This window comes from Erythrobacter sp. LQ02-29, from assembly GCF_022576075.2.
GTDB lineage: Bacteria > Pseudomonadota > Alphaproteobacteria > Sphingomonadales > Sphingomonadaceae > Alteriqipengyuania.
Window position 1 is genome coordinate 1631756 of record NZ_JANCNT010000001.1, and the last position, 109044, is coordinate 1740799.

At 65.6% G+C, this 109044-nt stretch carries 121 protein-coding genes and 1 pseudogene (2 of these 122 only partly in view); 53 read left to right on the top strand and 69 right to left on the bottom strand.

Translation table 11 applies throughout. The annotated features are described in order from the left end of the window. Both MKP08_RS08030 and MKP08_RS08035 read right to left on the bottom strand, forming a co-directional pair. Positions 1 to 934: the 5' portion of a peptidylprolyl isomerase gene (locus MKP08_RS08030; protein ID WP_306300256.1), read on the bottom strand. Its footprint begins 419 nt before the window's first position; the window shows 934 of its 1353 coding nt (coding positions 1-934); its start codon is at positions 932 to 934; the stop codon falls past the left edge of the window. Positions 935 to 1116: 182 nt separating this feature from the next. Next, positions 1117 to 3429: an LPS-assembly protein LptD gene (locus MKP08_RS08035; protein WP_241553382.1), complete on the bottom strand. Its 2313-nt coding sequence runs from the start codon at positions 3427 to 3429 to the stop codon at positions 1117 to 1119. 180 nt (positions 3430 to 3609) lie between these two features. Between MKP08_RS08035 and MKP08_RS08040 the strand changes: the two genes are divergently transcribed. The 5 genes from MKP08_RS08040 to MKP08_RS08060 all read left to right on the top strand — a co-directional run bounded on the left by MKP08_RS08040 (position 3610) and on the right by MKP08_RS08060 (position 7090). Further along, positions 3610 to 5070 (top strand): leucyl aminopeptidase, encoded by a 1461-nt coding sequence (locus tag MKP08_RS08040; RefSeq protein ID WP_241553383.1) that lies wholly within the window; start codon positions 3610 to 3612, stop codon positions 5068 to 5070. Positions 5071 to 5119: 49 nt separating this feature from the next. Beyond that, complete coding sequence (locus MKP08_RS08045) at positions 5120 to 5554, top strand: DNA polymerase III subunit chi (protein ID WP_241553384.1); 435 nt, start codon at positions 5120 to 5122, stop codon at positions 5552 to 5554. Beyond that, the gene (locus MKP08_RS08050; RefSeq protein WP_241553385.1) at positions 5536 to 6030 is read left to right on the top strand and encodes a hypothetical protein; all 495 of its coding nucleotides are present in this window, start codon (positions 5536 to 5538) and stop codon (positions 6028 to 6030) included. The genes MKP08_RS08045 and MKP08_RS08050 overlap by 19 nt, the downstream gene beginning before the upstream one ends. Before the next feature lie 85 nt (positions 6031 to 6115). Continuing rightward, entirely contained in the window at positions 6116 to 6538 is a 423-nt protein-coding gene (gene ndk / locus MKP08_RS08055) for a nucleoside-diphosphate kinase (RefSeq protein WP_241553386.1), read from the top strand. 78 nt (positions 6539 to 6616) lie between these two features. Next, a complete protein-coding gene (locus tag MKP08_RS08060; RefSeq protein WP_241553387.1) occupies positions 6617 to 7090 on the top strand; it encodes a nuclear transport factor 2 family protein in 474 nt (157 codons plus the stop codon). A gap of 38 nt (positions 7091 to 7128) precedes the next feature. Here MKP08_RS08060 and purN read toward each other — a convergent pair. Together purN and purM are read right to left on the bottom strand one after the other, a co-directional pair. Then, positions 7129 to 7746: pseudogene (gene purN, locus MKP08_RS08065) on the bottom strand (phosphoribosylglycinamide formyltransferase); the annotation flags it as partial. Further along, on the bottom strand, positions 7739 to 8836 hold the full coding sequence (purM, locus tag MKP08_RS08070; RefSeq protein ID WP_241553388.1) for a phosphoribosylformylglycinamidine cyclo-ligase: 1098 nt from the start codon (positions 8834 to 8836) through the stop codon (positions 7739 to 7741). The pseudogene purN and the gene purM, both read right to left, overlap by 8 nt. Before the next feature lie 70 nt (positions 8837 to 8906). On the opposite strand from purM, the gene MKP08_RS08075 reads away from it, so the two are divergent. The 4 genes from MKP08_RS08075 to MKP08_RS08090 are packed head-to-tail and all read left to right on the top strand — an operon-like array spanning position 8907 to position 11911. Beyond that, entirely contained in the window at positions 8907 to 10175 is a 1269-nt protein-coding gene (locus tag MKP08_RS08075; protein WP_241553389.1) for a heavy-metal-associated domain-containing protein, read from the top strand. An 11-nt stretch (positions 10176 to 10186) separates the two neighbouring features. Further along, positions 10187 to 10798 carry an ATPase gene (locus MKP08_RS08080; protein ID WP_241553390.1) on the top strand — a complete coding sequence of 204 codons (612 nt, stop codon included), beginning with the start codon at positions 10187 to 10189 and terminating at the stop codon, positions 10796 to 10798. Positions 10799 to 10829: 31 nt separating this feature from the next. Next, positions 10830 to 11558 carry a serine O-acetyltransferase EpsC gene (epsC, locus tag MKP08_RS08085; RefSeq protein WP_241555572.1) on the top strand — a complete coding sequence of 243 codons (729 nt, stop codon included), beginning with the start codon at positions 10830 to 10832 and terminating at the stop codon, positions 11556 to 11558. Next, complete coding sequence (locus tag MKP08_RS08090; protein ID WP_215228635.1) at positions 11558 to 11911, top strand: DUF2794 domain-containing protein; 354 nt, start codon at positions 11558 to 11560, stop codon at positions 11909 to 11911. The genes epsC and MKP08_RS08090 overlap by 1 nt, the downstream gene beginning before the upstream one ends. A gap of 36 nt (positions 11912 to 11947) precedes the next feature. On the opposite strand, the gene MKP08_RS08095 is transcribed toward MKP08_RS08090, so the two are convergent. From MKP08_RS08095 to MKP08_RS08105, 3 genes are all read right to left on the bottom strand, one after another. Beyond that, positions 11948 to 13123 (bottom strand): LPXTG cell wall anchor domain-containing protein, encoded by a 1176-nt coding sequence (locus MKP08_RS08095; RefSeq protein ID WP_241553391.1) that lies wholly within the window; start codon positions 13121 to 13123, stop codon positions 11948 to 11950. Between the two features lie 68 nt (positions 13124 to 13191). After that, complete coding sequence (locus tag MKP08_RS08100; protein WP_241553392.1) at positions 13192 to 14121, bottom strand: SDR family NAD(P)-dependent oxidoreductase; 930 nt, start codon at positions 14119 to 14121, stop codon at positions 13192 to 13194. Between the two features lie 121 nt (positions 14122 to 14242). After that, positions 14243 to 14947 carry an HAD hydrolase-like protein gene (locus tag MKP08_RS08105; RefSeq protein WP_241553393.1) on the bottom strand — a complete coding sequence of 235 codons (705 nt, stop codon included), beginning with the start codon at positions 14945 to 14947 and terminating at the stop codon, positions 14243 to 14245. A 61-nt stretch (positions 14948 to 15008) separates the two neighbouring features. On the opposite strand from MKP08_RS08105, the gene glmU reads away from it, so the two are divergent. The 3 genes from glmU to MKP08_RS08120 are packed head-to-tail and all read left to right on the top strand — an operon-like array spanning position 15009 to position 17246. After that, positions 15009 to 16370: a bifunctional UDP-N-acetylglucosamine diphosphorylase/glucosamine-1-phosphate N-acetyltransferase GlmU gene (gene glmU, locus MKP08_RS08110; protein ID WP_241555573.1), complete on the top strand. Its 1362-nt coding sequence runs from the start codon at positions 15009 to 15011 to the stop codon at positions 16368 to 16370. 14 nt (positions 16371 to 16384) lie between these two features. Continuing rightward, positions 16385 to 16975: a hypothetical protein gene (locus tag MKP08_RS08115; RefSeq protein WP_241553394.1), complete on the top strand. Its 591-nt coding sequence runs from the start codon at positions 16385 to 16387 to the stop codon at positions 16973 to 16975. Next, positions 16953 to 17246: an HNH endonuclease gene (locus tag MKP08_RS08120; RefSeq protein ID WP_241553395.1), complete on the top strand. Its 294-nt coding sequence runs from the start codon at positions 16953 to 16955 to the stop codon at positions 17244 to 17246. The genes MKP08_RS08115 and MKP08_RS08120 overlap by 23 nt, the downstream gene beginning before the upstream one ends. A 118-nt stretch (positions 17247 to 17364) precedes the next feature. Here the strand turns inward: MKP08_RS08120 and MKP08_RS08125 are convergent, their stop codons facing one another. The 10 genes from MKP08_RS08125 to MKP08_RS08170 form a co-directional block, all read right to left on the bottom strand. Next, positions 17365 to 19554, bottom strand: coding sequence for a prolyl oligopeptidase family protein (locus MKP08_RS08125; RefSeq protein WP_241553396.1), 2190 nt, complete (start codon positions 19552 to 19554; stop codon positions 17365 to 17367). A gap of 64 nt (positions 19555 to 19618) precedes the next feature. Beyond that, positions 19619 to 20080: a hypothetical protein gene (locus MKP08_RS08130; protein ID WP_241553397.1), complete on the bottom strand. Its 462-nt coding sequence runs from the start codon at positions 20078 to 20080 to the stop codon at positions 19619 to 19621. After that, positions 20064 to 20324, bottom strand: coding sequence for an ATP synthase F1 subunit epsilon (locus MKP08_RS08135; protein WP_215228628.1), 261 nt, complete (start codon positions 20322 to 20324; stop codon positions 20064 to 20066). The genes MKP08_RS08130 and MKP08_RS08135 overlap by 17 nt, the downstream gene beginning before the upstream one ends. Before the next feature lie 44 nt (positions 20325 to 20368). Further along, positions 20369 to 21841: a F0F1 ATP synthase subunit beta gene (gene atpD, locus MKP08_RS08140; protein WP_241553398.1), complete on the bottom strand. Its 1473-nt coding sequence runs from the start codon at positions 21839 to 21841 to the stop codon at positions 20369 to 20371. A gap of 34 nt (positions 21842 to 21875) precedes the next feature. After that, positions 21876 to 22223 (bottom strand): hypothetical protein, encoded by a 348-nt coding sequence (locus MKP08_RS08145; RefSeq protein WP_241553399.1) that lies wholly within the window; start codon positions 22221 to 22223, stop codon positions 21876 to 21878. A gap of 25 nt (positions 22224 to 22248) precedes the next feature. Then, positions 22249 to 23130 (bottom strand): F0F1 ATP synthase subunit gamma, encoded by an 882-nt coding sequence (locus MKP08_RS08150; protein WP_241553400.1) that lies wholly within the window; start codon positions 23128 to 23130, stop codon positions 22249 to 22251. A gap of 6 nt (positions 23131 to 23136) precedes the next feature. Then, positions 23137 to 23430: a putative quinol monooxygenase gene (locus MKP08_RS08155; protein WP_241553401.1), complete on the bottom strand. Its 294-nt coding sequence runs from the start codon at positions 23428 to 23430 to the stop codon at positions 23137 to 23139. A 7-nt stretch (positions 23431 to 23437) separates the two neighbouring features. Continuing rightward, positions 23438 to 24967 (bottom strand): F0F1 ATP synthase subunit alpha, encoded by a 1530-nt coding sequence (atpA, locus tag MKP08_RS08160; protein ID WP_215228625.1) that lies wholly within the window; start codon positions 24965 to 24967, stop codon positions 23438 to 23440. Positions 24968 to 24988: 21 nt separating this feature from the next. Continuing rightward, the gene (locus MKP08_RS08165) at positions 24989 to 25546 is read right to left on the bottom strand and encodes a F0F1 ATP synthase subunit delta (protein WP_241553402.1); all 558 of its coding nucleotides are present in this window, start codon (positions 25544 to 25546) and stop codon (positions 24989 to 24991) included. A gap of 152 nt (positions 25547 to 25698) precedes the next feature. Continuing rightward, positions 25699 to 27369 carry a serine protease gene (locus MKP08_RS08170; protein WP_241553403.1) on the bottom strand — a complete coding sequence of 557 codons (1671 nt, stop codon included), beginning with the start codon at positions 27367 to 27369 and terminating at the stop codon, positions 25699 to 25701. An 82-nt stretch (positions 27370 to 27451) separates the two neighbouring features. Here MKP08_RS08170 and MKP08_RS08175 point away from each other — a divergent pair, with 82 nt between their 5' ends. Both MKP08_RS08175 and MKP08_RS08180 read left to right on the top strand, forming a co-directional pair. Beyond that, complete coding sequence (locus MKP08_RS08175) at positions 27452 to 28483, top strand: bifunctional transcriptional activator/DNA repair enzyme AdaA (RefSeq protein WP_241555574.1); 1032 nt, start codon at positions 27452 to 27454, stop codon at positions 28481 to 28483. 70 nt (positions 28484 to 28553) lie between these two features. After that, positions 28554 to 29480 carry a CPBP family intramembrane glutamic endopeptidase gene (locus MKP08_RS08180; RefSeq protein WP_241553404.1) on the top strand — a complete coding sequence of 309 codons (927 nt, stop codon included), beginning with the start codon at positions 28554 to 28556 and terminating at the stop codon, positions 29478 to 29480. A gap of 259 nt (positions 29481 to 29739) precedes the next feature. Here the strand turns inward: MKP08_RS08180 and MKP08_RS08185 are convergent, their stop codons facing one another. The 4 genes from MKP08_RS08185 to MKP08_RS08200 all read right to left on the bottom strand — a co-directional run bounded on the left by MKP08_RS08185 (position 29740) and on the right by MKP08_RS08200 (position 35433). Continuing rightward, positions 29740 to 31311, bottom strand: a complete 1572-nt coding sequence (locus MKP08_RS08185) for a cryptochrome/photolyase family protein (protein ID WP_241553405.1) — start codon at positions 31309 to 31311, stop codon at positions 29740 to 29742. A 45-nt stretch (positions 31312 to 31356) separates the two neighbouring features. Then, positions 31357 to 32724 carry a sorbosone dehydrogenase family protein gene (locus MKP08_RS08190; protein WP_241553406.1) on the bottom strand — a complete coding sequence of 456 codons (1368 nt, stop codon included), beginning with the start codon at positions 32722 to 32724 and terminating at the stop codon, positions 31357 to 31359. Continuing rightward, on the bottom strand, positions 32721 to 33164 hold the full coding sequence (locus tag MKP08_RS08195; protein WP_241553407.1) for a DUF2231 domain-containing protein: 444 nt from the start codon (positions 33162 to 33164) through the stop codon (positions 32721 to 32723). The genes MKP08_RS08190 and MKP08_RS08195 overlap by 4 nt, the downstream gene beginning before the upstream one ends. Before the next feature lie 103 nt (positions 33165 to 33267). Continuing rightward, positions 33268 to 35433 carry a primosomal protein N' gene (locus tag MKP08_RS08200; RefSeq protein WP_241553408.1) on the bottom strand — a complete coding sequence of 722 codons (2166 nt, stop codon included), beginning with the start codon at positions 35431 to 35433 and terminating at the stop codon, positions 33268 to 33270. A gap of 56 nt (positions 35434 to 35489) precedes the next feature. On the opposite strand from MKP08_RS08200, the gene MKP08_RS08205 reads away from it, so the two are divergent. From MKP08_RS08205 to MKP08_RS08240, 8 genes are all read left to right on the top strand, one after another. After that, complete coding sequence (locus MKP08_RS08205) at positions 35490 to 36191, top strand: DUF4197 domain-containing protein (protein ID WP_241553409.1); 702 nt, start codon at positions 35490 to 35492, stop codon at positions 36189 to 36191. A 69-nt stretch (positions 36192 to 36260) separates the two neighbouring features. Continuing rightward, positions 36261 to 36914: a fructose-6-phosphate aldolase gene (gene fsa / locus MKP08_RS08210; RefSeq protein ID WP_215228614.1), complete on the top strand. Its 654-nt coding sequence runs from the start codon at positions 36261 to 36263 to the stop codon at positions 36912 to 36914. A 10-nt stretch (positions 36915 to 36924) separates the two neighbouring features. After that, entirely contained in the window at positions 36925 to 38751 is a 1827-nt protein-coding gene (gene cobT, locus MKP08_RS08215) for a cobaltochelatase subunit CobT (protein ID WP_241553410.1), read from the top strand. 2 nt (positions 38752 to 38753) lie between these two features. Beyond that, positions 38754 to 39026, top strand: coding sequence for a hypothetical protein (locus MKP08_RS08220; RefSeq protein ID WP_241553411.1), 273 nt, complete (start codon positions 38754 to 38756; stop codon positions 39024 to 39026). Further along, entirely contained in the window at positions 39023 to 39682 is a 660-nt protein-coding gene (locus MKP08_RS08225) for a nitroreductase (protein WP_241553412.1), read from the top strand. Before MKP08_RS08220 ends, MKP08_RS08225 begins: the two co-directional genes overlap by 4 nt. Before the next feature lie 57 nt (positions 39683 to 39739). After that, positions 39740 to 40186 (top strand): hypothetical protein, encoded by a 447-nt coding sequence (locus tag MKP08_RS08230; protein ID WP_241553413.1) that lies wholly within the window; start codon positions 39740 to 39742, stop codon positions 40184 to 40186. Between the two features lie 42 nt (positions 40187 to 40228). Continuing rightward, positions 40229 to 41671 carry a cysteine--tRNA ligase gene (cysS, locus tag MKP08_RS08235; protein WP_241553414.1) on the top strand — a complete coding sequence of 481 codons (1443 nt, stop codon included), beginning with the start codon at positions 40229 to 40231 and terminating at the stop codon, positions 41669 to 41671. Positions 41672 to 41683: 12 nt separating this feature from the next. Beyond that, positions 41684 to 42622 carry a D-2-hydroxyacid dehydrogenase gene (locus tag MKP08_RS08240; RefSeq protein ID WP_241553415.1) on the top strand — a complete coding sequence of 313 codons (939 nt, stop codon included), beginning with the start codon at positions 41684 to 41686 and terminating at the stop codon, positions 42620 to 42622. Positions 42623 to 42625: 3 nt separating this feature from the next. On the opposite strand, the gene MKP08_RS08245 is transcribed toward MKP08_RS08240, so the two are convergent. From MKP08_RS08245 to MKP08_RS08280, 8 genes are all read right to left on the bottom strand, one after another. Next, complete coding sequence (locus MKP08_RS08245) at positions 42626 to 42979, bottom strand: hypothetical protein (RefSeq protein WP_241553416.1); 354 nt, start codon at positions 42977 to 42979, stop codon at positions 42626 to 42628. After that, positions 42972 to 43115 carry a hypothetical protein gene (locus MKP08_RS08250; RefSeq protein ID WP_241555622.1) on the bottom strand — a complete coding sequence of 48 codons (144 nt, stop codon included), beginning with the start codon at positions 43113 to 43115 and terminating at the stop codon, positions 42972 to 42974. Before MKP08_RS08250 ends, MKP08_RS08245 begins: the two co-directional genes overlap by 8 nt. A 44-nt stretch (positions 43116 to 43159) precedes the next feature. Next, positions 43160 to 43807, bottom strand: a complete 648-nt coding sequence (locus MKP08_RS08255) for a hypothetical protein (RefSeq protein ID WP_241553417.1) — start codon at positions 43805 to 43807, stop codon at positions 43160 to 43162. Next, positions 43807 to 44349 carry a lysozyme gene (locus MKP08_RS08260; protein ID WP_241553418.1) on the bottom strand — a complete coding sequence of 181 codons (543 nt, stop codon included), beginning with the start codon at positions 44347 to 44349 and terminating at the stop codon, positions 43807 to 43809. The genes MKP08_RS08255 and MKP08_RS08260 overlap by 1 nt, the downstream gene beginning before the upstream one ends. Beyond that, positions 44339 to 44611: a hypothetical protein gene (locus tag MKP08_RS08265; RefSeq protein WP_241553419.1), complete on the bottom strand. Its 273-nt coding sequence runs from the start codon at positions 44609 to 44611 to the stop codon at positions 44339 to 44341. Before MKP08_RS08265 ends, MKP08_RS08260 begins: the two co-directional genes overlap by 11 nt. A gap of 73 nt (positions 44612 to 44684) precedes the next feature. Next, a complete protein-coding gene (locus MKP08_RS08270) occupies positions 44685 to 45437 on the bottom strand; it encodes a hypothetical protein (RefSeq protein ID WP_241553420.1) in 753 nt (250 codons plus the stop codon). Further along, positions 45437 to 45805, bottom strand: coding sequence for a hypothetical protein (locus tag MKP08_RS08275; protein ID WP_241553421.1), 369 nt, complete (start codon positions 45803 to 45805; stop codon positions 45437 to 45439). Before MKP08_RS08275 ends, MKP08_RS08270 begins: the two co-directional genes overlap by 1 nt. Then, the gene (locus tag MKP08_RS08280) at positions 45802 to 48075 is read right to left on the bottom strand and encodes a hypothetical protein (RefSeq protein ID WP_241553422.1); all 2274 of its coding nucleotides are present in this window, start codon (positions 48073 to 48075) and stop codon (positions 45802 to 45804) included. Before MKP08_RS08280 ends, MKP08_RS08275 begins: the two co-directional genes overlap by 4 nt. Before the next feature lie 25 nt (positions 48076 to 48100). Between MKP08_RS08280 and MKP08_RS08285 the strand changes: the two genes are divergently transcribed. Beyond that, on the top strand, positions 48101 to 48319 hold the full coding sequence (locus MKP08_RS08285; RefSeq protein ID WP_241553423.1) for a hypothetical protein: 219 nt from the start codon (positions 48101 to 48103) through the stop codon (positions 48317 to 48319). A gap of 17 nt (positions 48320 to 48336) precedes the next feature. Here MKP08_RS08285 and MKP08_RS08290 read toward each other — a convergent pair whose 3' ends face one another. From MKP08_RS08290 to MKP08_RS08340, 11 genes are all read right to left on the bottom strand, one after another. Continuing rightward, on the bottom strand, positions 48337 to 49278 hold the full coding sequence (locus MKP08_RS08290; protein WP_241553424.1) for a phage tail tube protein: 942 nt from the start codon (positions 49276 to 49278) through the stop codon (positions 48337 to 48339). Next, the gene (locus tag MKP08_RS08295; RefSeq protein WP_241553425.1) at positions 49271 to 49534 is read right to left on the bottom strand and encodes a hypothetical protein; all 264 of its coding nucleotides are present in this window, start codon (positions 49532 to 49534) and stop codon (positions 49271 to 49273) included. Before MKP08_RS08295 ends, MKP08_RS08290 begins: the two co-directional genes overlap by 8 nt. Then, complete coding sequence (locus tag MKP08_RS08300) at positions 49531 to 49947, bottom strand: hypothetical protein (protein WP_241553426.1); 417 nt, start codon at positions 49945 to 49947, stop codon at positions 49531 to 49533. The genes MKP08_RS08295 and MKP08_RS08300 overlap by 4 nt, the downstream gene beginning before the upstream one ends. Beyond that, positions 49944 to 50444 (bottom strand): phage virion morphogenesis protein, encoded by a 501-nt coding sequence (locus MKP08_RS08305; protein WP_241553427.1) that lies wholly within the window; start codon positions 50442 to 50444, stop codon positions 49944 to 49946. The genes MKP08_RS08300 and MKP08_RS08305 overlap by 4 nt, the downstream gene beginning before the upstream one ends. Next, positions 50441 to 51166, bottom strand: coding sequence for a DUF1320 domain-containing protein (locus tag MKP08_RS08310; RefSeq protein WP_241553428.1), 726 nt, complete (start codon positions 51164 to 51166; stop codon positions 50441 to 50443). Before MKP08_RS08310 ends, MKP08_RS08305 begins: the two co-directional genes overlap by 4 nt. After that, positions 51166 to 51711 carry a hypothetical protein gene (locus tag MKP08_RS08315; RefSeq protein WP_241553429.1) on the bottom strand — a complete coding sequence of 182 codons (546 nt, stop codon included), beginning with the start codon at positions 51709 to 51711 and terminating at the stop codon, positions 51166 to 51168. The genes MKP08_RS08310 and MKP08_RS08315 overlap by 1 nt, the downstream gene beginning before the upstream one ends. 91 nt (positions 51712 to 51802) lie before the next feature. Further along, entirely contained in the window at positions 51803 to 52756 is a 954-nt protein-coding gene (locus MKP08_RS08320) for a major capsid protein (RefSeq protein WP_241553430.1), read from the bottom strand. A 94-nt stretch (positions 52757 to 52850) separates the two neighbouring features. After that, entirely contained in the window at positions 52851 to 53192 is a 342-nt protein-coding gene (locus MKP08_RS08325; protein WP_241553431.1) for a capsid cement protein, read from the bottom strand. Between the two features lie 44 nt (positions 53193 to 53236). Continuing rightward, positions 53237 to 54244, bottom strand: coding sequence for a hypothetical protein (locus MKP08_RS08330; protein ID WP_241553432.1), 1008 nt, complete (start codon positions 54242 to 54244; stop codon positions 53237 to 53239). Between the two features lie 59 nt (positions 54245 to 54303). Beyond that, on the bottom strand, positions 54304 to 55494 hold the full coding sequence (locus tag MKP08_RS08335) for a PIN domain-containing protein (protein WP_241553433.1): 1191 nt from the start codon (positions 55492 to 55494) through the stop codon (positions 54304 to 54306). Positions 55495 to 55570: 76 nt separating this feature from the next. Then, positions 55571 to 55801: a hypothetical protein gene (locus MKP08_RS08340; RefSeq protein ID WP_256970033.1), complete on the bottom strand. Its 231-nt coding sequence runs from the start codon at positions 55799 to 55801 to the stop codon at positions 55571 to 55573. Between the two features lie 121 nt (positions 55802 to 55922). Between MKP08_RS08340 and MKP08_RS08345 the strand changes: the two genes are divergently transcribed. Further along, on the top strand, positions 55923 to 56585 hold the full coding sequence (locus MKP08_RS08345; RefSeq protein WP_241553434.1) for a hypothetical protein: 663 nt from the start codon (positions 55923 to 55925) through the stop codon (positions 56583 to 56585). 261 nt (positions 56586 to 56846) lie between these two features. On the opposite strand, the gene MKP08_RS08350 is transcribed toward MKP08_RS08345, so the two are convergent. Together MKP08_RS08350 and MKP08_RS08355 are read right to left on the bottom strand one after the other, a co-directional pair. Next, positions 56847 to 57200 (bottom strand): thermonuclease family protein, encoded by a 354-nt coding sequence (locus MKP08_RS08350; RefSeq protein ID WP_241553435.1) that lies wholly within the window; start codon positions 57198 to 57200, stop codon positions 56847 to 56849. Next, positions 57197 to 58639 carry a P-loop NTPase fold protein gene (locus MKP08_RS08355; RefSeq protein WP_241553436.1) on the bottom strand — a complete coding sequence of 481 codons (1443 nt, stop codon included), beginning with the start codon at positions 58637 to 58639 and terminating at the stop codon, positions 57197 to 57199. Before MKP08_RS08355 ends, MKP08_RS08350 begins: the two co-directional genes overlap by 4 nt. A 98-nt stretch (positions 58640 to 58737) precedes the next feature. Here MKP08_RS08355 and MKP08_RS08360 point away from each other — a divergent pair, with 98 nt between their 5' ends. Then, positions 58738 to 59145 carry a hypothetical protein gene (locus tag MKP08_RS08360; RefSeq protein ID WP_241553437.1) on the top strand — a complete coding sequence of 136 codons (408 nt, stop codon included), beginning with the start codon at positions 58738 to 58740 and terminating at the stop codon, positions 59143 to 59145. On the opposite strand, the gene MKP08_RS08365 is transcribed toward MKP08_RS08360, so the two are convergent. Then, complete coding sequence (locus MKP08_RS08365; RefSeq protein ID WP_241553438.1) at positions 59142 to 59867, bottom strand: LexA family transcriptional regulator; 726 nt, start codon at positions 59865 to 59867, stop codon at positions 59142 to 59144. The two genes, MKP08_RS08360 and MKP08_RS08365, sit on opposite strands and share 4 nt — an antisense overlap. A gap of 47 nt (positions 59868 to 59914) precedes the next feature. Here MKP08_RS08365 and MKP08_RS08370 point away from each other — a divergent pair, with 47 nt between their 5' ends. From MKP08_RS08370 to MKP08_RS08440, 16 genes are all read left to right on the top strand, one after another. Next, on the top strand, positions 59915 to 60175 hold the full coding sequence (locus MKP08_RS08370) for a helix-turn-helix domain-containing protein (protein WP_241553439.1): 261 nt from the start codon (positions 59915 to 59917) through the stop codon (positions 60173 to 60175). Between the two features lie 106 nt (positions 60176 to 60281). Beyond that, complete coding sequence (locus MKP08_RS08375) at positions 60282 to 60830, top strand: DNA-binding protein (RefSeq protein WP_241553440.1); 549 nt, start codon at positions 60282 to 60284, stop codon at positions 60828 to 60830. A 111-nt stretch (positions 60831 to 60941) separates the two neighbouring features. Beyond that, entirely contained in the window at positions 60942 to 61385 is a 444-nt protein-coding gene (locus MKP08_RS08380) for a hypothetical protein (RefSeq protein WP_241553441.1), read from the top strand. 35 nt (positions 61386 to 61420) lie between these two features. Next, the gene (locus MKP08_RS08385; RefSeq protein WP_241553442.1) at positions 61421 to 62578 is read left to right on the top strand and encodes a GDSL-type esterase/lipase family protein; all 1158 of its coding nucleotides are present in this window, start codon (positions 61421 to 61423) and stop codon (positions 62576 to 62578) included. Then, complete coding sequence (locus MKP08_RS08390; RefSeq protein WP_241553443.1) at positions 62575 to 63651, top strand: right-handed parallel beta-helix repeat-containing protein; 1077 nt, start codon at positions 62575 to 62577, stop codon at positions 63649 to 63651. The genes MKP08_RS08385 and MKP08_RS08390 overlap by 4 nt, the downstream gene beginning before the upstream one ends. A 2-nt stretch (positions 63652 to 63653) precedes the next feature. Then, positions 63654 to 64883, top strand: coding sequence for a phage minor head protein (locus tag MKP08_RS08395; protein ID WP_241553444.1), 1230 nt, complete (start codon positions 63654 to 63656; stop codon positions 64881 to 64883). Between the two features lie 276 nt (positions 64884 to 65159). Continuing rightward, positions 65160 to 65309 carry a Com family DNA-binding transcriptional regulator gene (locus MKP08_RS14410; RefSeq protein ID WP_373418079.1) on the top strand — a complete coding sequence of 50 codons (150 nt, stop codon included), beginning with the start codon at positions 65160 to 65162 and terminating at the stop codon, positions 65307 to 65309. A gap of 22 nt (positions 65310 to 65331) precedes the next feature. Further along, positions 65332 to 66234, top strand: coding sequence for a DNA cytosine methyltransferase (locus tag MKP08_RS14415; RefSeq protein WP_373418080.1), 903 nt, complete (start codon positions 65332 to 65334; stop codon positions 66232 to 66234). 520 nt (positions 66235 to 66754) lie between these two features. Beyond that, positions 66755 to 67411, top strand: coding sequence for a S24 family peptidase (locus MKP08_RS08405; protein WP_241553446.1), 657 nt, complete (start codon positions 66755 to 66757; stop codon positions 67409 to 67411). 49 nt (positions 67412 to 67460) lie between these two features. Beyond that, the gene (locus MKP08_RS08410) at positions 67461 to 68066 is read left to right on the top strand and encodes a cation diffusion facilitator family transporter (RefSeq protein ID WP_241553447.1); all 606 of its coding nucleotides are present in this window, start codon (positions 67461 to 67463) and stop codon (positions 68064 to 68066) included. Positions 68067 to 68131: 65 nt separating this feature from the next. Beyond that, a complete protein-coding gene (locus MKP08_RS08415; protein ID WP_241555575.1) occupies positions 68132 to 68776 on the top strand; it encodes an MBL fold metallo-hydrolase in 645 nt (214 codons plus the stop codon). A 165-nt stretch (positions 68777 to 68941) separates the two neighbouring features. Further along, positions 68942 to 69121, top strand: a complete 180-nt coding sequence (gene rpmF / locus MKP08_RS08420) for a 50S ribosomal protein L32 (protein ID WP_215228603.1) — start codon at positions 68942 to 68944, stop codon at positions 69119 to 69121. Between the two features lie 37 nt (positions 69122 to 69158). Continuing rightward, complete coding sequence (plsX, locus tag MKP08_RS08425) at positions 69159 to 70214, top strand: phosphate acyltransferase PlsX (RefSeq protein WP_215228602.1); 1056 nt, start codon at positions 69159 to 69161, stop codon at positions 70212 to 70214. Next, positions 70211 to 71182: a beta-ketoacyl-ACP synthase III gene (locus MKP08_RS08430; protein ID WP_241553448.1), complete on the top strand. Its 972-nt coding sequence runs from the start codon at positions 70211 to 70213 to the stop codon at positions 71180 to 71182. The genes plsX and MKP08_RS08430 overlap by 4 nt, the downstream gene beginning before the upstream one ends. Before the next feature lie 135 nt (positions 71183 to 71317). Then, positions 71318 to 71617, top strand: a complete 300-nt coding sequence (locus MKP08_RS08435; protein ID WP_215228600.1) for an integration host factor subunit alpha — start codon at positions 71318 to 71320, stop codon at positions 71615 to 71617. 4 nt (positions 71618 to 71621) lie between these two features. After that, the gene (locus MKP08_RS08440; RefSeq protein ID WP_241553449.1) at positions 71622 to 72038 is read left to right on the top strand and encodes a MerR family transcriptional regulator; all 417 of its coding nucleotides are present in this window, start codon (positions 71622 to 71624) and stop codon (positions 72036 to 72038) included. 81 nt (positions 72039 to 72119) lie between these two features. On the opposite strand, the gene MKP08_RS08445 is transcribed toward MKP08_RS08440, so the two are convergent. The 6 genes from MKP08_RS08445 to MKP08_RS08470 all read right to left on the bottom strand — a co-directional run bounded on the left by MKP08_RS08445 (position 72120) and on the right by MKP08_RS08470 (position 79551). Then, entirely contained in the window at positions 72120 to 72470 is a 351-nt protein-coding gene (locus MKP08_RS08445) for a response regulator (protein ID WP_241553450.1), read from the bottom strand. Beyond that, a complete protein-coding gene (locus MKP08_RS08450; RefSeq protein WP_241553451.1) occupies positions 72467 to 73891 on the bottom strand; it encodes a PAS domain-containing protein in 1425 nt (474 codons plus the stop codon). The genes MKP08_RS08445 and MKP08_RS08450 overlap by 4 nt, the downstream gene beginning before the upstream one ends. A 113-nt stretch (positions 73892 to 74004) precedes the next feature. Next, positions 74005 to 77433 carry a chromosome segregation protein SMC gene (gene smc, locus MKP08_RS08455; RefSeq protein WP_241553452.1) on the bottom strand — a complete coding sequence of 1143 codons (3429 nt, stop codon included), beginning with the start codon at positions 77431 to 77433 and terminating at the stop codon, positions 74005 to 74007. Between the two features lie 18 nt (positions 77434 to 77451). Continuing rightward, positions 77452 to 78207 (bottom strand): thioredoxin domain-containing protein, encoded by a 756-nt coding sequence (locus tag MKP08_RS08460; protein WP_241553453.1) that lies wholly within the window; start codon positions 78205 to 78207, stop codon positions 77452 to 77454. An 84-nt stretch (positions 78208 to 78291) separates the two neighbouring features. Further along, positions 78292 to 79008, bottom strand: a complete 717-nt coding sequence (locus tag MKP08_RS08465; RefSeq protein ID WP_241553454.1) for a thioredoxin domain-containing protein — start codon at positions 79006 to 79008, stop codon at positions 78292 to 78294. 3 nt (positions 79009 to 79011) lie between these two features. Then, on the bottom strand, positions 79012 to 79551 hold the full coding sequence (locus MKP08_RS08470; protein WP_241555576.1) for a DUF721 domain-containing protein: 540 nt from the start codon (positions 79549 to 79551) through the stop codon (positions 79012 to 79014). A gap of 29 nt (positions 79552 to 79580) precedes the next feature. Between MKP08_RS08470 and MKP08_RS08475 the strand changes: the two genes are divergently transcribed. After that, positions 79581 to 80630: an A/G-specific adenine glycosylase gene (locus MKP08_RS08475; RefSeq protein WP_241553455.1), complete on the top strand. Its 1050-nt coding sequence runs from the start codon at positions 79581 to 79583 to the stop codon at positions 80628 to 80630. Here MKP08_RS08475 and MKP08_RS08480 read toward each other — a convergent pair. Beyond that, entirely contained in the window at positions 80627 to 80848 is a 222-nt protein-coding gene (locus MKP08_RS08480; protein ID WP_215228593.1) for a hypothetical protein, read from the bottom strand. The two genes, MKP08_RS08475 and MKP08_RS08480, sit on opposite strands and share 4 nt — an antisense overlap. Positions 80849 to 80951: 103 nt before the next feature. On the opposite strand from MKP08_RS08480, the gene MKP08_RS08485 reads away from it, so the two are divergent. Beyond that, entirely contained in the window at positions 80952 to 82271 is a 1320-nt protein-coding gene (locus MKP08_RS08485) for a serine hydrolase (protein ID WP_241553456.1), read from the top strand. Beyond that, positions 82264 to 83154 (top strand): NAD(+) diphosphatase, encoded by an 891-nt coding sequence (nudC, locus tag MKP08_RS08490; protein ID WP_215228591.1) that lies wholly within the window; start codon positions 82264 to 82266, stop codon positions 83152 to 83154. The genes MKP08_RS08485 and nudC overlap by 8 nt, the downstream gene beginning before the upstream one ends. A gap of 66 nt (positions 83155 to 83220) precedes the next feature. Here the strand turns inward: nudC and MKP08_RS08495 are convergent, their stop codons facing one another. The 5 genes from MKP08_RS08495 to mgtE all read right to left on the bottom strand — a co-directional run bounded on the left by MKP08_RS08495 (position 83221) and on the right by mgtE (position 86615). Next, on the bottom strand, positions 83221 to 83601 hold the full coding sequence (locus MKP08_RS08495) for a hypothetical protein (RefSeq protein ID WP_241553457.1): 381 nt from the start codon (positions 83599 to 83601) through the stop codon (positions 83221 to 83223). Positions 83602 to 83728: 127 nt separating this feature from the next. Then, positions 83729 to 83974 carry a hypothetical protein gene (locus MKP08_RS08500; RefSeq protein WP_241553458.1) on the bottom strand — a complete coding sequence of 82 codons (246 nt, stop codon included), beginning with the start codon at positions 83972 to 83974 and terminating at the stop codon, positions 83729 to 83731. A 56-nt stretch (positions 83975 to 84030) separates the two neighbouring features. Next, positions 84031 to 84708 (bottom strand): DUF4396 domain-containing protein, encoded by a 678-nt coding sequence (locus MKP08_RS08505; protein WP_241553459.1) that lies wholly within the window; start codon positions 84706 to 84708, stop codon positions 84031 to 84033. Between the two features lie 15 nt (positions 84709 to 84723). Then, complete coding sequence (locus MKP08_RS08510) at positions 84724 to 85122, bottom strand: DUF1489 family protein (protein WP_241553460.1); 399 nt, start codon at positions 85120 to 85122, stop codon at positions 84724 to 84726. Positions 85123 to 85154: 32 nt separating this feature from the next. Continuing rightward, entirely contained in the window at positions 85155 to 86615 is a 1461-nt protein-coding gene (gene mgtE, locus MKP08_RS08515) for a magnesium transporter (RefSeq protein WP_215228586.1), read from the bottom strand. Between the two features lie 120 nt (positions 86616 to 86735). On the opposite strand from mgtE, the gene MKP08_RS08520 reads away from it, so the two are divergent. The 4 genes from MKP08_RS08520 (at position 86736) to MKP08_RS08535 (ending at position 89463) form a co-directional block, all read left to right on the top strand. Next, positions 86736 to 87200 (top strand): peptidylprolyl isomerase, encoded by a 465-nt coding sequence (locus MKP08_RS08520; RefSeq protein WP_215228585.1) that lies wholly within the window; start codon positions 86736 to 86738, stop codon positions 87198 to 87200. Between the two features lie 68 nt (positions 87201 to 87268). Continuing rightward, the gene (gntA, locus tag MKP08_RS08525) at positions 87269 to 87952 is read left to right on the top strand and encodes a guanitoxin biosynthesis heme-dependent pre-guanitoxin N-hydroxylase GntA (protein WP_241553461.1); all 684 of its coding nucleotides are present in this window, start codon (positions 87269 to 87271) and stop codon (positions 87950 to 87952) included. Next, on the top strand, positions 87949 to 88536 hold the full coding sequence (locus MKP08_RS08530; RefSeq protein ID WP_241553462.1) for a DUF1989 domain-containing protein: 588 nt from the start codon (positions 87949 to 87951) through the stop codon (positions 88534 to 88536). The genes gntA and MKP08_RS08530 overlap by 4 nt, the downstream gene beginning before the upstream one ends. Positions 88537 to 88575: 39 nt before the next feature. Further along, positions 88576 to 89463 (top strand): ATP-grasp fold amidoligase family protein, encoded by an 888-nt coding sequence (locus MKP08_RS08535; RefSeq protein WP_241553463.1) that lies wholly within the window; start codon positions 88576 to 88578, stop codon positions 89461 to 89463. A gap of 37 nt (positions 89464 to 89500) precedes the next feature. On the opposite strand, the gene MKP08_RS08540 is transcribed toward MKP08_RS08535, so the two are convergent. The 3 genes from MKP08_RS08540 to ybeY form a co-directional block, all read right to left on the bottom strand. After that, entirely contained in the window at positions 89501 to 90385 is an 885-nt protein-coding gene (locus MKP08_RS08540) for a LysR substrate-binding domain-containing protein (protein ID WP_241553464.1), read from the bottom strand. A gap of 68 nt (positions 90386 to 90453) precedes the next feature. Beyond that, a complete protein-coding gene (locus MKP08_RS08545; RefSeq protein ID WP_241553465.1) occupies positions 90454 to 91368 on the bottom strand; it encodes a hemolysin family protein in 915 nt (304 codons plus the stop codon). Positions 91369 to 91388: 20 nt separating this feature from the next. Next, complete coding sequence (ybeY, locus tag MKP08_RS08550) at positions 91389 to 91874, bottom strand: rRNA maturation RNase YbeY (protein ID WP_241553466.1); 486 nt, start codon at positions 91872 to 91874, stop codon at positions 91389 to 91391. A gap of 194 nt (positions 91875 to 92068) precedes the next feature. On the opposite strand from ybeY, the gene MKP08_RS08555 reads away from it, so the two are divergent. Then, on the top strand, positions 92069 to 93847 hold the full coding sequence (locus MKP08_RS08555) for a sensor domain-containing phosphodiesterase (protein WP_241553467.1): 1779 nt from the start codon (positions 92069 to 92071) through the stop codon (positions 93845 to 93847). Between the two features lie 165 nt (positions 93848 to 94012). Further along, positions 94013 to 95179 (top strand): diguanylate cyclase, encoded by a 1167-nt coding sequence (locus MKP08_RS08560; RefSeq protein ID WP_241553468.1) that lies wholly within the window; start codon positions 94013 to 94015, stop codon positions 95177 to 95179. Positions 95180 to 95237: 58 nt separating this feature from the next. Here MKP08_RS08560 and MKP08_RS08565 read toward each other — a convergent pair whose 3' ends face one another. Continuing rightward, positions 95238 to 96272 (bottom strand): PhoH family protein, encoded by a 1035-nt coding sequence (locus MKP08_RS08565; protein WP_215228575.1) that lies wholly within the window; start codon positions 96270 to 96272, stop codon positions 95238 to 95240. 107 nt (positions 96273 to 96379) lie between these two features. Here MKP08_RS08565 and MKP08_RS08570 point away from each other — a divergent pair, with 107 nt between their 5' ends. Beyond that, a complete protein-coding gene (locus tag MKP08_RS08570) occupies positions 96380 to 97756 on the top strand; it encodes a hypothetical protein (protein WP_241553469.1) in 1377 nt (458 codons plus the stop codon). 103 nt (positions 97757 to 97859) lie between these two features. Here MKP08_RS08570 and MKP08_RS08575 read toward each other — a convergent pair whose 3' ends face one another. The 10 genes from MKP08_RS08575 to MKP08_RS08620 all read right to left on the bottom strand — a co-directional run bounded on the left by MKP08_RS08575 (position 97860) and on the right by MKP08_RS08620 (position 105091). Further along, on the bottom strand, positions 97860 to 98681 hold the full coding sequence (locus MKP08_RS08575; RefSeq protein ID WP_241553470.1) for a PEPxxWA-CTERM sorting domain-containing protein: 822 nt from the start codon (positions 98679 to 98681) through the stop codon (positions 97860 to 97862). A gap of 26 nt (positions 98682 to 98707) precedes the next feature. Beyond that, the gene (locus MKP08_RS08580; protein WP_241553471.1) at positions 98708 to 99397 is read right to left on the bottom strand and encodes a PEPxxWA-CTERM sorting domain-containing protein; all 690 of its coding nucleotides are present in this window, start codon (positions 99395 to 99397) and stop codon (positions 98708 to 98710) included. A gap of 113 nt (positions 99398 to 99510) precedes the next feature. Next, complete coding sequence (gene miaB, locus MKP08_RS08585; protein ID WP_241553472.1) at positions 99511 to 100854, bottom strand: tRNA (N6-isopentenyl adenosine(37)-C2)-methylthiotransferase MiaB; 1344 nt, start codon at positions 100852 to 100854, stop codon at positions 99511 to 99513. Between the two features lie 50 nt (positions 100855 to 100904). Beyond that, positions 100905 to 101657 carry a lysophospholipid acyltransferase family protein gene (locus MKP08_RS08590; RefSeq protein ID WP_241553473.1) on the bottom strand — a complete coding sequence of 251 codons (753 nt, stop codon included), beginning with the start codon at positions 101655 to 101657 and terminating at the stop codon, positions 100905 to 100907. Beyond that, a complete protein-coding gene (locus MKP08_RS08595; protein WP_215228569.1) occupies positions 101657 to 102094 on the bottom strand; it encodes a Fur family transcriptional regulator in 438 nt (145 codons plus the stop codon). The genes MKP08_RS08590 and MKP08_RS08595 overlap by 1 nt, the downstream gene beginning before the upstream one ends. A 104-nt stretch (positions 102095 to 102198) precedes the next feature. Next, the gene (locus tag MKP08_RS08600; RefSeq protein WP_215228568.1) at positions 102199 to 102642 is read right to left on the bottom strand and encodes a MucR family transcriptional regulator; all 444 of its coding nucleotides are present in this window, start codon (positions 102640 to 102642) and stop codon (positions 102199 to 102201) included. 112 nt (positions 102643 to 102754) lie between these two features. After that, positions 102755 to 103231: a GNAT family N-acetyltransferase gene (locus MKP08_RS08605; protein WP_241553474.1), complete on the bottom strand. Its 477-nt coding sequence runs from the start codon at positions 103229 to 103231 to the stop codon at positions 102755 to 102757. After that, the gene (gene tsaB / locus MKP08_RS08610; RefSeq protein WP_241553475.1) at positions 103228 to 103857 is read right to left on the bottom strand and encodes a tRNA (adenosine(37)-N6)-threonylcarbamoyltransferase complex dimerization subunit type 1 TsaB; all 630 of its coding nucleotides are present in this window, start codon (positions 103855 to 103857) and stop codon (positions 103228 to 103230) included. Before tsaB ends, MKP08_RS08605 begins: the two co-directional genes overlap by 4 nt. A 16-nt stretch (positions 103858 to 103873) precedes the next feature. Beyond that, positions 103874 to 104482, bottom strand: coding sequence for a malonic semialdehyde reductase (locus MKP08_RS08615; RefSeq protein ID WP_241553476.1), 609 nt, complete (start codon positions 104480 to 104482; stop codon positions 103874 to 103876). Positions 104483 to 104512: 30 nt separating this feature from the next. Continuing rightward, complete coding sequence (locus tag MKP08_RS08620) at positions 104513 to 105091, bottom strand: NifU family protein (RefSeq protein ID WP_241553477.1); 579 nt, start codon at positions 105089 to 105091, stop codon at positions 104513 to 104515. Positions 105092 to 105171: 80 nt separating this feature from the next. Here MKP08_RS08620 and MKP08_RS08625 point away from each other — a divergent pair, with 80 nt between their 5' ends. Then, a complete protein-coding gene (locus tag MKP08_RS08625; RefSeq protein WP_241553478.1) occupies positions 105172 to 108156 on the top strand; it encodes a pitrilysin family protein in 2985 nt (994 codons plus the stop codon). 101 nt (positions 108157 to 108257) lie between these two features. Then, positions 108258 to 109044 carry the 5' portion of a class II 3-deoxy-7-phosphoheptulonate synthase gene (locus tag MKP08_RS08630; RefSeq protein WP_241553479.1) on the top strand. Its footprint extends 587 nt past the window's final position, so only the first 787 of its 1374 coding nucleotides appear in the window; it begins with the start codon at positions 108258 to 108260; its stop codon lies off the right edge, out of view.

Below are 109044 nucleotides of genomic sequence, written 5' to 3' on the forward strand. Positions count from 1 at the left end.
GCACGGCGTCACGCGGGTCGGCCGCCAGGATCTTGCGCCGGTCGATCAGGTACAGGATGGAAAAGCCGCCGGGCACGGCGACGGGGCCGACCAGCTGTCCGGGCTGCATCTCGCTGACGACGCTCGCCATTTCGGGCGGCAGGGTCGCGAGCCGGACATAGCCGAGATCGCCGCCGGTCGCGGCGGTCGAGGCTTCCGAATATTGCCGGGCATAGCCCACGAAGCTGCCCCCGGCCTTCAACTGCTCGACGATGCGGCGTGCGTTCGCCTCCACGGTCGCGGCGGTCTCGGGCGTAGCGGAGAGATAGATTTCGCCCACGCGGAACTGGTCGGTGCCGCGCGATGCCTGCATGCGGTCCATCATGTCCTTTACCTCTTCGGTGGAGACATTGACGAACGGAGCCACGTTGCGGCTGAGCAGATTGCGCCAGTCCAGCTCGCCCTCGATCTGGCGCTTGAGCGACGCGGGGGAGGAGCCGATCGATTTCAGATAGGCGTCCATCTTCGACGGGTCCTGCCCGAAATTCTGCTGCGCCAGGCGGGAGTAGGTCTGTTCCACCTGCGCCGGTTCGGCGGACACTTCCTGCAGCTTCGCTTCCTGGATCTGCAGGGTCTCGTCGATCAGGTTGCGCAGGACCTGCATCCGCAGCTGGTCGAGATCCTCGTCGGCGATCTTGCCTTGGGAGGCCGAGACGACCAGAGCCACACGCTGATCGATATCGGTCCCGGTGATGACCTGGCCGTTGACGACCGCGCGCGCCTTGCGATTGTTGGGATCCTGTTTGCCGAACACCTCGACATCGTCGGGGATACCGAAGGCGTTACCCGCCGGCTGGGCGTCGGTGGCGGGCGTCTGCGCGTCGGTGGTCGCAGCCGGCGGCGTCGCTTGCGCGAGCACCGGCCCGGCGACTAGTCCGGTCAGCGCACCGGCCATGGCGAGGGGAGGAATAAGGGAAGCGAGGCGTTTGATCACTTGTCCTACCTGTAAGGCGACCCGCCCAGGCGGGCCTTTCACGAGATTTGGCGAATGCGAACCGTGCCGCCCAGCGGCTGAATGCATGATGAGCGCGGCGGGATAGCGGTTTTGGCGAGCGCTGCCAATCCGCCGCTATTATCCTAGCGAAAGCCGAGGTTGCGCAGGCGAAAATAGACCTGGAACGTGTCGCCGCGCTGCGCATCGCCCAGATCCTGGTAATTGCGCTTCCAGGTCAGGCCCATTTCCAGGCAATCGTCCTGATAGGCGACGCCCAGCCGGGTGACGATGGGATCGAACCCGTCGGAGGTGAACGTCGAGTCCTCCTGCCGGTCGGTCAGGTTGATCACCCCCGATCCGAAGACCGACCAGTAGCGGGCAAATGCGACCCGGGCGGCGACCCGCGCTTCTTCCCGGTCGCGCAAATCCTCTAGCGATGGGTCGACATTGCGGTTGAGCCGGAGATAGCCGACCTCGGCATAGGTCCGCCGGTTGCCGATCGTGGCGTCGATCTCGTTGCGGCGGACGGCGAAATTGTCCTTGTCGATCCGGTATCGGTGGGTGAACGAGATGAAGTCCTTGTACCGGACCTGCGTCCGGCCGACGAAATCGGAGAGCTGTTCGGCGAGGCCCGTCCCGTCGGGCAGGATCGTGCGATCCGCGTCGAAGCGATAGGATTGGCCCAGGGTCGCCTCCACCCGCCAGTCGGGCCGCGTCAGCTGCCAGTCCACGCCGTAGGTGATACGCGCGCCGTCCTCCACCCGGTCGTAGCCGGGGAAGCGATTGAGCGAGAAGAGGTTGGAATCCTCAAGATCGATCGCCCGGGAATCCTCGTTCGGCACGGAAAGGTTGCGGATATTGGGCGTGGCCACGAACTGGATGCGCGGGGTCAGCACCTGCGTGCCGCCCAGCAGCGATCCGACGAACGGCCACTTGATGTCCGCCGCCAGCGTGCCGACGCCGCGCGCCTGCCAGCCGGGATTGCCGCGATAGATCGCGGTCTCCGTCAGATAGTTCTCATCCGAGTGATACACGTCCGCCCGGGCGAGCGCGGTCAGCTGGACGATCTGCCCCATCCCGGTGTAGCTGCGCAGGTCCCAGCGCGCGCTGGCGAAGGCGCGCTGCGTGTCCTGACCCTCGGGCCGCTGGATCGCCAGCGTATTGGCCTGCAGCTCCACCTTCCCACCCAGCAGGGGATCGGCCAGGCGCCGCCGGTAATCGATCAGCGGCAGGGCGATCGGCACCTGCCCCTGCGGCTGCAACAGGCGCAGCGTCTGCGTGGCGTAGCCGGCGACCAGCAGGTAGGAATCGCGGTCGATCCGCTCCAGCTCCACCAGCGAGCGCAGGCGGTCGTCGCGGCTGAGGTCGTAACGGCGCAGGAAGGTCTTGTCGGTGGTGCGGCGAATGGAGGCCGTCAGGCTCCAATTGGGATCGAACTGGAGCTTCCCGTTGGCAAAGATGTACCCGCGGAAATCCTTTTCCGTGTTGGGAATCCCGGTGAAATTGGAAATGCGGCTGCTGTAGGTGGCATATCCGGTGATCTGATAGGCCCCGACATCGGTAAGATGGCGGAAGGAGCCCGAAACCATAGGCGCAACCTTGGAATAGACGCTGGCCCCGACCGTCGCGTCCATGTTGTTCGCCAGCCGGTAGTAATAGCTTCCGCTCAGTTCGAGACCGTTGGAACGCGAGAACCGCACGTCCGGCACCAGAACGCCGGAGGTCGCGCTCCCGTCCGTACGCAGCGAGAGGCCGGGCAGCGGAATCAGTTTCGCCCCGAACAGCTCCAGATAGGCGCTGCGGAACCGGATGCTGTTCGTTTGCGAATCGTAGACGACCCGTTCCGCGGTGATCCGCCAGCTGGGGCGCTTCGGGCACCCGTCGGAGGTTTCGACATCGCACGCGGTATAGGCCGCGCGGGTCAGTGTGACCGTGCCATCGACCTCGCGCGTGCCACGCTCCGCGGCCAGTCGTCCGCCCTCGCGGAGCACAAGCAGCAGGTTTTCCAGCGAGCCGACATCGAACTCGTCGGTCAGCTCGACCCTGTCGGTGTAAAGCTGGTTGCCGTCCGGATCGACGAAGCGGACGTTGCCGGTCGCCACGATCTGCCCGCTGTCCCGGTTCCAGGTGACGCTGTCGGCGCGGACCGAGCGGCCCTGGTTGCGCAGGATGACATTGCCGCTGGCGGTGACGGCCCCATTGTCCGAATCGTATTCGAGCGTATTCGCCTCGAAATCGATCTTGCGCTCGCCCGAAGGATCGGCGGGTTGGCCGGCCGTCTCGCCGGGCAATGCCCCCTCGGTTACCGGGAGCCCGGCATCGTCGCGATCCTGCGTGTCGCTCTCTTCTAGGTCGGGAAGCTGCAGCGGCTCGCGCGCGGTTTCGATACCCGGCGGCGCGCCGCTCTGCCCGAAAGCAGGTGTGGCCAGCAGGCCCGCGAGCATGCCAAGCGTCATCGCCCCCTGGCGGGACGCGCGGCAACGGACGGGGGGCGGCGCGAGACGCGTGGTGGGGCGCATCGCTTGCCTATTGCACTTGCCTCTCCTAATCGCAATCTCACTTCTGAGGGCCTGTCTCCGCCGCCGTATCGTGCCGCGCCGACGCCCCTGCCGTTCACGCGATTATCCGGAGTTTCCATGCAAATCACCTTCGCCGATACCCTTCCCACCGATGCCACCCTCATCGCCCATGTGGTCGATCGCGACAGCCTGCCCGGCACGCTGGAGCGCACGCTGAGCGAAGGCGCGAAGGCGAACCGTTTCCGCGGCACGCCGGGACAGGTCAGCGAAGGCTATGTCGAACGGGATGGCAAGGTGCGGCGAGTCGCGCTGGCCGGGGCGGGTGCCGCCGATGCGGACGAGCGCGAGGCCAATCTGGAGAAGGCGGGCGCTGCGCTCGCAGGCAAATATCTCTGCTCGGGCGAAACCGCGCTCGCGCTCGACCTGTCGACCGGGGACCTCTCGGCCGAGCAGGCGGCCGCCGTGCTGCTGGGCCTGCGGCTGCGCGCGTGGCGCTGGGACGAATATCGCACCATGCAGAAGGATGAGCAGAAGAAGACGCTAAGCACCGTTACGGTGGTCGGCGCGCCCGATGGAACGCGCGAGGCGTGGACGACAGCCGCGGCGGTGGCCGAGGGTGTGGAATTCGCCCGCGAGCTCGTTACCGAGCCGGCAAACATCCTCTACCCCGAAAGCTTCGTGGAGCGGTGCCGCGAACGGCTGGAGGGGACCGGGGTGGAAATCGTCGTGCTCGACGATGCGGAGATGGAGAAGCTCGGCATGGGCGCGCTGCTCGGCGTGGGCCAGGGATCGGCCAAGCCCTCGCGCATTCTGGCCATGCGGTTGACGGGCGGGGCGCAGGGCGAGAAGCCGGTCGCCTTCGTCGGCAAGGGCGTGACCTTCGACAGCGGCGGCATCTCGATCAAGCCAGGTGCGGGCATGGAGGACATGAAGTGGGACATGGGCGGCGCGGCGGTGGTCGCAGGCTCCATGGTGGCCCTGGCGAAGCGCGGGGCGAAGGCCAACGTGGTCGGCATCTGCGGCCTGGTCGAGAACATGCCCGACGGCAATGCGCAGCGGCCGGGCGATGTGGTCACCACCATGTCGGGCCAGACGGTCGAGGTGATCAACACCGATGCCGAGGGGCGGCTGGTGCTCGCCGATGTACTGCACTGGTGCCAGAAGACGTACCAGCCGCAGCGGATCGTCGATTTCGCGACGCTCACCGGCGCGATGCTGATCGCGCTCGGGCACGAGCAGGCGGGCCTGTTTTCCAACGACGATGCGCTGGCGGACGATCTGCTCAGCGCCGGGCGCCAGACGGGCGACAAGATGTGGCGCATGCCGATCGGCCCCGCTTACGACAAGCTGATCGACAGCCCGATCGCCGACATGAAGAACGTCGGCCCGCGCGTCGCCGGATCGATCACCGCCGCCCAGTTCCTGCAGCGGTTCATCCTGGACAGCACCCCGTGGGCGCATTGCGACATCGCGGGGATGGCATGGTCGGACAAGCCGGGCCGCACCTGGGACAAGGGCGCGACCGGCTACGGCGTGCGCCTGGTCGATCGCTTCGTGCGCGACACGCTGGAAAGTTGAGCCGCGCGCGGGTGCTCGCCATGGGTCCGACCTCCGGCGGCCGTCCGCGATGAAGGTCGATTTCTGGCAGCTCTCCGCCAGCTCGGTGGAACAGGTCGTGGCACTGATCGCGCCGCGCGTGCTTCGCGAGGGCAGTCGCCTGTTGGTCGTGCACGAGGATGAGGCCCGGCGCGATGCGCTGTCCGATGCCCTGTGGTCGAACCAGCCGGAGGAATTCCTGGCCAATGGTATCGTCGGGGCAGGGCACGAGGCGCGCCAGCCGATCCTGATTTCGCAGGCCTGCGAACCGCTCAACAGCGCGGATCATGTCGTCTTCGCCGACGGCAAATGGCGCGCGCCCTCGGGTTTTGCCCGCGCATTCCTGTTGTTCGACGATGCCACTGTGGAGGCAGCAAGGGCATGCTGGAGTGCGCTGGGCAAGGAAGCCGGGTTGGAACGCAGCTTCTATCGGCAGGATGGGGGGAAATGGGCCAGGATCGCCTGACCGGCGCGCGCGCGTTCGCGAGCCTTATTGCCGGGCTGGCGGCGCTGTTGTGTGCCGCGTGCGGCGACGAGGCCCATCATAGCGTCGATCCGGCGAGCGAAGAGGTGCAGGTCCAGATCCCCACCAGGGAAGGGCGCGCCACCATGCGCAGCGGTCCGCAAGTCGCCCCGCGTCTCCCGCTCGGCTTCACCATCGTGCCGAACGCGCGTGTGGTCCACGCGACCGATGTGAAGCGCGCCGACCGGAAGGGTTCGCTGGTCGCATTGGAAAGTGGCGACAGTCCGGTCGAACTCGCCCGGTTCTACCGCCAGGAGGCCGAAGCGGCGGGCCTCGCCATATCCTACAGCCTGGGCGACGAGGGGCGACAGACACTGGTCGGAGAGGGGGCGAAGGGGCGCAGCTTCTCCCTGTCCGCCCGCCGGGAAGGCGATCTCACCCGCGCCGAACTGTTCGTCAGCGACGGATTGCAACGATAGCGTCGTTCCGAAGGGTTGCCGAGAGAGCCCCGCGCGGCTAGGGGCTCGCGCAATTTTACGACCATCTCTTGCAAGGATACTACCCATGGCGGCCAACCGCACATTCTCGATCATCAAGCCCGATGCCACTCGCCGCAACCTGACCGGCGCGGTCACCAAGATGCTGGAGGATGCGGGGCTGCGCGTCGTCGCGTCCAAGCGGATCCAGATGACCGAAGACCAAGCGAAGGGCTTCTACGAAGTGCACAAGGATCGCCCGTTCTACGGCGAACTTGTCGATTTCATGACCAGCGGCCCGGTGGTGGTGCAGGTGCTCGAGGGCGAGGATGCGGTGAAGCGCAATCGCGACATCATGGGCGCGACCAACCCCGCCGATGCCGAGGAAGGCACGATCCGCAAGACTTTCGCCGAATCGATCGAAGCGAACACCGTCCACGGTTCCGACTCGGACGAAAATGCAGAGAAGGAAATCGCCTTCTTCTTTGACGATAATGAAATCGTGGGCTGACAAAGCCCTACGAAACGGCGAATAATTCGCTGAAATAACTTACTGTTACCCTCCACCGAACAGTGATACACTGTTCGCGTGGGTGGGTCTGTAACTTTCAACCGCTTCTTGCGGGAACGCCGCAACCGGCGCTGCGCGAAATCCTTCCGCAATGCGCTCAATACGCGCGCATTCGAAAGTCTCGAAGCGCTGCTGGCCCCGCACGTGGTGCATATCGACAGCCAGTTCGCCGTGATCGAAGGGCGCGAAGCCATCATTCGCGCTTTTCGCCGCCTCATGGCGATCGTGCCCGACTGGCGACTGGAGCTCGACGAGCTGCTGGTAAACGACCGGGCGGTAATGGCGCACGGGCGAATTCATTCGGAATTGCCCGAAATCGCCGGCGAGGGCTTGTGGACGCTGATTTTCGAAGGCGGCAAGGTCGCAGAAATTCAAGAGATGCGCCACCAGCGGCAGGGGGCTTTCACGAGCATGGTCGATCCGCGCGATGCCGCTTCGCCGCCGCCGCCCTCCGGCAACACGGACGCCGACGTCTTCCACCGCACTCACTGATTGCGAAGGTCGCCCGCACGCATGCCTGCTGCCTACCGCGGGTTGGCGCCGCCGGAGACGTAGTCGGCGACCACGCGCGGATAAAGCTGGTGCTCCGCGAACAGCACCCGGCGGGCCAGCGTATCGGGTGTGTCTCCGGGCAGCACCGCGACCTGCATCTGTCCCAAAACCTCTCCCCCATCGAGCTCGCTGTCAACCAGGTGGACGGAAACGCCCGCCACGCTGTCGCCCGCCGCGATCGCGCGTGCATGGGTATCCAGCCCCTTGTATTTCGGCAGCAGAGAGGGGTGGATGTTGAACATCCGGCCCCGCCAGGACGCGACCATCTCTTCGCCCAGCACGCGCATATAGCCGGCGAGCGCGACGTAATCGGCACCGTGCTCGCGGATCGCCGCATCCATTGCCGCATCGTGTTCCGCCCGTTCCATGCCCCTGTGCGACAGGGAGAAAGTCGCGATTCCCTCCGCCTCGGCCAGCGCGAGGCCCGGCGCATCGGGATTGTTGCTGGCGACCAGCACGATTTCGTAAGGTGCGCCCGGCAGGCGGCTGGCATAGAGTAGCGCGGCCATATTGGTGCCGCTGCCGGAGATCAGCACCGCCAGCCGCGCGGGCCGATGCACCGAAGGCGGGGCCGCAGCGGCGGGCGCGTCAGGCATTGTGCGTTGCTTCCCAATCGCCCCGACCCGACCAGGTGCCCGCACTGCCGCGAACGGTGCAGCCGCGCGTTCCCGCTTCGATCGTGCCGATACGGTGGACGCTTTCGCCCGCCGCCTCCAGCCTCTCGCGCACCTCGTCGGCATTCTCCGGCGTCGCCGCCAGCACCATGCCGATGCCGCAATTGAAAGTCCTCGCCATCTCGCCCGGCTCGATATTTCCCTGCGCCTGCAGGAACGCCATCAGCCCCGACTGCGACCATGTACCGGCATCGACCACGGCATGCGCGCCCTCCGGCAGCACGCGCGGAATATTCTCCAGCAGACCGCCGCCGGTAATATGCGCCAGCGCGTCGATCAGCCCGCTGCGCACCACCGGCAACAGGCTTTCGACATAGATCCGCGTGGGTTCGAGCAGGGTTTCGACCAGCAGCCGCTCCTGATCGAACAGGGCGGGGCGATCCAGTCGCCAGCCCTTATCCGCGGCCAGCCGCCGGACGAGCGAAAAGCCGTTCGAATGCACGCCCGAACTGGCGAGCCCCAGCATGACGTGCCCCGGTGCGACCCGCTCCCCCGTCAGCTGCTCTCCGCGCTCGACCGCGCCCACGCAGAACCCGGCGAGGTCGTAGTCCCCTTCGGCATACATGCCCGGCATTTCCGCCGTCTCGCCACCAATCAGGGCGCAGCCCGCCATCTGACAGCCTTCGGCGATTCCGGCGATCACGCGCTCTGCGATGCCGGTCTCCAGCTTGCCGGTGGCGAAATAGTCGAGGAAGAACAGCGGCTCCGCCCCTTGCACGATCAGGTCATTGACGCACATCGCGACCAGGTCGATCCCGACATGATCGTGCCGCCCGGTCTCGATCGCCAGCTTCAGCTTGGTGCCGACCCCGTCGTTCCCGGCGACCAGCAGCGGGTCTTTATAGCCCGCCGCTTTGGGGTCGAAGAAACCACCGAAACCGCCGATTTCGCCATCCGCGCCGGGCCGCATCGTCGCCTTCACCAGGGGACCGATCGCCTTCACCAGGCGGTTGCCGGCCGCGATCGAAACCCCGGCCTGTTCGTACGTATAGCGCCGCTCGTCTTCGTTCATGCTGCGTGCCTTACGCATTCGCGCTTGGAATCGCACGGGGCTTTCGGCAAAAGGCGGGCGATTATCCCCCATGCCCGTTTTCCGCTCCCCCGCCATGCGCCCGGCGCTCCTGATCGTCGCCATCGCTGCGTTCGTCGCGCTCGGCGTGCTGTGGGCCCGCGCACAGGTCGATGGCGACCGCGGAATTCCGCCGGTCATGGCCAGCAACGATATCGACGTGTCGGGGATCGAGGTCGACGTCACCGCGAAGAATGCGGAGGAGGCCCGGCTGGAGGGGTGGCATCAGGCGGCCCGCAAGGCGTGGGCGAAGCTGGAGGGGCCTAACCTCGGCGACAGCCAGCTGCAGGGAATCGTTTCCGCAATCGTGATCGAGGACGAGCAGATCGGCGATCGCCGGTACAAGGCCCGTCTGGGCGTCATTTTCGACCGGCAGCGGGCGGGCAGCTATCTCGGCGCGGCGGGCCGCGCGGCGCGTTCCGCGCCGATGCTGCTGATCCCGGTGACCTTCACCGGCGGGACCGAGACGGTCTATGAACGGCGCAACGAATGGCAGCGCGCCTGGGCCGAATACCAACCCGGATCGAGCCGCGTGGACTATGTCCGCCCGGCGGGCTCGGGGGCCGATTCGCTGCTCGTCACCTATGGCCAGAGCGGGCGGCGCAGCCGCACCTGGTGGCGCAACATCCTCGACCAGTTCGGCGCGAGCGACGTCATCGTCGCGATCGCGCGGCTGGACTACGCCTATCCCGGTGGCCCGGTGCGAGGGACCTTCACTGCACGCTACGGCCCCGACAGCACCTATCTCGCCAGTTTCACGATGGATGCGGGCAATCCGCGCGAACTGCCTGCGATGCTCGATCGCGCGGTGCTGCGGATGGACAAGATCTTCGAAAGCGCCCTGGCCGACGGTCGGCTGACGCCCGATCCCACGCTGGCTAGCGGCGGAGGCCAGATGGACCCGGCGGTCCGGCAATTGATCGACCGGGGCGAGGCCGCGCAGGCGCAACGCCGGGCGGCGGAAGCGGCGGCCCGCGCGGCGCAGCAGGCGGCAGAGACGGACGATCAGCCCACCATCACGCTGCCCCCTACCCAGGGCGCGACCGTGGCGACCTATGTCGTCCAGTTCGCCACCCCCGATGCGGGCGCGGTCGATGCCACCCTCTCGGCGGTCAATGCGACGCCAGGCGTGCGTTCGACCGCGACGAGTTCGCTCGCGATCGGCGGAACCTCCGTGATGCGCGTAACCTACGCCGGATCGCTGAACGATCTGGCACAGGCGCTGGCCGGGCGCGGCTTCTCCGTGACGCAGGGCGGCGGCGCGCTTTCGATCCGGCGCTAGGCGAGCGGCGCATGTCGCAAATCGCGCTTCCCCTATCCCGCGGTCTCCCGACCGATCCGGCCAGCATCGTGCTGGGCGAGGCGAATGCCCATGTGGCCGAAGCGCTGGCGAATCCTCTCCGCTGGCCGTTCGGCACGGCGATCCTGTTCGGCCCGCCGCGGTCCGGCAAATCGCTGTTCGCGCGCTGGTTCGCCGCGTCGGGGAAGGGTACTGCCATCGACCGCGCCGCCTCGCTCGACGAAACGGAGCTGTTCCACCGCTGGAACCGCGCGCAGGAAAGCGGCGAGCCCCTGCTGCTGGTCGCGGAGGGAGAGGGGTGGGACATCGCGCTGCCCGATCTCGCCTCGCGCCTGGGTGCGGGGCTGCACCTGCTGATCGGACCGCCCGACGATGCGATGGTCGGGGCGCTGATCGAAAGCCATGCCGCGCGGCTGGGCCTTGCGCTGGGCGATGGGGCGATTACCTACCTCGTACCCCGCACGGCGCGCGACTTTGCCGGGATCGAACGGCTGGTGGAAACGATCGACCGGCTGACACTGGAGCGCAAGGCCCCCGCAACGCTCGGCATCTGGCGCGATGCGCTGGACGCGGTGCAGGGGCCGGAACAGGCGCGCTTGCTTTGACCCCACCTTGAGGGGTAGATTCGAGAGGATGATGTTCAAAGGCCTCGTCGATTATCTGGACTCGATCCAGAAACGGGACCCGGCGCCGCGTTCGCGGTGGGAAATCCTGCTCTATCCCGGCGTGCTTGCGCTCGGTCTTCACCGGGTCGCGCACTGGCTATTCGAAGCGCGAATGTATTTCTGCGCGCGCTTCGTGAACCATTTTTCGCGCGTGCTGACCGGGATCGACATCCACCCGGGCGCGAAGATCGGGCGTCATTTCTTCATCGACCATGGCTTCACCGTGGTCGGGGAAACCGCGGTGATCGGCGACAACGTCACGATCTATCAATGCGTCACGCTGGGCGGCACCAACCCGGCGAACGGGATTGGTGGCAAGCGTCACCCGACGATAGAGGACAACGTGATCATCGGTTCGGGCGCGCAGGTTATCGGCCCGATCGTGGTCGGCGAACGCGCGCGCATCGGCGCGAATGCGGTGGTCACCGACGATGTGCCCGCCGGTGCGACGATGATCGGGATGAAGGCGCGCTCCACACTGGTCCCGGCGGAAGAATGGCTGCGCGAGTTCATCCCCTACGGCACCCCGTGCGATGAGCCGTGCGAAGAACTGGCGACCGGCAACGGTCGCCGTCGGCTCGAAGGGCTGGAGGTGCAATTGCGCACGCTGGAGAGCGAGATCGCCCGGCTGCGTGCCGACAGCGAAGCGGCGCGGGGCGACGATCCGACGAATGGTCGCCGCAGCGGGGCTGGGCGCTGATGGCGAGCGTTCCCGGCGGCACCGTGGTCGCCTTTCCCGGTCGCAAGCCCAGCCAGGTCGGCTTCGACCGGGACGAGCTGATGCGTATCCTGGACCTTTACGGGCGCATGGTCGCGGCGGGCGAGTGGCGGGACTACGCGATGGATTTCACGAAGGATTACGCCGCCTTCGCCGCATTCCGCCGGACTGCCGAGCGCCCGCAGGCGCGGGTGGAGAAGCGACCGGCCTTGCGCAATCGGCAGGGCATGTGGACGCTGTTCGGCGAGCACGGCCAGATACTGAAGCGCGGGCACGAGCTCGCCGGGGTCCTCGCCCCGATGGAGCGCAAGCTGGTGAAGGCGATCGACGACTGACGCACCAGCGGCTGGCCGGTGCGCCAGTCGCTGCGATCAGGCGGAGGCCGTCGCGGGCAGCGCGCCGATCTCCGGCAGGCGGTCGCGCCATTCGGTCGGCAGCATCCGCACCACCTTGCCGCGGATCGGCGTCCAGAAGGCGGAGAGCGTCAGCAGCGCCGATCCGATGATCAGCGCGGTCAGCGCAAAGTTCAGCTCCACCGCCCCGAACCGGTCAAACAGGAAGGTCAGCGCCGCCAGCACGTAGGCGAGGGCGGAGACCAGCAGCGCGCGTCGGTCGACCGCCAGCGCCACCACGCCGAACAGTATGTAGACCGCGATCACGCCCAGCGCGCCGCCCACGCCGACCGCATCGCCCCCGTCCATCACGCCGAGCGAATAGAACAGCGGATGGGCCAGCATAGGGGCGGCGAGCAGGTGGAGCCAGAAGGCCACGTCGCTACGCCGTGTGGTGCGCGCCGGATCGCTCATGTCCCAGCGCATCGCAAAGGCGAATATCGCCAGTCCGGCGGCGAAGATGAACCACAGAACCGCATCGAACGGCCGATCCATGCCCGCAGCGTCGAGAAGGGTGAAGACGAACGAAAGGACGGTAACGGCGATCGCGCCTGCTCCGGCAGCGACCGTGATCGGCACCATGAAACGGCGCCAGTGCACCCAAGCGGCTCCCGCTGCGAAGAGCCCGGCGACGCTGGCAATAATGCCGCCCGCCTCGCCCGTTTGCGGTTCGCCGCCGAGCGCCAGGCCTATGCCCATGAAAGTCGCGAACACCGCGCCTACATAGGCCAGCAGCAGAATGATGCTGGGCAGCGCCATACGCCGCCGCCGGGTGAAGAATTCGGCCAGGCCCCACGCGGTTGCGGCGACCAGGATACCGCCGAAGATCAGGTTCATCGCGGTGCGCAGGCCCTGCGCGGCTTGCCACGTGTTCCACTGCGCCTCGCTGAGATCCTGCCCGGTCATGCCCGGATATGTAGGGACGGGGGCGAAGATCCCTGCGATCTGCTGCCCGATCGCGCCAGCCGCGAGCAGCATGATGATCGCGCCGATGGCGACGAAAATGTCGTTGAAGCTGTTGATCAGGCGGAAGTTCTCTTCGTCGCCGCGCGGCATTTCGCGCACCTGCGTCATATGTGCCCGAAAAGAAGCGGCCGCCTCGGGGGTCAATGCCCCCGCGGCGACCGCCGAATTGATGTCTTCCTCGCTATACATCGCCGCGTCCCCTGAAAATTCAGGGACGGGCTTACCGCGAGTGTATTATTTGGTCAATACAGCTCGGCTCAGCCTCGTGCGGAGGAGGGGCCCTGGCCTGTAACCTTCTGCATCGCGGCGAGGATCTGGCCGGACTGCTCGGCACCCGATTCCGGGGCCTTCAGATTGCTGAACTCGCCGATCTTGTCCCAGTGCTTGGCGAAATCCTCGACCGTGCGCTCGCCCTCTGGCAGCCAGACCGGTTCGTTCATCACAGTCCACGCGCTGTGATAGCCGCCCGCGCCCGCGCCGACGATGGCGTTGCTGGGCGCATCCTCGCTGACGAGGAAGAGCGCGGCGGGAACCACGTTCTCCGGCGCGAAGAGTTCGAACGCCTGTTCCGGGAACAGGTCCTCGGTCATGCGCGTGCCCGCCACGGGGCTGAGCGTATTGACCTTGATGTTGTACTTCGCGCCTTCGAGATGAAGCGTCTTGGTCAGCCCGGCGAGGCCGAGCTTGGCCGCGCCGTAATTGGCCTGGCCGAAATTGCCGAACAGGCCGGTAGAGGACGCGGTCATCAGCACGCGGCCATAGGACTGCTCGCGGAAGGTTTCCCACGCGGCCTTGGTCGCATAGGCGCTGCCAAGCAGGTGGACCTTCACCACAAACTCGAAATCCTCCGGGCTCATCTTGGCGAAGCTCTTGTCGCGCAGGACGCCGGCGTTGTTGATCAGGATGTGGACGCCGCCCCATTGCTGCTTCGCGTCGGCGATCATCTTTTCCATCTGGTCGTATTCGGTCACAGAAGCGCCGTTCGAGACTGCGGTGCCGCCCGCCTTCTCGATCTCCTCGACGACTTCCAGCGCCATGTCCGAATGGCCGGTGCCGTCGCGCGATCCGCCAAGATCGTTGACCACGACCTTCGCGCCGCGCCGCGCCAGTTCCAGCGCATATTGCTTGCCGAGCCCGCCGCCCGCGCCGGTGACGATGGCGACCTTGTCCTTGAAATCGATGCTCATGCCTGATGTCTCCCGTTGAAGTTTACGTGCACGTAAAACGTGGGCGCGGAGTGGCAGGTTCCGAGACTGGGCGCAACCGGGCGCGGGCCGTGTCGCCGTGCCGTAACGGCAGGCGGAGGGCTCAGCCGCCTAGCCGGGCCAATGCCGCCGGAATATCGGCGAATCGTTCCACCGCCGCATCGCCGCCGAGCTCGGCAGGAGCGCGGTCGCAATAGCCGTACCCCGCGACGATCACCGGTACCTCCGCCGCGCGCGCCGCGCCGACATCGTAGCTCGAATCGCCCACGAAGGCGCTTCGCCCGCCGCCGCAGCGCCGCCGCGCTTCGACCAGCGGATCGGGCATGGGCTTGGCGCGGTAATTCCCGTCCTCGTCGCGCCCGAGGCTGTCGCCGCCGATGATCGTTCCGAACCGGTCGGCAAGGCCCAGGGTCGTGAGGATGTTCGTGGCGAAGCCTTCGAACTTGTTGGTCACGACCGCCACCGCGATGCCGCGCGCGGCCAGATCGTCCAGCACGGCCTCCACGCCCGGATAGGGCCGGGTGTGGACCGTATTGTGCGCCTCGTAATAGGCGAGCAGGCTCTTGTAGAGCGGGCGGAATGCCTCGCGCGCCATGTCGCCGCCCTGTCGCTCGATCGCACGGGCGAGCATCCTCTTGGCCCCGCCGCCGATCAGACCCTCGATCTCCTCGACGGGCACGGGGCGATAGCCCCCTTCGCGCAGCGCGTGGTTCACCGCTTCGCTCAGGTCGCGATGGGTGTCGAGCAGCGTACCGTCGAGGTCGAAGCCGACGATATCGAAGGGGATGTCCAAAGTAATTTCACTCATGGCGGCGCGGGGTGACGGATGGTTCTTCAAACCGCAAGCGATTGCTGGCATTGCGCGGGTCATGGTTACGCAACGCGCCTTCGCCGCGATCGTCCTTGCCGCGGGCAAGGGTACGCGCATGAAATCCGACCTGCACAAGGTGCTGCAACCCATCGCGGGCAGGCCTATGCTGGAGCATCTGCTGGCTTCGGTGGCCGAACTGGCCCCGCAACACACGGTCGTCGTCACCGGCCACGGGCGCGAGCAGATCGAAACCCAACTGGGCGAGCGGGCCACCATCGCGCACCAGGAACCGCAACTGGGCACCGGCCACGCGGTGCAGCAGGCCGAGAGCGCGCTGGCGGGCTTCGAGGGCGACGTGCTGATCCTCTATGGCGATGTGCCCTTCGTCACCGCCGACACCATGCGGCGCATGGTCGCGCGCCTGCACGAGGCGGATGCGCCGCCCTGCGTGGTGCTCGCCTTCCGCGCGGCCGATCCGGGCGCCTACGGACGCATCGTCAGCGAGGACGATCGCACCATCGGCAAGATGGTGGAGTTTAAGGACGCGACCGCCGCCGAGCGTCAGCTCGACCTGTGCAATTCGGGCATGATGGCGGTGCGCAGCGAGGATCTGTTCGGCCTGCTGGCGCGGGTGACCAACGACAATGCGGCGGGCGAATACTACCTGCCCGACATCGTGATGGTCGCTCAAAAGGATGGCCGGGTCAGCGCGCTGGTCGAAACGGACGAGGCGGAGGTGCAGGGCATCAACAGCCGCGCCGAGCTCGCCCGCGCGGAGGCGCAGTGGCAGGCGGATCAGCGCGAGCACTGGATGGCCGAAGGCGCGACCCTGCGCGCGCCCGAGACGGTCTTCTTCAGCTACGACACCACGCTGGGCCGCGATGTGACGGTGGAGCCGAACGTGGTTTTCGGCCCCGGCGTCACGGTAGCCGCCGGCGCACATATCCGCGCCTTCAGCCATCTAGAGGGCGCACGCGTGGGCGAGGGATGCGAGGTTGGCCCCTACGCACGCCTGCGGCCCGGCGCGGTGCTGGAGCGAGATGCCAAGGTGGGCAATTTCGTGGAGGTGAAGAAGGCGACGCTGGGCGAGGGCGCTAAGGCGAACCATCTCAGCTATCTCGGCGATGCGGAGATCGGCGCGGGCGCGAATATCGGCGCGGGCACGATCACCTGCAATTACGACGGCTATTTCAAGTACAAGACCACCATCGGCCCGCGCGCCTTCATCGGATCGAACAGCGCGCTGGTCGCCCCTGTCCGCATCGGTGCCGATGCGATCGTCGGCGCGGGCAGCACGGTGACGCGAGACGTGGGCGACGGCGAACTGCGGCTGGTGCGCGCGGACCAGAACGTGAAGCCCGGCTGGGCCGACCGTTTCCACGACACGATGAAGCGCAAGAAGGCGGCGGAGACGAAATGAGGGGGGGAGTGCTGGTGACGGTTGCTGCCCTGCTCGTCGCAGGTTGCGGGCAGGGTGCGGCCCAGTCGGCAAAGGATGAGCCGGTCAGCCCTGCGTCCGAGGAAGGCGCGGTCGAACCGGTAGCAACGCCGGGCGACCGGGCATCGGGCGGGGAGGCAGCCTCCGCGCCCAAGGTCACCTCCGTTGCCTGCGCGCAGGACGAGCAGGAATTGTTCGCCTGCACCGCCGGTAGCAAGCGGATCGCGGTGTGCGGCGTCACCGATGCGCAGGGCCGGAAGACCGCACAGTACCGCTTTGGCAGCTCAGACAAGGTGGAGCTCGTGCTCGATGGCGGGCGGTTCGCCAATACGGCCTATTCGGGTGGCGGTGAATCGCAGATCCAGTTCGCCAATGGCGACGTGCGTTACATCGTTTACAGCCGCACCATTCGCACAGGCTTCGATGAAGATGGCAACAAGCCCGAATTTACCGACGGGGTATGGGTCGTGCGTGGAGACGAGAACCTGGCCGACCGGCAATGTACGGGGGAGGTAGTCTCGGTCGATGTGATGGCGGGCGACGCGTATGGCGGGGTCGGCAAGGATGTCTATTACGGCCTCGACTAGCGGGAAGGACGGTGCGCTCTCCTGCTGGTTGTGCGCTCGCCCGATCGCGGGGCGGCTGCAGTGGCATCACACCGTGCCCAAGGCGAAGAAGGGGCGCGAGACCGTGCCCCTCCACCCGATCTGCCACCGCGCGATCCACGCCAATTTCACCAATGCGGAACTGGCGCGGTTCGGCACCGACCGCGCGCGCCTGCTCGAAAACGAACGCGTCGCGAAGTTCATCGCCTGGGTGAAGGACAAGCCGCCCGATTTCCACGCCCCGACGCGGTAGGCGATACCATTCTCGTCGCCCCGGCCCGCGAGCCGGGGCCGGGCTTCCTACTAATCCGCCAGAAGTAAGCCGGGTCCCGGATCGGGTCCGGGACCACGAAACCGGAATTCGGTCGCTATCACTCCTCCTTGTAGCCGCCGCCCTCGTCCATCAGCTGTTGCATCAGATAGACGTTCTGCAGCGCCAGCAGCTTCGCGCGCTGGTCGTTGTCGACGCCGCCCGAATGGCCGCCGGTCATGTCCTCGTAATAGTAATAGGCCTGCCCGTTCTTCGACATGCGTGCCGCCGCCTTGCGCCCGTGGGCGGGGTGCGTGCGATCGTCGGCGGTGCTGGTGATGAAGAACGGGGTCGGGAAATCGATGTCCGACGCCAGCTTCTGATAGGGTGAGTAAGGCTCGATCCAGGCGCGCTGTTCGGGAATGCGCGGGTCGCCATATTCGCCGATCCAGCTCGCTCCGCGTCCGATCTCGAAATAGCGCAGCATGTCGAACAACGGGATCTGCACGATCGCTGCGTTGTAGAGGTCGGGGCGCTGGGTGAACGCGGTGCCGACCAGCAGGCCGCCCTGGCTGCCGCCCTGGATCCCGAGATGCTTCGGGCTGGTGATCTTGCGCGCGACCAGATCGTCGGCGATCGCTTCGAAATCGTCCCAGGTGCGCTGCTTGTTCTCGCGGATCGCGGTCTGGTGCCATTGCGGGCCGAACTCGCCGCCGCCGCGCATATTGCCCAGCACGTATGCGCCGCCGCGCGACAGCCACAGCTTGCCCGTCGTGCCGAGATAGCTGGGCAGGCGGGGGATCTGGAAGCCGCCATAGCCGCTCAGCAGCGTCGGGGTGGTGCCGTCCATCACCATCCCCTTCGGCTTGACGAGGAAGTAGGGGATTTTCGTCCCGTCCTTGCTCGTCGCCTCGAACTGTTCGACCTCCATCCCGTCGGTGTCGAAGCGCGCCGGGCTGGTCTTGATCACTTCCGGCGCGTCGGTCCCGTCGGAGAAATAGAGGGTGGAGGGGGTGAGGAAATCGGTGACCGAATACATGATCCGGTCGCTGTTGTCGTCGGCCGCCGCGACGCCCACCGTGGCGTTGTCGGGCAGGGGCACACGCTCGCTCACCCACGATCCGTCGACGTAATCGAATTTGAGCACCTGCCCGCGCACATTGTCGAGCAGGTTCACGAACATCGAATTGGCGGTGATCGCCGCGCCCTGCTTGGTCTGGCGATCGCCCGGAGCCCAGACCAGTTCCTTCGCCGCGCCGTTGGGATCGGCCTTCCACGCGTCGAGCTTCGCCGCGACGATGGAATCGGCGGGGAAAGTGGTGCCGCCCACCGTCCAGTCGACATCGGTGCTGAACAGGATGTGGTCGTCGACGATGCCGAAAAGGCCGGATTTCTCCGGCATGTCCAGCTTCACCCACTCGCCATCGACCATCAGGAAATACGCGCGATCGTGGAAGTCGAGCCCGCGATAGGCGTAGCGGCCCTGGATGGTGCCGGTCGAATCGCGCAGCAGCGCGGCCCCGGCAGACACGTCCTTCGGTTCGCCGCGAAAGATCTCGGGCGCGGCGGCCAGATCGGTGCCGCGCTTCCATTCACGGGTGGTGAAGGGGTAGTGGCTTTCGGTCGTGGTCCCCTCGCCAAAATCGCGGCTGACCAGCAGCGTGTCCGCGTCGACCCAGCTCGCGCTGCCCTGGCTCTCGGGCAGGAAGAAGCCGCCGTCCACGAAACTGCGGGTCGGAAAATCGAACTCGCGCATCTCGTCGGCATCCTTGCCGCCGTCCGACAGCGCGACCATGCATTTGTCCGAAGCGGGCGGCAGGCAGCTCATGCCGTGGAACACCCATTCGCGCCCTTCCGCCTTCGCCAGCGCGTCTATGTCGAGGATGGTTTCCCATTCCGGCTTCTCGCTGCGATAGCTCTCCAGCGTCGTCAGCCGCAGGATACCGCGCGGGTTCTTCGCGTCCTGCCAGAAATTGACGAGGCCGTGCGGCGTGAAGCTGACGCCAGGAATGCGGTCTTCGCTGTCGAGGATCGCCAGCGCTTCGGCTTTCAGTTCGGCGAAGCGCGGGTCTGCACCCAGCGTCTGGTCGACCCGCTCGTTTTCGGAGCGGACCCAGGTGAGGGCCGGTACACTGCGCGTTTCCTCCAGCCAGATGAAGGGGTCGTTCTCGGCCTCGAACTTGGCGTCGGTATCGGTATCGGCCATTGCGGCAGCGTTCTCCGTCTCGGTGTTCTGCGCCGCGAGCGGCGCGGCGGCGAGCGTCGCCACCGCCAGCGCAGTCGCGATGGCGCGATTGGATACGAATTTCATCGATTCAGTCCCCGTCGTGATTCCCTGTCGCGCGATCATGGCGAGGGGGCACGAGAACGCAAGGTCAGTCTTGGCCGGACTGGCTCGTTTCCACCAGCCCGAAGGCCAGGATTGCGGCAATGGCACCGCCGATGCCGTAACCGACGAAGCTGAGGATATCGGGCCAGATCATGCGATAGATCACGCCCTGCCAGCCGAACAGGGGCATGATGGCGATGGCCAGCGCGCTGCCGACGAAGGGTTTCAGGATGCCACGTCGCCGCCCGCGCAGAATCTGCACATGGCATCCGAAATTCACCGCGACGATGGGGAAGGCGAGGGCGTAGAGCCACACCGGCTCCGGCGGGATGCCGAAAACATGGCCCTTCAGGAAAGCGAAGGCGGCATCGAATTCCTGCCACCGCTCGACTCGCCAGCGATGAATGTCGAACGCGCTGATCAGCAGGAAGGTGGCGATGCCGCTGCATGCCAGGCGGCGCAGCCAACGCTCCGCATCGGGAGCGGCGGGATCAGGCTTCCTCGACATGCTCCGCAAGGACGGTGAGGCCCTTGTCGCCGACTTCGGCGAAGCCGCCGCGCACTTCGATGCTTTCCGGCGTGCCGCCCTGCGTCTTGTACACCTGCACCGCGCCGTCGCGGATGGTCGACATGAAGGGCGCATGGCCTTCCAGCACGCCGAATTCACCCTCCGCGCCGGGGACGACCACCATGTGGACGTCTTCGGAGCGGACCAGCTTGGCCGGGGTCACGAGTTCGAAATGCAGTGCCATGTTCTCTTTCCTGTCCCCTCCCGCAGGCGGGAGGGGAGTGGTTCTTACGCTTCGTCGGCCAGCTTCTTGGCCTTTGCGACCGCCTGGTCGATGCCGCCGACCATGTAGAACGCGGCCTCGGGCAAGTGATCGTATTCGCCCTCGACCACCGCCTTGAACGACTTGATCGTGTCCTCGATCTGCACGAACTCGCCCGGGATGTTGGTGAACACCTCGGCCACGTGGAACGGCTGGCTGAGGAAGCGCTGGATCTTACGCGCGCGGGCGACGGTCAGCTTATCCTCTTCCGACAGTTCGTCCATGCCGAGAATGGCGATGATGTCCTGCAGGCTCTTGTACTTCTGCAGCGTTTCCTGAACGCGGCGGGCGGTGTTGTAGTGCTCTTCGCCCACGACGCGCGGCTCGAGCACGCGGCTGGTGGAGTCGAGCGGATCGACCGCCGGGTAGATGCCCAGCTCCGAAATCGCGCGGCTGAGCGTGGTGGTCGCATCCAGGTGGGCGAAGGAGGTCGCCGGTGCCGGATCGGTAAGGTCGTCCGCGGGCACGTAGATCGCCTGCACCGAGGTGATCGACCCCTTGTTGGTGGAGGTAATGCGTTCCTGCAGATTGCCCATGTCGGTGGCGAGCGTCGGCTGATAGCCCACCGCCGACGGGATCCGGCCGAGCAGCGCCGACACTTCCGAACCCGCCTGGGTGAAGCGGAAGATGTTGTCGACGAAGAACAGCACGTCCTGGCCTTCCTCGTCGCGGAAATATTCCGCCATGGTCAGGCCCGACAGGGCAACGCGGGCACGCGCGCCCGGCGGCTCGTTCATCTGGCCGAACACCAGTGCCACCTTCGAACCCTCGGAGATCGCTTCGCCGGCCTCGTTCTTCGCGATGACGCCCGCGTCGAGGAACTCGTGATAGAGGTCGTTGCCTTCGCGGGTGCGCTCACCCACGCCGGCGAACACGGACACGCCGCCGTGACCCTTCGCGATGTTGTTGATCAGTTCCTGGATCAGCACGGTCTTGCCCACGCCCGCACCGCCGAACAGGCCGATCTTGCCGCCGCGCGCATAGGGCGCGAGCAGGTCGATCACCTTGATGCCGGTGACGAGGATCGCGGCCTCGGTCGACTGGTCGATGAATTCGGGGGCCTCGGCATGGATCGGGGCGGTCTTCTCCGCGCCGATCGGGCCGCGCTCGTCGATTGCCTGGCCGATCACGTTCATGATGCGGCCCAGCGTCTTGGGGCCGACCGGAACGGAAATCTGCGCGCCGGTGTTCACGACTTCCTGCCCGCGGGTCAGGCCGTCGGTGCCGTCCATCGCGATGGTGCGAACGGTGTTCTCGCCCAGGTGCTGCGCGACCTCGAGAACCAGCGTGGTGTCGCCGTTCTTGGTTTCGAGCGCGGTCAGGATCGGCGGCAGTTCGCCTTCGAACTGCACGTCGACGACGGCGCCGATGACCTGGCTGATGGTGCCGTTACCCGACAGGTTCGGCTTGGTGGTGGAAAGATCGGGTGCGGTGGCCATGATAGGTGTCCTGTTCTCGCAGCTGTTTCGCGCCTTACTGGGCGCAGACTTTCTCGGGATCGGCGATGACCCAGGCATCGTCCTGCTGGGTCAGCGTGGCTTCGTTGCGCAGATATTCGTCGTCGCCCAAACCGTAATCGCAGATGAAATCGATCGAGCCCATGCCGGCCGATTTGCAGACCGCCTTGTTGACCGGCTTTGCTTCCGGGCATGCCTTGCCGAAGGCATCGGCGAAGTCGTCGCGCTTGGGCGGGGACAGGCTTTCGCGCACCGGCGTGGTGGCGGTCTGGGTCGGGGCCGGGGCGGGTGCCTCCTGCTGGCCGCACGCGGCGAGCGATGCCGACAGCGTGGTGAGGGCGAGGAGGGGGAGGAGAGTCTTCACTTTGGTTCGGGTCCTTGGTGGCGGATCAGAGCGCTTCCGCGCCCGCGATGATCTCGATCAGTTCGGTGGTGATCGCGGCCTGGCGGCTGCGGTTGTACTGGATGGTCAGCTTCTGGATCAGGTCGCCCGCATTGCGCGTGGCATTGTCCATAGCGGTCATCGAAGCACCCTGTTCCGAGGCTTCGCGTTCCAGCAGCGCGCCGAACAGCTGCGTCTTGACGTAGCGCGGCAGCAGCTCCTCGAGAATTTCCTCCTCGCCGGGCTCGTATTCGACCACCGCGCCGGAGGCCGCACCGGCAGCCGTCCCGGTCTCATCGGCCGGAACTGGGATCAGCTGGTCGACCGTGGGATCCTGCGCCAGCGCGGATTTGAAGATCGGATAGATCAGATGCGCGACGTCGAATTTGCCCGCCTCGAACATCTCGATCAGCTCGGTGGCGATTTCCTCGGCCTGTTCGAAGCCGGGGGTGCGCACCTCGCTGGTGTCGAACCACTTCTCGATCCGTTCCGCATAATCGCGCTTGATCGGGGCGCGGCCCTTCTTGCCGACGAGGTAGAATTCGACCTGCTTGCCTTCGGCGATCAGCGCGCGTGCCTTCGCCTTCGCCGCCTTCACGATATTGGCATTGAGACCGCCGCACAGGCCCTTGTCGGTATTGACCACGACCAGCAGGTTGCGCTGGGTCGAGCCGGTCCCGGCGAGCAGCCTGGGCGCGCCTTCGCCGCTCACCTTGCCCGCGAGCGAGGTCATCACCGCGGAAAGGCGCTCGGCATAGGGGCGCGCGGCCTCGGCCGCCGCCTGCGCCTTGCGCAGTTTCGCGGCCGCGACCATCTGCTTGGCCTTGGTGATCTTCTGGGTCGACTTGACCGAGTTGATCCGGCCCTTGAGTTCCTTGAGGCTTGCCATATCCTGTCAGCCTTCCAGCGGCTTCACTTCGACGAGGTCGGGTGCAGATTGCAGCCAGTTCTCGTACTTTGCGAAGACGTCCTTGGTGTAATCCTGAGCGTGGTGGAAATCGAACGCCGATCGATCCGCCCACTCTTCGAAAATCATGATCGCGCTCGATCCGTCCGCCGCGCGACGCGGTTCGAATGCGATGCAACCGTCTTCGGCACGGGTCGCGGGCACGATGGAAGCCACCGCATCGCATGCGGCCTCCATATGCTCGGGCTTGACCGGGATCGTGGCGAAGACGGTGTAGCTCATCGCTCGATCAGGCGAACTGCTTGGCGAACGCGTCGAGCGCCGCTTTGGTTTTGTCCGCCGTCTCGCCCTCGAACTTTTTGCTCTCGCGAATTTCGTTGAGGATGTCGGCATGTTCGGAGCGCATGAAGCTCAGCATCTGCGCTTCGTACTCGGTCACGCGGTTGGTCGCGACATTGTCGAGATAGCCGTTGGTGCCGGCGAAGATCGAAACGGTCTGCTCCTCGAACGGCATGGGCGAAAACTGCGGCTGCTTGAGCAGCTCGGTCAGTCGCGCACCGCGGTTGAGCAGGCGCTGCGTCGCCGGATCGAGGTCCGAGCCGAACTGCGCGAAGGCCGCCATCTCGCGGTACTGCGCCAGCTCCAGCTTGATCGAGCCCGAGACCTTCTTCATCGCCTTGGTCTGCGCGGCACCGCCGACGCGGCTGACCGACAGGCCGACGTTGATGGCCGGACGCACGCCCTGGTAGAACAGGTCGGTTTCGAGGAATATCTGGCCGTCGGTGATCGAGATCACGTTGGTCGGGATGTAGGCCGACACGTCGCCCGCCTGCGTCTCGATGATCGGCAGCGCGGTTAGCGAGCCGCCGCCTTCGCTGTCGTTCATCTTCGCCGCGCGCTCCAGCAGGCGGCTGTGGAGATAGAACACGTCGCCCGGATAGGCTTCGCGGCCCGGCGGGCGGCGCAGCAGAAGCGACATCTGGCGATAGGCCACGGCCTGCTTCGAAAGATCGTCGTACACGATCACGGCGTGCATGCCGTTGTCGCGGAAGAATTCGCCCATCGCGCAGCCGGTATAGGGCGCGAGGTACTGCAGAGGGGCCGGCTCGGACGCGGTGGCGGCGACGACGATGGAGTAATCCATCGCGCCGTTTTCTTCGAGCTGGCGCACGATCTGCGCGACGGTGGAGCGCTTCTGCCCGACCGCGACGTAGATGCAGTAGAGCTTGTCCTTCTCGTTATCGCCCGCGTGCGCATCCTTCTGGTTGATGAAGGTATCGATCGCGACGGCGGACTTGCCGGTTTGGCGGTCGCCGATGATCAGCTCGCGCTGGCCGCGGCCGACCGGGACCAGCGCGTCGATCGCCTTCAGGCCCGACTGCACCGGCTCGTCCACCGACTGGCGCGGGATGATGCCCGGCGCCTTCACCTCGACGCGGCGGCGCTCGGTCGATTCGATCGGGCCCTTGCCGTCGATCGGGTTGCCCAGCGCATCGACCACGCGGCCCAGCAGGCCCTTGCCGACGGGAACGTCGACGATGGTCTCGGTCCGCTTGACGCTGTCGCCTTCCTTGATGTTGGCGTCCGAGCCGAAGATCACGACGCCGACATTGTCGGCTTCCAGGTTCAGCGCCATGCCCTGAACGCCGTTGGAGAATTCCACCATCTCGCCGGCCTGCACCTTGTCGAGGCCGTGGATGCGGGCGATGCCGTCACCCACCGAGAGGACGGAGCCGACTTCGCTGACTTCGGCCTCGGTGCCGAAGCTGGCGATCTGGTCCTTGATGACCTTGCTGATTTCTGCGGCGCGGATATCCATTTGCTAGCCTTTCTGGGCCTATCAGGCGGTTTTCATCGCGTGGGCGAGGGAGTTGAGACGGGTGCGGATCGAGCCGTCGATGCGCTTCGATCCGATGGTGACGACGAGGCCGCCGAGCAGGTCGGGATCGACCTCCGTGTGCAGCTTCACGGTGCGGCCCTCGCGCGCGGTCAGTTTCTGCCGCAGCGTTTCGAGCTGGCTGTCGGTCAGGGCGTGCGCGCTCTTCACCTCGGCGGTCACCTCGCCGCGTTGGGCGGCGGCGATCTGGCGAAAGGCGCGGATCATCTCGGGCAGGGCGGACAGGCGGCGGTTTTCCGCCAGCACGCCCAGGAAGTTCTGCGTCAGTTCGGTCAGGCCAAGCAGCGCCGCGACCCCCCACACCGCCTTGCCCGCGGCCTTGCGCGAGATTTCGGGGTTGGTGGTCAGCGTCCTGAACTCGGCCGATTCGCCGAGGGCCGCCCGCAGCTTGTCGAGATCGCTCTCGACCGCCGTGACGGTGCCTGCCTCTGATGCCAACTCGAACAGGGCCGCTGCATAGCGGCCTGCCAGGCTAGCCTGAATACCGGCGGAAATCTCCACGCGTCTCTCGTCCTCTAGGGTCCGGAATTACGATGCTGCGCCTGTGCCGGAAACGGGCAGCCATAAGGCACCCCGGCAAGGCTGGCGCGCGCCTAGCATCGGGTGCCCGGCAGCGCAAGTCGGGGCGCGGTTCGCGCGGTCGTATCCACCGCTCACTTATCCTCCCCGCCGGGCGCGCAGCGATAGACCAGCCGCTCGTTGGGCTGGGCCGGGAGGCCGGACAGCACCGCGCCCTGGAGGTCGCCCAGCTTCGCCGCCGCGTTCTCCGCACCGCATTTCGGCGCGGAATACTGGCCGCGCAGCGCCCGCGCCTTTTGCATCGCATCGCGCGCGAGGAGGTAGCGATCGCTGACATAGGTGCGCGATTCGGGGTCGAAACGATTGACCGAAACCGCCTCTTCCTGATTGGGGACGAACACCCGCGACCATTCGCCCGCGCGCAAGCCGTATTGCGTGCGTTCGTTGACGCAGCCGCTCGCCTGCCAGTCGAACGCGACCGATTCGGCCGGTGCCCCGGTAATACGGCTGCGCTCCGGAACCAGCGTACACAGCAGCGCCTGGTGCCCACTGCCAGCGTCAGCGCCCGCCTTGCCGGAAGTGGAAGGCGATCCGGTGGTCAGCGCCCCGGCCACCCGCCGGTCGAAATCGTCCATCCCGGGCCGCGTGGCATAGAGCGCCATCGCGCCGATCGCCGCCAGTGCCGCCGCGACTAGTAGTACCCGGGCGACACCGTCCGCGGGTGGAGGCGCAGCGAAGACTCCCGCAGTATCGTCGTCTTCTTTGTCTTCCTCCCCAGGATATTCGGGTTCGTCCGGATCGTCGCGATCCCGCCGTTCGGCAAGGCGCGCATCGCCGGATCGCGGATGGCGCAGCCGGTCGTAGGCGACCAGTCCCATGGCGAGGCTCGCCATCAACAGCACCATCGCCAGGGCGAGCCGGTCCTCGCGATCGCCCTGCAACCCGACCAGCGCCTCCATCTGCGCCCGCGCGCGGCGATCGCGCTCCACCTGCGTCTGCGCGGCCAGCTGTTCACGATTGAGCTCCGCCTCGCGCGCCCGGCGCTGCGATTCGGCATCGGCCAGTTCGGCCATGCTGCGGCATTCGGACGAATTGACGCGCGGCTCCACGCCGTTCGCGCGCAGGAAGGGGAGCAGCTCCCGGTCCGACACCGCGAAATAGAACTCCGCATCCGCCCCTTCGGAATCGGAGCCGAAGCTGTTCACGCCCAGCACCCGCCCGCAATTGTCGAGCAGCGGCCCGCCCGAATTGCCGCGCGCGATGGGCGCGGTGTGCAGGATGGTGTCGAACTGGCGGCTGGGGCGCTCGCCCGAGATATAGCCGTGGCTCTTCACCGGGGGTTGCGAGCGGAAGATATCGCGCATGGTCAGTCCCTGCGCCCGATCGACATTCATCGGATAGCCGACCGAGGTCACCTCGCCGCTGCCGCGCGGGGGCGTGCCGCTGAGTGTCAGCGGCGGCAAGCGCAGCGGGCCGACGATCTTTAGGAGGGCGAGGTCGGCGCGCGTATCGCGGGCGACTACCTGGGCATAGCTGGCATCCTCGCCATCGCTCGGCACGATGCCAATCCGCAATCCGCTGTCGCCGATCGCCTCGCGCACGACATGCGCATTGGTCACGATCATGTCGGAGGAGACGGCGAAGCCGGTTCCGTGGATCACCGGCAGCATCTCGTCGCCGCTCTGTTCGACCAGCACCACGCGCACCACGCCGCGGGCCGCCGCGTCGATATCGGCCGGCTCGGCCTGTGCCGCCACGGGTATGGCGAGCAGGAGACAGGCGAGGAAGGCGAGAAGCGCGCGCATGATTGCGGCGCTTTTGGCAATAGCGGGCTTTGATCGCAAGCCGCGGGATGCAGTGTCCTGCGCCCCGCGCTACACACTGTGCATGAACGACGGCCCGATCACCGATGACAGCGCATGGGATGCGGTCCTGCGGCGCGACCGCGCGTTCGATGGGCGTTTCGTCACCGGGGTCCTGTCCACGGGCATCTATTGCCGCCCGTCCTGCGCGGCGCGGCATCCGGCGCGCGCCAATGTCCGCTTCTTCGCAAGCGGAGAGGAAGCGCGCGCGGCGGGGCTGCGCGCCTGCAAGCGCTGCCGACCCGACGATGTCGCGCGCGACGAGGCCGCGGTGCACGCGGCAATCGACGCGATACGGAGCGGGAAGGACCCAAGCCTTGCCGCACTGGGCGCGCTGACCGGTTATTCGCCGACGCATTTCCAGCGCGTGTTCAAGCGCGCGATCGGCCTTTCCCCCGCAGCCTACCAGCGCGCCTTGCGGCAGGAACGGGCGGGAGACGCGCTGGCGGCAAGCGCCAGCGTGACCGATGCGGTCTACGCGGCGGGCTATTCCGGCCCCTCGCGGTTCTACGAGGAAACGAAAGGCAGGCTGGGCATGGCACCGAGCGCATGGGCTAAGGGAGGCGAAGGCGTGACGATCCACTGGGCGGTGGTGCCAACCAGCATGGGCGACATGCTGGTCGCGGCGACCGACAAGGGTGTGTGCCGCCTCTCCTTCAATGAGGATGAGGGCGAACTGCGCCGTCGCTTCCCCAGGGCCGAGCTGGTGGAGGGCGGTGCGGATTTCGCCAAGCTGCTTGAACAGGTGGTGGCCGCAGTCGAGACGCCCGGCGATTGCGCCCACATCCCGCTCGACGTGAAGGGCACCGCCTTTCAGGAGGCGTGCTGGCGGGCCTTGCGCGAAATCCCGGCGGGCGAGACGCGCACCTATGCCCAGATCGCGGCGGCGGCGGGCAATCCGCAGGCGGTGCGCGCCGCGGGCAGCGCCAATGCACGCAACAATGTCGCGGTGCTGATCCCCTGCCACCGCGTGATCCGCACCGGCGGCGAGCTGGGCGGTTATGCCTACGGCCCCGACATCAAGCGCGAACTGCTGCGCAGAGAAGCGGACGGCTGACTTGCCGATCCCTGCGCGCCCGTCCACAGACCGGAGCGCGCACCGAAGCTATGCGGGGAAGGGATCGGGCATGACGGATCGAATAGAGCAAGACTGGGGACCGGCCGCGTCGGTGGAGCCGCGCAAATCGCTTGGGGTTCGGATCTTCGAATTTCCGCTGATGGCAATGCTGGTCGCCATCGTCGTCGTGGTCATCGTGACGGGTATCGCGGCGGCGGCCATGCTCCAGTTCGGGGAGGTCGACAGCGAATTGGTTGCCAACGCCGTGCCGGTCGTCATCGAAACCATCCTGCTGTTCGCCGCTTACAAGCTGATCGTTGCCCGGTTGGGGGAGCGGCCGCGAGACGACCTGCCGCTGGACCGCAGGGCGAACGATCTGTGGCGCGGGGCGCTGTGGGCCGGGGCGCTGATGAGCGCGATCGTCGGCGTCGCCGCGCTGCTGGGCGGCTATCGCCTGCTCGGCTGGGGCACGGGCGACAGCTGGGAGATGATCTTCTTCTTCGCCGGGGTCCATGCCGCCTTTTTCGAGGAGATCCTGTTTCGCGGGATCATCTTCCGCTTTCTGGAGGAATTCGGCGGGAGCTGGTTCGCCCTGGCCATCAGCGCCGCGCTGTTCGGCCTGGTCCATCTCGCGAACGACAATGCATCCATGCTGGCGGCGATCGCCATCGCGGTGGAGGCGGGGGTGCTGCTGGGCGGCGCCTATATGCTCACCCGCAATTTGTGGCTCGCCATGGGCATTCATTTCGGCTGGAACGTCGTCCAGGGCTATGTCTGGGACGTGCCCGTCTCGGGCAAGGCGGTGGAGGGCCTGATCGAAGCGCAGCCGGTCGGGTCGCCCCTGATCTCCGGCGGCATGTTCGGGCTGGAGGCGTCGGTGGTCGCGCTGGTCCTCGCCACCGCGGCGGGGGTCTGGCTGGTCGCGCTCGCCGTACGCCGGGGGCATGTGGTGCGCCCGTGGTGGACGCGTCGGCGGGAGCGCGCGGTCGCCGGCTGAAGCAAGGGCGGGCGGCGTTTCCTACCCGGGGCGGGGGCGCTACTGCTCGCTGTGCTCTTTCAAACGTTTACCGGTTCGATTCCGCCCGACGCGCCGCCGCGTGTCGGAGCGCCGTGGCACTGGAACATGCCCCCAGCGGAAAGTCACACTTTGCCGCTGCTGTGAGGGTGCTAAACCTATGGGGTTACGGAGAAATCCCGGAAAGTCACAGTTTTCAAAATCGATTTTCGCGTTCCACCGGTGCGGCGCTTCAACCGGCTCACTCGCTCCGCGCCCAGCCGCGATCGGCGGGGGTCAGCGTGTCCAGGAACGCCTCCGCGCTCTCCAGATATTCCGCTTGCCGTTCCTCCCCCATCCGGTCCCAGTTCTGATAGACCCGCGCGACGCGATTGTTGTTTTCCAGCCGCTCCCGGTGCCGGTCCATGAAATGCCAGTACAGCGCATTGAACGGGCAGGCCCCTTCGCCGGTCTTCTTCGACACGCTGTAGGTGCATTTCCGGCAGTAATCGGACATCTTGTTGATGTAATTGCCGCTCGCCGCATAGGGCTTGCTCGCCAGCTTTCCGCCATCTGCGTAAAGGATCATGGCCGCGACATTGGGTAGCTCGACCCATTCGTAGGCGTCGGCATAGACGACCAGGTACCAGTCCTGCACCTCGCGCGGATTGACGCCCGCCAGCAGCGCGAAATTGCCCAGCACCATCAGCCGCTGGATATGGTGCGCATGGGCGTTGTCACGGGTCGAGCGCACGCAATCGGCCATGCAGCGCATGTCGGTCTCGCCGGTCCAGTAGAATTCGGGCAGGCCGCGCTGGGCATTGAGCGCGTTGGCCCGCTCCAGATGCGGCATGTGGTACCAGTAGAAGCCGCGGACATATTCCCGCCAGCCGATGATCTGGCGGATGAAACCCTCGACCGAATTGATGGGCGCCTCCCCGTCTGCGTAAGCCTTCGCCGCGCGCTCGCACAGCTCCAGCGGATCGAGCAGGCCGAGATTGAGGCTGGTCGACAGCATCGAGTGGTAGAGATCGTCCTGCCCGTGGACCATCGCGTCCTGATAGGGACCGAACTTGGTCAACCGTACGGCGAAGAACGCGTCGGCGGCCTTCTCCGCCTGGTCACGGGTGACCGGCCATCGGAAGTTCTCGAGCGAACCGAAATGGTCGCCGAACTTGTCCTCGACCAGTTCGATGCAATCGCGTGTGATTTCGTCCGGTTCGAACTTCGGCCGCTCCGGCGGGTCCATGTCGTCGCGCGGGCTTTCGCGGTTGTCGTGGTCGAAGTTCCACGCATCGCCCACAGGTTTTCCACCGTCCATCAACAGGCCCGTCTTCCGTCGCATCTCGCGGTAGAAGTTCTCCATCCGCAACGTGTCGCGATCCTCCGCCCACTCGCGGAAATTCCCGATCGAGCACAGGAAGCGGTCGTCCTCCAGGATCTCGACCGCGCAGTCGAAGCGGCCGGCCCATTCCTCGATCTGCTGCTGCACGCGCCATTCGCCCGCCTCGACCACATGGATCGCGCTGCAATCGTGCCGCTCCATGGCCCGTGCGACCTCGCCGGTGAAGCTTCCCGAATTGTCCGCGTCGGTCAGGCGCACATAGTCGACCGTCCAGCCCGCATCCCTGAGCTCCGCCGCGAAATGGCGCATGGCGGAAAAGATCAGGACGATCTTCTGCTTGTGATGCCTGACATAGGTCGCCTCGTCCCACACCTCCATCATCAGGATGACGGTGTCATCCTTCGTCCGACCGCGAAGACTCGCGAGCGTGCGGGTCAGCTGATCGCCGAGGATGGGGGCGAGGACGGGGCGCGGGTCGGTATCGGCCATGCGGAGCGAACGAGCGAGCGCGTAGGCAGTGCCCCGCCGCTATCGTCAGCCCACGCGTTTGTGACCTGAGGAAGTCGTCAGAGCCTGAGGCGGGCGGACTTTCGATCCGCTCGGGGCGATGCGCCAGACTATATTACCCACGTCGTCTGCGACATACAGTGCGTTGTCCGGTCCGAACGCGACGCCCACCGGTCGACCGTGTGTCTTGCCATCCGGCGTTATGAAGCCGGTTACGAAATCGCGCGCCTTGCCTGCGGGACGGCCGTTGGCGAAGGGCACAAAGCTGACGCGGTAGCCGTTGAAGATCTTGCGATCCCAGCTGCCATGCTCGCCCACGAATGCACCGCCGGCATAGCCGCCGGGCAATCCGGCGGGACCGAACGCCATGCCGAGCGGCGCAACGTGGCTCGACAGGGAATAGTCGGGCACCACCGCCTTCGCCACCAGATCGGGGCGCTGCGGGCGCACGCGCGGGTCCACGTGCTGGCCGTAATAGCTGTAGGGCCAGCCATAGAACGCGCCCTCGCGCACCGAGGTCATGTAGTCGGGGACCAGATTATTGCCCAGTTCGTCGCGCTCGTTGACCACGGTCCATAGCTGGCCGCTCGTCGGGTTGAAGGTGAGGCCGTTGGGATTGCGCAGGCCAGTCGCGTAAGAACGTTTGGCCCCGCTGGGGAGATTAATCTCCCAGATGAGCGCCCGGTTCTGCTCCGCCTCCATGCCGCGTTCCACGATATTGCTGTTCGACCCGGTGCCGGCATAGAGCGTGCTCCCATCGGGACTGAGCACGATCGATTTGGTCCAGTGGTGGTCGTAGGGCGGGCCGGGCAGATCGGTCAGCTTGGTCGGAGGGCCTGCCAGCGCGGTCTGGCCGGGGGTGAAATTCCAGGTAAGAACCGCATCGGTGTCGGCGACGTAAAGCTTCCCCCCACCGTAGGCGAGACCGAAGGGTGAATTCAGGTTTTTCGCCAGCACCGTCCTTTGTTCGGCGACGCCATCGCCGTTCGCATCGCGCAACAGCACCACGTCCATGCCAGGCTTCTTCGAACTGTGCGCCTTGCCTTTGACGATGCCGTAGATCAGGTCCTTCGGTCGCAGCACCGGCTCGGTACCCGGTCCGCCCGCTTCCGCCACCAGCACGTCGCCGTTGGGTAGCGGCAGGACATTGCGCGGCTGCGCCATGTCGTCTCCGAAGCGGGTAACCGTAAAGCCGTTCGGTGCCGTCGGCTTCTGCCCCTTCTCCCAACCCACCGGTGTGGAGATGTTCATCGGCGGAAACAGATATTGCTCTGCCGCGGGGAGCTTAACCGCGCTGGCGTCGCCGACCTGATCGGAGGCGGGGAATTCGACCTGAGAGCACGCGCCGAGCGCTAACAAGGGAAGGGCACCGATTGCGATGAGCGAGCGGATCATGCGACCTCTCCGATATGGCGATAGGCCATGCGATGGCCCAGAAACCCGCCGACGATCATGACCGCGACGGTAATGGCGGATAGCGTCAGCCCGGTTGGCACCACGCCGGTCCAGCCGTCGCGCGCATGGACGAAGTTGTTGAACGCGGCCAGGATCAGCACCACCGCCATCAGCGCGAAGTGAAACCAGCCGCTCGTCGGGCGGGTCCGCCCTGCGGCCAGCAAATCGATCAACCCGAACAGGCCCGCGATCGCGCCGACGATCGCGCCGAACGCGAGAAACCATTGCGAGAAATTGGTCCACTGGACCTGCGCGGTCTGGGCATAGACGATATCGGTCAGCAGCGCGCCGGTGAAGCAGGCGATGGGAAACGGCACCAGCATGGCGTGGAGGGGCACCCCCAGCACGCGCAGTGTGGGGCGAAAGACGGAACGGTTCATGTGATTTCCTTCGGCTCGGCATCGTCGAACGGCGCGCCGGATGTTAGCGTTAACCAACCGTATTGCGTCGCGTTCCCGGAAGACGAGAAGCGGGGGCCGGAGCCTAGACGAAGCTATACGGATCGATGTCCACGCTGACCCGAACCCCGCGCGGCAGATCGAGCGGAGCGAGCCACGCGCGGATCGCGTCCTGTACCCTTGCCGACCTGCGCGCGTTGATGAGAAGCCGGTAGCGATAGCGACCGCGCAGCAGCGCGAGCGGCGCGGGGGCGGGGCCGAGCACGGCGATATCCTCAAGCCGTGGGGCGGTGCCGCCGATGGCGCGGGCCGCATCGCGCGCCTCGGCCTCGTCCTCGCTGGAAACGATGATCGCGGCCCAGCGACCGAAGGGCGGGGCACCGGCATGGCGGCGCGCCTCGGTTTCGGCCTCGTAGAATGCGTCGCGGTCGCCCGCTGCCAGTGCGGCGATCACCGGCGCATCGGGATGGCGGGTCTGGATGAGCACCTCACCCGGTTTGGAGCCGCGACCCGCGCGACCTGCGACCTGCGCCACTTGCTGATAAGTCCGCTCCGCCGCGCGCAGATCGCCGCCCTCGAGGCCGAGATCGGCGTCGACCACCCCGACCAGCGTCAGTTCGGGAAAGTGAAAGCCTTTGGTAACGAGCTGGGTGCCCACGATCACGTCGATCGCACCGCTCTCTGCCATCTCGACGAACTCCGCCGCGCGCTCTGGGCTGCCGAGAGTGTCGCTGGTGACCACCGCGACGCGCGCGTCGGGCATGATCTCAGCGACCTCGTCGGCGATCCGCTCCACCCCGGGGCCGCAGGCGACAAGGCAATCGGGCTCGCCGCATTCCGGACATGTCGCGGGCGGCTCCGTCTCGTGCCCGCAATGGTGGCAGGCGAGGCGCTGGCTGAAACGATGCTCGACCAGCCACGCGCTGCAATTGGGACACTGGAAGCGAAAGCCGCAATTGCGGCACAGCGTCAGGGGGGCGTAGCCGCGGCGATTGAGGAACAGCAGCGACTGTTCGCCGCGTTCGAGCCGGGCGAACAGCTCGTGCGCCAGCCGGGGCGCGAGCCAGCGGCCGCGTTCGGGCTTCTCCTCGGTAAGGTCGATCAGATCGATGGCGGGGAGCTCGGCTCCGCCGAAGCGGCTCGGCAGGTCGAGCTTCCGATAGACGCCGCTTTCGGCCATCTGCAGGCTCTCGAGTGCGGGCGTGGCGCTGGCGAGAACCACTGGGACCTGCTCGAAATGGCCGCGCATCACGGCGACGTCGCGGGCGTTGTAGCGCACCCCGTCATCCTGCTTGAAACTGATCTCGTGCGCCTCGTCGACGACGATCAGGCCGAGGTTCGCATAAGGCAGGAACAGCGCCGAGCGCGCGCCGACCACGACCTGTGCTTCCCCGCTGGCGATCGCCCGCCAGGCCCGGCGGCGTTCGGTCGATTTGAGGCTGGAGTGCCAGACGATCGGCGCGGCTCCGAACCGCTCCTCGAACCGGCGCAGGAAATTCTCGGTCAGCGCGATCTCGGGCAGCAGGACCAGTATCTGCCGTTCGGAGCGCAGCGCAGCGGCGAGGGGCTCGAAATAAGTCTCGGTCTTGCCCGAGCCGGTCACGCCGTCGAGCAGGATCGGGGCGAAGTCGCGCGCCTCGACCGCAGCGACCAGTTCGTCGGCAACTTCCCGCTGCTCCGCCGAAAGCACCGGCTCCGCGAAGTCGGCGCGCGCCTGCGGGTAAGGCCGGTCGATATCGACCTCGACCGGTTCCAGCGCGCCCTGATTGACGAGGCCGCGCAAGACACCCTCGGACACGCCGGCAATGCCCGCCAACTCACGGATCGTCGCCTGCTCGCCCTCCAGCGCGGCGAGTGCCAGGTCGCGCTGCGGCGTCATCCGCTCTGGCAGGCCGCCCGACAGGCGGTATTCGGTCATGGTCGCCGGACCCTTCAGCGCGCCGCCGCTCGCCAGCACCATGCGCGCGACCGCGCTCATCGGGGCGCAGTAATAGTCGGCGGTCCATTCGATCAGGCGGCGAAGGGCGGGGCGCAGCGGCGGGACCGGCAGGAGCTCGGCTAGCGGACGCAGCTTCGCATCGGGAACCGGCGCACCGGGCAGCACGTCTTCGTCCCACACCACGCCGGTAATCCGGCGCGGTCCCAGCGGTGCGAGCACGACGCTGCCCGGTTCGACCGCCATGCCATCGGGCACGCGGTAGTCCAGCGCGCCAAGGGCGGCGTTGAAGACGAGGACGCGAACTCTGTTCATTCGTCCGTCAATATGAGGGTCGCAGGGTGGGTGCGACAAGGAGCGGAGGGAGTATAATGACCGGACTTCTGACCAAGCCCACACGACGCCGGGCGTTCATGGGCGGCGCAATGACGGCCACCGGCGGTCTGCTGCTGGCCGGGTGCGCGACCAGCCCCTTCGGCCGCTATGGCCTGACAGATGCCGTGCGCGAACTGCTGTTTCTGTCGAGCGACCGCGCCTTCGCCCGGCTTACCGCGCCCGGTGGATTCTGGGACCAGCAAGTGGCGACCGTTGGGCTTGACCGCCTGCTTGGCGCGCGGGGTAACGTTCTGGCGAGCATTCTGACCTCCGCCCTGTTCAAGGCACGGCTGCAGGATGCCTTCGCCCAGTTCGCGCTCGACGCCAGCGCACGGGCTGCGCCGGTGGTCACCGACGCGGTGCGCGTGATCGGCATCCGGGGTGCAGTCGATCTCATCACCGGCGGCCCGACCGCCGCGACCAGCTTCCTGCGCACCGATCTCGGCAATGGGCTGATCGAGGCGATGGTGCCCGAACTGGCGCAGGCCATGCGCGTCTCGCGCGAGCCGCTGGTCGATCGGGCGCTGTCGAGCCTCACCGGTGTCGATGTCGCTGGCGTGGCCAACCGCGTGGCGGGCAGCGTCAACGACGCGATCTGGACCGAGATCGGGCGCGAAGAGGCCGCGATCCGTGCCGATCCCGCATCCACGCGCAACCCGGCGATCATCGCCGTGTTCGGCGGCGCGCAGGCGCTCTAGCGGGGTGGCGAGTGCGCGCCGGCTCGGTTAGAGCGGGCGTGACTCGTATCAACCGGAGCCCAGCTACCCATGAAATTCTTCGCCGACACCGCCGAAATCGCCGAAATCCGCGAGCTTGCCGAAACCGGCCTACTCGACGGCGTCACCACCAATCCCAGCCTGATCGCCAAGTCGGGCCGCGACTTCATGGAAGTGACGAAGGAGATTTGCGATCTGGTGGATGGACCCGTCAGCGCGGAGGTGGTCGCGCTCGACCACGCCACCATGATGAAAGAAGCCGAAAAGCTGCGCAAGATCGCGGACAATGTCTGCATCAAGGTGCCGCTGACGATGGACGGGCTCAAAACCTGCAAGGCGCTGACCGAGGACGGCACAATGGTGAACGTCACGCTTTGCTTTTCCGCCAATCAGGCGCTGCTCGCCGCAAAGGCTGGCGCGACCTTCGTCTCGCCGTTCCTTGGCCGTCACGACGACAACGGCGCCAACGGGCTGGAACTGATCCGCGACATCCGCACGATCTACGACAATTACGCCTATGAAACCGAGATCCTCGCCGCCAGCATCCGCCACGCGACGCATGTCTTGGAATGCGCGCTGATCGGCGCCGACGTGATGACCGCGCCGCCCAAGGTGATCCATGGCCTGGTGAAGCACGTGCTGACCGACAAGGGGATCGAGGGCTTCCTGGCCGATTGGGAAAAGACCGGCCAGTCGATCCTGTAAGCCGCACGAATTGTCCGAAGAAACCCCTCTCGATCGCTTCAAGCGTGCCCTGACCGGCGGCGCCCGCGCCCTGTCGCGCGAGCGCGAGGTCGATGTCGCGTGGAGCGCGGACAGCCCGGCGGCGAGCGGCAACAATTTCCGCGTGCCGCTGCCCGGGCGCAACCTGCCCGCCGGACAGGTGCAGGAGGCGCGCGGCTTCGCCGACAGCTTCGCGCTCAGAAAGCGCCACCATAACGAGGCGTTGCACGGCAGGGGCGCTCCGTCCGAGCCGGTCGCACGCGCGGTCTACGACGCGATCGAGCAGGTTCGTTACGAGGCGCTCGGCACCAACAATTACAGCGGGATAGGCGCAAACCTCGACGCGGCGACCGAGCTGCGCGTCGCCAGCGATCCAATCGTGCGCGCGCAGAACGAAAGCGAGGTGCCGCTCCAGACCGCCATCTCGCTGATGCTTCGCGAGGAGCTAACCGGTCAGCCGGTTCCCGAGCGCGCCCGCGCCGGCGTCGATATGGTGCGTGAATTCGTGGAGGCGCGCACCGGCGGCGATTTCGAGGGGCTGGCCGAGCGGCTATCCGACCAGTCCGCCTTTCAGTCGCTCGCACTGGACATGCTGCGCCATCTCGAACTGACGCTGCCCGAGGAGGCGCCCGACGACGGCGGCGAGGGCGGCGACGAAGACGAGGGCGAAACCCCGGAGGACGACGGCGAGGACGAGGCCGAAGGCGGCGACCGGAACGAGCCCAACAGCGCCGAAATGGCGGGCGAGGCAGGGGAGGAAGGCGAAAGCGAGGACGGCGAGAGCGAGCTTTCCGGCGAAGAGGAGATGGCCGAGGGCGAGCCGGGCGACGACGGGGAGGAGGGCATGATGCCCGTCCGCCCCAACCGCCCGTGGACCGACGAGCCGGAGAATTTCGACTACCGCGCCTATACCACCGCCTTCGACGAGGTGGTCGAGGCGCCCGAGCTGTGCGACGCGGCCGAGCTCGATCGGCTGCGGCAATATCTCGACAGCCAGCTTACCGGGCTGCAATCGATCGTCACGCGGCTCGCCAACCGGCTCCAGCGCCGCCTGATGGCGCAGCAGAGCCGCAGCTGGGATTTCGACCAGGAAGAGGGGCTGCTCGATGCCGCGCGCCTCGCCCGTGTGGTCATCAGCCCCGGCCATTCGCTCAGCTACAAGCGCGAGCGCGATACCGAGTTCAAGGACACCGTCGTCAGCCTGCTGATCGACAATTCGGGGTCCATGCGCGGCCGCCCGATCTCGATCGCCGCGATCAGCGCGGATATCCTTGCCCGCACGCTGGAACGTTGCGGGGTCAAGGTGGAAATCCTTGGCTTCACCACCCGTGCGTGGAAGGGCGGTCAGGCGCGCGAGAAATGGCTCGCCGACGGCAAGCCGGCGCAGCCCGGCCGCCTGAACGATCTGCGCCACATCATCTACAAGAAGGCGGACGAGCCGTGGCGCCGCGCGCACCGCAATCTCGGCCTGATGATGCGCGAGGGGCTGCTGAAGGAGAACATCGACGGCGAGGCGCTGTTATGGGCGCACACCCGCCTGCTCGCCCGGCCCGAGGACCGGCGTATCATGATGGTCATCTCCGACGGTGCGCCGGTGGACGATTCGACGCTCAGCGTGAACAGCGCGGGCTATCTCGAAAGCCATCTGCGCCGCGTGATCGACTGGATCGAGAAGCAGAGCCCGGTCCAGCTCGTCGCCATCGGCATCGGTCACGATGTGACGCGCTATTACAAGCGCGCGGTGACGATCATGGACGTCGAACAGCTCGGCGGCACGATCATCGAGCAGCTGGCGGACTTGTTCGAGGTGGAGGGGTAGCGATGGATTGGTCGCTCGTGATGTCTGGGATCGCTTTGGTCGCGATTTCCTATTCAGGGTATCGAAGCCCCGAAAGAGACGTGAAAGGTGTTGTCGGATGGCAGAAGCGGCTTTCTGAATTGAAGGCTGGAGCGGATGAAAAATATTTCGAGGAAAGACGGCAACTCGAGGCGTATCCGCCCCCGAAACATATGACTCCATACAAACTGAAATGGGTCAGCATGTTGGGTATGAGTCTTGGTCTCGCCTTCATTCTGGCGGCTATCTTTCGATGAACGTCTCCGAAGCCGTCCGCACCCGCCGCTCGGTCCGCGCATTTCTCGACATGCCGGTGCCGTACGAGGTGCTGCATCGCGTGCTCGACACGGCGCGTTGGGCGCCCTCGGGGTGTAATTATCAGCCGTGGGAAGCGACGGTGCTAACCGGCGCGCCGCTCGAGGCTTTGCGCGAGAAACTGCGCACTGAGCAGATGCAGCCGCCCGAATACGACTGGGACGCGCCCAAGGGGGACGAGCGCTACAGGACGCGGCTCTACGAGCTGTCGGCGGCGATGTTCGAATCGCTCGGAATCGCGCGCGAGGACAAGGAGGGGCGCGCCGCGGCGATGGCGCGCAATACCGAGAGCTTCGGCGCGTCCGCGTTGCTGCTGTGCTATTTCCCGCGCATTATGAAGGAAGCGCAATGGTCCGATGTCGGCATGTGGCTGCAGACCATAATGCTGCTGCTGCGCGGCGAAGGGCTCGACAGCTGCCCGCAGGAATACATGGCCTATTTCGCCCGTCCGATCATGGAGCATCTGGGCGTGGATCGCGAGACGCACATGTTCTTCTGCGGTCTGGCCATCGGCTATGACGATCCGGACGCAGCGGTGAATTCCTTCGAGCGCTGCCGCGTGCCGCTGGATGAGCATGTGCGGTTCGAGGGGTTTTAGCGCCTGAGCTGGAACGCTTGAGGCACGGGCTCGCTTAACTGCGAAGAGGAGATCCCCATGCGCCGTACCGTACCGATGTTTGTTTTCACGTGCCTGGCACTAGGTCTGGCGGCGTGTGGATCGCAGGAACCGGGCGATGGGCAACCTTCGGCCCAGCCTACCGAACTTTCCACGCCCGCCGAGGTGACGACGACCAGCTTCGAGCCGAGCGACACCGCCGAGCCTGCACCGACCGCTTCGCCGACTACCGAAGAATACAATGTCGCCAGCAGGGAGCTGAACAACGCGGACGCGAAGCCGGTCGCCGGGTCGTGCCTTGCGGAGATCGGTCGCGAGAAGGCGGAGGCGCTGTCCGGGCAATGCAACCAGATTTCCACCGCCACACGACCGCCGTGCAATATCCAGAATTCTTGCGAGCGGATCCGCGCCGAGATCAAGCGCGGCTGTGCGTTCGGCGATGGTGCGGACAACCCGGCGTTCTGTAGCGAGCAGGAGGCGCGCTAGAGCTGCCTTGACCCGCACCGAACGGCGCTCCATCGCACGCGGATGAGCGACCTGCGCCTATTCAATTCGCTGACCCGCCAGATCGAGACGTTCACGCCCGTCCATAGGGGGGAGGCGCGGGTCTATACCTGCGGACCGACGGTCTACAATTATCCGCATATCGGCAATATGCGCGCCTATGTATTTGCCGACGTGCTGGGGCGCACGCTGAGCTGGCAGGGCTACAGACTTACCCACGTCATCAACATCACCGATGTCGGCCACCTGACCGATGATGCCGATGCGGGCGAGGACAAGCTGGAGAAGGCGGCGGCGGCGAATGCGCAGTCGATCTGGGACATCGCGCGGCACTACACGCAAGCGTTCTGGGCCGATGTGAAGGCGCTTAATATCCGGCAGCCCGCGGAATGGTCGGTGGCGACGGACTATATCGGCGAGATGCTCGATTTCGCGCGAAGTATCGCCGACAAGCACTGCTACCAGCTCGATTCCGGCCTCTATTTCGATGTCTCCACGGTGGCGGATTACGGCAAGCTCGCGCGGGCGGTTACCGAGGAGGGTGAGGGACGGATCGACGCGGTCGAGGGCAAACGCAATGCCGCCGACTTCGCGATCTGGCGCACCACGCCGCCGGGCGAAACGCGGCAGATGGAATGGGATTCGCCCTGGGGCCGCGGCGCGCCGGGATGGCATCTGGAATGCTCGGTCATGGGCGGCAAACTGCTCGGCTTCCCGTTCGATATCCACACCGGCGGGATCGACCACCGCGAGATCCATCACCCGAACGAGATCGCGCAGAACCAGGCGTTCTGCGGCTGTGGGGGGCTCGACGTTCCCTCACATTCGGGTGCCAACATCTGGATGCACAACAATTTTCTGGTCGACCGGACGGGCAAGATGAGCAAGTCGTCGGGCGAGTTCCTGCGCCTGCAACTGCTGCTCGACAGGGGCTATCACCCGCTCGCCTACCGGCTGATGTGCTTGCAGGCACACTACCGCAGCGAGCTGGAATTCTCCTGGGAAGGGCTGGGCGCGGCGCTGACGCGGTTGAAGCGAATGGTGCTGCTGGCGGCCCCTCTGCACGCTGCCGACAAGGTCGACGAAATGCACCCGAAGTTCGAACCAGCGCTGTCGAAGTTCGAAGATGCGGTGACGGACGACCTCAATACTCCGATCGCGCTGACCGCTCTCGAGGAAGCGCTCGCGATGAAGAAAGTGGATGCCGGTGCCAAGCGCGCGGTCATCGAGAAAATGGATGCCGTGCTGGGCCTCGGCCTGCTCGACCTCGCGCGTACCGACCTGCGCATCCGGCCGAAGGATGCGCAACTGAGCGAGGACGAGATCGAGGACGCGCTCACCCGCCGCAAGGCCGCGCGGGCGGAGAAGGACTTCGCCGCCTCCGACGCCATCCGTGATGAGCTGACGGCGAAGGGGGTCGAGGTGATGGACGGGGACCCGCTCGGCTGGGAATGGAAGCTGGGCTGACCAGTAAAGAAAATGACGATCGCCGTTCTTTCCGCGCTCGTGCGCCCGCTGGTGGAGCCGCAGCTCCCCCCTGAGATAGAGCCGCGCTGGTTCACCTCGGTCGAGGAAATGCACGCGCTGGCGCCAGAGGCGCAGATCGGGTGGTTCGATCATAACGACACCGCGATCATGCTGGAGGCGGTGCGGCGCGCGGAGCGACTGGAATGGCTCACCTCGATCTATGCCGGGCTAGATTTCCTGCCGCTCGACCTGCTGCGGACACGTGGCGTCACGGTCACCAACGGGGCGGGGATCAACGCCGTGACCATCGCCGAATATGTCGTGATGGGGATGCTGGTTCACGCAAAAGGCTACGACGACGTGGTCCGTGCGCGAGACGCCCGCGAATGGCTGTCCGATTCGCCGGGCAAGATGGAGCTGGAAGGCGGGCGGGTGCTACTGCTCGGCTATGGCGCAATCGGGCGGCTGATCGAACCGCGGCTGACGGCGTTCGGGATGGAGGTCACCGTTGTCCGGCGCTCCGGCGGCGAGAACGCGCTCGGGCCGGACGAGTGGCGTCGGCGGCTGGGCGCGTTCGACTGGATCGTCCTCGCTGTCCCTGCGACACCGGAGACCGAGGGCATGATCGGCGCGCCCGAACTCGCCGCGATGAAGGACACCGCCGTCCTGGTGAACATCGCGCGCGGCAGCGTGATCGACCAGCCTGCGCTGATCGACGCGCTGGAGGCAAAGCGGCTGGGCGGGGCGTTTCTCGACGTGATGACGCCCGAGCCGCTGCCCGCCGATCACCCGCTATGGGATGTCGAGCGTGCGCATCTGACCATGCACCTGTCGGGCCGCGCGCAGACCAGGATGTTTCAACGCGCCGCGACGCGTTTCGTCGAGAACTGCCATCGCTGGGTGAAGGGCGAACCGGTCGAGCCGCGCTTCGACCTGTCGCTTGGGTACTAGCGGCTAGACATCTTCGAGCAGCAGTAGCTCGGCGGTCACGGTCAGGCGCGGCTGGGGCAGCAGCACATGGTCCACCTCTACAACGGTGGCATCGGCGACCAGCTGGCCGGGGATCGTGAACTCGTGTTCGCGCAGGTCGCCGATGAATTGCTCGCCTGCCGCGACGGCTTCCGCGCCTTCGAAACACAACACCACGCGGTGCCGCGCCCCGGCGAAGGTGATGCTGGCCCAGGGGGTTTCCAGGTGCTCGCGAACGATCCCGTGACCATCGGCCAGGGCGAGAAGCGCGGCGCGCAGGCGATCGGCGGGGGTACGACGGGCGCGCGGGCGGCGGGGGAGGGGGCGTTCCTCATGCATGGCGCGCGCTCCGCCAGTCGGTCATGAACCGGTCGATCCGGGACACAGTGCCGCTGCGCGGTTCGCGCCCGTTCCTGAGGTCGAGCACGAAGCGCGGATCGTGCGCGGCGAGGCGACCGAACTTGGTCGCGGGCATGTCTGTAGCGCGCCAAAAAATCCGCGCCATTTAATCGGGCGGTATTATCGGCTTCCCGGGGCTTGCACCGGCCCTTCAACGTGGGTCGCGCTGGCCTTCTCCAGATCGATGGCGAGGCGGTGGCCTGCCTCCGCCTTGATGGTGTTAAGGGTGCACAGCCTCACGTCTTCGGCGGAGACGAGGACAAGCCCTTCACTGTCTTCACCAGCGCTATTGCCATCGCCTGCGCCGGGGGCATCCAGCTGGGGCGCTCGACGGGCTCCTTCAGAACCTCGGGAGCCTTGATCCGCGGGGCCGGTTCGGGTTGCGCCGCCCGGACAGCGAGCGGCTTGCCCGCGCATCCCGCCAGCAGCAATGAAGCGCTCAGTAGCGCCGAGAGCAGTATCGAGGTCGGCAGTCGCATCGTGATCGATCCTTTCCGCGAGGTCGCTGTAAATCCGCTCGCGTTCAAGCCGCGCATTGCGCGCCAGCTGGGCGGCAAGGTTCTGGGCGCTCTTGATCGCGGCGAGCTCCTCATCGCGTTTCACCACCGTTTCCGTCAGCCCCTCGATCGCGAACACCTTGAAGCCGAACGGCCGCAAGGCCAGTCCGTCGATCCGGACCGTCTGCACCACTGCTACGCCAAGCACGACAGCGAAGATCGCGAGGATGATCGCATTGCGTGCGATGAAGGCGGAGAGCTTCGCCTCCATCAGAGCGCTCCTCGCGCTTCGAGATCGGCCTCGACCGCGTCGCCCAGGCACATTTCATAGTCACCGATGCGCGCCGCGTCGCCGGTCCGCCGCAGGATGAGACCGCGCACCTCCCTGCCGCCCGCGAACCGATACTTCAGGATCGCCCGGCACGCCTCGCGGTATTCGCCGCGATTGAACAGCGCGCTCACGCTCGACTTGCGATAGGCCGCCTTGCCGATGTTGTAAGCGAGATCGGCGTGCGCGGCCTGCTGATAGGGCCAGCGCTCGATGCCCGGCGATACCTGCGCGACATAGGCGAGATGATCGCGGAACGCGCGCTCGCTCATCGCGTCGCACTCGGCCGGCGTGTAGCGGCGCATCTCGACCCGCGTCTGCCCATCGCAGACCGTCCAGACGCCGACGATATCCTGATAGGGATCAAGCCTGCGCCCCTCCCAATCGGGCGTCAGGCTGAACATCAGGGCGAGCGCGCTGATCGCGCCGGCGACCGCGCCGCCGGCAGCGGCGGTCTTCCGACCGGGCTTCGCGTTACCCGGCATCGCGCGCCTCCAGGGCCTTCTGCCGGGTCAGGCGCATGAACAGCGCGAGGAGGAACAGCGCGACGCTCACCAGCGAGACGAACTCGACCGGCAGCAAGCGCGCCAGGGGCCTCGGCATCATGTTCCAGAGCCAGAGGACCGCGCCCGGATCGAACATGATCCACGAATGCAGGAAAACGCCCAGGGCGATCACCCGCACGCTCCAGAGCCGCCACCAAAGGCGAGCGTCGGGCACCAGCCTCTCTGCAATCCAGCTTTTCATTTCGACCTCCTGTAGAAGTCGGCCGAATAACAGGCGGAAAAGCCGTCGATCCCGGTGCGCTGGCACACCGGCATCAGATCCAGTCCTGGAGGGTGAGCGCCCATCGCGTGTCGGCGGCGTCGGCACGTTCGTATGGCTCGAACCGCTCGAACACGCCATAGTGGATGCGGTTGTGCGAGACGGCGTTGTCCCCACCTTCGACCAGCAGCACCGGTCGCCGGACCCCGACCTCCATGATGGTGTTCCAGAGGTCCTCGACCTCGGCGTCGGAAAGGTCGGCGGCGGTGAAGCGATAGGAGCCCTTGATCGCGCCCGACCCGAAGCCGAACCCGCCGCCCGCCAGATCAACCCGCTCGCCCAGATCGATCGGCCGCCGGCCGGAGCGCCATTCGTAAGCATGCTCCGCGCGTAGCCCGACCAGGGCGAGCCCGATCTCCAGCGCGGGCGCGCCCTGCGCCTGGGTGAAGGTGAAGCGGACGAAGCGCCCCTCGACCGGCTGCTGCGCCAGCGCCAGCGCGTGGAAGCGCGCGCCCGCCGCGCCAGGCACCCGCATCGTCGCCGGGCCATGAATGACGGTATTGGTCTGCCGGTCGGCCGAGATCACCGTCACCGCCCAGGTCGCAGTCGCGGCCGCATTGGTGAAGCCGAGCATCGCGGTATCGATCGGGATCGTCGCGCCCAGATCGACCTCGATCGAGCCCGCCCGCAGCGCGCCCGCCCGCCAGACCTCTTTCGGATCGGGTGTCGACAGATAGGCGGCCCCGGTCCCGTCGGATACGGTGACCGAGGCGAAGGGCAGCGGGCAGAGGATGGTCAGGCCACGCATCAGGCGGCTCCTATCTTGCGCAGGACGGTGAAAAGGGTGACGCCGCCCTCGCGCTCTTCGGCCCCGATCACGAAGACCAGCGGACCCTCGCGATAGCCTTCCTCGTCGGCGAACAGCGGCAGTGCTGTGCCGATCCGGTGGGCGTGGCGACCGGGAACCTCGATCGTCTCGACCGCCAGCGGGCTGTCGAAGAACGCTAGCTGGCGCAGCGCCTCGGCTCTGGCGTCGGCGCGCAGGGCGAGCGGCGAGGAGACCGCGCCAACCGAGGCGAGGTCGCCCCAGCGCGCCGCGATGACCGCGTTCGTCGCGATTTCGACCAGCTCGTTCGAGCGCAGCCATTCGGACCTGGTGGCGGGCACGCCGTTCATGCCGTGGCCTTCACGGTCGCGGTGCCGGAATAGACGTTCAATGCAACGGCGTTGCCGCCGCCCGTCGTCCCGGCATAGCCGAACAGCTCGACTTCATAGAGACCGGCGGCGAGGCCCGCCTTCTCCTGCGTCACGAGGATGGTCCCCGGATAGCTCTGCTGGGTGAAGGATGGCTTCATATAGACGGGCTGCTGCCCGCCCTCCACCTCGTCATAGTCGCTGCCGATATAGCGCGACGCCCCGGTGCCGGCGATATAGGCACCGAACGCGGCCCATCCCGCCGTCGGCACGCCCGAGCCGTCGACCGGGCGATAGCGCCACTGCGCATACATCTGCGTTTCCGAAGTGCTCCCGTTCAAAGCAGCGCACTCGTAGGAAAAAGGCCCGGTCGCCTTGAGTTTCTCTCCGCTCGCGAGCGACAGGATCAGTGGGAGTTCGCCGCTACCCATCCGGGTAAGCTGCGCGACATTCGCCGGGGCGTTGGGGACCTGCTCGATCGTGCTGTCGCTGCCCTGCTTGACGCCCGAGCCGCCGCCTCCGCCAACCGAGCTGGTCGGAGGGGGATCATCGGCAACCTCGAAATCGACCGCGTAGGGGCCATAGCTCTGCCCGCTTACCGTCACAGTGAGGCGAACCGATCCCGCGCCGAAGCTGGTCCCCTGGCTGATCGTGACCGTTCCTTTCGCCGGGTCGCCGTTCGCATTGTTGACCGCGACCGCCAGGCCACCTGTCGCGCTGGCCGCGTAGGAAACGAAGTCCTCGGCAGAGACGTTGGCCGCGCCTTTCTGCACCAGCGGCTTTATGCTGCGCGGCAGCTGGCCGGCCTTCACTTCGCCCTCGTAGGTTCGATAGACCTTCTGGGTCGCGGGAGGCGTAATCAGGACCTGGGCGTTCGCGGTGATGTCCGCCCCGCTTTCCGAGGCCCATTTGCGGTCCCCGCTTTCTGTGATGTTGTCCGCGGTGCGGTCGACCAGCAGCGACAGGCTCTTCCCCGCGGTGCGATCGGCGTTCAGTTCGCCGGTAAAGTCGCCGCCGCCGTTCGCCCGGCGCAACAGATTGCTGGCATAGGCATCGTTCGCGGTGATCTTGTTGTTCGCGACCCGCTTGCCCGCGCCGGTGCCGATGCCCTGCATCTGGCCATTGCCGTCGATCGCGATCTGCTCGTTGGCAACCGGCTTCGGCAGCGAGATCGGTCCAGTCGTAAGGCGGCCATCGCCGCCGATGGTCCACGCGTCGTTCTTCACGTCCGTGTCGCCAAGGAGCTGGCCCGAGCTGTCCGTCAGATTATCGCCCGCGATCGCCCCGGCGGTCGCGCCGCCTTCCTGCCGTCCGACGTAAGGATCGGCAGCGTACCAGACCCCCGCGTCACCCCCGGTTCGCACGCTGCCCAGGCGGATGAAGGCGACATCCTCGGGCACCACGAATTTGCCGCCGACCACTCGCCAGGCGACGGGCGCGCTGTTGTCGAGCGCTGTCCCCGCGATCGCGGTGATCGAGCTGACATAGCCCCTCATCGCGTCGAAGAAATCGACGAAGCAGGAAAGCTGACCGTTCGCCCCGTCGCGATAGACGAACCGCGAGACGAAAACGGTCTCCCTGGGGTGGACCGGCAGGTAGCCCGCGTCGAACATCACCGCGTTGGTGCCGAGACCGTGTGCGATCCGGTTGTTGTTGCGATTGTTAGGGCCGAGGTCGAGGTCGCGCTGGATCACCGCATTTGTATTGAACGGTGCGAAGTCGAGCCGCACCGCCCTGGTTAGCCGAACCGGATCGGACAGGAGATTGGTCCCGCTGGTCGCGCCGTCCGCCGGGCGCGGCCGGTCGGGATCGGTGTCGGCGACTTCGGACCAGCGCTGGTAGGAATTGAGCAGATCCTCGCGCGCCAAATCCGCCTCGCCATCGGTCAGTTCGTCTAGCAGGATGCCTGCGATCTCGCTTTCGCTGTGGACCCGCTCGTTGCGCTGGAAGCCGATGCGCCGCTCGCGGTGCGGCGGATGGGTCCGCGAACGCCCCTTGAACACGCCCTGCAGGGGATCTGCACCGGCGGTGAAGGCGAAGGGCCGAATGGCGATCGTTCCGGCCGGCTGCGGCACCCAGAACAGCGACAGGCCGTAGAGCAGCCGGTCGATCGCCTGGGCGAAGCTCTCCTGCTCAGAAGCGATGTGAATGCCGGCAACGCCCGGTCGCAGGTCGCAGGCTTCTGCCAGCGCTTCGACCGCTGGCCCGGAGGCGAGGCGGCTGATCGCATCGGCGATCGCGGCGGCCTGCATCGATCCCCCGGTTCCGGCGCTGCCGATGAAGTCGGCCGTCAGCGGCGCGCTCGGCCGGGTCCACCATTTCGCGCAGGCGATCGAGGGCGCGACCACCCCGCCGCCGCGCGCGGGCTGGCTCGCCTGCAGCGCGGCGAAGGTCGACCGTTTCCCCTTCCTCGGTCAGGCCGGGGAATGTGACGGGCTGCCAGGCGCGGCGTTCTTCGACGAGTTTGAACATGAAAGGGTCCTGCAATCGGGATGAAAGATGGTGGGCCGGTCTCAGCGGGCGGTAAGAACCAGATCCTCGTTCGCGGCGTCGGTGGTCAGCAGCAGCGAGATGTCGAACATCAGGACGTCGTCCTCGTTCTGCTCGGCGATCGCGGTAATCTGCGCCTTCGCGCCGCCCGCTTCGACGATGTTCCCGGCGGCGGTGCCGTGGACGAAACTCCAGGGGACGAGATCGCCGGTCTGGAGGCTGGCGAGATAGTCCTTGGTCGCGATCGAGGGTGCCTCGATCATCGCGCGGGCGGTCGCGTTGTGATTGCCGCTCTTGACGTAGCGCGCACCGACCAGCGAGCGCAGGTTCGCGTTCACCCCGCCATCGATCTTGAGCGACCGGGTGATCGCCGCGAAGCCGCCCAGCGTGAACAGCGAGTTCTCGTTGTTGACCTCCAGCCCCTCGACCCAATCGGTGAGATCGGCCGCGCCAGCCACCGAGACCACGCGCGGCGCGACGGTCGGGATCAGGCCGGTCATCGTCAGACTGGCGAACGGGATCTGCCCGGCGGTGAAATCGAGGCTGAAAGTGCCGCGCTGGCCCAGCGCCTTGCGCAGCTGGTTGCCGCCGGTCCAGGAATACTCGGTCAGCGAGCCGTTCGCCTCGCCCGGTCGGGCGAAGACCTGGCGAACATTGTCGCCCGCCGTCACCTGCGCCGGCTTCATCCCGCAGGCCGCGAGCAACTTCATCCAGGCAGGCGCGGTCCCGGCGGCACCGGAGCCCGCGAGCTCGACCTCGTAGCTCGACCGGATGCGCGCATTGCTCGGCTTCTGCCGGGTCGCGCCGTAGTTGCGATTGTCGAGGTTGCGGTTGACCTGGTCGACCTCCAGCGGGGTGGTCGAGTAATTACGGGTCAGGATCGCGTCGGCCGCCAGCGTCGGACCGGCGTCGGTGCCATAGGTCGCCTCGGCCTTCGCCGCGATGATGCGGGTCACATCAACCATAGAACTTCTCCGTCAGTTTGCGGGCCTCGCCGGCCAGCGTCTCGTTCCAGTCCTTCGGGTTCGCGAGGGGATCGCCCTTCGCGTCCTTCAGCTCCGCCAGCACCTTCGCCCGCGCCGGGCCGTTGACAGGCAGGCCGAAGCCGTCGATCTGAAGGCACCCTTGCCGCACCGAGGGGGCGGACTTCCCGGTGCGCTGGCTTACTTCCCGCGCAGCCTCGACAGGGACGGGTGCGGGCGCGGTTTTCTTCGGGTTCATCGGGTCTTCCTTTCGCGATAGGTGCAGGTGAATTGCGCCGCCCAGCTGAGCGTCGAGGCGTCGAGGTCGAGCAGCCGCCCGCCCGCGATCATGCAGGCGGAAGCCGCCTCGGGATGCTTCCACCCGAACAGGCTGTCCTTCACCCGGCGCAGTTCGGTGGTGAGCGTCTCGCTGGCCTGCGCTGCGTTGCGACCGGGCGCTTCCATCACGATGACGACCGAGAGGCGCAGGGTGATCAGCTGATCGTAGGCACCGACCTTCGGCTGCCCCGCGGCACCCTCGCTTTCGGGAATGACGAAAGCGGCGGGCAGGTTGCGAGGCGGCGCGGTCAGCTGCGCGAACTCGAACAGGCCCTTGACGTGACCGTAACCGGCTTCCTTCAGCCGCTCGACGAAAGGCGCGAGCGCGATCACGCTGCTGCCTCGTCGAACGACCGGCGCAGATGCGCGGTGAGAACCTCGACGATATCCTCGCGGTCCTCGGGATCGAAGCCGAGATAGGGCCGCGCGGGCATCACCACCTGGGCGACGACGCGCCCGGCGAAGGAAAGCGCCTTCTTGTGCCTGGGGCGAATGGTCCCGCCGAACTGATGGATCGCGGCGTAGATCTCGGGCGGGCCACCGGCACGAACGCCGACCTCGGCAAAAGTCGGCCCGGACCGGCGATCGAGCGCGCGGTAGAGGCGGCCGCTGTCCTGCAGCGTCTTGCCGCCGTCCTCGATCGCGCGGCGGCTCTTCTTCCAGGGAACGCCGCTGACGCCGCTCTCGGTATCGAACCGGCGGCGGGTGCTTTCGAGCAGCCGCTCGGAAATGTCGTCCATCGCCGGCGTCAGATCCTCCGCGCCCTCGATCGCGGCGCGCAGCTGCTCGGACAGGCGCTGTTCCAGCCTGATGGTGATGATCTCGCTCACCGGAAACCGTAGTCCTTCAGCCCGTCCGGATAGGCGCGGCGGCCGGGCCGGACGCGAACCGGATCGCGCGGCGCGGTCGCCTCGGGCCGAGCTTCGCTGCCGAGCTGGAGCTTGCCGTCCCGGAACCCTTCGAGATTGCGCAGCGCGAGCTTGCGCCTGGTCTCGACGTTTTCGGGGACTTCGTTTTCGTAAAGGCCGGCGCGCGCCAGATCCGCGACGATCGCTTCGATGATCGCGGGGACGCGCTCGAAGGGAAGCTTGAACCGGCCGGCGAGGTGCGCCTCGGCTTGCGCCTGCGCATCGACCAGGGCGTTGACGACCAGCCCCTTGTCGATCCGGCCGTCACCCATATCGGTCAGGCGCAGGACCTGGTCGCGCCCGACGCGCGAAACGAAGGCGGCGACCGAGAGCATCGGCGCGCCGCCATCGGGCATCACCCAGGCACCATCGATCACCGCGACCTCGATCGCGATCGCGCGGGTCGAGCCGTCCTCGATCGGAACCTGCGCCTCGACCAGATAGAGCTCGCCATCGCTGCCCCCGCTCAGCGCCAGTTCGAGATTACCCTCGACCAGCATCGCGTCGGCCCCGATCGCCGCAGCATTCGCGACCACACCGCGCTGCTCGATCTCGACCAGCGCCTGCCCGGCACCCCGACCGCCCAGATCGACGCGATGGACGATCCGTTCGGTCGGGGCCTTGATGATCGAGACGACGCGCATCAGCCGTGGTGGTCGGCCTTCGCCGCGGCGACGCGCATCAGCGCCGCGCGGATCTCGGTCTCGGCCGCGTCCTCGGGCAGTTCGAGCGCGGCGACGTCGCCGAAGCCGGAGGCGGCCGCGAGGTCGAGCAGCTGGCGGCGATCGAAGCTGCCGAGCATCGCGTTACCGCGCGCGGCGATGATGGCCTCGGCCTTCTCGGCCACGCTCGGCTTGGGACCGGCGGCGGGAATATCGGCGATCTTCTCGTCGGCGATGATCTTGTCGAGCTGCTTGTGGCTCTTCGCGGTCAGATCGTGGCGCATCTGCGCGTTGGCGGTGACGAAATTGAGATCACCCTTTCCGGCGGTGGCCGCCGCCATCGAGCGCTGGGCCGTGCCGATCGGGCTGCCATCGGCCTCGCGATCGCGCGCGGCGACCGGACGCAAAGCGCCAAGACCGACTAGGCGCTTGGCTTCGGCTTCGTCCTCGATCTCGACGATCGCGCCGATGGCATGGGGACGCTTCTTGCCGTTGGAAAGGCGGGTAAGAACTTCGTAGTCGGACATCGGATCGGTCCTTTCGCTGGGGGAAATCGAAAGGCGGGGCGACGGCCGAAGTCGCCGCCCCGCCCCCAGGGCACTGGATCTGAGCCGCCGGTTAGGCGACGCCCTGGAACAGGAAGCCGGCGTCGGAACCGACGATCTCTGGCGACTGCTCGTCGATGACGTTGTTCACCCAGCTGCGGGTGTCCTTGTCCCACTCGACCGGCTCCACGAACGGATGCCCGCGCAGGCGATAGGTGTAGCCGTAGGACGGCAGGCGGATGTTGCGCTGCCCCTCCGGCGCGACGAAGGCGAGAACCGCGTCCTGCCCCCAGACATCGACGGTGGTGCCATCGTCGAGGTCGTAGATCGCATCGCCGGTGACGACGTTGGGAACGTCGAAATACTGCGCCAGCATCTCGTCCGAGACCGCGGCCGAAGTGGTGTATTTGAAGTGGTCGCGGATCTTCGGATGGTTCTTCGCTGCCGAACGCGCATCGGCCGAGAGGAGGAGCGTGTTCGGTCGGCGGCCGGTGCGTTTGCGGATCTGCTCCTTACCGGTCTCGACCTGGTCGGCCGGGTCGCTGTCGGCGCTCGTCCACCGGTCGCCGGCGGCGAGCGCCAGCTTGTTCCCCGCATCGTAGGCGGCGGGATTGCGGGCGAGCTCGGCCTGCTGGATCTCCAGGCTCAGCGCGATGACGGCGAGAACGACGTCGACGCTTTCCTGCTGCAGGTCGATGCCCGGCACTTCGCCGGCCTCTTCGACGAACTCGATCGGCGTCACCGCCTGCAGGGCGTCCTGGGTGAGGTTCACCGGCAAACCCTTGTAGCTCATCGTGTAGCGGCCGATGTTCGTGCCGGGCGCGCGAGCGGTGAGGACGCGCCGCAGCGCCTCGCGGTTGAATTCGATCCGCTTGGCGGCGCGGGTCGGCATGTTGACCAGCGGGAACAGCCGGTTGCCGACCATCTGCGCATTGGAATAGCCGCGAACGTGTTCGGACAGGATCGGATCGACGACGCGCGCCTGGGCGGCGCTCATCTGCTGTCCGGTGGCGGGGGCACTTGCCATTTTCAAAGCTCCTTCAGGACGTTTTCAAAGAGGGTGCGGCGCGCGGGTCTCGGGGGCGCGCCGCTACCCCGAATTCTGGATCCGGACCGCTGGATCAGGGCGTCAGCAGCACGGTGACGAAGACGCCGTCCCCGGCGCTGTCCTCCAGCGCCTTGGCGACTTTCTTTCCGGCGTTGAGCGCCACTGCCTTGCCGCCGGCACCAACCTCGATCTCGTCGCCCTTGTTGAACACGCCGCCCGCGATCACGCGCTGGGTGCCCATGACGGTCACCGCGACGGCAGTGCCGGTCTCGGCGTCGTAATCGGCGATGCCGAGCGCATCCTCGCCCGCGCCGGCGGTCTGGTCGTCGAAGCCGACGAAGGTGTTGACGGCGACCGGGGCAGCGACGCTGGCAACGGTCAGGGCGAGAAGGGGAATGTGGGGCAGTCGAGCCATCGGGGCTTACTCCTGGTTGCGGGATGGAAGGTCGGCGGGCGCGATCAGGCGCCGGCCTGCGCCTGGCGGACGGCGTCCATCCAGGGGAGATCGGGGTTCGCGGTCTGCAGCTTCTTCGCCGCGGCGTGGAGCTGCTGGCTCTCCTCGGGGACCGAGTAGCCGGCGGGCGCGGCGAAGCTGATATGGCCGTTGCCGTGCGGCGTCGGCTTGGCCTGCTCGCCGAAGCTGATCAGCGGGGTCGCGTCCGACAGCAGCTTCTTCAGCGCCGCCTCGGGCTTGATGCTCTCGCCTTCGCCGAAGCTGACGGTGGCGTCGGTATCGAGCTCGCCGAGCCGGTCGAGCAGGCCGGTGACCAGGTCCTTGCCCGCCGGGGCGAGCTTCGCGTCCTTCACCAGCCCTTCGGCGAAGCTGGCATTCGCTTCGTGCCGGGCGTCGGCGGCGGCCTTCTTCTGCTTACGCTCGCGTTCGTCGGCCTCGCGCTCGCGGCGGGTCAGCTCGGCCTCGCGCTCGGCAAAGCTGGCATCCTGATCGCCGCCGGTGGTGGTGGTCGGCTTCGCGGGCTTGGTCTTGTCGGACATCGGTTCTTCCTTGGGTTGCGTGTCGATGGTGACGGTCGCGTCCTCCTCGCCCTCGGCGAACTGGACGGTGCCGAGCCCCTTCACGCCGGGCGCGTGCGCGCCCAGGAAGCCGATGTGCTTCAGGTAGAAGGAGCCGGGTTTGGGATTGTGGGGATTGCCGGGCTCGTAGAGCCGGGCGGAAACCTTGCGATAATCGCCCTTGCGCACGCGCTCGGCGAAACCGGCCTCGATCGTGTCGGGCCGCGCGACCAGCTCGCCGCCCTCGACGGAGAGACTGCCGACCCAGCCCCAGGCGGGATCGTCCATTTTCGGATGTCCGATGACGAGCGGGGCGGGATCGCTGTCCGCATCGTAGCCATCGGCGATCGCCTGCAGCTCGGCCTGGCCGAAAGTGATCTGCTTGCCCTCGACCGACGTGAAGGTGCCGGGGCGCAGAATGCGAATGGAAGGGGTGGCGGGTGTCGGCTGATCCATGCCGACCGCCCTAGGCGGGTCCGGCGGCCGTTATCCCGGTGCGCTAGCTTACCGGGATATCAATCCTTTTCGTCACCCATCGACGCGAGCTGCGCCAGCAAATCACGACGTCGAATTTCGAGACTGTTTATCTCTTCATGAAGCCGCCATTGCTCAATAGGGTCTTGCTCTCTCTCGAGCTTATCATTTAGCAACATTTTATTCATCTCGATGTGAAACAATTCTGACCTAGCGGCAAGTCTTCCATCTCGCGACCTAATACTTTCGTGAGGATTGACAAAGTCTGTCCACTCTTGTGGCTTCATCATCCAAGTCCGTGATGATTCATATTTCTTTGTCGGTTTCTCCGCCTTTTGTACCGACTCAATCGTTCCTGCATCTGCCTCGAACAGCTCAAGGAGGCGGGAAAGTGGGATTATGTGAACCGTCTTCTGCGCGGCAGCCCTATATTCCTCCAACAGCTCCAGCCTGGGCTGAAATGGGTTCTTGTCGGACTGGACATACCAATCCTGCTTTTGGTCTCCAGTCACGAATATGCAGTGAGATTTGCGCTTCTCACCTTCCTCGAGAATTGTTTTCCAGATCAGCAGATCGCCAAAGCCGCCATCTTCCTTCCTGTCGTCCTTATATCCGGGGGGACGCCGCTCTGCGTACCTGCCTTGAGCCTCTTTGCGGAACGCTTCTTCGTCGTTCAGACATTCGGGATCGGGGGCGACAACCCCTCCGAACAGATCTCGGTAGGCTATCGAAACCGGGTCTTCCCCAACGTCCGAGGAAATTTCGTCCGCTATCTCGCGCATAGCCTTTAGCGCTTCCTTCAGCGGCTCCTGGGCCTCCCTCACTTTCTGCTCCGCTTCGCCGTATTTTGCGAAGCCACTCAGAGCACCAATCTTCTTCGCAGAACCGGGGCCGGTCAGAGATGCGCGGTCCCGTATATATTTCGCAATCGCCGCCACTTTGGCGGAGCGGTGTTTGGCGAACTCGCGGGCCGCCTGCGCGGGAATGACCAGGCGACCATTCTGGGTGAGCTCCTCATAGACCTTGCTGACCTCGGAAAGGCTGGCTTCCTCGAATTCGTACGGGAGCAGAAGCACGTTCGCGTCGAGGGCTACGAAGCAGTCGTCCTTGATCGCGTCCAGCTTCTCATAGCGCGCGTCGAAAATGCCCTGCGCATCTGGAAAGGCCTTGCGGAGTGCGAACGGACTTTGCTCTTCCGCGCCGCTTTCACTTTGCCCCTTATCGTCTTTCATTTCCTGCCCCCGATTTGCGCTGGCACGATTAACCCGGTCGGCGAGCTCCGATCAATGGAAATTGGCCGAGGGGAACCTAACCCGGCGGATAGCAGGGCTGGAGATCCGGCCTCTTCCGACCGCAACGACTGCAGCGGAGCTTGCGCGCGAGCCGCTCGATCGAGCGCGAGACGTCAAGGTGAATCGCCGCGACCGTCAGCGCAGCGGGATTGGCATGGATCACCCGCCCGCAATGTCGGCAGGTGATCCGGATCCAGTATCCATGCCGATGCAGGTCGCCGAGCGAATCGATGCGGTAGCGGGCCATACGCTGCGGATGGAACACAACAGGAACAAGATAAAGGGGGGTGTCTCGGTATGCGACTACGAGGTTCAGAACGGACGGGTGCAGACTCCCGACTACGGGAAAGCGGTGATATGCGAGGTTGATGGAGAACACACGCCGCTCAATTTTGCGAGCCATCTGGAAATACAGGGTTGTCCGCTATGGGACTATCTTACTGGGTGCGATGTCCGCTTGGGACGTCGGTTCGAACCAATTCGGGCTACCAAAAATTCCGAGAATTTGGGATAAGACCGGGGCGCTGCTTCCTTTATGGGTATGGTCCTACTTGCTTCTTCTTCTATTTGTTTATGGCCTATTCGAATATGTACGGTTGAACATACCTCCTGATGTCACAGATAAGCAGATCAAAAAATCTCCGACCAAACCTGCTCCGGAACAGCATGCCCCCGACATAAAATTCTCAGAAATACTCCATTCGTTGATGCACGCCCGAGGCGTGGTAGATGACGGAAGCCAAGAGGCTTTCGATAAAATACAAGAAATAGCGCAGGAGATATCGGATCAAATGTTTGTGCGGTATTTGAATGCCTGGGGAAGGATGGGAGCGGGTTCGCCGTTAAGGAAGATTCCTATTAATATTTCACGGATGGGCGTTGGTGTTTCGCGCACCTCTTCCGGGGAGCTGCATTGCGCAATTAGCTACAGGGCAGAGGGCTTGCGGCAGTGCTGGATTTACGACGTGTCATTCATGAAAAAAGAGGTTCGGCCATTATGGCCGGAGATAAACAGCAAGGTTGACGCCTAAAGCTCGTAGGGCCTGTGATTGGGTGTGAAGCCCCGCACAGGCGCAACCGAAGCGTTTAGCACCTTCCGGACCGCGGCAACACTCTCGGTGCCCTCAGCGTTGAAATTTCGCCAACTTCGATCTGATGCGATGGCTTGCCTTGCGGGCTAACAGATCGATTGGACCTGGGTCAGCGAAGTAGCTTCATCGCGAAGCCACCTATCACCACCGCATAGCAGAGCAACAGAAAGGCGAACTCGATGCGGAGCAGTCGCTTGTCCATCACCACTTCCTGGCCAGGCCGCGATCGATCAGCTCATGGCCCGCGTCGCGGCCGTCTACCATCACCCGGACCAGGGGGCGGCGGTAGCGATCGGTCCGGCCGGAATAAACGATCTCCACCTTGCCGCTCGCCATGATGCGCTGCAGCGCGCGCTTGGCCTCCTCGCCCTTGCGGTAGTCGCACCAATGCCGCGATCGCTGCTTGGCCGAACGGCAGGATGGCGACCCTTCCAGCTCCGGCGCATCGATCGCTTCGAGGCGCAGTCGGGTGCCATCGCACCGCTTCAGGGTGTCCGCGTCGTGGACATAGGCGATGCATTGGGTGGCGGCTGCGAGGGTCAGCGCGAGCATCATGAAGCCGGGGAAATGCTCTTAAAACGTCCGACAAGGGAGAGAAGTTCTTCGTAATTGCTAGGGTTGGACAACAAGTTTCGTGGCTCAATACGGCAAAAGTCGATGAAGTAATCCCCGACAGGGTCTTCTTGCTTCATGATAGAAGATCGATTGATTTCGGCGATGTTAGCATATTTCTTTAGCCGACTGAGTGCCTCATCAAATGTTACGTGACCACTCCCGGGATCGTAGTTGCTAAAAAACACGAATTGCCAGCTTTGCAGCCTTTGTGGTCCCCAATTTTCAAATGGCTCACCCTGCTGATCGGCAAGTATCATCGGTATGAGTAGCGGCAACATCAAAGGCGCGCCCTGAGTGAGCGCCAGACAATTTTCCAACCTGTCTACTACAGGGAACGCGTGGCGAGGGCCGAGACCGGCGGCATGCATATAGTATCCGATGAGATATCCCGGATGGATTTCGACAGCGCCCCTCTCGTCTTGGTAAACTTGCGGCGCGCGAAGCCGATCAATCGGCAACCCGCGTTCTTCAATCAAGTCGTGGAGAATGCGATGAAGTGGTACATCCTTCAGCATGTAGCGCTGATTGACGAAGCGGCCGAGATAGGCCGCGCCGTCGAAATTTACTCCGTAGGGGACCGCCACCGAGTGGCGTAGAGCGCCAGCGTGCATGCCCAGCACGAAGGCCACGCCTTCGACGTCAAAGAGGTGCTTGATCTCCTCAAGTAGCTTGATCGCGTAGTTGGGCCGACAGCGATCGAGTTCGTCGATCACGATAACAATCGGAAGTTCCAACCCCTTTTCCTCGCCCACTCCTGCGACAAGTTCGCGGAGAGCAGCCTTCATGTTGTCGACCTCGGTGCGAGCTTGGTTGAATTCATCGATCCGCGCTTCCATCGATACCGATGCTATCGGAGTTTGTTTGATCGCTTTCTCGATGACCTCATCCGTCGCCTTTCCGATTGCCTTCTCCCCATCTTCGGAGACATCGCCGATTGCGCCGATCGCCTCGACCGCCCCTTCCGTGATGAGATAAGCCAAAGCCCTTTTCGAGGCTCCAAGCGCTGAAATTTTCGCCACCTTGCCGGCGCGATCGACGAACTTGGCCAAGCGAGCCTTCAACTCTGGAGATTGGTGCGATGGTTGATCGAACGCATTTCGCAATGTTGCGGCTAAGGCGACGAGCGGTTCGTCTTGGAGATCGTCGGTCCATGCATCAACGAAGGCGACAGGGTGGTTCTTCCCCATCTCTTTGGCGAAGCGCCTGAGAAACCAGCTTTTGCCGCGACCGTAAGGCGCATCGACTGCAAGGACGAAGCCGTGGCTATCTTCGCGCAGCGACCTGCGAGTCGCCATTGTTTCAAGATAGCCTATCAGTCGTTTGGCTTCTTCCTTGCGTTGCAGCTTGTCGCCTTCCCAGATGTCGCCTTCTTCGCTCATGTTACCCTTTCCCCTTGTTCCGGCGACAGGAATAGCGAAGCGGGACACTTCTGTCAGAGCATTATTCGTTCGTGGTTTTTGCGTATAGGATCGGACCGATGCGACGCCTTGCGATGATTCTCGCCGGCCTGATGGCCCTGAGCGGTTGCGGCGATACCGCCTGGGTCCCGGAGGCCGAGATGCAGCCCGCCAAAGCGCTGGTCGATGCCGAATTCGCGATCATGGGACCGCGAGAGTTCACGCCTGGCTGGTACAGTCTCGGCGAACCGGCGACCGGGACGATCTGCGGGACCTTCGCGCCGGGCGAAGCGGCGCGCGAATATGTGACGGAGCGCCGCTACATCTACAACGCGGGCGGCAATGGCGACATTCTGATCGACACGATCCCCGAACTCACCGTCTCCAACTCACCCGTCACTCAGCAAATCACGCGGCAGACGAAGGCCGCCTTCGAGGATGCCTGGTCAACGGGGTGCGAGGACTTCCGCCCGCGCTGGAAGCGCTAGAGCTCGGTCATCACGAAGCGCACCCGGCCGATCGGGCGGATCGCGTTGATCTCCTCCCCGGTCAGGGTCTCGGGCGCATAGGCCGGGTTGTCCGACACGATCGCCAGGGTCCGCGGCTTGCCATCCTCGCCCCGGTCGAGCGGGTGCAGGCGTTTCACCGAAACCTCGCCCTCGCGGCCGAAGACGTAAACGCCCGCGTCCACGATCTCCTCGGTCCGGCCCAGCAGCAGCAGCCCGCCATTGAGGATCGTCGGCTGCATGCTGTCGCCGCGCGCCTCGACGATCGCGGCCTGGTTGGCGGAAATACCGAGCTGGCGGAGGAAGCGGCGGGGAAACGGCATCCCCTCGTCCGCGCCGTCGGGTAGCGGGACGAGCCCCGGCCCGGCGGAGGCCTGGGCGCGGTAGCGCCGCACGATCACCACCGCATCGCCGTCTTCTTCCTCGTCCGCGTCGTCGTCGCCGGCCCCGGCATCGATCACCGCCTGCGGATCGGCCCCGATGACATCGCAGATCGCCTGCAGGCTGCGATAGCGCGGCCGCGAGCCGAGCTCGGCCGCCGGATCGAAGCGCAGGATCTCGGAAAGGGACTGACGCGAGATCTGCGCTCGCTTCGCCACCTGATCCTGGCTGCCGAACTCTTTCACCAGCGCCTTCAGCTGCCGCGCGGACGCGGCGGTCCAGCCCGCGACGAACGCGTTATCGTTTTCCTGTTGACCTGACACTTTGCCTGACATATTCCTAATGTCGTCCAAATTGACAGGAGCAATTCGTGCCAGCCGACATGCACCCCGCCGATATCAAGGCCGAGATCCACAAGCGCGGGATCTCGATGACGGAGCTGGCTGAAGACAACGGCCTGTCGAAGCAGACCCTGATCGCGGCGATCGGCGCGCGGGTTTCGGGCCGGGCCGAAAAAATCATCGCGGATTTCATCGAGCGCAAGCCGGCCGAAATCTGGCCCTCGCGATACCACCGCAACGGACGACGCATCATGCTCCGTCGCACGGCGAAGAGGGCCGAAGTCGCGTGAGCGCGGGCCGTTTTCAGCATGGGAAACCTCGCATAACGCAGGCCTATCACCGGGCGCGTCGCGTGTCTTGTCCCTATTTCGTTCCGCTTCTTCCGGAGACGGTTTCGTGAGTGGCCGGGTGCCGCGCCACCTGTCCGCGCAGCAGATCGCGGACCTCGGCCTCGACGAAATGCCTTCGACCAAGCGGCGGGTGAACAGCCTCGCCAACCGCGAGGGCTGGCGCTGGATCGAGCGGACCGGACGCGGCGGGGGCAGGCTCTACCGCGTCGCTGACCTGCCGCAGCCAGCGCGCGAAGACCTGGTCTCGCGCTTCCCGGCCAATACCAACACCCGCAAGGCACCCGGCAAGCGCGGTCGCCCCGCCGGGCGCAACTTCTTCACCGACCATTCCGAGATCGCCGACGCGGTGGTCGGCTGGCTCGCGAGCCGCAAGCTCTCCGCCGCCGTCATCCGCGAGATGATCGCGGCGCAGTTCGACGCGGTGCCCTCGCTCCGCACCCTGCAGCGCTTCATCGCCGCGGCCGAGGATCGCCACGCGCTCGCCCTCCAGAGCCTGCGCGATCCGTCCGGCTTCAAGTCGACCCGCAGGCTCTCGCTTGGCCGGGCCGATGCGGGCCTGACGCGGCTACTATCGTCATCCCCCGCTCGAACCTGATCGCTCTCCCCGAGAGCGGATCGACCATCACGCACGAGCTCGGCGCGCTTACCATCCAGTCCGTGAACACCGGACCGACCGAAATCACCCTTTTTTGCAGGAGAACCACTCATGGCCGATAACGTGACAACAACCGGTGGCGACGAGCTCGCGTTCGACGAAGTCGAAATCGGCGGTCGGCCGGTGAAAGTCGCCCGCAACAAGTTCGGGTTTGGCGACGACGGCGAATACCGCGAGGTGGGGGAGGACGAGCCCTTGCCGGTCAAGAGCCCTGGCAGCGCAACCGAGGCGAAGCAGGACGCGGCGATAGCCGTCACATCGAAGCTTGGCAGTGCGAAAACTTGGGCAGCTATCGTTCCGGACGACGACAATGATCTGCCGATGATACCGGATGCGATGTCCTGCGAAGGCGAAGCAGGACTGGTAGTGCTCCAAGGAGCAGACGGTAACGCCGAGACGTTCTCTTTCGAGAAGGGTCAGATTCGCCCGTTCGCCCCAATTCGTGTTCTAGCGGAAGGAACAACCGCGACCGGTCTGATGGGCCTGTTCGCATAATGCCCATGTTGGGCGGCCTTGGTATGGGACTCGCAATGTCCGTCCGGGCATCTCCTCTAACGGCGGGAGGGGGTGTAATTCCGGCGTCGCTGCTGGCCTCCCAGCGATTTCTGACGATCGGCGACAGCACTTCCGCAGGCGTAGGGGCGGGGAATGGCACCGGGATCGCGCCGGAAATCACCGGTGCCTATCCCAAATCGGTCCCGGTGCAGGCGCGCGACCGGCTGAACGCGCTCGGCATTGCGGCTTCCAGCGAAGCGATCTGTTGCGACAACAACAACGGCACCGCAGCAACCTGGCCTCAATATCGCTCCACCATCGAGACCGAGAACGCCCCGTTCGGCAACAGCTCGCGCACCCCGTCGTTGGGCGGCAACGGCCAGTTCCGCCTGTCGACCGGGCAAGCCTATTCCTTTACGCCTACGGTGCCGGTCAGCAAGGTCGAATTCTGGTACGTCCGCGCGACGAACTTCGGCACGTTCGGTCTGTATCTCGACGGCAACCCGACGCCGGTCGCGACCTTCGATCAGAACGGCGCGGAGGGCTTCGTGCGCGCCGAATATACCATGCCGCTGGGGACACACACGATCCGCTTCGCGCGGATCAGCGGGCTGGTGCACGGGCCCTTCGTCGTCAATGCCTTCGACGCCAGCGCCCCCCGCGTCCATTGCATGAATGCGGGCGCACGCAACTGGACCACGACGGACTGGATCGGCGCGACCTATCCTTGTTCGCCGCTCAATGCGATCGCGGCGGTCGCACCGCACATCGTGAATATCGATCTTGGTATCAACGACGCCCGGCCGAGCAGCCCGGCCCCGGTGTCCTACGCCGCGTTCAAGGCGAACATGCAGACGATCATCAACAAGGCGCTGTCGGTCGGCGCGACGGTGATCCTGACCATTCCCAACCCGATCGCCCAGTATGACGATGGCAATGGCTGGAGCGAGGCCACGATGCGCCAAGCCTATTATGAGCTGGCCGCGACCAACGGGTGCCAGCTGATCGATGCGCCGGTGCTTTACGCGCAGGCTGGCTTCGCTGCGACCTCGCCTGCTCCGTACAGCGAAATGAACGCGAATAATCTTTTCTACGACGCCTTTCACCCGCGCGCCCCGGTCTTCGCCGTCGAGGGTGCCGCGCTGGGCGACGCGATCAAGACGGCGCTGATAGTACGAGGAGCCTACGGATGATCGATCTTCTGCAGCGGCTGGCCGGTTGCACCGGCGGTGAAACCATCGAGCTAGGCGACGATACAGTGGCCCCGTTCTACGCGCGTGACGTGACGTTCGACAGCTCCGTCACCATTCGGGGCGGCCTCTGGAAGGCCCCGAACGATACCCGGCGCACGTTCCGGTTCGATCGCTCGCGCAACATCGTGTTCGATGGGATCGAGGTGGTGGGTGAAGACCGCAGCGCGGACGGGTTTCTTTTCCAGCACTGCGAGAACATCACGGTTCGCAATGCGTGGTTCCATGGGCTTAAGAACGGCATTCGTCACGACATCTGCACCGGAATGACTTTCGAGGACATCGACTTCCGGAACATTCGCAAGGATGCAATCGGGGGTGGCGGTGCAAGCCGGTTTCGGGCGCGGCGGATCTACGGAACGGATTTCTACCCGGTCAACACTGGCGGCAAGGGGGATCACCCTGACCTCCTCCAGTTCTGGCCGGAAGCCAAAAGCGACAACGATGACATCCTAGTGGAAGATTGCACCTTCGAGCGTGGGGCCGGGCTGCCGATCCAAGTGGTTTTCGTCCGCGGTCTCTACGATCCGAAGATGGACCGGCCGGAGTTCGGGAGAGTATCGGTCAAGGGATGCAGGGCCGTGGACGCGCTCATCAATGCGATCGCGGTCAGCGGTGCATCCGGCGGCGAGGTGGTCGATAACGTCATCATCGCCACCACATCGGAGAACGAAGGCGCTCTGCGCATTAAGGATTATGGCGGCGTCGTCGACGGGAACGTGGCTCCCCGGTTCATCGAAGAGGTGCCGGCCGACACGAACCGGATCGTGGCGTGGGATGATCGCCCAACCGAGATCGAGGATGATCACCCGGAAGCGCCTCCAAGTGAGCCAGTGCCGCCGGAGCCCGAGCCGGCTCCGCTGCACGCGCCCGAGGAAGCAATGCCCGCGGAGGTTTTGCGAGCGCGGCTTCAGAAGACGCGCGACGAAGTGAACGGCATGGTGAACTTCGGGCGGCGCGGCCTCTACCAGCTCGACCAGCTCTTGGCATCGCTCGATGGACGAACGGAAGGTTAGCCATGCCGTCCCCGGACCTTCGCCTCACCATGTTTCTGCCCCCGGACGACACCGTGCGGGTATGGCAGCTGCGCGAAGAACTGCGTCCATCGGTGCGCTGGCACGAGATGATGCACGAGGACCACGCTACCGCCTTCACGGTAGCCAAGATCGCGCGCCTCGACCTCCTGCGCAGCATTCGGGCGTCTCTGGATACTGTGATCCGCAACGGGGGGACCTTCGAAAGCTGGAAGGCAAATCTGCTACCCGAGCTCAAAAAGTCGGGCTGGTGGGGATCGGTAGCCGATCCCGATCTCACCGGGACGACCGAGACGATCATCGTCAATGAACGCCGCTTGCAAACCATCTTCAATACGAACCTCAGGATGTCGGAGGCGGCGGGGGCCTGGGCGAAAATTCAGCGTGAGAAGGATCGCTTTCCCTATCTACGCTATCTTTCGCATCATTGGCGGCGTCATCCGCGACAGGACCATCTGAGCTGGCACGGTCTAATCCTGCCGGTCGATCATCCATGGTGGCAGGCTCATGTCCCGCCCAACGGGTGGGGCTGCAAGTGCCATTTCGAGCAAGTCTCGGAAGCTCGCATGCAGCGAAAGGGTTGGAAGGTCTCGACACCGCCCGAGGACGGCCCAGCCACCCGCTTCCATGCTTCCGGTCGCCGCGAACCGATAATGGTGCCCGCCGGCATTCACCCCGGATTTGGCTACAATCCTGGCACCGCGCACCTTCGTGCGATCGCCGATAAGGCGCTCAATTCTATCAGAATGGCCGAACAGGCTGGTCTTGAAAAGCAGGCGCAGACCCTGTTGGCAGACATCTTAGAAGATCCGGCATTCGAGCAGTTCATCGCTCTTCCTGATCAGGTTTTCCCGTTCGCTTGGTTGAACGCAAATCGGCGAGCGATCATTGGCGCGCAGTCTGGTATCGTCCGATTATCGCGGGCGACGATGGAAAAGCAGGCCATGAGGGGTCGGTTCGATCTCCAGGCCCAGCAGTATCGGCTTGCTGCTCGCATCATCGACACACCGCAGGTCGTTTTCCGCGAGCGCGGTAACCACCTAGTGATGTTCGGACAAGATAATGACGGGAACCTCTACGAGGTCGTCCTAAAGACAACCGCTGATGGGACGGAAAACTACCTTTCCAGCGTTCACCGATCGTCGCCTCGCCGCATTCGCGCGAAGTCACAGAGCGGACTTGCCGATCTGATCTTTGATCGGAGGTTATCGTGAGAGATAGGACGCGACGCGCGGCGGGGCCTGTAATCTCCCGCAAAGCGCTCCGGATCGGAAACCCGTGCTACGGCCTACAGAAATCACCGTGTCGCGCGCGTCGCAGCGCTGACTTAGCGCCGCGAACTCGAATTTTCAATGAACATCGCCCTCTAACGGGGGCGGTCAGGCTGCGCAAACAGCCTGAACCGCGAGCTGTCACTCGCACCTTGGGTCGGCATGCTCGACCCTTAGCTCCCCCGGCCGTCACGGCGGGGGTCCTACTAGGTATTCTAAATGAAGGAGTCGATTCGATGCGCATCTTGCGGTGCGCTACTTTTCAAAGCAGAACGGAACGCATTGGTGGGCCGCGTCGAGGTAAAGTGTCGCCGTTGCCGCCATTTCAACATTCTGAGGCCTTCGAGCCCTCCCCAGAGCGCCAATTGAGCAGCCTGTGGAGAAAGTCCTTGTGGCTTCACATACCGAACCTACCAAACTTCTCGGGATCTCGCTTTGTGCCGGATATGCCGGACTGGACCTCGGCATCAGCATCGCCGAACCCCAATATCGAACTGTGTGTTACGTCGAGCGGGAAGCCCATGCAGCGGCCACTCTCGTGGCGCGGATGGAAGACGAGGCGTTGGATCAGGCGCCTATATGGGACGATCTCAAATCCTTCGATGGCCGAGCGTGGCGTGACCGCGTTCATATCCTCTCTGCCGGATATCCCTGCCAGCCATTCAGCGTCTCCGGGAAACGAAGAGCTGAAGATGACCCCCGACACCTCTGGCCCGAAGTTGCACGCATCATCGACGAAGTCCGACCATCAATTGTCTTCGCGGAAAACGTCGAAGGCCACATCGATCTGGGATTTGCCGAGGTCGCGACCTGCCTTCAGGACTTGGGCTTTGACACAAAAGCGGGCCTGTTCACGGCGCGAGAAGTCGGTGCTCGCCACCGCCGGCGACGCCTCTTCATCATGGCCGACGCCGACCGCCACCGATGCCGGGTATTACCCCGAACTGCTGATCGATTCGGGAAGGGTATCACCGAAGAGCCCGTTGGACATCGTTCCGTCGAGCTCGGGCCAGTACTCGCTGGAGAACGCAGCGCGGATCTGGACTTGGCTTTGGCTCCTACTAGCGGCTCTGGGGGTAAAGCTGAGCGACCGTTGCCCCTCTTCGCTCCCGGTCCGGGTGAGCTTGAAGCATGGGAAGACCTCCTTCGTAAGCGGCCTGATCTCCAACCCGCGCTTCTACGAGCTCATGTTCGGATGGCCGATCGATTGGACCGCACCCGAGGAGTCGGTAACGGGGTTTCAAGTTTGGCGGCAGCGTATGCGTGGCGCACTCTCCGCGCTGCCTTCATGTGATGAATAAGCGATCCCACGTCGCGCCAGCACTATGGACCGGGACGCGCATAAAGCGTGTCCCGGTTTCTCAACGCTGAACTGTCCCAGTTTCGACAGTTGGGCGTTAGCTTATCCGCGGATTTGCGCGCCTTCGCACTAAGTGGGACACCGTTGGTCTGTAACTGGGACATCGAAACGGGTTTCCGCGGTTTTCAGCCTCAAGATCGCGCGACGACACCTAAAGATGTGCCAGAAATTTAGTCGGTTTCCGGAGGACGCCTACGCCTCACGAATGCGCCGTTTTCCGCTGGTTACAGTCCCATTTCATCCCAGCAGATCACGCCAAATCCCGCCTTATCACCGAGAGTGAATAAATGGCGCATCACAATGTCGAATTCCCTGAGGAATCGCTCGATACGGCGTATCAGCATGGAAGGATCTCCGAAGGCTGCGAATCTGTGTTCCTGTTCTGTTCTGATTCGTTCCACTCGAAATCCTACTTGTCTAGGAGTTTTCCTACTGGTAGGGAGCGTGGACGATCATGACGTCCGATCCATCATCCGAACCGCGCGAGCGCCTGCTCGCCTTGGCGCAGGAAAAGCGCGCCAGCCTTGCCGCGCTGTCGGAGATGATCGGGCGCAATCCCAGCTATTTGCAGCAGTTCGTGCGCAAGGGCAGTCCTCGCAAGCTGGAGGAAGGCGACCGGCGGCGGCTAGCCGAATTCTTTGGCGTGGCGGAAAGCGAGCTCGGCGGTCGGGAGGAAAATTCCTATGCGGGCGGCGGAAAGGCGGATAAATCCTTCGTCGCCATCCCGCGTTTGGGGATCGCCGCGTCGGCAGGACCGGGGCAATTCGCGCAGGGCGAGAAACCGTTCGACCATTTCGGCTTCTCCGCCCGCTGGCTGCGCGACAATGGCTTCGACCCCAGGATGCTGTCGGTGCTGACGGTGGAAGGCGATTCGATGGAGCCGCTGCTGCGCAAGGGCGACGAAATTCTGGTCGATCGCACGCCGCGCCCCTTGCGCGACGCGATCCATATCGTGCGGATGGACGATACCCCGCTGGTCAAGCGGGTGGCACTCGCCGGGCATGGCCGGGTCGCCCTGTTGAGCGAGAACCCGGCCTATCCCGCGCTCGAGGTAGACCTGGCCGAGATAGAGGTGGTCGGGCGTGTGGTCTGGAAAGGCGGGCGGCTATGATCCGCGCTCACTTCCTCGGCGCGCCGCCAGCAATGCAAGGTCCTTACGCATGAGCGATTGCGGATGCGAGCCCCCGGCGCTGGAAACGGCTGCGCAGAAGCATGCGCTGCGTATCGCGCTGGCGCTGAACGCGGTAATGTTCGTCGTCGAACTGGCGAGCGGCCTGCGCGCCGGGTCGACCGGCCTGATCGCCGATGGGCTCGACATGCTTTCGGACGCTGCCGTCTACGCGATCGCGCTGGTGGCGATCGGCGCATCGTCCCGCTTCAAGGCCAATGCGGCACTGGGCAGCGGCATCGCGCTGTTCGCACTTGGCTTGGGGCTGCTGGCGGAGGTGGCGCGGCGCTTCTTTGCCGGGACCGCGCCAGAGGGGCCCTGGATGATCGCGGTCGCCTCGATTGCGCTGGTGGTGAACGTAATCGTGCTGCGTCTGCTGGCAACGCATCGCCGGGGAGAGGTGCATTTGCGCGCCGCGTGGATATTCACCCGGGCGGACGTGGTGGCGAATGCCGCGGTCATCGCCAGCGGCCTGGCCGTGCTCGCGACCGGAATCGGCTATTTCGACCTGATCGTCGGCGCCGCGATCGGCCTCTATGTCCTGCGCGAAGCGGTCGAGATTGTGTCGGAGGCCCGCCAAGCTCGACGGACCGTCTGAGCTTGCATCGCGGCGGACCTGCGGCCACATCGTTGCCCATGCCCGATAGCCAGACCCAGCCGCCGATGAAGGCCGCGATCATTCCCGTCACGCCGCTGCAGCAGAACTGCTCGCTGATCTGGTGTACGAAGACCATGCGCGGTGCGGTGGTCGATCCCGGCGGCGATCTGGACCGGTTGAAGGCGGGCGTGGAGCGCGCCGGAGTGACGCTCGAGAAGATCCTCATCACCCACGGCCATCTCGACCATTGTGGGCAGGCAGGTGTGCTGGCGAAGGAGCTGGGCCTGCCGATCGAGGGGCCGCAGGAAGCGGACCGGTTCTGGATCGCGCGCCTGGCCGACGATGCGGCCCGCTTCGGCACGCCGGGCGAGCCCTTCGAACCCGACCGCTGGCTCGAAAACGGCGACCAGGTGACCGTGGGCGAACTGACGCTCGACGTGTTCCATTGCCCCGGTCACACGCCGGGCCATGTCGTCTTCGTCCATCGGCCCAGCAGCTTCGCGATCGTGGGCGACGTGCTGTTCCAGGGCAGCATCGGGCGCACCGATTTTCCGATGAGCAATCACCAGGATCTGATCGACGCCATCACGGGCAAGCTGTGGCCGCTGGGCGACGATATCACCTTCATTCCCGGCCATGGCCCGACCAGCACCTTCGGCCGCGAACGGCAGAGCAATCCCTTCGTGGGCGACGCTGCGCTGGCAGGTTAGGGCGCGAACCGGTTGCATTGCGCCGGAATCACGCTATAGGGCGCTGCTTCCCCGCTCGGCTGGGCTTTCAAGGGCGTCCGACCCCATGGGTTGTGCGCGCTCCGGCCTTCGCCTAAGCGGTCCAAGACATAGATTTAGACGTATTTCGCAGGAACAGGTGCCGCCATGGCTGTCCCAAAAAGAAAAGTATCGCCGCATCGTCGCGGCAATCGCCGCTCCCACGATTCGCTGAAGGTCGAGGCCTTCCACGAATGCAGTAATTGCGGCGAGCTCAAGCGCCCGCACAATCTGTGCCCGCATTGCGGCTTCTACAACGGTCGCGAAGTTCTCGCGCCGAGCCTCTGACGATCCGGGGCCCCGGCCCCATAATCAGGAGAGCGCCATGACTTTGCCGCGTATCGCTGTCGACGCGATGGGCGGTGACGAAGGCGTGCGCGTGATGATCGACGGCGCGGCTCTCGCCCGCCGGGATCACGACCGCTTCCAGTTCCTGCTGGTCGGCGACCGCGCGCGCATCGAAGCGGCGCTGGAACATCACCCCAATCTGCGCGCGGCGTCCGAAATCCTGCATTGCGAGGATGTCGTCGGCGGCGACGAGAAGCCGTCCCGCGCACTGCGCCGGGCCAAATCCACCAGCATGGGTCTGGCCGTCAACGCGGTGAAGGAAGGCAAGGCGGGGGCCGCGGTCAGCGCCGGCAATACCGGCGCGCTGATGGCGATGAGCAAGCTGGCGCTGCGCACGATGCCGGGGATCGACCGCCCGGCGCTCGCCGCGCTGCTGCCGACCCTGGCCGAACACGATGCGGTGATGCTGGATTTGGGCGCCAATACGGAAGCCGATGCGCGCAACCTCGTCCAGTTCGCGATCATGGGCGCGGCCTATTCGCGCATCGTCAACGGCTTCACCGCGCCTCGCGTGCGCCTGCTGAACATCGGGACCGAGGAGCAGAAGGGCACGCCGGAACTGCGCGATGCGGCGGCGACCCTGCAGGCTGCAAAGAACCTGCCGCTGACCTTCGACGGCTTCATCGAAAGCGACAAGATCAATCGCGGCGAAGTGGATGTCGTGGTGTCGGACGGGTTTTCGGGCAATATCGCGCTCAAGGCGATCGAAGGTGCGGCGCGCTTCGTGACCGACCTGCTGCGCAACGCCTTCACCAGCTCGCTGCGTTCCAAGATCGGCTTCCTCGTCTCGCGCCCGGCGACCGAGCTGCTGCGCCACCACCTCGACCCGAACAACCACAATGGCGCGGTCTTCCTGGGCCTCAACGGCGTCGTCGTGAAAAGCCATGGCAGCGCCAGCGCGAAGGGCGTGGCGCATGCTGTCGCCGTCGCCGCCCGGCTGCTGGAGGAAGACCTGACCAAACGCGTGGCCGACGATCTCGCCCAGCTCAACCGGAGCGGCTGGGCGCATGGCGGCGAAGCGGAGGCGAAATGATCCGTTCCGTCATCCGGGGCTCCGGCTCCGCCCTGCCGGCGCGCTGCGTCAGCAATGCCGAGCTGGCCGAGCGTGTCGATACCACCGACGAATGGATCGTGGAGCGCACCGGCATCCGCCAGCGCTATCTCGCGGGCGAGGGGGAGACCACCGCCAGCCTCGCGACCGACGCGGCTCGTGCCGCGCTGGACGATGCGGGCTTCGACGCGGATTCCATCGGGCTGATCATCCTGGCGACTTCCACGCCCGACAATACCTTTCCCGCTTCGGCGACGAAGGTGCAGGCCGCGCTGGGAACGCCCGGCGGCATCGCCTTCGACGTGCAGGCGGTATGTTCGGGCTTTCTCTATGCGCTCACCACCGCCGATGCGATGCTGCGCACAGGGATGGCGAAGCGGGCGCTGGTTATCGGCGCGGAAACCTTCAGCCGCATCCTCGACTGGGAAGACCGCACCACCTGCGTGCTGTTCGGCGACGGCGCGGGTGCGCTGGTGCTGGAAGCCGAGGAGTTCCGGGACGAGGCGGGCGCACCGGGCATCATCGCCTCGGCGCTCCATGCCGACGGGGCGCAGCACGATCTCCTCTATGTCGATGGCGGTCCCTCGACGACGCAGACCGTCGGCCATCTGCGGATGAAGGGGCGCGAGGTGTTCCGCCACGCTGTCGTCAATCTCGCCCAGGTGCTGAGGGAAGTGCTGGACGGCGCAGGCCTGACGGCGGAGGAAATCGACTGGGTCGTGCCGCATCAGGCGAATGCCCGCATCCTGGACGCCACGGCGCGCAAGCTGGGCCTGCCGCCGGAGAAGGTGATCGTCACCGTGGACCAGCACGCCAACACCTCGGCCGCGTCGGTGCCGCTGGCGTTCGACCACGGCGTGCGTTCGGGCAAGATCGCCCGCGGCGATCTCGTGATGTTCGAGGCGATGGGCGGCGGCTTCACCTGGGGTGCCAGCCTCGCGCGGTACTGATCCGGCAGGGGTTGGCGAAGCTGTGTCATTAGGGGATTGCCCCGAGGTACGGTTTGCGGTCTAGGGTCTAATTGTTTAATCTATGTTGGATTTTACCGCGGGTCCGCACCGAACGAGCAGGAGATTTGACCGAATATGTCCCGTTCCCAAGGCACGTTGACCCGCGCCGATCTGGCCGAGACCATCAACCGCAAGATGGGCTTCAGCCGCGCGGAGTCGCTGAACCTGGTCGAATCGATCCTCGCCCACATGTGCGAAGCCATGAAAAGCGGCGAGAATGTGAAAATCTCCGGCTTCGGCACCTTCGTGCTGCGCGACAAGCGCGAACGCATCGGTCGCAATCCCAAGACGGGCAAGGAAGTGCCGATCACCCCGCGCCGGGTGATGACGTTCCGCGCCAGCCAGATCCTGCGGGATCGCATTTCGGGGCTCTAAGCCGGTGGCGGCGCGGTTCGAGGACGGGAAGGACGAAGGGGCGCTGCGCACCATCGGCGAAGTCAGTGCCGCGCTGAACATCCGTCCGCATGTCCTGCGATATTGGGAAGAACAGTTTCCCATGCTCCAGCCGCTCAAGCGCAGCGGCAACCGGCGGTATTATCGAACCGCCGACGTTGCCCTGGTCGAAGCGATCGACCGGCTGGTCAATGTCGAGGGCTACACCATCAAGGGTGCGCGCCAGGCCATTGAGGATGGCCGCTCCGATGTCGCGGGTGGGACCGAAAGCGCGCCGCAAACGGACACGGCAGAGGTTGCGCCGGAGCAAGGGCGCGACGCGAAAAACGCCACCATCGCTAGCGACTTGCTGTCGGAACTGACGGATATCCGCGACAGTCTAGCGAAAGCGCTGAACGCATAGAACGGCCTTCCCGGTTTTTGCGGATGCGGAAGCTGGCCGGGCTTTGCCACCTTCTCGATGCCGGTGCTATCGCGTCGGAAGCTACAAGACCTCCGTCGTGGCCTGCATGATCGTCGTCAGATTGTAGGGCTTCCCGACCGTGGGAACCTGCGCGAACCGGTCGGGGTGCGTGACATTCCCATAACCAGTGGCGAAAATGAACGGGCAGCCCTTTTGCGTCAGGACATCGGCCAGCGGATAACTGAGGTCGCCGTTCAGGTTCACGTCGATGATTGCGAGGTCGTAATCCGTTTCGGCGAGCGCCCGCTCCGCATCGGCGCGTGATGCGACAAGCGTGGTTTGCGCGCCTTCATCCGAAATCATGTCGTCGAGCGCGAACCCGATGATGACCTCGTCTTCCACCAATAGCACGCGCTTCCCTGCCAGATTCATGCCGCTTCCAGCTCCGCCCGCATCGAGAAGCGCAACCCATCCGGCTCGTAAGCGACCTCGGCCGAACCGGTGGAACGATCGGAAACCCCGCGTGAGATAAGCCGCGTGCCGAAACCCGGCCTTTCGGGGGGCGTTACAGCGGGCCCGCCCTGTTCCTTCCATTCGAACACCAAGGCCTTCGCTCCGTTCTCGACGACGTGCCACCGTATCGCGATGGAGCCGCTTTCATTGGATAGAGCACCGTATTTCATGGCGTTAGTGCACAATTCGTGGATGATCATCGCAAGGGAAACGGCCGTTTGCGGGGGCAATCGCACCAGATCGCCCGAGAAATCGATCCGTGCCAGTGCATCTCTCGCCGTGGCCTGGGCGGACTGCCGCACGACATCTGCAACCTCGGCCGCACCCCAGAACCCCTCGGTCAAGAGATTGTGAGCCGTCGCCAACGTCCGCAACCGCGCCTCGAATACCACGCGCCCACGCTCCGTTTCGGCGGTGCGGAACGATTGCATGGCGAGCCCCTGCACGATCGCCAGCGTGTTCTTGACCCGGTGATTAAGCTCGTTGACCAGCGATTGCTGCCGCTCCAGCGAGAGCACCTCGTCGGTTACGTCGTTGCCCTGGATGATTATCCCGCGAACGACGTCGTCATCGAGAACCGGCTGGAAGACGAAATTGAGGAAGCGCGACCGCGATTCGCTCTCGCCCTCCGGCACCAGGAAGACTTCCTCGCGGCGACCGAAATAGGGTTCGCCGGTGCGATAGACGTTATCGAGCACTTCGATGAAACCCTGGTCGGCAACCTCTGGCAGCGCCTCTTCCACCGTGCGCCCCACGACGTCAGCTCGGCCCACGAGTTCGCGATATGCCTCGTTCGCCATGGCGAAGCGATGCTCGGTTCCCATCAATACCGCCGTGAATCCCGGTGCCTGATGGAATAACGCGAGCAGCCTTCGCGTCTCGTCCCGCAATGTGCGGTTTTCGTCCTGCACACTCTTGGCGCGCCGAAAGATGCCCATGGCATCCTTGTGTTGTCGCAGCTTCTCGACCTCGGTCACATCGACCGTATGTTGCAGGATATAGCGCAACTGCCCGCCTTCGTGGATCGGGGTATGCGTGGCGCTCCAGTAACGGGCATCGGTCGATCCGTCGAGGTTTTCGATATCGTAGCGAATCAAGGCGAGTTCGTCCGGCTCCCCCGTTTTCAGTACGCGATCGAGAGACGATTTGAGCAGCTGGTGGCTCTCGCTCCCCTCTTCGCTGGGGAACGCGTCGAACATCTTTTGCCCTGCGAGATCGCCACGCCCACGCATGGTTGCGCGCAGATAGGCATCGTTCATCCAGACGATGACCAGATCGGTATCGAGAATCACATACGGGTTCGGCGAAGCGCCAAGGACGTGCTCGAAATCGATACTCATAATCCCCCGGGAACCCACAATACCGGCTTTTGCGGGCTCAATGATCGCAAGGGGTGTTTGGTTTCATCGGTTCATCGCAGATTTCCCGGATTGGAACGTTTCTGATGGCGGTGTTACTCCGCTGCCATCCGCTCCGCCTCGCCCAGGTCGACGCTGACCAGGCGCGACACGCCGCGCTCCATCATGGTGACGCCGAACAGGCGGTGCATCCGGCTCATGGTCACGGCGTTATGAGTGACGATCAGATAACGGGTGCTGGTTTCGCGCACCATGGCGTCGAGCAGGTCGCAGAAGCGGTCGATATTGGCATCGTCCAGCGGCGCATCGACCTCGTCCAGCACGCAGATCGGGGCAGGATTGGTCAGGAACAGGCCGAAGATCAGCGCGATAGCGGTCAGCGCCTGCTCGCCGCCGGACAGCAGGGTGAGCGATTGCAGCTTCTTGCCCGGCGGCTGGGCGAAGATCTCCAGCCCGGCCTCCAGCGGATCGTCGCTATCGACCAGTGCCAGATGCGCGCTCCCGCCTTCGAACAGCTTGGTGAAAAGGCGGCGGAAATGGGTGTCGACCCGCTCGAACGCCTCGCGCAGGCGCTCGCGCCCCTCGCGGTTGAGATTGCCGATCGACCCGCGCAGGCGATGCACCGCTTCGGCGAGTTCGGCCTGTTCTTCCGCGCTTGCGCCGTGCTCCCGCTCGATCTTCTCGAGCTCGTCGGCGGCCACCAGGTTGACCGGCCCGATCCGCTCGCGGCTGGCAATCAGGCGCTCGTGCGTTTCCGCTTCGGCATCGCGATCCGCGACGGTCTCGGTGTCGAAGCCGAACCGTTCGCCGAGCAGGGGCGGGGGGCACTGAAAACGCTCGCCCGACAGGCGCGCCATTTCCGTGCGCCGCACCTCTTCGTTCTCCGCCCGCGCGGTCAGCCCGGCGCGGGACTCGCGCGCTGAAGACAGGGCCTCGTTGGCCGCATCCAGCGCGCCGGAGGCCGCGTCCGCGCGCTCCTGTGCGACGGCAACATTGCCCTGCGCCTCCTCCAGCGCGGCCGCCAGCCGGGCGCGGACGGCATCGCCTTGCTCGATCTCGCGTATCAGCCCTTCCGGCTTGGCGGCGATGACCGCGCGTTCGCCGGCGATCTCCTCGAAGCGGGTTTCCATGCCCGCAAGCCGCCGCGCCGCCTCGCCAGAGCGCGCCTGCCAGTTCGCCTGATCGCTCTTGAGCGCACCGACGCGTTCGCGCCCGACGGCGAGCGCCTGATCGAGCGCGGCGAGTTCGGCCAACGCCGCCTGGATGGCGGAGCGGCCGGCCTCGTTTTTCGCCTGCGCCGCTTCGAGTTGCGCACGACCCGCAGCGGGGTCGGGCAGCCGGTCGCGCCGCTCCGTGGCGTCCGCCAGCTCGGCGGCGGCCTGCTCGCGCTGCTCCGCTGTGGCGGCTTCGGCCTCGGCCAGCTCGGCCAGCCGCGCCGCCAGCCGCTCGCGCGCGGCCTCCGCCTGATCGAGCGCGCGCAGGGCCTGCCGCTCGGTCTCGGCGGCGTCCTGCGCCTCGCGCTCTGTGCGGACAAGCGCGGCTTGCGCCTCCGCGAGCTGCGCGGCGCTGTCGTCCTGTGCAGCCTTCGCCTCGTCGCGCGCCGCGCGGTGGCTAGGCAATGCCTGTTCGAGTTCGGCGAGCCGGTTCGCCGCTTCCAGCCGCGCCGCTTCGGCGGCCCCTTCGCCGTCCGCGACGAGACCGTCCCAGCGGCGCAGGCGCCCTCCCGTCGTCACGAGCCATTCGCCGGGCGCGAGCGGGCGGCCGTCGTCGGCATCGACGACATGGACCAGCGCCAGCCGCGCCGCGAGCTGGCGCGGGCAATCGGTGACCTGCGCGGCGAGGCTGTCGGACACGGCAGGGGGCAAGGCACCGTCGCGCCCGGTCCAGTAGCGGCCCTCCGCCTCTCCCTCGGGCGTGCCGAGCAGGGCCTTGGCATCGCGCCCCAGCACCGCGGCCAGTGCGCGCTCGTAGCCCGGCGCCGCGCGCACCCGGTCGAGCGCGGCAGGCAGTTTCGCATGACCTTTCGCCTGCCGCTCGCGCGCCTGCCGGTCGCGGTCGAGCGCGGTGTGTTCGCGTTCGAGCCCGGTCAGTTCGGCCTGCGCTACGGAGAGCTGATCCGCCGCCGCGTCGCGCCGTTCGCGCAGGGCATCCTTTTCCTCCCGCAGGCGCGAGACGTCGGCGCGTAGCATCTCGGCGCGCTCCGCCGCGCGCTCGCTCTCGCGCTGCGCCGCCGCTACCGCTGCGTCGGGATCGCCCTGTGTGCCCAGCGCCCGGCGGGTTTCGGCCTGTCGGCGCATCTCGGTATCGAGGCGTTCGAGGCGCGTGCGTGCCTGTTCGATCGTCGCTTCGGCCACGCGCCAGTCGGCCTCGACCCCGGCGTGATCGGCGGTCGCGCGCGCGAGCGCGAGTTCGGCGGCGCGCGCCGCGCTTTCGGCAGTTTCGACCTGCCGGGCGAGGGCGGGGCGGCGTGCCTCGTCCTCTTCCAGTGCGGTGCGCGCCGCCGCGAGGTCGCTCTCCAGCTTGCGCAGGGCTTCCGCGGCATCGCGCGTCAGCCGGTCGGCTTCGCCCCGATCCTCCTCCAGCCGAGCCTTCTGCCGGTCGAGGTCGGCAAGCCGTTCCTCCGCCGCCTCGAGCTGGTCCGTCAGCGCGGTCATGCGGTGCCCATGGGCCGAGGCGTCGTCCCGCCGGTCGGCCAGCTCGTCGCGCGCTTCGGCAAGGGTTTCGGCGGCGATCCGCTGCGCCTTCTGTGCCTCGCTCGCTCTGGCTTGCGCCTCGGCGACGCTTGCGTCGGCGCGCTTTGCCTCCGCGCGCGCTTCCTCGGCGGCGGCGGCGGCATCGCGCCAGCGGGCGTAGAGCACGCGCGCCTCCGCCACGGCGATCTCTTTGGAGAGCGTGCGATAGCGCTTGGCCTGCTTCGCCTGCCGCCGCAGCGAGGCGATCTGGCTGTCGAGCCCCGCCATCAGGTCCTCCAGCCGGGCGAGGTTGGCCTCGGTCTGGCGCAGCTTACTCTCGGCATCGCGGCGGCGGACGTGAAGCCCCGCGATCCCCGCTGCTTCTTCCAGCATCATGCGCCGTTCGGCGGGCTTGGCCGCGATCACCTGCGCGATCTTGCCCTGGCTGACCAGCGCGGGGCTGTGCGCGCCGGTGGCGGCATCGGCAAAGGTCAGCGCCACATCCTTCGCGCGCACGTCGCGGCCGTTGACGCGGTAGGCGCTGCCCGCGCCGCGCTCGATGCGGCGCGTGACGTCGAGCTCTTCCCCCTCGCCGTCCACGCCCTGCAGCACGACCTCGGCGAAGTCGCGCGCCGGGCGCGCCTCGGTACCGGCGAAGATGACATCCTCCATCCCGCCCGAGCGCATGGATTTGGGCGAGTTCTCGCCCATCACCCAGCGCAGCGCCTCCAGCAGGTTGGACTTGCCGCAGCCATTGGGGCCGACGACCCCGGTCAGCCCCGGTTCGATGCGAAGTTCGGCAGGCTCGACGAAGCTCTTGAAACCGCTGAGCTTGAGCCGCCGGATCTCCATGGGCGCGGGTCTGTCGTCCTAGCGCGCCCCGGCGCGCTGCAGCAGCGGTTCGAGCTGCGCCCAGCTGCTGGCTTCGACCTCGCGCCCGTTGACGAGGAAGGTCGGCGTGCGTTGGACATTCTCCTTGCCCGCCTGTTCCTGCATCTGCTCCGCCATGGAGCGCATCTTGCCGGCATCGGCCAGGCACTGGCGCGCCTGATCGCGATTGAGGCCGAGCTTCGCGTAATAATCGAGCAGCCCGGTACGCGCGGCATATTCGACGAAGCGCTGGTCTTCGGGCAGCTGCATCGCCGCCTCGGCCGCCTGGGCGTTACCCTGCAGCCCTTCCATCACTTCGGGCAGGTTCTGCCATACCGCTTCCGCCCGCGGAACCACCGCCTCGGGCGGGCCGCACGCATCCAGCGCCACGACCACAAGATCGGCGGTGCCATGAATCAGGACGCTGCGAAATTCGTAGGAAACGCGGCCCGAATTCACGTAATCGTTCATCAGCGGTTCCATGCCCTGGACGCCGAAGGCGGCGCAGGCGGGGCACAGGACGGAGCCGTATTCGACCAGCTTGATCGGGGCGTCGGGATTGCCGACCAGCCAGCCGCCTTCCGGCGTGGTCTTGACCGTATCGACCCATTGCGCGCCGGCGGGTGCCGCGACCTTGGCCACCGGCTCGCTCTGCGCCGCCGCACTCGCTTCGCCGGCGGAATCACCGCATGCGGCCAGCGAGAGTGCCAGGGGGAGCGCCATGACGGCTAGGGCGGAACGGAACTGGGCAATCATCGAACGGAGTCCTCGCAATTTCGGAAGGGAAGTCTAGCCCGCCGCCCGCATCGGGCAAAGGCGCCGGGCGCGGTATCCACAGGATCAGTCGGTCGCGACCGGCACCGGCCGCGCCGGGGTGGCACCGGCGGGCAGGCGCGCGTCGATCTGGGGGGCGAGCATGTCCCAGCTGTAGGTTCCTGCCAGCAGCACGCCGTTCAGCGTGAAGCTGGGCGTGCCCGTCACCCCGATATCGTCGCGATAGCTTTGCGTCGACGCCTCCAGCCGGTCGGCCAGCGCATCGTCGGCCAGACAACGGTCGAGCTGCGGCGTGGTGTAGCGGTCGCGGAACAGCTCGTAAAAACCCAGGTCCCGCGCCATCGCGCGTCGCCGCTCCAACGTGGTGCCCGTTTCCCAGCGCTGCCGCTGACCCGCGCTGGTCGCCTGCCGCGCCGCCAGCCACTGCGGCTGGGCGTGCATCAGGATCGCGTGATTGCGCGTGAAGTCGGCAGGCTTGCCGCACCAGGCGAGCAGCGCCGCGGTCAGGTCGACATCGTCGCGGATATAATGCCGCACCTCCACCTGCACGTTCCCGGTGGGGATATAGGCCAGCTTCAACGCGTCTTCTCCGCTACGCGCGAAATCGCCGCAATGGGGGCAGGTGTAGCTAATATATTCGGCCAGCTTGACCGGCGCATCGGGATTGCCGACGCTGTGCCACACGTCGCCCGTTTCGGTGGTGGCAAGCCAGTTGCCCTTGGTCGCGGCAATGGTGCCCAGGGCCGCCACCACCAGTAGCACGGCCCGGATGGTATTGCGCATCTCTTACGTCTCCTGCCCGCCCAGGCTGCGCGCCAGCCCTTCCAGCACCGCCCGCAGCTCCGGGTCGCCGATATCGCGCAGCGAATCCCCCAGTTCCATCGGGATGGGTTTGAGCGAAGGCGGCGCCTTGGGCTTTTCCTCTAGCGGGGCTGCCTGAACCGCGCCTTGCCGCATCTTCACCCTGGCCACCGCTTTGTAGCCGAAGAAGCGGTTCACCCGTTCCATAATCTCGGGGATCACGTGCTGAATGATCGGCGTGTGCGCGGGCAACACCACCAGTTGCAGGATGCCATCGGATTTCTCGCCCGGAGGGAAGCGGATCGATTCCGGCGCGCAGACGCGCGCGTGCCGTTCCCCCACGATTTCGGGCCAGCGGCTGACGACCGAGCTCTGTACGAAGCCGAAGCGGCGGAAGGCGGTGCGCCCGATATGCGGCATCAGGTCGCCGACCGCGCGCGCGGAGCCACCGCGCGGCCGCTCGTACTGGCGGGCCGAGGTGCCCTTGCGCTTCGCCGGCGCTTTCGGTTTCGCGTCCCGTTCCATCCCTGCCGCCGTCATGCCATAGCCGCCGCGTGACTGCCAGCGCGAACCCGCCGCCGATCGCGACCGAACTGCTCGCCTGGTACGATCGCCATGCGCGCGACCTGCCGTGGCGCGCGCCGCCGGGTACCGCGCCGCCCGACCCCTATCGCGTGTGGCTGTCGGAAATCATGCTGCAACAGACCACCGTTGCCGCGGTGAAACCCTATTTTGCCGCTTTCACGCAGCGCTGGCCGAGCGTGGATCAACTCGCCGGCGCGAAGGACGAGGAGGTGATGGCCGCGTGGGCGGGGCTGGGATATTACTCGCGCGCGCGCAATCTGCTGAAGGCGGCACGGCTGGTGGCTGCGCGGGGGGGCTTCCCGGATACCGAAGCCGGTCTTCGCGAATTGCCCGGCGTGGGCGACTACACCGCCGCCGCGATCGCCGCGATTGCGTTCGAACGGCGCGCAGTCGCGGTGGACGCCAACGTGATCCGCGTGGTGACGCGCCTGTTCGCGATCGACACCCCACTGCCCGGCGCGAAGCGCGAGATCGCGGTGGCGGCCGATAGCATCACGCCCGGCACGCGGGCGGGCGATTTCGCGCAGGCGATGATGGACCTCGGTTCCTCCATCTGCACCACCCGTGCGCCCAAGTGCCTGCTGTGTCCGCTGGCGGAACATTGTGCGGGCCGGGTGGCCGATCCCGAACGCTTCCCCGTCAAGCCGCCGAAGAAGGCGAAGCCGCTGCGGCAGGGAAGGTGTTTCTGGATCGAGCGGGAGGGGCAGGTCCTGCTGGTCGAGCGGGCGGGGAAGGGTATGCTCGGGGGGATGCGTGCGCTGCCCGACGATGGCTGGTCCGCGAAAGGCGACGGGAATGGCGAGCCGCCACTCCCGGGCGAATGGGAAACGCGCGGGTTGGTGCGCCACGGCTTCACCCATTTCGACATCGAGCTGGAAATGCTGGAACGGGTCGGCGGCCCGCCGGGGGAGACAGGCAACGGGTCGTGGTATCCGGTTGCGGAAATCGAGACCCTCGGCCTGCCGACCCTGTTCCTGAAGGCGGCGCGGCGCGTGCTGGCCGCGCGGCAAACGGCCTAGAAGATACCGCCGCCGATCATCAGGCGCACGATCGCGATCAGCCCGACGATCAGGCAGAAATTGCGCCCGCCATTCTTGGACGAGAGCGCGCCGACGATGACGCCCACCGCGATCACCGGCAGGGCGAACCAGTTGCCCCAGCCAAGGAGAGGAATGGAGGAGGGGATGACGATGACCAGCGAGAAAAGCCCGATCAGGATCGAAATGATATTCAGCATGTGTTCTAGCTAGGTAATACACGCTTCGCCTGCAAGAGCGGATTGACCGGGCGCACGCCAGGCCGCAGAAAGGTCGCAAAGAGAAACCGGGAGCAGGATTTCCATGGCCTATCGCGAATTCGGCACCGCACTCGATCGCCGCGCGCTGCTCCGGGGCGCGGGCTGGCTCGGAGCGGCGGGTGTGCTCGCGGCCCAACCGCTGGGCCGCGCGGCCTTCGCTAAACCGCCTCTCGCACCGGCATTCCCGTCGGTCAGGGCCGCGATCGAGGAATATGTTTCCAGCGGCAAGGTCGCGAACATGCTCGCCACCTTCGGCTGGGGCCAGACGCCCGACCCGCAGGTGATCGCGCGCGGCACGCTGGCACTGGGCGGCGCGGCCAAGGCCGACATCGACAGCCTCTATCGCATCTATTCCATGACCAAGCCGCTGACCGGCATGTGCGCAATGCAGCTGATCGACGAAGGCAAGATGGGCCTCGACCAGCCGCTGGCCGAAATCCTGCCCGCCTTCGCCGAGATGAAGGTGCAGAAGACCTACGACAGCTCGATCGCGCCCGACGCGCTGGAGCCGGCGGAGCGCCCGATCACGATCCGCATGTTGCTGACCCATACCGCGGGCCTGGGCTATTCGATCATCCAGCAGGGTCCGATCAAGACCGAGTACGAACGGCTGGGCCTCGTCCCCGGCCAAGTGACCAAGCTGCCGCTCCCGGAGATCGATCGCGGCAAGCCCGCCGCCAGCCTCAAGGAATTCGCCGACAGGCTCGCCACCGTGCCGCTGGTGCTGCAGCCGGGTACGAAATTCAGTTACTCGGTCGCGCTCGACCTGATGGGCCGGGTGATCGAAGTGATCGAGGGCAAGCCGTTCGACCTCGTGCTGAAAGAAAGGCTGATCGACCCGATCGGGATGACCAGCACGTTCTTCCGCGTACCGCAGAGCGAGGTTGGGCGCCTTACCACCAATTACGGCATCCTAGGGGGCAAACCCCTGCCACTCGATCCGGCCAGGGGCTCGGTCTATCTCGACGAGCCCGCGTTTCCCTATGGCGGGGCGGGGCTGGTGTCCTCCCCGCGCGATTACGACCGGTTCCTGCGCATGCTGCTGGGCTATGGCAAGATCGACGGGAAGCGGGTGATGGGCGAGCTGGCGGTGCGCGTCGGCACGTCCAACATCCTGCCCAAGACGGTTGAGATTCCGGCGGAAGGCGGGATGATGGGCGTGACCAGTTACGGCGCGGGCGGCCGGGTCGAAGGGAATGCCTATGGCTGGGGCGGCGCGGCGGGAACCGCGGCGTTCGTGGATTACGATTCGGGCCTGCGCGCGACGCTGTTCACGCAATATATGCCGTCCGAAGCCTACCCGATCCAAGGCGAGTTCAGCGATCTGGTCCGTCAGGATCTGGCGGCGATGACAAATGGCTGACGCGCCGAAGCCGCCCGCCTTCTCCGGCTCCCCGATCGACCGGGCGGACCACATCCGTGGCAATCCGGAGCTGCTTTCCGAACAGTTCGGGTTCTCCGCGCGGGTGCTACGGCTCGACGGGCTGCTGCCGCAATTCGACGATGCGGGTGGGCTGGCCTGGGGCTCGCTGGCCGATTGCGACGAGGATACGGAGCTCGTCTTCCTCGGCCTGCGGGATGGCAAGCCGTGCTTCGCGCCGGTGCCGCGCGACGGCAACATCGCACCGCCCTTCGCCGATCCACGCAGCTGGCAGGCGATGCAGCAATTGCCGGCGGAGGATCTGGCGATCTACGGCGGTGCGCGCAGCCTGGTCGACTGGCACGCACGCCATCGCTTCTGCGCCCGCTGCGGGTCCGCCACCCACCTGGCGAAGGGCGGTTGGCAGCGCGACTGCGCGCAATGCCATGCCCAGCATTTCCCCCGCACCGATCCCGTCACCATCATGCTGGTGGAGCACGAGGACCGGCTGCTGCTCGGCCGCCAGCCGCGCTTTCCCGCGCGCGCCTTCTCCGCGCTGGCGGGTTTCGTGGAGCCGGGCGAAACGATCGAGGAAGCGGTCGCGCGCGAAGTGTTCGAGGAAGCGGGGATCAGGGTGGCGGATGTGCGCTACGTCGCGAGCCAGCCCTGGCCGTTCCCCAGTCAGCTGATGATCGGCTGCCATGCGATGGCGCAAGGCGACGCGATTACGCTCGACGAAACCGAGCTGGAGGAAGCGCGCTGGTTCACCCGCGCCGAAGTGGCCGAAGCGATCCGCGAGGGCCGCGATGGGGACGGGCCGTTCGCTCCGCCGCCCGATGCGGCGATCGCGAACCTGCTGATCCGATGGTGGCTCGACCGCGCCTGATCCGGACATGAAAAAACCCCGCGTCCCGAGATGGGAGCGGGGCTCTTCATAGTCGCGCGGTCCGATTTAGCCGTCGGCCTGGGACATCTTCGAAAGGGCCGTGGCAATGCGGGTCTGCAATTCCGTGTCGCTCCGCGAAGCCACTGCGATTTGTTGGAAGCGAGCGGGTGCCAGGTCGTTTTCCTGGAGCAAGACCATGATTGCCTGCTGCTGCGCCTGCGGCTGCATGTCGGGGTTCTCGCCCTGCATCTGCTGAATGCCCATCACGACCTTGGCGAATTTCGTGACTTCCTCGGCACTTACCGGACCGGCGTCGGCAGCGGGAGCAGCAGGCTGAGCCTGCGGCTTGGCCTGACCTTCGGACATCATCTGCGCATTGGCTGCAGTGCCGAGCGTAGCAACAGCGGCGAAACCGGCGAGCGCGGTTGTGGTCTTCGTGAATGTCATGAAATTCCGTCCCTTCGTTCTTTGATAGCGTAGGACGCAGGTGGCACCCATAGAATGGGAATCAACCCCGCGACCGGTCGAGCCGTGAATGAGCTGCGGTGCCTCGACCGATCGCGGGGGTAATGCGCTAGTTGGCGTTGCCCTTCTTGATCGCCTCCATCGTCTTCTCGCCCTTACGCGCATCCTGCTCCGGGTTGTCGGAGCCGACGACGGGTTCGCGATTGTCGGGGTCGGTGGCGCGGTGTTCCTCGCCCCGCTTGCCGACGCGAACGTTAACGTCGCCCCCGCTGGAGCTCTGCTGCGACGGGGTCGCCTCCTCCTTCATGGCGTCGATCATCTCGTTGTCGGGGTGGCGGCTCTGGCGTTCTGGCATGTCGTGTTTCTCCTTTGCCAGACCAACGGCGCGGGCCGGGCAGGTGTTCCGACGCGCTACATCCGTTCCTTGATTCCCGACTTTATCAGCCAGTGATTGACCGGCAGGGCAGTCAGGAAGCCGCCCAGCATCGCCACCTGCATGGCCAGCCAGAACTCCGCCATACCGGCATCGACCGGTGCGCCTACTATCCGGGGAAAGACCACGAAATGGGCCAGTGCCATGGTGCCGTACATGCCGATCTGCCAGCTGGTCAGCGACAGCACATCGGCCTTCGCCGCCGCGCGCAGTCCTTCGCCAACTCCGAGATCGCGCATCGGCGCAATGGCGAAATACTGGAATGCGATTCCGATCGCGAGGGCAAGGACATAGTCGAAGGTCCACGCCGCGAAGAGATGGTCTTGCCACAGCCAGCCCAGCCCGAAGACCGTCAGGATGGCGGGCACGAACAGGGCGAGGGTTTCCGCGAGGATGTCGGCGAGCGTGCAGCCCGCCCCGCAATGCAGGGTGCCTTTCGCCACGGAAACCGCCCAGGGCGGATCCTCGACCTGGCCCCACCGACGTTCGAACCAGATCAGCAGCGGCCCGGCGAACAGTCCGCATAGCGGCCAGACGAAGCCCATGACGGTCATTTTCGGCGGGTGGCGGAGCATCCGGGCGAACAGATAGAGAGCGCTGGCGATGCCGACGCCAAGCGAGAACTCGGCCAGAGTGTGCAACCAGGGTGGGATCATCCACCCCGCAACGGTTCAGATCAGGCCAAGTTTCAGCAATCTTCCGGCGAGCTTTCCCGGGAGGATGTCGCCGGGATCCTCCCCTTCGGGAAGATCGCGCGGCGCGTCTTCCGGTTTCAGATAGCGCCAGCCCTGATGCGCGCGCTTGGGCCGGGGTTCGACCGCGATCAGTTTCGGCTCCAGCACGATCCACCAGCGACCCTCGGGCGTCTGCTCGAAACCCGTGATCGGACTGCGCCCGACGATGTTGTGCTCGAAGATCCAGTAGAGCGATCCGCCGACCATCTCCTCGTGCCGCTTGGGCAGATAGCGCGTGGTCAGCTTCATCTCGCGTTTGCGCCGCTCGTCGAACCAGCCGCGAATGTCGGAGTAGTTCTTCGCCCCAAAGGCGATCTTGGTCATGTGCAGCGGCATTGCGGCTCTAGATAGGGCCGCGCGGCCCTCGCTCAAGCCGCTTGGGCGACCAGTCCGCTGGCAACCGCCAGGCCGAGGAAGGCGAAGAAGCCCATGGAATCGGTGATCATCGTCACGAACACGCTGCTCGCCACCGCCGGATCCTGACCCAGCCGGTCGAACGTGACCGGGACCAGCACGCCGGCCAGCCCCGCGGTAAAGACGTTGAGCACCATAGCGGCGGCGATCACCACGCCCAGCTTGGCGGTGAACACCAGCCCCGTCGCCACCCCGACCAGCACCGCGATGGTCGCGCCGTTGAGCAGCGCGACGCGCATCTCGCGCCACATCATGCGGCCGGTATTGGATTGCACCAGCTGGTTGGTCGCGATCGCGCGCACCGTCACCGCCATGGTCTGCGTCCCGGCATTGCCACCGACGCTGGCGACTACCGGCATCAGGATCGCCAGCGCGACCAGCTGTTCGATCGCCGCGCCGAAGGCGGCGATGATCAGGCTCGCGATCAGCGCGGTGCCCAGGTTCGCGACCAGCCACCGCACGCGAGCGGAATAGGCGTCGCGGATCGGTTCGTTGATGTCGCCATCGCCTGCGCCCGACAGCAGCATGACGTCCTCGTCCGCTTCCTCCGCGATGATGTGGACCACGTCGTCCACCGTCATCTGTCCGATCAGCCGCCCTTCGGTATCGATCACGGCGGCGGAGATCAGGCCGTATTTCTGGAACATCAGCGCGACCTCTTCCTGATCGGCCATCGCGGGGATCAGCGTCTGGTCACGCTTCATAACGTCGGCCAGCGCGATGTGGCGCGGGGCGCGCAGGATCCAGGCGAGCGCGCAGGCGCCGACCGGATGGTGCGCGGCGTCGACCACGAAGACCTCGAAGAACTCGTTCGGAAGATCGCCGTCCTCGCGCAGATAGTCGATCAGGTCGCCGACCCGCATATGCTCGGGCACCGCGACCAGCTCGCGGCTCATCAGGCGACCGGCGGTTTCCTCCGGATAGGCGAGCGCGCTCTGGATCGCGGCCCGGTCTTCGGGCTCCATCTCGGCCAGAATGGCCGCCTGGTCCGGCGCGTCGAGATCCTCGATCAGCTGGACCGCATCGTCGGTCTCGAGCTGTTCCGCGATCTGCGCGACGACGCCCGGGGGCAGGGCGCCCATCATCTCGTCGCGGACGTAGTCGTTCAGTTCGGCGACCACGTCGCCCGTCATCAGGTCGCCGATCGCGAGCGTCAGCTCTGCCCGCGCGGGCGGCTCCAGCAATTCGAGAAGGTCGGCGATATCCGCAGGGTGAAGCGGCTCGACCAGATCGTAGGTCGCACCCTTGTCGCCATCCTCCAGCGTATCGACCACCTGGCGGACATATTCCAGCTTCAGCCGGTTTTCCTCGTCGTGGCGATCGTCGTCGATCCGATCATCGGGGCGACCGCCTTCGTCCGCCGGAGCATCGGCGAGCATCAGGTCGTGTTCGTCCGGGCGCGGTCCGTTCGCCATGTCCCGCCTCTAGGCCAGCGCCCACGAAAGACAAGCCGCGCGGCGTGACATTGTGCGCATCGCCCCTATATCGGCGCGCGACACGAAAACCCGATACGAACGATCAGGAGAATTACCGCAATGGCCGACGAAACCCTCACCCTCACTCTCGATACCGGCAATGGCGAGGGCGGCGACGTCGTCATCAAGCTGCGGCCCGACCTCGCCCCCGGTCATGTCGAGCGCATCACCGAACTGGCGAAGGACGGCTTCTACGACGGTGTGGTCTTCCACCGCGTGATTCCCGGCTTCATGGCGCAGGGCGGCGATCCGACCGGCACCGGGATGAGCGGCAGCGACAAGCCCGACCTGAAGGCGGAATTCAACAGCGAGCCGCATGTGCGCGGCACCTGCTCCATGGCGCGCACCCAGGTACCCGACAGCGCCAATTCGCAGTTCTTCATCTGCTTCGACGACGCGCACTTCCTCGACGGGCAGTACACCGTCTGGGGCCAGGTCGAGAGCGGCATGGAACATGTCGATGCGCTGCCCAAGGGCGAGCCGCCGCGCAATCCCGGCAAGATCACCAAGGCGTCGGTGTCCTGAACCCACCGCGCCGAGATTGATTAATGTGAGGAGCGGGACCGTTTTTCGGTCCTGTTCTTTTTTCGGACATGGGATTGGATATTGCCGAGAGCCGCGAGCAGACGCTCGCACAGACGTTCGTCGACAGGATTCGCGCGCCGGACTTCCCCTGCGTGGGTGCGAAATCGGCGCTGGCGCGGGACAATCTGCGTGTCGAGACCGCGCGCGACCTGACCAGCGGCTGGAACGATGTGGAACTGCACCGCAAGCTACTCGAATGGGCTTGGGCGGCGCCGGCCAATCGGGAGGAGCTGCGCAGTCTGGCGGTCGTGTTCGAGGGTCCGCTCGATCTCGACGAACAGGCCTTCGAACGGGCCATGTGGACCCGGCTCCAGAGCTTCGCCGACAAGGATGCCTGGCTGGGGCAGGATTATGATCGGCAGGTCAGCGCCGATCCGACCCATCCCGATTTTTCTCTCAGCTTCGGGGGCGAGGCGTTCTTCGTCGTCGGGCTTCATCCCCACGCGTCGCGGCCAGCGCGCCGGTTCCCCAATCCCACATTGGTCTTCAATCTGCACGACCAGTTCGAGCGCTTGCGGGAGGAAGGCCGCTACGAGCGCATGCGCGAAAGCATCCTGAAACGCGACGTGGCGCTGGCAGGCGACATCAACCCGATGCTGTCGCGCCACGGCGAAAGCAGCGAGGCGCGCCAGTATAGCGGGCGCAAGGTGGACGCCGAATGGCAGTGCCCCTTCCGGGATCCGCGCGCATGAGCGGGACGCAGACGATTCCGCCGCGCAGCGGCACCGCCTTCGTGGTCGAGAAGGGGCAGCGGCTGACCGTGATCGATCCGGAAGGGGGGCAGGTGTCCGACCTGCTCGCGTTTTCGCAGGCCGATCCGCGCGAGGTCATCTCCAATGGCCGCACCTTCGATTACGAAGAGACGATCAAGCTCACCACAGGCAACCGCTTGTGGTCCAACCGCTCCAATCCGATGCTTGAGATCGTGGAGGATAGCTGCGGCACGCACGATTTCCTGCTGACGCCATGCAGCGAGGCGACGTTCCGTCACTTCTACGCGGACAAACCGATTCATCGCGGCTGCTTCGGCAATTTGGCGGAGGCGCTGGCCCCTTACGGCATCGAACCGGACGCCATCCCGACCGCGTTCAACGCCTTCATGAACGTGCCGGTCGAACAGGACAGCGGTCGCCTGCAGGTCTTGCCGCCCCCGACCGAACCGGGCGACCGGATCGTGCTGGAAGCGCTGATGGATTGCGTGATCGGCCTGACTGCCTGCTCGGCCTACGATTCGTGCGGCGGAACTTTCAAGCCGATCGACTATTCCATAGCGTGAATTACCGGGTCCTCCGGTAAAGGTCGGGGGACGCAGCGGATGCATGGCGAGGGATACGCGCGGTTGCGCGTCGAACTGACCTATCTCTGGCGCTTCGGACGACAGCCCGACCTCGAACGGCCAACCCGCTTCACCGAGTGGGTCCAGTGGCGCAAGCTCAACGATCGCTCGCCGGACCAGCCGCAGCTTCTCGACAAGGTTGCCTCGAAGAAACTGGCGACGCATCTGCTCGGACGAGAGGCCGTGCTGCCGCTCCTATGGACGGGAGAGATCATGCCGATGGATCGCCCGTTCGGGGCGGCGGCAATGGTGAAGAGCAGGCACGGGTGCAAACAATACCAGCCGGTCAGGAACGATGCCGAGTGGCGAGCGGCGGCGCGCCGTTCGGAACGGTGGCGCCGGCGATCCTACGGCGGTTGGCTGGACGAATGGGCCTATCGCGACATCCCGGCCGGATTGATGGCGGAATGCCTGCTGGGCGACGGACGAACGCTGCCGGTCGATTACAAGATTTACGTGTTCGGGGGCCAGGCGACGCATATACAAGTCCATCTGGACAGGGCGAGCGACCACCGCTGGATCCTGCACGATCGCTATTTCCGCCAACTGGTCCCTAGCCGCGACAAGCCTCCGCCGCCGCGCAGCCTGAAGGCGATGCTGGAAGCGGCGGAGATCCTTTCGCAAGGCCGTGACTTCTTGCGCGTCGATTTCTTCGAAGGGTGCACCGGCCCTCTGTTCGGCGAGTTCGCGCTCTATCCCGGATCGGGTCTAGACCCATTCGGCGCGGACTGGGTGGATTTCGAGTTGGGCAGGCTTTGGCACGCGGCGCGGAAAGAGCGGTCACAGTCCGCAACACACGGAAACGCCCGGCAGCTTAGCCCGAATGTACGCGGCGACGCGGCTGCCGGCGTCGCATCTATCGGATAGCCTTGCAATCGTCGCACCGGCGCGCCCCCGCGCCGCGCTATAGCCCCGCCCGAACCAGCCAGTCGTGGAACAGGCGCACGGGCCGTTCCTCCAGTGCGGCGCGCTTGCACACGAACCAGTAGCTGTAGGGGCTTTCGACCTCGACATCGAAGAGGTCGGTCAGGCGCGGATCGGCGGCGCGCCGCCGATGGTCGTCGTGCATGATCGCGATGCCCAGGCCCTGCGCCGCGGCCTCCAGCATGATCGAACCGGAATCGAAATGGTCGATCGCCGCCGGTTCGAGTTCGCGCATGTCCAGCGCGTTCTTCCACGCGGTGAAGCTTTCGGGCAACTCGTTGTGGACGAGGAAGGTCTGTTTCGCGAGGGTATCCAAGTCCGGATCGGGGCCGATCGTGTCGGCCAGCGTGCGGCTGACGATGGCGTGGACCTTGTTCTCGTCCAGCCGGATCGCATGCAGCGAGGTGTCCGGCCCCCGGCTGAGAATGATCGCCGCGTCGAGCGTGTCGCCCACGCGCCCTTCCAGATGGGGGCCGGTGTCGATGTCGATATGCAGCAGCGGATGCAGCTTGCGCAGTTCCCCCAGCCGCGGAAACAGGCGCTGGGTTCCGAACAGCGGCAGCACGCCCAGATGCAGGCGCAGCACCGATACGCTGTCCGACTGGCTTTCGACCGCGCGGGCCAGCGCCTCGAAATGCGGGTGGATCGCCTCGTAGAACTGGTGCCCCTCGTCGGTCAGTTGCATCGTCTGGCGCGCACGGGTGAACAGCTTGCGCCCGATGAACTCCTCCAGGCTGGTGATCCGCCGGCTGAGCGCCGAGGGGCTCAGGCCCAGCTCGTCAGCCGCGGCCCGCGCGGAGCCCAGGCGCACGGTGCGCATGAACGCTTCGAGCGCGCGCAAAGGGGGGAGCCGACGAATGCCCATGCGATGCATCTTGCGTTGGGCGAGGCATCATGTCGAGCGTCGATTTGCTGCACGTGCGAAGAGTAGGGTTAATCCTCTTCCTGCGTCTCGACCGGGGGATGCAGTCTAAGGCGGGTCACGTGCGTTTCGTCGCCCGCGGTAACCTCGATCTGCCAGCCGCTGGGATGCGCCACGATCGTGCCGACGGGCGGAACCTGTTCGGCCAGCACGAAGGTCATGCCGCCCAGCGTGTCGACCGATTCCTCGATCTCGGCCAGGCGCGGATCGATCTGCTCGCCCACATCCTCCAGCTCAGCGCGGGCGTCGCAGTCCCACATTCCCTCGCCGATGGGAGTGATCCATTGTTCGGGCGCGTCGTCGTGCTCGTCCTCGATCTCGCCGACGATCTCCTCCACCAGATCCTCGATCGTGATGATCCCGTCGGTGCCGGAGAACTCGTCCACCACCACCGCCAGGTGGATGCGGCGGCTGCGCATGTCGGCCAGCACGTCCAGCGCGTTGCGGCTTTGCGGCACGAACAGCGGCTGGCGCATCAGCACGGTCCAGTCGGCGGGCGGCGGCTTGCCGTTGGTGAGGTAGGGGAAGACATCCTTGATGTGGATCATGCCGATCACGTCGTCCAGTTGCTCGCGATAGACCGGTAGGCGCGAATGGCCGTGTTCGGAGAAGATCGCGAGCAGATCGTCCCAGCTGGCGCGCGCGTCGATCGCCACGATCTCGCCCCGCGGGATCGCCACGTCGTCGGCGTCGTGCTCGCTGAAATGAAGGAGGTTGCGCAACATCTGGCGCTCCACCCGCGACAGGTCGCCGCCGGGCGGCGCGTCGTCGTCCGAATCGGGGTGGTCGCCCTCGTGCTCGTCGATCGCTTCTTCGAGCTGGGCGCGCAGCGAGCGGTCGCCCTCTGCGTCGAACAATTTGCGGATGGCGAGCCAAAGCCCGCCTCTACTGTCCGCGTCTCCGGCGGAGGAATCGGTCTCGGGCATGGCCCCTTAATGCACTCCCGTCAGTTGCGATCCCCATATGGGTCGGCAAGGCCCATCAGTGCAAGCGCCTTGATCTCCAGCGCCTCCATCGCCTCGGCCTGATCGTCGCTGTCGACATGATCGTGGCCGGCGAGATGCAGTAGGCCGTGCACGATCAGGTGCGTCGCATGATCCGCCAGCGAGATAGCCTTTTCCGCCGCCTCGCGCGCGCAGGTCTCGTGCGCCAGTGCGATATCGCCCAGTAGTTCGGGGGGGCCATCCGGCGGCAGCGAAAGCAGGTCGCCGCGCTCTATCATCGGAAAGGACAGCACGTTGGTCGGCTTGTCCCTGTCGCGCCATTCGCGGTTGAGCGTGTGAACCTCGGTATCGGAAGTGAACAATACGCTCGCCTCGAGCCGCGGATTTCCCAGCGCAGGCTCCACCTGCGCGGCGGCATCCCCAGCTCTGCCGGCCAGCTCCTCCCACGCTCCGTCCGGCCAGTTCCGGATGTCGGTTTCAATCTGCATCGCGGATGCCCCCAGCTTCGCGAATCTTCGTCATGTCGCGGCCCTATACCGGTTCGCTGCTTCCTGAAACTGCAAGCCGAGCCACGGGAAACGAGCCTCGCACCGGGCCTCGTTATCGTTCTGAAATGCAACCGATTTAAATGGATTTTTAACAGCTTGGCTCGACACTGCGGCTTGTACGTAACGGGGTCTTCATGGAAAAGCTGCTCGACCATACTGTCAACGAGGAAGCGCGCCTGAATGCGCTGCGCGATCTAAAGCTGCTCGACAGCCCGCCCAGTGACAATTTCGATCGCCTGACCCGGTTGGCCAGCCAACTCCTGAAGGCGCCCGTGTCGACCATTTCGCTGACCGATCGCGATCGCCAGTGGTTCAAGAGCAAGGTCGGCGTCGATCTGACCGAGATTCCGCGCGAGCAGGCGCCGTGCTCCTACGCGATCGAGGGCGACGGTGTTTTCGTCGTGCGCGATCTGAACGAGGACGAGCGTTTCATCGGCTCCCCGCTCGCCAAGGCCGGTATCCGTTTCTACGCCGGCGCGCCCCTGTTCACGCGGGACGGCCACGGCCTGGGCACGTTATGCGTGGTCGATGAAGAAGCCCGCGATCTGCGCGAGGGCGAGGGCGAGGTTCTGCAGGATCTGGCAGGCCTGGTGATGAGCCAGATCGATCTCCAGAACCGCGTCGGACAAGTCGACCCCGGAACCGGCCATCCCAACCAGCTGCGGCTGCGCGAAGAGGTGGAAAGCCTGGCCTCGCACGCGGCCGGCAAGCCCGCAGCGCTCCTTTCCATCGATGTGCTGTCGCCGACGCGTGCCGATTACACCGTGCGCGTCATGGGGAGCGAAAGTGTCAGCATGATCATGCAACAGGCACTTTCCGCCGTCACCAATGCCGCGGGTGAAGGCGCCCGGGTATTCCATACCGGCAGGACCCGCTGTGCGGTCCTGATCGAAGGAGATTTGCTCGAAAGTTACGCGCTGGCGGATCGCATCGTCGCCGCGCTGAAAGAGCCGCTCTCGTGCGAGGGGGTCCCGATCACCGCCGATCCTTCCATCGGCGTTTTCGATTTCACGATCGGAGAGGTTTCCGCCCGAGATGTCTTCCACCGCGCCTCCGGCGCCGCCGACGACGCGCGGGAAACCTCTTCCGGTCGAGCGCGGTACAATCCGGCCAGCGATCAACGCAATGGTCGGCGCTTTGCCCTGCTGAACGATTTCGGCACGGCGCTGCAAAGCCCCGATCAGCTGAGCCTGGTCTATCAACCCCGGATCGAGCTTGCTTCCGGTCGGCATACTGGGGTCGAGGCGCTACTGCGCTGGAACCATCCGCAACTGGGCGCGATTTCGCCCGGCGAGTTCGTTCCTCTGGTGGAACAGACCGCACTCGGTCGATCGATGACCGAATGGGTCGTCGGGCAGGCGATCGGACAGGCGCGATCATGGATGCTGGCTGGGAAGCCCCATGCGATGTCGATCAACGCGTCTGCCATGAATCTCGACGAAGAGGACTTTGCCGAGCGTTTGCTCGCCGCCGCTTGCGGGGCGGGCGTGAACCCGGCGGATCTGGAGCTGGAGTTTACCGAAAGCGCCATCGCGCGCGACGCGGACCGCGTCATCGATCAACTGCGCCACTTGCGCGACCACGGCGTTTCGATCGCGATCGACGATTTCGGAACCGGGTACAGCAACCTGTCCTATCTTCAGAAACTTCCAGTATCGGTGCTGAAGATCGATCAGGCCTTCGTCCGTGACATGGCCAATTCCACGCGGGATAGCTCGCTGGTCCGGACGATGATCACGATGGGACACGATCTGGGCTACCGCGTGGTGGCCGAAGGCATCGAGAACCGCGACGTCTTCGACATGCTGGGCGAATGGGGCTGTGACGAGGGGCAGGGCTACTTCATGTCGCGCCCGGTCAACGCCGACCTCGTGTTCGGGGCTCACGAGCCCCGGTTGGCCGCTATCGCCTGAACAGGTCGATCGGTCACCATCTCACCGAAAATGGAGTGCACTGCCGGCTTATTTACCCATTCCTAACGTAGAGCGTCCATGGTTTGCCAATGGATCGGGTCGGTTAGGGGGGCGCGTCCGTGGAGGCGCGAAGAACTTATGCCGCAAGCCGTATTGCCAATCTGCATGAATGCACTGATCGGGGCGATGTTCGCCTCGGTTTTCCTGGTGATCGCCCATACCAATCCGACGATCCGCCGGGCACGATGGTTCGCGCTCGCTTATGCCGCAGGCACGCTGGAGCCGATCTCCAACCTCGCCATCGTCTTGGGGGCACCCACGAACGCAATGCGTGTGATCGGCTATACGGCCTTTCTGCTCGCGCTAGTGGGGATGGCCCTGTCGCTCTCGCACTTTTACACACGCCGCCCGATGTGGCGAATCGCGGGTGGCATCGTGGCTGGGGGTACGATCTTCCGCCTGCTGACGCTGGAGACGCCAAGTAACGCCTGGTACCTGGTTACCTATCAGGCTTGGTACGCCCTGGGGGCCGCCTTTTGCGCGTGGACGATCCTGCGCCACGCGCCGCGCTCGCGGACGAAGAAGATGTTTTACACGATCTTCGTGGTCATCAGTTTGCACTTTCCGGTCAAGGCGATCTTTTCCATCCTTCTCGGCATCGGTCGCACGGAACGCGATTATACCGAGACGACCTACGCGGTCGTTTCACAGACCAGCAGCGGGGTTCTGCTGGTCGCGGCGGGACTGCTGCTGCTGGTCGGCCTGATGCAATCGGTCGTGCGAAGGTCCGATGCCGACGCGCGACGAGACCCGCTCACGGGTTTGCCCAACCGGCGTGCGATGGATGAATGGCTCGAACCGGGCCGGGCGTCCGCAAAGGCGGGCGGCTGGGTGGCGCTGATCGACATCGACCACTTCAAGGCGTTCAACGACCGGTTCGGACACGGGGCGGGCGACGACGTGCTGTGCAAGGTTGCGGAGTGTTTCGGCTCCAACCTTGCCACAGACGCGCGCCTGGCCCGGATCGGCGGCGAGGAATTCGTCCTCGTCCTGCCTGATAGCGACCGTGGCTCGGCGTTCGAGATTTGCGAGAGCCTGAGACAGGCGATCGCCTGCATGGAAGCCGAGAACGGGATGGGCGTCACCGTGAGTATCGGCCTGACCGCACGACTGCGCGATGAAACCATGGCGAGCACCCTGCGCCGCGCCGACAGCGCTCTCTATCGAGCGAAGGAGACGGGGCGCAACCGCTGCGAAATTTCCGCAGGCCGGGAAGAATGGACGAGCGCGCCGGTGGTTCGCAAACGCCCCGAACTGGTAAGCGTCGCCTGACCCCGCCTGACGCGATAGCCGCAGACCCCGGACCAGCGCGGCCATGCGCTGGCCGCAATCAGTCCTTGCCCTCGTAAGCCTCCACGATCCGGCCCACGATGGGGTGGCGCACAACGTCCGCGGCGGTGAAGCGGATGGTACCGAAGCCCTCCACGCCTTCCAGCTTCTCCACCGCATCGGCGAGCCCGCTCATCCGGTCGCCGCCCGGGATGTCGACCTGGCGCGGGTCGCCTGCGACCACCATACGGCTGTTCTGCCCGAAGCGGGTGAGGAACATCTTCATCTGTTCACGCGTGGTGTTCTGCGCCTCGTCCAGGATCACGAACGCGTCCGCCAGCGTGCGCCCGCGCATGAACGCGATGGGCGCGATCTCTATCACCCCGCTGGCGATATGGCGTTCGACCTGCTCGGGTGGCATGCAATCGTACAGCGCGTCGTAGAGCGGGCGCAGGAAGGGATCGACTTTCTCCTTCATGTCGCCGGGCAGGAAGCCGATCTTCTCGCCCGCCTCCACTGCGGGGCGCGACAGGATCAGACGCTGCACGCTGCCGGTGATCAACTGGCTGACCGCCTGCGCCACCGCGAGATAGGTCTTGCCCGTGCCCGCCGGCCCCAGCGCGAAAACGATGTCGTCCCGGGCGAGGCTGCGCATATAGGTGCTTTGGCGGGCGCTGCGCGGAACGATGGTCTTGCGCCGGGTGCGGATCATGATCGGCGGGCCGCCTTCCGCGTCATCCGCGTCGATGATGCCGTCGAAAGTCGGCTCGTCCGCCATGGCGATCAGCGATTCGATCGCGCCCTGATCGAGCTCGCGGCCCAGCGCCAGCTCGTCGTACATCTTCTGGATGACCGTGCGCGCGCGTGCGACATTGTCTTCCGGCCCCTCTATCTGGACGGTCTGCCCGCGCGCCGAAATAAACACCCCCATGCGGTTTTCCACCTGGACGAGGTTCGCGTCGAACTGGCCGAACAGCGGGATCAGCAAGCTCTGGTTTTCAAAGCTCATCTCGGCCCGCGCGCGGCGATGTTCGCGCTGGGGAGCGGGGGGAGGGGAAATGGCCGGAATGCCGGCGCTGGTAGGTCTGCGGCCCATCTGGTCCTTTCGTATAGCGCTCAGTAATGTAAGTGCGTCCAGGATCGTGGCAAGCGCTGCCCTACGTTAGTGCACCGATGAATACATATTGTGACGGGGAGAACTCAATGCGTTTGCTGATTGGTATAAGCGCGCTGGCGGTAGCGGGTGTATCGTCCTTGCCTGCCCAAGCGCAGGACAATGATGTGACGGATTTGACCGTAGACGGGCCGACTATTGTCGTAACCGGCGAACGCGAACGCCGGGCACAGCAAATTCAAAATTTTGCCAAGGACCTTACCCGGCGACCGCGGATCGACAAGCCGCTCGCACGGTTCGCAGGGGAGGTTTGCCCGGTCGTGATCGGGATGACCCCGCCATATGCCCAGTTCATCGTCGACCGGGTCAAAACCCGCTCGCGCGAGGCAGGGCTGCGCACAGGCGATTCCGGCTGTCAGCCGAATATGTTGATCGCCTTCGTGCCTGATCCCGATGCGGCAGTGCGACAGTTGAAGGAGGAGGATCACTGGGCCTTCAACTCGCTGCTGTCCTACCAGATTGATCGTGTATTTAACGAACCCGGCCCGGCCCGTAGCTGGCAGTATGTGGAAACGCTCGACGAGCGCGGCGCGCCTATGGCCTATGATCGTAGTCTCGGCACGAATGGCGCATCGACGAACCGTGTCACCGGCACTCGGCTGAGGCTCAAGAACCAGATGGCATCCCGCGGGTCCATTCTCGTCGTCGGCGGCGATGCGCTGAACGGCAGGTCGCTTGGCCAGATCGGTGACTATGCCGCGATGCGCCTGTTGACGGATATCACACCGCCCGCCCCAGATGAGACGCCCCAATTCGAAACTATCATGTCGCTGTTCAACGGGAGTTTCGCGCCCAAGGAGCTATCGCTGTTTGACCGGACGTATCTTCGCGTTCTCTACAACTATCCCGCCACGTGGAACGCGCCCCAGATATATCAGCAGGTCGGTCTCAATATGGTCACTGCCGAAGCAAGCAGAGAAGCAGCAGAACAGGAAGCGGCGGCGGGTGCGCCGCAAAAGGAACAGGAAGAGGAGGATGGGGAACTGCTGCCATTGCGCGATTCAGCCCTCGCCTGGGTGGCGGAAAATTACGGCGACGGGGTCGGAACCACTTACGGGGAAAGCGATCTCGACGGCGATGGTACGATGGAGGCGCTGGTCTATCTCGACGGACCAACGGTCTGCGGCAGCGGCGGCTGCAATCTGGTGGTGTTGCGCCGCGCCTCGAGCGGTTTCCAGGTGCTCGGCCGCACGACGGTGACCCGCCTGCCGCTGGGTGTGCTGGAGTCCAGTACCGGTACCATGCGCGATCTGTGGGTCACGGTCGGGGGCGGGGGCCTGCCTACCGGCTATCGCAAGCTGACGTGGCAAGGCACCGCCTACCCCTCCAACCCGACGGTCGCCCCGGCGGAGACGATCGATCAGATGGGGGAGACTATCATCGCGGCGGACAAGCCTGCGGGTTAACCCAGCTCGATCGAACGCTGCGGGTCGGACGCCGCAAGGGGAAAGCGAAAGGCCGCACCCTTTCGGATGCGGCCTCCCGGTTCATCACTTTAGCGACCGCGTGTCATGCCAAAGCGAGGCGAGCGAACCCGCGATTGCGTCGGCGCAGAGCGCCCCCCGCGAAGCCGAAGCCGAGGATCATCAGCGCCCATGTGGCGGGTTCGGGAACCCCGCCCGCCGCGGCAAGGCCCGCGGTGAGGGAGAAGTTATCGACGCCCAGCCCATGGTCGCTGCCCGACGAGTTCTGGTCCACCCAGCGGAAGCCGAAGCTGCTGCCGCTGCCGATATTGAGGCCGCTCGCCGATCCGTTCAGCGAGACGCGGTTGGCGGCCAGATTGCCGTTGAGCGCGGTGTTGCCAGCAAGCACCAGCGGGTTGAAGATCAGCGACGAGATGGTGGTCCAGGTCCCGTTGTCGACCTGAGTCGCATCGAGCGAATACTGGAAGGTCAGGCCATCGTCGTTCGAATTGCCGGCACGCCATTGTTCTCCGTCGTAGGAGAAGGTGAGGTCGGAAATCGTCGCGTCGAGGCCGTTGGTGAAGATGCCGCCGAAATAGGTCGGGGCGACGCTGCCGCTGCCGAGGCTGCCCAGCGCACGATCGGACGAACCGTTGGCGCCGAAGCTGTAGACATCGCCCGCATTGGACGTGCCCGAGCCGGCTTCGTACCGACCATTTGCAGAGCTGCCGGTCCCTTTCTCGACGATCTGGAAGCCTGAAGGCAGGTTGCTGTTGTTGTCGCCCGACCGTGCCAGCGAATCGAAGTTCTGCGTGTAGGTCGTGTTGGTCAGGGTGTAGCTGGGGGCGGCGGTGCGCCCTTCGGCCAGCGCCGTGCCGGGAACGGAAGCGAGGATCGCGATTGCGGCTATCGAAGTGATGCGTTTCATCTTGGTATCCTTCTTTGGTGGTTCGGTCAGGCGGGATTGAAGGCGAGGGAGCGGCTACCGCGCTTGCGCAGGGCACCGCCGACGGCGGCGAAACCCAGGATCATCAGCGCCCAGGTCGCGGGTTCGGGAACGGCGCCCGCCGCGTTGACTTCGCCGGTGTAGCGGAACACGGCGTCGCAATTGTTCGAGGCGCCCGCGCAGTTGGAGTAGGTCGTGCCGGTGCTCAGCAGCTTGCCGCCGGCATATACGTCCCCGCTCTTCAGGCCGGGAGGCGAGTAGCTGTAGCCCGGCCCCACCTGCAGGCCCGCGCGCGAAGAGGTCGCGGTCAGCACGGCCGTGTAGATCGAGTTCATCGTGACGGGCAGGTCGGGCAGCGCGATGTCCACCCAGGCGAGATCGCCCCGCTGGGCGATGGTGGACGGCAGCGTGAAAACCTGCGTGAACAGGGCGGAGCCGGTCAGCGTTTCGCCTGCCAGCAGACGGAAGGTCAGCGGCGTGTTGGGTGAGCTCGCATTCAGCGTGCCGAAGCGGAAGCCGAAGGAACTCAGCGTGTCGGTGGTCGCCGTGAAGCTTTGCCCGATCGGGTCGTAGGCGGAAACGGTAACCATGCGGTCAGCGGTAGCGGGTGCGACCTCCACCGTTTCCGCTGCCTGCGCGGCGAAGGGAGCGGCGATTGCGATGGCGGCGGCGGTGGCCAGGCGTAGGGCTTTGAGCATTGCGAATCCTTTGTCGATGGGGACAAGGATTTGTTAAGGATATCGCGTGGCACCGCCGCGTCGGTTTTATGGCTTTCCCGCGACAGTCGATGACTGTTCCGCGGCTTGGCGAGCTACGCGGCGATGGCTGCGCGCGGCGCGCCCCGCATCGAATTCGGTCCGGCCTCGGCCAGTTCGACCTCGACCAGGTCGCCGATCGCGCAATCGCCTTCGAACCATACCGACTGCAGCCAGGGCGACTTGCCAAGCCATTGGCCGGGGCGCTTGCCGCGCCGCTCGATCAGAACCTCGCACGTGCGCCCGACCGAGTTCCGGTTGAAGGCGAACTGATCCCGGTTGATCGCGGCCTGCAGGCGCTGCAGGCGCTCGTCCATGATGTCCGGCGCGACCTGCCCGTCCATCGTCGCGGCAGGCGTGCCGGGGCGCGGCGAATATTTGAAGCTGAAGGCCTGCGCATATCCCACGGCATCGACCAGGGCCAATGTCTGTTCGAATTCGCTTTCGGTCTCGCCCGGAAAACCGACGATGAAATCGCCCGACAGCGCGAGGTCGGGGCGGGCGGCACGAAAGCGATCGAGCAGTTTCAGGTAGCTTTCGACCGTGTGGCTGCGGTTCATCGCCTTCAGCACCCGGTCGCTGCCCGCCTGTACCGGCAGATGGAGGAACGGCATCAGCTTGTCGACCTCGCCATGGGCGGCGATGATGTCCTCGTCCATGTCGGCGGGGTGGCTGGTGGTGTAGCGGATCCGCGCCAGCCCATCGATCCGTGCCAGCGCACGGACGAGGCCCGCCAGACCCTGGCGATGACCCTTGTCATCCTCCCCCGACCAGGCGGAAACATTCTGTCCCAGCAGCGTGATCTCGCGCGCCCCGGCTTCGACCAGTTTGCGCGCTTCGGTCAGCAAGTCCGCGAACGGGCGCGATATTTCCGCGCCTCTGGTGTAGGGAACCACGCAATAGGTGCAGAACTTGTCGCACCCCTCCTGAATGGTGAGAAAGGTCGCGGGCGGGCTCTTGCGCCGGTCCGGCAGGCTCGCGAATTTGGCGATCGCGGGCATGTCGGTATCGGTCCCGCGCTCGCCCGCCACCGCCCGGTCGAGCATGTCGGGCAGACGGTGATAGGCTTGCGGGCCGACGACCATCGATACCGCGGGCGCGCGGGCCATGATCTCTTCCCCTTCCGCCTGAGCCACGCATCCGGCCACCGCGATCAGCGGCTTCCTCCCGCGTGCTTCGCCTGCCTTCACCAGGCGGCCGATATCGGAATAGACCTTCTCCGCCGCCTTCTCGCGAATGTGGCACGTGTTCAGCACGACGAGATCGGCGTCTTCGCCCTCCGGCGCAGGGGTAATACCGCGCGTGGCCAGTAGTTCGGCCATGCGCTCCCCGTCATAGACGTTCATCTGGCAGCCGAAGCTCTTGACCCGGTAGGTCTTTGGATTGTCGGTCGGTTTCATGACCGGCGGCGGTTAGACCAAATGGCCCGGCGGCGAAAGGGGCGCGGGGTCTAGAGCGCGTCCGCTACCGCCCGCTCGGCAGCGGCAGCGATCGTCTTGCGGTTCGCCAGATCGGACGCCGACAGGGGCGGGAGGAAGCGGATCGTAAGGTGGACGGGGCGCAGGCGCGCCAGGATGCGGCGGAAATTGTCCAGCCCTGGCTCGTCGCCGACCCAGGAAACACGCGGCGCATCGGCATAGACCAGCGCCACCGGCTGCACCGCCAGATCGGCGGGCACCGGCTCGATCGCGGCGAGAAGCGAGGATTTGAAGGGCAGGATCCGGGTGCCGTCGCAGGTCGTGCCTTCCGGGAAGAGCGTGAAGGGCGGGCGCTGCGCCAGTGCATCGCGCAGGTCGTTCGCCTGGTCGGCCACCGTCTCGCGCCGGTCGCGCGCGATGAACAGCGTCTCATTCATGTCGCACAGCCATTTCAGGAATGGGAAGGCGGCGAGCCCATCATGCGCGACGAAGGCGGTCCCCGATGCGTTCGCCAGCGCCAGGATATCGAGCCAGCTGACATGGTTCGCCAACAGCAGCGCGCCGCGTTCGGGTCGCCCCTCGACCCGCAGGTTCAGACCGGCCACCGCACCGATACCGGCCAGGAACAGGCGCGGCCAGAAACGACCGCCGATCATCGCATGGGTGACAAGATGAAGAGGCACGCACACCGCCAGCAACACCGCCATCGCGGCGAGCCGGATGGCGAGCAGCGCCCAGCCCAGCGGCCGGATTCGCGGCGCAGGGACGGCCTGCGCCCCGGCCATCAACCGGTCTTGTCGCCGCTATCGCGAGCGAGGCTTACGCCATATAGCTCCAGCCGGTGATCGACCAGGCGATAGCCGAGCCGTTCGGCGATCTGTTTCTGCAGCGCTTCCACCTCGGGATCGACGAATTCGACGACCTTGCCAGTCTCGACATCGATCAGGTGATCGTGATGCGCCTCGGGCGCGGGTTCGTACCGCGCGCGGCCATCGCCGAAATCGTGGCGGTCGAGCACGCCCGCCTCTTCGAACAGGCGCACGGTACGATAGACCGTGGCGATGGAGATGTTGGGATCGATCTCGCTCGCCCGGCGGTGCAGCAATTCCACATCCGGGTGATCGCTGCTTTGCGAAAGAACGCGCGCGATCACGCGGCGCTGCTCCGTTATCCGCAGACCCTTTTCCTGGCACAACTGTTCGAGATCGATGGTATGCGGCAAACAAAGCTTCCCTGAAAAACGAACGCCCCGCACCCTTACCGGGCCGGGGCGTCGTTCTCAAGCCATCACTGTCTGCGATCCGCGCTAGGGCGGCGGCAAAGCGATCAGCTCTCGGTCTTCTTCTTGCGACCGCGCTTCTGACCCGGGGTGCGGCCCAGGCCGATCTTCTTGGCCAGTTCCCGGCGCTTCTCGGCGTAGTTGGGCGCGACCATCGGATAGTCGCTGGGCAGGTTCCAGCGCGCGCGGTATTCTTCCGGGCTCATATCGTAATTGGTGCGAAGATACCGCTTCAGCATCTTGAGCTTCTTGCCGTCTTCCAGACAGATAAGGTAGTCCGGCTTGACCGAAGCGCGGACGGACACCGCGGGTTCGGGCGGTTCTTCCTGACCGTCGTCTTCGCCACCCAGCCCGGACAGTGCACCATAAACATTGGTAATCAGCGAGGGCACGTCTTCTACCGCGACATTATTGTTGCTGACATGCGCCGCAACGATGTCGGAGGTGAGAGTGATCAACGTTTCGTTAAGATCGTGATCTAATTGGTCCATCGAAATTTGACTTTCTTCTATTTTTTTCGGGTGGGGGAAGTTGAGGGTTCTCACCTAGTCACCCCTCCTCCCCTATTCAACGGTTTTGCGACTATTAAGGACAGAAAATCGATCAAATCGATGGAGAGGCGATCGCCAGGCGCAAAGTAACCGCGTCCAGCACCTGGCCATTCCCGGTTCGATAATAGCCTTTCCGCCGTCCGATCGGCTCGAAACCCGCCGCACGATAGAAATCGGCAGCGGGATTGTTCTCGCGCATCTCGAGGAAAAGCGATTCCGCTTCGCGGGCACGCGCCGCCGCGATTACTTGGTGCAGCACCTGGCGGCCCAGTCCGCGCCGCTGCCGGTCGGGGGTGACGGCCAGTAGCAGCACTTCCTCCTCCCCCGGGGCGGACCGGACCAGGGCGAAAGCATCCGCGCGCCTGTTCCCGTCACCATCTTCGTCCGGCAGCAAATAGTAATGTGTATGGGCGAAGCGCAGCGAGTCTTCGACCTGGCGGCGCGTCCACGCTTCGCCCCAGTGCGGATCGAACGCGCGCTCCATGACTGTCATGATGCGATCGATATCGTCCTGCGGCGGAAAGGTCATGGCCGGGGGGCGGCCGGCCGCGCATCGGGCGCGCGACCGTAAATCGGCGCCACCCGATCGGTCAGGAGCATGGTGGGGAGCGCGGGGAAAGCCGAGGCGTCCGGCAATAGGGACAAGGCCGATCCCTGCCCCCGGGCGGCAACCAGCGGCTCCGCCTGCGATCCGGCGACCAGCGGTGGGCGCAGCTCGCGCGCGGCGGCTTCGGGAGGAAGCGAGAGAAGATCGGTAGCGGGTAAGCCCCCGGTGTCGAATTCCTGCACGAACCACTCTCCGTGCCCGCCCGTCATCGCCACGCCGACCGGCTGATTGCCATGCTCCCGCCGCACCATTGCAGCGACGAGGGCGAGGGTGGGGAAGCCGACCACATGCGCCCCCCAGGCAACACCGAGGGCACGGCCCGTGGCGACGCCGATCCGTACGCCGGTGAAGCTGCCCGGTCCCAGCGAGATCGCGATCCGCGCCGCCTTCCCACGTTCGGGCAGCGCGGCGATCATCGGCACGAGCTGTTCGGCGTGCCCGCGGCCAAGCACGCGATGGTCATGCGCGACCACCCGCTCGCCTTCGACCAGGGCGATCGAACACGCCTCGGTCGCGCACTCGATCACGAGGGTCCGGGGGCTCTCCATCGGCGGGTGCGGAGGTTCAGGCGATGGTGTTGAAGCGCTCGAAATCGGGGCGCGGACTGCGATCGAAGATAGTCGACTTGTCGCCATAGCCGATGGAGCAGATCCAGTCGGCGCGATATTGCGGCTCGTCGGCGAAGAAATCCTCCGTCACCGCGTCCAGGTCGACGCCCGACATGGGCCCGCAATCGAGGCCCAGCGCGCGGGCCGCCAGCATCAGATAGGCCCCCTGCAACGCGGAATTGCGCTTCGCGTGCGCGATGCGGCCCTCGACGTCGCCTTCGAACCAACTTTTGGCGTCGGTGTGAGGGAACAGCCACGGCAATTGCTCATGGAAATCGATGTCGTAACCGATGATTACGCACCACGGCGCGGTCTTGACCTTGTCCTTGTTGCCTTCAGAGGCGTGGGCGGCGAGCCGGTCCTTCGCCTCGGCCGAGTGGCACCAGAGGAACCGGCCGGGCTGCTGGTTCGCAGAAGTCGGCCCCATCTTCAGAAGGTCGTAGATCCGCCTGGTCTGGTCTTCGCTCACTTCCTTGTCGAGCCAGCCATTATAGCTGCGCGCTTCGGTGAAGAGCTGCGCGAGCGCGGCGTCGGACAAGACGGTATCGTGGAATTGTTCGGTCATCTATGGCTCCTGCGAGCGAAGGGATCAGGGTCAGGCGGCGCGCACTTCGGTGACTTCGGGCACGTAGTGCTTCAGCAGCCCTTCGATCCCGTGCTTGAGCGTGGCGGTGGAACTGGGACAGCCGGCGCACGCGCCCTGCATACCGAGATAGACCACACCGTCGCGGAAGCCGCGATAGGAAATGTCGCCGCCATCACCCGCGACCGCGGGGCGCACGCGCGTATCGAGCAATTCGTTGATCTGCGCGACGATATCGGCATCGTCGGGGTCTTCCTCGACCACCATTGCATCCTCTGCCGGGACGGAGATGCCCGCGGCGCTGCCAGCGGCGAACAGCGGCGCCTGGCTGACGAAATGGTCGAGCAGGATCGCGACCACTTGCGGTTTCAGGTCGGTCCATTCGACGCCGGGGGCCTTCGAAACCGAAATGAAGTCACCGCCGAACAGCACATTGGTCACCTCGCCGGTGTCGAACAATGCCTGGGCGAGCGGGCTCGCCTCCGCATCCTCCGAATTGGCGAATTCGCGGGTGCCCGACGGCATCACCTCGCGCTGGGGGAGGAATTTCAGCGTGGCCGGGTTGGGCGTGGTTTCGGTCTCTATGAACATGGGCCACGATGTAGGATCGCGGGTGGGGCGGGGCAAGCCATTCACTGTGCCTTCACCCCTGCACGGCCTATAGGGCGCGCATGAATCGTTTTTCGCGCGCCGCCCGGCCGTTCGCCACCCTTGTCTCCTTCGCGTTGCTGACCGCCCCTGCCGCGGCGCAGGATGTTGCGTCGCAACCCCAGGATTTGGCGCCGCAACCCATTGCGTTGCCCGAGCCGACATCGATCCAGGGCCCCGACGAGACGCCGTGGCTGTACGAAGGCAGCAACATCCCGGTCGATCGCGAGTGGGTGTTCGGCAAGCTCGACAACGGCCTGCGCTATGCCGTGCGGCATAACGGCGTGCCGCCGGGCCAGGTCTCCATCCGCATCCGGATCGACGCCGGCTCGCTTTACGAAAAGGATAGCGAGCAAGGCTTCGCGCACCTGATCGAGCACATGACCTTCCGCCAGAGCACCTATCTCGGCTTCGGCGAGGCGATCCCGACCTGGCAGCGGCTGGGTGCGAGCTTCGGCACCGACACCAATGCGCAGACCAGCCCCACGCAGACGCTGTTCAGTCTCGACCTGCCCGACATTACGCCGACCAAGCTCGACGACAGCATGCGCTATCTTTCGGGCATGATCCGCGACCCCGTCTTCAACGAGAAGACTCTGGCCGCCGATCTCCCAATCGTGCTCGCCGAAATGCGCGAAGGCGGCGGCCCGGGGATGCGCGTCGCCCTCGAATCCCGCAAGACGCTGTTCGCCGGGCAACGGCTGGCCGAACGGCTTCCGATCGGGACCTTGGACAAGCTGGAGGCGGCGACTCCCAAGGCCGTGAAGGCTTTTCACGATCGCTGGTACAGGCCGGAAAACGTCGTGATTTCGATCGCCGGCGATGTCGATCCGAAGGTCCTGGCGGCCATGATCGAGAAATATTACGGCGACTGGAAGGTGAAGGCGAAGGCAACTCCCGCGCCCGATTTCGGCGATCCGGTCGCACCCAAGGGCGTCGATGCCGACAACCCGGTGGGTCAGGTCGCGGTCGAGGTCGAGCCCGATCTGCCGCGCAGCTTCACCTATGCCGTCCTGCGTCCGTGGCGCAAGGTGAACGATACGATCGAATACAATGAAGGGCTGATGATGGATCAGCTCGCCCAGGCACTCATCAACCGGCGGCTGGAGGCGAAGGCGCGGGCGGGCGGCAGCTTCCTCTATGCCCAGGTTCAGCAGCAGGACGTCAGCCGCAGCGTCGACGGAACCTTCGTGTCCTTCGCCCCGCTGACCGAGGACTGGCAAGCCGCGCTGACGGATGTGCGCGGCGTGATCGCCGATGCCCTCGCGACGCCGCCGACGCAGGAGGAAATCGATCGCGAGGTGTCCGAACTGGAGGTCGCGTTCAAGGCCGGGGTGGCCGAGCGCGACGTGCAGGCCGGGGGCGCGCTGGCCAACAATATCGCCAGCGCGGTCGATATCCGCGAGACCACCGCATCGCCCGAGACCGTGCTGTCCGTGTTCCAGGGCATGCAGGCCAAGATCACGCCCGAGGCGATCCTGGAGCACACTCGCGCCCTGTTCGAAGGGGACGTCGTGCGCGCCGTTTATACGACGCCTGCCGCCGGAGAGGCGAGCGATGCCGCCCTGCGCACCGCTTTGCTGGCTCCGGTCGATGCGGCGAGCGATGTGCGCCTCGCCGCGCGCACCATCTCCTTCGCCGACCTGCCGCCGGTCGGAACGCCGGGTACGGTTGTTTCCACCACGCCGCTGGGTGTTCTGGGCATCGACCGGGTCGAGCTTTCCAACGGGGTCACCGCGTTGCTGTGGTCCAACGATGCGGAGCCGGGCCGGGTTGCGGTGAACGTGCGCTTCGGTTCGGGTTATCGCGCCTTCGACGCGAAGGACGCGCCCTATATCGCCCTGGGCGAGAGCGCGCTGATCGGGTCGGGCCTCGGCGATCTTGGTCAGGAGGACCTCGATCGTCTCTCCACCGGGCGCAAGCTCGGCTTCGATTTCGGGATCGACGATGCCAATTTCACCTTCGACGCGCAGACGCGGAAGGAGGACCTGGCCGACCAGCTCTATCTGTTCGCGGCGAAGCTGGGCATGCCGCGCTGGGATGATAACCCGGTGCTGCGCTCGCAGGCGGCGGCACGGCTGGCCTACGATACCTTCGCGACCAGCCCGGCGGGCCTGATCCAGCGCGATCTGGACTATCTACTGAGTGGCAAGGACGCGCGTTACGAAACGCCGACGCCCGAAATGATCGCGCAGACCACGCCCGAGGGCTTCCGCAAGGTGTGGGAGCCGCTGTTGAAGCAGGGCCCGATCGAGATCTCGATCTTCGGCGATTTCGACCAGGCGAAGGCGATCGAGGCGCTGGAGAACACCTTCGGCGCGCTGCCGCCGCGCGAGCCGATTCCCGCCGATGCGGCGGCGCGAGTGCCGGGCTTCCCCGATCCCCAGCCGGTGACGGTCGAGTATCATCGCGGCGATGCCAACCAGGCGGCGGCGCTTATCGCGTGGCAGACCGGCGGCGGGATCGAGAACCTGCGGGAATCGCGCCAGCTCGAAATCCTGACGCAGCTGTTCAACAATCGCCTGCTGGAAGAGATGCGCGAGCGGGCGGGGGCGAGCTATGCCCCGGTGGTGCGCAGCGACTGGCCGGTCGATGTCCCCTCCGGTGGCAATATCGCGGCCTTCGCGCAGTTGCGGCCGCAGGACGTTCCGGTGTTCTTCGCCGCCGCGCAATCGATCGCGGAGGACGTCGCCAAGAACCCGCCCTCCGCCGACGAGCTGGAGCGGGTGACCGAACCGCTTCGCCAGCAGGTCATGCGCGCATCCACCGGCAACACCTTCTGGATGTGGCAGCTGGCAGGGGCGAGCACGGACCCGCGCCGCGTCGCACTTACCCGCAGCCTGCTGGTCGATTATTCGCAGACCACGCCGGAGCGGATGCAGGCGTTGGCGCAGAAATATCTGGGCGACCGGGCGGGTTATCGCGCAGCCTTCATCCCGGAAGGGCAGACGCTGGCGACCGCGCTGCCGACCGGCACGAAGGCGGCGGAGGCACTCTCGAGCCGCTAGAGGCGGGCGCTACTTGGGGCGGCTAAACCCAAATTAGCCTTGCCCCGCGCGCCTGTTTCCCGGCAAGGCGTGCGCTGCCCGCAGAAGGAGGCGAGCGAGAAATGGCACGCGAGTGGAAACCCGAAGGCTGGAGAGCGCACGAGGCGCGCCACCTGCCCCGTTACGAAGACCCCGCGGCACTGACCCGCGCCGAGGAGACGCTCGCGGCCTATCCGCCCCTGGTCTTCGCGGGCGAGGCGCGGGCGCTGAAGGCCGATCTTGCCGATGTCGCGCGCGGGGAGGCGTTCCTGCTGCAGGGCGGCGACTGCGCCGAAAGCTTCGCCGAATTCCACCCGAACAATATCCGCGACACCTTCCGCGTGATCCTGCAGATGGCGGTCGTGCTGACCTTTGCCGGCAAGCTGCCGGTGGTGAAGGTCGGGCGCATGGCGGGCCAGTTCGCGAAGCCGCGCAGTTCGGACACCGAAACGCAGGGCGATGTGACTTTGCCGAGCTATTTCGGCGACAACGTCAACGGAATAGATTTCGACCCCGCACAGCGCCGCAACGATCCCGAACGGATGGTGCGCGCCTATTCGCAGGCCGCGGCGACGCTCAACCTGCTGCGCGCCTTCGCCGGCGGCGGCTACGCGAACCTGCGCCAGGTGCACCAGTGGACGCTGGATTTCATGGGCCGCAGCCCGTGGGCCGATCGCTTCGCGGAGACCGCCGACCGGATCACCGAAGCGCTCGATTTCATGGAAGCGTGCGGGGTCGATCCCGCCACCGTGCCGCAATTGCAGGGCACCAGCTTCTACACCAGCCACGAGGCGCTGCTGCTCCCTTACGAGCAGGCGATGACACGGCGGGATTCGCTGACCGGCGACTGGTACGATTGCTCCGCGCATC

Bases quoted from the DNA above. Each gene is read 5' to 3' on its own strand.
- MKP08_RS08275 (WP_241553421.1), bottom strand. From the start codon at position 45,805: ATGAACGGCGTGCCCGCCACCAGGTCCGAATGGCTGCGCTCGAACGAG.
- MKP08_RS08530 (WP_241553462.1), top strand. From the start codon at position 87,949: ATGAGCGGGACGCAGACGATTCCGCCGCGCAGCGGCACCGCCTTCGTG.
- MKP08_RS08380 (WP_241553441.1), top strand. From the start codon at position 60,942: ATGGCCGATAACGTGACAACAACCGGTGGCGACGAGCTCGCGTTCGAC.
- MKP08_RS08360 (WP_241553437.1), top strand. From the start codon at position 58,738: ATGCGACGCCTTGCGATGATTCTCGCCGGCCTGATGGCCCTGAGCGGT.
- MKP08_RS08350 (WP_241553435.1), bottom strand. From the start codon at position 57,200: ATGATGCTCGCGCTGACCCTCGCAGCCGCCACCCAATGCATCGCCTAT.
- MKP08_RS08285 (WP_241553423.1), top strand. From the start codon at position 48,101: ATGAAGTCGGCCGTCAGCGGCGCGCTCGGCCGGGTCCACCATTTCGCG.
- MKP08_RS08625 (WP_241553478.1), top strand. From the start codon at position 105,172: ATGAATCGTTTTTCGCGCGCCGCCCGGCCGTTCGCCACCCTTGTCTCC.
- MKP08_RS08580 (WP_241553471.1), bottom strand. From the start codon at position 99,397: ATGCTCAAAGCCCTACGCCTGGCCACCGCCGCCGCCATCGCAATCGCC.
- MKP08_RS08100 (WP_241553392.1), bottom strand. From the start codon at position 14,121: ATGAGCATCGATTTCAAGGACAAGGTCGCCATCGTCACCGGCGCGGGC.
- MKP08_RS08075 (WP_241553389.1), top strand. From the start codon at position 8,907: ATGCCCGTTTTCCGCTCCCCCGCCATGCGCCCGGCGCTCCTGATCGTC.
- MKP08_RS08500 (WP_241553458.1), bottom strand. From the start codon at position 83,974: ATGCCAGAACGCCAGAGCCGCCACCCCGACAACGAGATGATCGACGCC.
- MKP08_RS08445 (WP_241553450.1), bottom strand. From the start codon at position 72,470: ATGAATCTGGCAGGGAAGCGCGTGCTATTGGTGGAAGACGAGGTCATC.
- MKP08_RS08620 (WP_241553477.1), bottom strand. From the start codon at position 105,091: ATGTTCATAGAGACCGAAACCACGCCCAACCCGGCCACGCTGAAATTC.
- MKP08_RS08605 (WP_241553474.1), bottom strand. From the start codon at position 103,231: ATGACCTTTCCGCCGCAGGACGATATCGATCGCATCATGACAGTCATG.
- MKP08_RS08390 (WP_241553443.1), top strand. From the start codon at position 62,575: ATGATCGATCTTCTGCAGCGGCTGGCCGGTTGCACCGGCGGTGAAACC.
- plsX (WP_215228602.1), top strand. From the start codon at position 69,159: ATGACTTTGCCGCGTATCGCTGTCGACGCGATGGGCGGTGACGAAGGC.
- MKP08_RS08410 (WP_241553447.1), top strand. From the start codon at position 67,461: ATGAGCGATTGCGGATGCGAGCCCCCGGCGCTGGAAACGGCTGCGCAG.
- MKP08_RS08265 (WP_241553419.1), bottom strand. From the start codon at position 44,611: ATGAAAAGCTGGATTGCAGAGAGGCTGGTGCCCGACGCTCGCCTTTGG.
- MKP08_RS08310 (WP_241553428.1), bottom strand. From the start codon at position 51,166: ATGCGCGTCGTCTCGATCATCAAGGCCCCGACCGAACGGATCGTCCAT.
- atpA (WP_215228625.1), bottom strand. From the start codon at position 24,967: ATGGATATCCGCGCCGCAGAAATCAGCAAGGTCATCAAGGACCAGATC.
- MKP08_RS08570 (WP_241553469.1), top strand. From the start codon at position 96,380: ATGCGTTTGCTGATTGGTATAAGCGCGCTGGCGGTAGCGGGTGTATCG.
- MKP08_RS08175 (WP_241555574.1), top strand. From the start codon at position 27,452: ATGAACGACGGCCCGATCACCGATGACAGCGCATGGGATGCGGTCCTG.
- MKP08_RS08240 (WP_241553415.1), top strand. From the start codon at position 41,684: ATGACGATCGCCGTTCTTTCCGCGCTCGTGCGCCCGCTGGTGGAGCCG.
- MKP08_RS08330 (WP_241553432.1), bottom strand. From the start codon at position 54,244: ATGGATCAGCCGACACCCGCCACCCCTTCCATTCGCATTCTGCGCCCC.
- MKP08_RS08395 (WP_241553444.1), top strand. From the start codon at position 63,654: ATGCCGTCCCCGGACCTTCGCCTCACCATGTTTCTGCCCCCGGACGAC.
- MKP08_RS08405 (WP_241553446.1), top strand. From the start codon at position 66,755: ATGACGTCCGATCCATCATCCGAACCGCGCGAGCGCCTGCTCGCCTTG.
- MKP08_RS08600 (WP_215228568.1), bottom strand. From the start codon at position 102,642: ATGGACCAATTAGATCACGATCTTAACGAAACGTTGATCACTCTCACC.
- MKP08_RS08290 (WP_241553424.1), bottom strand. From the start codon at position 49,278: ATGGTTGATGTGACCCGCATCATCGCGGCGAAGGCCGAGGCGACCTAT.
- MKP08_RS08575 (WP_241553470.1), bottom strand. From the start codon at position 98,681: ATGAAACGCATCACTTCGATAGCCGCAATCGCGATCCTCGCTTCCGTT.
- MKP08_RS08205 (WP_241553409.1), top strand. From the start codon at position 35,490: ATGACCGGACTTCTGACCAAGCCCACACGACGCCGGGCGTTCATGGGC.
- MKP08_RS08315 (WP_241553429.1), bottom strand. From the start codon at position 51,711: ATGTCCGACTACGAAGTTCTTACCCGCCTTTCCAACGGCAAGAAGCGT.
- MKP08_RS08415 (WP_241555575.1), top strand. From the start codon at position 68,132: ATGAAGGCCGCGATCATTCCCGTCACGCCGCTGCAGCAGAACTGCTCG.
- MKP08_RS08450 (WP_241553451.1), bottom strand. From the start codon at position 73,891: ATGAGTATCGATTTCGAGCACGTCCTTGGCGCTTCGCCGAACCCGTAT.
- MKP08_RS08560 (WP_241553468.1), top strand. From the start codon at position 94,013: ATGAATGCACTGATCGGGGCGATGTTCGCCTCGGTTTTCCTGGTGATC.
- MKP08_RS08220 (WP_241553411.1), top strand. From the start codon at position 38,754: ATGGATTGGTCGCTCGTGATGTCTGGGATCGCTTTGGTCGCGATTTCC.
- MKP08_RS08505 (WP_241553459.1), bottom strand. From the start codon at position 84,708: ATGATCCCACCCTGGTTGCACACTCTGGCCGAGTTCTCGCTTGGCGTC.
- MKP08_RS08040 (WP_241553383.1), top strand. From the start codon at position 3,610: ATGCAAATCACCTTCGCCGATACCCTTCCCACCGATGCCACCCTCATC.
- MKP08_RS08345 (WP_241553434.1), top strand. From the start codon at position 55,923: ATGGAGAACACACGCCGCTCAATTTTGCGAGCCATCTGGAAATACAGG.
- cysS (WP_241553414.1), top strand. From the start codon at position 40,229: ATGAGCGACCTGCGCCTATTCAATTCGCTGACCCGCCAGATCGAGACG.
- MKP08_RS08295 (WP_241553425.1), bottom strand. From the start codon at position 49,534: ATGAACCCGAAGAAAACCGCGCCCGCACCCGTCCCTGTCGAGGCTGCG.
- tsaB (WP_241553475.1), bottom strand. From the start codon at position 103,857: ATGGAGAGCCCCCGGACCCTCGTGATCGAGTGCGCGACCGAGGCGTGT.
- MKP08_RS08180 (WP_241553404.1), top strand. From the start codon at position 28,554: ATGACGGATCGAATAGAGCAAGACTGGGGACCGGCCGCGTCGGTGGAG.
- MKP08_RS08245 (WP_241553416.1), bottom strand. From the start codon at position 42,979: ATGCATGAGGAACGCCCCCTCCCCCGCCGCCCGCGCGCCCGTCGTACC.
- MKP08_RS08050 (WP_241553385.1), top strand. From the start codon at position 5,536: ATGGGCCAGGATCGCCTGACCGGCGCGCGCGCGTTCGCGAGCCTTATT.
- MKP08_RS08230 (WP_241553413.1), top strand. From the start codon at position 39,740: ATGCGCCGTACCGTACCGATGTTTGTTTTCACGTGCCTGGCACTAGGT.
- gntA (WP_241553461.1), top strand. From the start codon at position 87,269: ATGGGATTGGATATTGCCGAGAGCCGCGAGCAGACGCTCGCACAGACG.
- MKP08_RS08590 (WP_241553473.1), bottom strand. From the start codon at position 101,657: ATGGCCGGGGCGCAGGCCGTCCCTGCGCCGCGAATCCGGCCGCTGGGC.
- MKP08_RS08130 (WP_241553397.1), bottom strand. From the start codon at position 20,080: ATGTCGAGGAAGCCTGATCCCGCCGCTCCCGATGCGGAGCGTTGGCTG.
- MKP08_RS08520 (WP_215228585.1), top strand. From the start codon at position 86,736: ATGGCCGACGAAACCCTCACCCTCACTCTCGATACCGGCAATGGCGAG.
- epsC (WP_241555572.1), top strand. From the start codon at position 10,830: ATGTTCAAAGGCCTCGTCGATTATCTGGACTCGATCCAGAAACGGGAC.
- MKP08_RS08045 (WP_241553384.1), top strand. From the start codon at position 5,120: ATGAAGGTCGATTTCTGGCAGCTCTCCGCCAGCTCGGTGGAACAGGTC.
- MKP08_RS08090 (WP_215228635.1), top strand. From the start codon at position 11,558: ATGGCGAGCGTTCCCGGCGGCACCGTGGTCGCCTTTCCCGGTCGCAAG.
- MKP08_RS08545 (WP_241553465.1), bottom strand. From the start codon at position 91,368: ATGCCCGAGACCGATTCCTCCGCCGGAGACGCGGACAGTAGAGGCGGG.
- MKP08_RS08320 (WP_241553430.1), bottom strand. From the start codon at position 52,756: ATGGCAAGTGCCCCCGCCACCGGACAGCAGATGAGCGCCGCCCAGGCG.
- MKP08_RS08430 (WP_241553448.1), top strand. From the start codon at position 70,211: ATGATCCGTTCCGTCATCCGGGGCTCCGGCTCCGCCCTGCCGGCGCGC.
- MKP08_RS08200 (WP_241553408.1), bottom strand. From the start codon at position 35,433: ATGAACAGAGTTCGCGTCCTCGTCTTCAACGCCGCCCTTGGCGCGCTG.
- MKP08_RS08190 (WP_241553406.1), bottom strand. From the start codon at position 32,724: ATGATCCGCTCGCTCATCGCAATCGGTGCCCTTCCCTTGTTAGCGCTC.
- MKP08_RS08150 (WP_241553400.1), bottom strand. From the start codon at position 23,130: ATGGCAAGCCTCAAGGAACTCAAGGGCCGGATCAACTCGGTCAAGTCG.
- MKP08_RS08270 (WP_241553420.1), bottom strand. From the start codon at position 45,437: ATGCGTGGCCTGACCATCCTCTGCCCGCTGCCCTTCGCCTCGGTCACC.
- MKP08_RS08195 (WP_241553407.1), bottom strand. From the start codon at position 33,164: ATGAACCGTTCCGTCTTTCGCCCCACACTGCGCGTGCTGGGGGTGCCC.
- MKP08_RS08540 (WP_241553464.1), bottom strand. From the start codon at position 90,385: ATGGGCATTCGTCGGCTCCCCCCTTTGCGCGCGCTCGAAGCGTTCATG.
- MKP08_RS08470 (WP_241555576.1), bottom strand. From the start codon at position 79,551: ATGGAACGGGACGCGAAACCGAAAGCGCCGGCGAAGCGCAAGGGCACC.
- MKP08_RS08280 (WP_241553422.1), bottom strand. From the start codon at position 48,075: ATGCAGGCCGCCGCGATCGCCGATGCGATCAGCCGCCTCGCCTCCGGG.
- MKP08_RS08510 (WP_241553460.1), bottom strand. From the start codon at position 85,122: ATGCCGCTGCACATGACCAAGATCGCCTTTGGGGCGAAGAACTACTCC.
- MKP08_RS08355 (WP_241553436.1), bottom strand. From the start codon at position 58,639: ATGAGCGAAGAAGGCGACATCTGGGAAGGCGACAAGCTGCAACGCAAG.
- MKP08_RS08615 (WP_241553476.1), bottom strand. From the start codon at position 104,482: ATGACCGAACAATTCCACGATACCGTCTTGTCCGACGCCGCGCTCGCG.
- smc (WP_241553452.1), bottom strand. From the start codon at position 77,433: ATGGAGATCCGGCGGCTCAAGCTCAGCGGTTTCAAGAGCTTCGTCGAG.
- MKP08_RS08465 (WP_241553454.1), bottom strand. From the start codon at position 79,008: ATGCGCAATACCATCCGGGCCGTGCTACTGGTGGTGGCGGCCCTGGGC.
- MKP08_RS08135 (WP_215228628.1), bottom strand. From the start codon at position 20,324: ATGGCACTGCATTTCGAACTCGTGACCCCGGCCAAGCTGGTCCGCTCC.
- MKP08_RS08095 (WP_241553391.1), bottom strand. From the start codon at position 13,123: ATGTATAGCGAGGAAGACATCAATTCGGCGGTCGCCGCGGGGGCATTG.
- miaB (WP_241553472.1), bottom strand. From the start codon at position 100,854: ATGAAACCGACCGACAATCCAAAGACCTACCGGGTCAAGAGCTTCGGC.
- MKP08_RS08120 (WP_241553395.1), top strand. From the start codon at position 16,953: ATGTCTATTACGGCCTCGACTAGCGGGAAGGACGGTGCGCTCTCCTGC.
- MKP08_RS08480 (WP_215228593.1), bottom strand. From the start codon at position 80,848: ATGCTGAATATCATTTCGATCCTGATCGGGCTTTTCTCGCTGGTCATC.
- purM (WP_241553388.1), bottom strand. From the start codon at position 8,836: ATGAACGAAGACGAGCGGCGCTATACGTACGAACAGGCCGGGGTTTCG.
- rpmF (WP_215228603.1), top strand. From the start codon at position 68,942: ATGGCTGTCCCAAAAAGAAAAGTATCGCCGCATCGTCGCGGCAATCGC.
- MKP08_RS08435 (WP_215228600.1), top strand. From the start codon at position 71,318: ATGTCCCGTTCCCAAGGCACGTTGACCCGCGCCGATCTGGCCGAGACC.
- mgtE (WP_215228586.1), bottom strand. From the start codon at position 86,615: ATGGCGAACGGACCGCGCCCGGACGAACACGACCTGATGCTCGCCGAT.
- MKP08_RS08565 (WP_215228575.1), bottom strand. From the start codon at position 96,272: ATGGGCCGCAGACCTACCAGCGCCGGCATTCCGGCCATTTCCCCTCCC.
- MKP08_RS08035 (WP_241553382.1), bottom strand. From the start codon at position 3,429: ATGACGCTTGGCATGCTCGCGGGCCTGCTGGCCACACCTGCTTTCGGG.
- ndk (WP_241553386.1), top strand. From the start codon at position 6,116: ATGGCGGCCAACCGCACATTCTCGATCATCAAGCCCGATGCCACTCGC.
- MKP08_RS08125 (WP_241553396.1), bottom strand. From the start codon at position 19,554: ATGAAATTCGTATCCAATCGCGCCATCGCGACTGCGCTGGCGGTGGCG.
- MKP08_RS08335 (WP_241553433.1), bottom strand. From the start codon at position 55,494: ATGAAAGACGATAAGGGGCAAAGTGAAAGCGGCGCGGAAGAGCAAAGT.
- MKP08_RS08155 (WP_241553401.1), bottom strand. From the start codon at position 23,430: ATGAGCTACACCGTCTTCGCCACGATCCCGGTCAAGCCCGAGCATATG.
- MKP08_RS08250 (WP_241555622.1), bottom strand. From the start codon at position 43,115: ATGCCCGCGACCAAGTTCGGTCGCCTCGCCGCGCACGATCCGCGCTTC.
- MKP08_RS08105 (WP_241553393.1), bottom strand. From the start codon at position 14,947: ATGAGTGAAATTACTTTGGACATCCCCTTCGATATCGTCGGCTTCGAC.
- MKP08_RS08255 (WP_241553417.1), bottom strand. From the start codon at position 43,807: ATGGAGGCGAAGCTCTCCGCCTTCATCGCACGCAATGCGATCATCCTC.
- MKP08_RS08185 (WP_241553405.1), bottom strand. From the start codon at position 31,311: ATGGCCGATACCGACCCGCGCCCCGTCCTCGCCCCCATCCTCGGCGAT.
- MKP08_RS08080 (WP_241553390.1), top strand. From the start codon at position 10,187: ATGTCGCAAATCGCGCTTCCCCTATCCCGCGGTCTCCCGACCGATCCG.
- MKP08_RS08385 (WP_241553442.1), top strand. From the start codon at position 61,421: ATGTCCGTCCGGGCATCTCCTCTAACGGCGGGAGGGGGTGTAATTCCG.
- MKP08_RS08260 (WP_241553418.1), bottom strand. From the start codon at position 44,349: ATGCCGGGTAACGCGAAGCCCGGTCGGAAGACCGCCGCTGCCGGCGGC.
- MKP08_RS08555 (WP_241553467.1), top strand. From the start codon at position 92,069: ATGGAAAAGCTGCTCGACCATACTGTCAACGAGGAAGCGCGCCTGAAT.
- atpD (WP_241553398.1), bottom strand. From the start codon at position 21,841: ATGGCCACCGCACCCGATCTTTCCACCACCAAGCCGAACCTGTCGGGT.
- fsa (WP_215228614.1), top strand. From the start codon at position 36,261: ATGAAATTCTTCGCCGACACCGCCGAAATCGCCGAAATCCGCGAGCTT.
- ybeY (WP_241553466.1), bottom strand. From the start codon at position 91,874: ATGCAGATTGAAACCGACATCCGGAACTGGCCGGACGGAGCGTGGGAG.
- nudC (WP_215228591.1), top strand. From the start codon at position 82,264: ATGGCTGACGCGCCGAAGCCGCCCGCCTTCTCCGGCTCCCCGATCGAC.
- MKP08_RS08340 (WP_256970033.1), bottom strand. From the start codon at position 55,801: ATGGCCCGCTACCGCATCGATTCGCTCGGCGACCTGCATCGGCATGGA.
- MKP08_RS08460 (WP_241553453.1), bottom strand. From the start codon at position 78,207: ATGATTGCCCAGTTCCGTTCCGCCCTAGCCGTCATGGCGCTCCCCCTG.
- glmU (WP_241555573.1), top strand. From the start codon at position 15,009: ATGGTTACGCAACGCGCCTTCGCCGCGATCGTCCTTGCCGCGGGCAAG.
- MKP08_RS08535 (WP_241553463.1), top strand. From the start codon at position 88,576: ATGCATGGCGAGGGATACGCGCGGTTGCGCGTCGAACTGACCTATCTC.
- MKP08_RS08325 (WP_241553431.1), bottom strand. From the start codon at position 53,192: ATGGCTCGACTGCCCCACATTCCCCTTCTCGCCCTGACCGTTGCCAGC.
- MKP08_RS08495 (WP_241553457.1), bottom strand. From the start codon at position 83,601: ATGACATTCACGAAGACCACAACCGCGCTCGCCGGTTTCGCCGCTGTT.
- MKP08_RS08170 (WP_241553403.1), bottom strand. From the start codon at position 27,369: ATGCGCGCGCTTCTCGCCTTCCTCGCCTGTCTCCTGCTCGCCATACCC.
- MKP08_RS14410 (WP_373418079.1), top strand. From the start codon at position 65,160: ATGAAGGAGTCGATTCGATGCGCATCTTGCGGTGCGCTACTTTTCAAA.
- MKP08_RS08485 (WP_241553456.1), top strand. From the start codon at position 80,952: ATGGCCTATCGCGAATTCGGCACCGCACTCGATCGCCGCGCGCTGCTC.
- MKP08_RS08225 (WP_241553412.1), top strand. From the start codon at position 39,023: ATGAACGTCTCCGAAGCCGTCCGCACCCGCCGCTCGGTCCGCGCATTT.